Consider the following 113,523-nt stretch of genomic DNA (forward strand, 5'->3'; position numbering starts at 1 on the left):
GGGAGGGGGAAAAGGAGACCCGGGGGGAACGCCGGGCGGGGGCGGGGGAGAAACCCCCCGGGCCCGGCGACGGGGGGGTGGGCCAGGGGGGGGGGGGGGCCCCGCCCCCCCCCCCCCGGGGGGGGGGGGGCCGGCTTGTCGCTTGAGACTCAGGCCAGCGCCTTCAGCGCGGCCTTGCCGGCGTAGCGGGCGCTGTCGCCCAGTTCCTGCTCGATGCGCAGCAGCTGGTTGTACTTGGCTGTGCGGTCCGAGCGGGCCAGCGAGCCGGTCTTGATCTGCCCGCAATTGGTGGCCACCGCGAGGTCGGCGATGGTCGCATCCTCGGTCTCACCCGAGCGGTGGGACATGACGGCGCGATAGCCGGCCTTGTGGGCCATTTCCACCGCATCCAGCGTCTCGGTAAGGGAGCCGATCTGGTTCACCTTCACCAGGATGGCGTTGCCCACGCCGTCCTTGATGCCGCGCGACAGGCGCTCCACGTTGGTGACGAACAGGTCGTCGCCCACCAGCTGGCACTTGGAGCCGACGGTGTCGGTGAGCAGCTTCCAGCCCACCCAGTCGTCCTCGGCCATGCCGTCCTCGATGGTGACGATGGGATACTTGGCCACCAGCTCGGCGAGGTAGGCCACCTGGGACTCGATGTCCCGCACAGTACCTTCGCCCTCGTAATTGTACACGCCGTTCTTGAAGAACTCGGTGGAGGCGCAGTCGAGGCCGAGATACACGTCCTCGCCCGGCTTGAAGCCGGCCTTCTCGATGGCCTTCAGCACGAATTCCAGCGCCGCCTCGGCGGAGGCGAGGTTCGGGGCGAAGCCGCCCTCGTCGCCCACATTGGTGTTGTGGCCGGCGTCCTTCAGGCCCTTCTTCAGGGTGTGGAAGATCTCCGCGCCCCAGCGCAGGCCCTCGGCGAAGGAGGGGGCGCCGGCGGGCAGGATCATGAATTCCTGGAAATCGATGGGATTGTCCGCGTGGGCGCCGCCGTTGATGATGTTCATCATGGGCACCGGCAGCACGCGGGCGTTCACGCCGCCCACATAGCGGTAGAGCGGCAGGCCCTTGGACTCAGCCGCGGCCTTGGCCACCGCCAGCGACACGCCGAGGATGGCGTTGGCGCCGAGGCGGCCCTTGTTGGGGGTGCCGTCGAGCGCGAGAAGGGCAGCGTCGATGTGAGCCTGGTCCTCGGCCTCATAGCCGCCGATGGCGTCGAAGATTTCGCCGTTGACCGCGTCCACCGCCATGCCGACGCCCTTGCCGAGATAGCGGCTGGTGTCGCCGTCACGCAGTTCCACCGCCTCGTGGGCGCCCGTGGATGCGCCCGAGGGCACGGCGGCGCGGCCGAGGGCGCCGTCTTCCAGCACCACGTCCACTTCCACGGTGGGATTGCCGCGGCTGTCCAGAATTTCGCGTCCGATGATGTCCACGATGGCGGTCATGAAGACTCCTTCCCTGCGTCGTGTGGTGCGGCGCAACAAAGGGCAGGATCTGTCGCCGTCCCCTGCCCTACCGTACCCCGGGATGCCCAAAGCCCCAGCCTTGCGGGCGTGGTGCTTCTAGCGCGATCTATTGCGCCTGCGAAGGGGGCGTGTGGCGTTCCAGGCGGGCTTCGCCGCAAAACGGCCGGACGGCGGTTGAACATTATGGCCCGCGCGGGTAGAGCACCCGCTCTTCCGCCGCAGGATCAAGATATATGACCGATCGCCCGCTGCAGCTCGGCGTCAGCGCCGCCCTGCCCGCCTCGCCGGAGGAGGCGATGCTCGACCGCGTGCCGAACCCCCATCCGGACGTGGACTATGTGGCGCGCTTCACCTGCCCGGAGTTCACCTCGCTCTGCCCGGTGACGGGGCAGCCGGATTTCGCCCACATCGTCATCGACTATGTGCCGGACCAGTTCCTCGTGGAATCCAAGTCGCTCAAGTTGTACCTCGGCAGCTTCCGCAATCATGGCGCGTTCCACGAGGACTGCACCGTGGCGGTGGGCAAGCGGCTGGTGGACCTGCTCAAGCCGCGTTTCCTGCGCATTGCCGGCTACTGGTATCCGCGCGGCGGCATCCCTATCGACGTGTTCTGGCAGACCGGAAAATTGGCCGAGGGCGTGTGGTTGCCGGATACGGGGGTTGCGCCCTACCGCGGTCGCGGGTGAAGCTGTCGCCTCCGGAGCCGCCGACACCAGAACAACCTGAGCGGACCGGGGAGGACGGAGGGCACGGGTGATGCCGAAGCTCATTGTCACCAATGGAGAATCCGCTGCCGAGCGGCTGCGCGCGGCGGGGATCAAGGGCCACATCCTGCCGTGGCAGGACATGCTCCACGACGGGCCGGTTCCGCCGGGCACCGACCTTGAGGAGGTGTCGGACGTGCGCGCCGATTTCCTCTCCCAGGCGCTGGGCCTGCCGTTCGACGAGGTGCGGGCCGATTTCGCCCACCGCGACGCGCAGGTGGAGGTTCATATCGCCTATTCGCAGGTGGAGCTGTGGTTCGAGCACGACCTGTTCGACCAGCTCCAGCTGATCCAGCTGCTCGCCTATTTCGCCCACGAACCGGAACGCATGGGGCTGAGCCTGGTGCAGGCTTCCCACTATCTCGGGATCATGGCGCCGGACGAGATGCGCGCCCTGGAGGCGCACCGCACGCCGGTCACCCACCTGATGATGGAAACCGCGCGCGAGGCCTGGGAGGCGTTCACCGCCCCCACCCCGCGGCCGCTCGCCGCCTTCCTCTCGAGGTCGCAGGTGTCCCGCGTCTATGAGGTGCTGCCCCATCTGGCGCCGGCGCTCCATCGCCTCATCGCCGAACTGCCGGCGCCCAAAAGCGGGCTGTCGCTCACGGAGGAGCGCATACTGCGGCATCTTCAGGACGGCCCCATGAAGGTGGCGCACCTCTATGCCGCCGTCCATTCCATGGACGAGGCCCAGTTCCTCGCCGACCTGCCGTTCTTCCTGCGGCTCGACGGGCTCGCCTTTGCCCATGAGCCGCTGATCTTCGGCCTGCCCTTCCGCTCCAGCGAGGCGGCGGGCCTGCGCTTGTCTCCCGGCGACGAAACCGCCGAGCGCTCCTATCGCGCCTATGCCTCGGCCGAGATCGCGCTCACGCCCACGGGAGCTGCGGCGCTGAAGGGCAGTTTCGACCATGCCTGCCAGAATGCGGTGGACCGCTCCATCGGCGGCACCCACCTGATGCCTGGCGCCATGTGGCGCTTCGACCGGACCTCCGGCAGCCTCGTGCTGCCGAACTAGGTTCCAGCCTGTTCCGGCTTCGCCTCCTGCTCGCCGTGGGCCTTGAAGGCGGCAAAGGCGAGCACGGTGAGAGGCGTGGCGAGCACCACGCCCAGGGCGCCGAACACATTGCCGAACGCCACCACCGCGAACAGCGTCACCGCCGGCGGCAGAGACACCATGCGCTGCTGGAGCAATGGGGTGATCACATTGCTCTCCGACTGCTGCACGATGACGAAGACCAACAGCGTCCACAGCCCCGAGTCCACCCCGAGCGTCAATGCGATGAGCACGGCGGGCGCCGCGGCCACCACAGGCCCGATCATGGGCACGAACTCGGCGAGCCCGGCGAACAGGGCCAGCGCCAAAGCGGAAGGCACCCCCACGATGGTAAGGCCGATGAAGGTGAGCACGCCCACCACCACCATGGCGATGAGCTGGGCCTTCAGGAAATGCCGCAGGTCCTCGGAGACGGAGGCGAGCCGCCGCGCCACAGCCGCCCGCTCCGGCTCGGCCCAGAGCGACAGGAACATGCGCCGGTAGAGGTCCGGCGAGGCGGCGAAATAGATGCCGCCCACCACCACCAGGAAGCTGCCCAGCACCACCTGGAAGACGTTGCTGGTGAGGCCCTGCACCGCCGAGATCATCGTCTCGCCGGAGGGCGCCGCCGCCTCGGCCCGACGCAGCAGGTCATCACTCATGCCTTCCAGATGGAAGCGCTGCTCGAAGGCTTTCCAGGCGGCAGGCAATTCGTTGAACAGCTCGGTCACCTGCACCTGAATGGTGGAGCCGAACAGATAGAGCGTGAGCCCGATGCCGCCGAACACCAGGAGCGCCACCGGGAACACCGCATAGCGCTCGGGAAACCGCGTGAGCCGCGCGAACGGCTCCGCCAGCGCATGCAGGGCCAGCGACACCAGCACGGCCGCGAACACTTGGAGGATCACGTCGATGGTCTTGAAGGAGAAATAGGCGAGCGCAAGGACGATGCAGGCGACGGCGACGCGCCGCGCCACGATCCAGTCGGAAGCCATGTTGTCTCTCTCGCTGGGGAAGCGCCGTTCCGCCTGTATAGCCCGAATGCACGGCGCCGCACATGTGCGGGTGAAGGCAGGATACGGCCTTGGCGCTCCTACGCCGCCTCCACCGACACCACCCCCGGAATGGCCTTGATGGCCCCGGCGATCTGCGGGGAGATGGGATATTTGCCGGGCAGGCTCACCTCCACCTCGGCCCGCGCATCCTCCACCATCAGGATCAGGCTGACCTCGCCCGATCCCGCATCCCCGGTCTTGCCGTCCGCAAGGCGGCGGGCGATGCCCTCGATGGGCTCAGGCGAGCGCAGGAAGATGCGCAACCCCTTCTGGTGGCGGGTGGTGACGGGATCGAGCTTCTCGCAGGAATTGATGCGCACGCGCACATCCTCGCCGTTGAGTTCGGCGGCCACCATCATCAGCAGGGGCGTGCCGGGCTCCAGCAGATCGCGATAGTGGGCGAGCCCCTCTGAGAAGATCACCGCCTCGTAATGGCCCGAGGGGTCGGAGAGGCCCACGATGCCCATGCGGGTGCCGGACTTGGTGCGCCGCTCCTGCTTGGAGACCACGGTGGCCGCGAGCCGCCCCGCCGCCGCGCCGGAGCGCACCGCGCGGGAGAAGTCCGAGAAGGACTGCACCCGCATCTTCTTCAGCGCGTCGGCATAATCATCCAGCGGATGGCCGGTGAGGAAGAAGCCGATGGCGTCATATTCCTTCTGCAGCCGCTCCGAGGGCAGCCACGGCGCCACCTCCGGAATGGGCAGGGAGACGGCGGAGGGGCCGGAGCCGAACATGTCGTTCTGTCCCGACTGGGCGTTCGCCTCCACGCGCTGGGCCTCGGCCACGATGGATTCGATGGCGGCAAACGCCCGGGCGCGGTTCTTCTCCAGCACGTCGAAGCAGCCGGCGGCCATCAGGCTTTCCAGCGTGCGCTTGTTGACCAGCTTCACCGGCAAGCGCGAGGCGAAATCGGCGAAGCTCCGGAACGGCCGGTCGCCACGCGCGGCCACCAGGGCCTCCACCGCCGCGCCGCCCACGCCCTTGATGGCGCACATGGCGTAGATGATCCTGCCGTCCTTCACCGCGAACTCGCGGGCCGACAGGTTGATGTTGGGCGGCACCACCTCGATGCCGAGCCGCTGGGCCTCCTGCCGGAATTCCGCGAGCTTGTCCGTGTTGCCCATGTCGAGGGTCATGGAGGCGGCGAGGAATTCGGTGGGGTAGTTCGCCTTCAGCCATGCCGTCTGGTAGGCGACGATGGCATAGGCGGCGGCGTGGGACTTGTTGAAGCCGTAGTCGGCGAACTTGGCCAGAAGGTCGAAGATGGTGTCGGCCTGCGCCTTCTCGATGCCGCGCCCGGCGGAGCCGGAGACGAAGCGCTCGCGCTGCTTCTCCATCTCGGCGCGGATCTTCTTGCCCATGGCGCGGCGCAAAAGATCGGCTTCGCCCAGCGAATAGCCCGCCATGGCCTGGGCGATCTGCATCACCTGTTCTTGATAGATGATGACGCCGAACGTCTCCTTCAGGTACGGCTCCAGCATGGGGTGGAGATAGTCCGGCTTGGCGCGGCCGTGCTTGCAGTCGCAATAGACCGGGATGTTGGCCATGGGGCCGGGCCGGTAGAGCGCCACGAGGGCGATCAGGTCCTCGACGCGGTCGGCCTTCATGTCCACCAGCGCCCGGCGCATGCCCGCGCTTTCCACCTGGAACACGCCGACCGTCTCGCCCTTGCCCAGCATGGCGTAGGTCTTGGGGTCGTCCAGCGGGATCTTGGAGATGTCCAGATCAATGCCGCGCTGGTGGATCAGCTTCACCGCCTTGTCGATGGTGGTCAGCGTCTTCAGGCCCAGGAAGTCGAACTTCACCAGGCCGGCCTGCTCCACCCATTTCATATTGTACTGGGTGACCGGCATGTCGGACTTGGGATCGCGATAGAGCGGCACCAGCTCGTGCAGCTTCCTGTCGCCGATCACGATGCCCGCCGCATGGGTGGAGGCGTGGCGATTGAGCCCTTCCAGCTTCACCGCGATGTCGAAGGCGCGCTTCACCACCTCTTCCTGGTCGCGGGAGGCCTGGAGGCGCGGCTCGTCCTCGATGGCCTGCTTCAGCGTGACCGGATTGGCCGGGTTCTGCGGCACCAGCTTGCACAGCTTGTCCACCTGCCCGTAGGGCATCTCCAGCACGCGGCCCACGTCGCGCAGCACGCCGCGCGCCTGGAGCGTACCGAAGGTGATGATCTGCGCCACCTGCGCGCGGCCGTAGCGCTCCTGCACGTAGTGGATCACCTCGTCGCGGCGCTCCTGGCAGAAGTCCACGTCGAAGTCGGGCATGGACACGCGATCCGGATTCAGGAACCGCTCGAACAGCAGGCCGAACCGGATCGGATCGAGGTCGGTGATCTGGAGCGAATAGGCCACCAGCGATCCGGCGCCCGAACCGCGCCCCGGCCCCACCGGAATGTCGTGGGCCTTGGCCCACTTGATGAAGTCCGACACGATGAGGAAGTAGCCGGGAAACTTCATCTTGGTGATGACGGAGAGCTCGTAGGCGAGCCGCTCCTCATAGGTCGCGATGTCCAGCCCCGGCGCCGGCCCGTGCTTGTCGAGGCGCTGGGCGAGGCCCTCCCTGGCCTGCCGCTCCAGCTCGGCGGCTTCCTCGGCGAGGGGATCGCCGTCTCCGGAACCGGAGGTGAAGCGCGGCAGGATGGGCTTCACCGTGCGCACCCGGTGGGCGCAGCGCCGGGCGATCTCCACCGTATTGGCCGTCGCCTCGGGCAGGTCGGCGAACAGGGCGAGCATTTCCGCGCGGGTCTTGAAGCGGTGCTCAGGGGTCAGCCGCCGCCGATCGCCCTCTGACAGAAGCCGGCCCTCGGCGATGCACAGCAGCCCGTCATGGGCTTCATAATCGGTCTTGCTGGCAAAGAAGGGCTCGTTGGAGGCCACCAGCGGAAGGCCCTTGGCATAGGCAAGTTCCAGCAGGCCGGCTTCGGCCAGGCGCTCGGCATCGGTGTCGTGGCGCTGCACTTCCACATAAAGCCGGTCGCCAAAGAGGGACGCGAGCAGGTCGAGCCGCTCCGCCGCCAATTCCGGATGGCCGGACACCAGCGCCTTGTCGATGGGGCCGGCCGGCCCGCCGGTGAGGGCGATGAGGCCGTCATGGGCATCGGCCAGCCAGTCGGGCAGGATGCGCGGCTCGTCCTCGCTGGCGGTTTCCAGAAACGAGCGCGAGACCAGCTTCATCAGGTTGCGCCAGCCCGGCTCCGACTGGGCGAGCAGCACGATGCGCGGCCGCTTCGGCCGGATGGCGCCGCGCGGGCCGGCCGGCTCCGGCAGGTCCAGGGCCAGCGACACGCCAGCGATGGGCTGGATGCCCGCCCCCGACATCTTCTCGGAGAATTCCAGCGCGCCGAACAGGTTGCCCGTATCGGTGAGGGCAATGGCCGGCTGCGCGTCCGCCTTCACGAGGTCCGCCAGCTTGCCGATGGAAAGCGCGCCCTCCAGCAGCGAATAGGAGGAGTGGACGTGAAGATGGATGAAGCCGGGATCGGGCATGGTTTACTTCATTGCAGCGGAGCTGAGTCGGACGGGCGCCCCATGGTAACCGGGATGCCGGGCACCGGCACCATTCGGCACGGTCGTCCCCGCTGTTCTCTCAAGTGGTGTCATGGTGATCGCCACGCCATAGCCGAGTGACGCCATGTCTCAATCCTGGTCCACCTCCTGGCTGTTCTGGGCCCTGTTGTCCGCGGCCTTCGCGGCGCTCACCGCCATCTTCGCCAAGGTGGGGGTGGCGAATATCCATTCCGATCTCGCCACGCTCCTGCGCACCATCATCATCCTCGCCCTGGTGGCGGCGATGGTGGGGTTCGGTGGCTCCTGGCAGGCGCCCGGCGAGATCCCGGCGCGGACATGGATCTTCCTGATCCTGTCGGGCCTTGCCACCGGGGCGTCGTGGCTGTGTTATTTCCGCGCGCTGAAGATTGGCGACGCAGCGCGGGTGGCGCCGGTGGACAAGCTGAGCGTGGTGCTGGTCGCCATCTTCGGCATCGTGTTCCTGGGCGAGCGCCTGAGCGCGCTGGCGACCCTCGGCGTCGTCCTCATCGCTGCCGGGGCGGCGCTGGTGGCGCTGGGATAAAGCCCCGGAATTGCCCGGCTCAGAAGTGGCTGAAGCTGCCGGCTCCGAGGTCGAGGGCATGGCCTCCGGCATCGGTCACATCAAGGCCGGGCTCTTCCCGCGTCTCGCCGATCAGCGTCACCGGCACCCCCACCCGCGCGGCTTCGGCGGTGAAGGCGTGAACCAGCGCATGGGGCACGCAGGCCACCACCTCGTAATCGTCCCCGCCGGTGACCGCGGTCTTGAACAGGCCGGCGTCCGCAGCAATGGCAGCCGCGGCGGCGGCTGAAACCGGCACGCGCCGCGCCTCGATGCGCCCGCCGCAGCCGGAAGCGGCGAGCATCTTCGCCACGTCGCCGACCAGCCCGTCGGACACATCCATGGCGGACTTGGCGTAGCGGCGCAGCACCGGCGCGATGGCAAGCCGGGGCTGAGGGTGCAGATAGCGGTCCACGAGATGGCCGCGCTGCTCGTCGCTCAGGCCAGCGAAGGCCGCGCCCGCCTGATCCTGCCGTAGCAGCAAGCCCAGCGCCGCATCGCCGATGGTGCCGGTGACGAGGATGGCCTGGCCGGGCTTTGCCCCCGTGCGCGGCACGAATGCCCCCTTCGGCACCGCGCCCAGCGCCGTCAGCGTGATGGTGACCGGGCCGGGGGTGGAAACCGTGTCGCCGCCGAGGATGGGGCACAGATAGCGCTCCGCATCCTCGCCCAGCGCCGCCGCAAACGCCTCCATCCAGGCGTCGGGCGTCTCCTTGGGCAGCGCCAGCGCCAGCAGGGCGCCCAGCGGGTCGGCGCCCTTGGCGGCAAGGTCCGAGAGATTCACCCGCAACGCCTTGCGGGCGATGGAGGCCGGCGGATCATCGGCAAAGAAATGCACCCCCGCCACCACAGCGTCCTTGGTGAGGACCAGATCGCAGCCCTCGGGCGGGGTCAGCAGCGCGGCGTCGTCGAGAAGGCCGAGGGCGGCGGACGAACCGGCGATGGGGCGCAGGAAGCGCGCGATGAAGCGATCCTCGCCCGATCCCCCTGCCCCGTCGCTGCCGCCAGCCATGTCAGCTGCCCTTGAACTCGTCGGGGCGCAAATCGTGGGCCAGAGTGTCGAGCACGGCGTTGACCATGCCGGTCTCGTCGCGATCGAGGAAGGCGCCGGCCACGTTCACATATTCGGTGATGACCACGCGGGCAGGCACATCGGGCTTGGATGCCAGCTCGAAGGCTCCGGCGCGCAGCACGGCGCGCAGCACGGCTTCCACCCGCTTCAAGGGCCAGCCCTTGGTCAGGGCGTTATCCACCATGGGGTCGATGCGGCGCTGGTCGTTCAGCACCCCTTCCACCACGGTGCGGAACAGGCGCACGTCGGCCTCGGGGAACTCGACGCCCTCCACTTCCTGGCCGAGCCAGTGGCTCTCGAACTCGGCGAGGATGTCGTTCAGCGGGGTCTGGGCAAGGTCCATCTGGTAGAGCGCCTGCACCGCGCCGAGGCGGGCCGCACTCTTCTTCATGGGCTTGGCGGGGGTGCCCTGAGCGGTCACGTCCTTCATGCTTCCAGCCGCCGCCGCAGGCGCAGCAGGGTGAGCGCCGCTTCCGCCGCCCCGCCGCCCTTGTTGCCTTCGGAGACGCGGGCGCGCTCCCAGGCCTGGGCCTCGGTGTCCACGGTGAGGATGCCGTTGCCCACGGGCAGCGCATGGGCCATGCCCAGATCCATGAGGCCGCGGGCGGATTCTCCGGCCACGATCTCGAAATGATAGGTCTCGCCGCGGATCACCACGCCGAGGCCGATCACCGCGTCCACCGCATTGCCGGTGATCTCGGCCGCTTCCAGCGCGATCTCGGCGGCGATGGGGACCTCGAGGGCGCCGGGCACGGTGATCACCTCCACCTCGACGCCGGCCGCCTCCAGCACGGCGCGGGCACCGGCGAGCAGTTCGTCGGCGAGGGCCTCGTAATAGCGGCCTTCGACGATGAGCACCCGGGCGCCTTCAAGGCCGGCATTGAGCGAGGCGTCGCCCGCGCTTTCCTTGCGCGTCGTGACCATGGGATGTCTCTCCAGAACCGTTTGGCACCGCGCGCGGCGCCGGAATTGGTCGCGAGGCGTACTAGGCCCGGGGGAACTCCGCAAGCCGGGCGGCATAGCGGGCCATGAGGTCCACCTCGAAATTGACCGTGTCGCCTGCCTTCACGCTACCCCAGGTGGTAACCGCCAGGGTGTGGGGAATGAGCAGGCAGGAGAAGGTGTTGCCCTCCACCGTATTGACCGTAAGGGAGGTACCGTCGAGGGCCACGGACCCCTTCGCCGCGACAAAACGGGCAAGCTGCTCCGGCACCTCGAACACGAAGCGCGTGGTGGAGCCGAGGTCCTCGCGGGACACCACCTTGGCCGTGCAGTCCACGTGGCCGGAGACCATGTGGCCGCCCAGCTCGTCGCCCATCTTCAGCGAGCGCTCCAGATTGATGCGCCGGCCCTGGGTCCAGCCACCCACGGTGGTGATCGCAAGCGTCTCCGGCGCGGCGTCCACGGTGAAGAGGGTGCCGCGCGGGCCGCCGGCCGTCACCGAGGTGACGGTGAGGCACACGCCCGCATGGGCGATGGAGGCCCCCACATCGATGCCCGCCGCCTCGAAGGCGGTGGCAATGGTGAGGGTTTTGACCTCCCCCTTCGTCTCCACGGCGACGAGGTCGCCCATGTCGGTGACGATGCCGGTGAACATGTCAGCGTCTCCACAAGCGCACGAGTTGGTCGGCGCCCAGTTCGGCGCGCTCCACCTCGGCGAAGCCCACGGGGGCGAAAAGGCGGCCGAGCGGACGACCGGCCAGAGCATGATAGGCATCCGGCCCCAGCAGCACCGGGCTGTGGAACACCGCCACCTCGTCCACCAGGCCCGCCTCCAGGAAGGCCGCGGCAGTGGCGGGGCCGCCCTCCACCATCAGGCGGGTGATGCCGAGCAGGCCCAGCAGCTTAAGCACCGCCGGCAGGTGCAGCCGCCCCTCGACGCCGCCACGCGGCGCGCGCAGCACCTCGACGCCCCGTTCCATGAGGGCGGCGGCGCGCTCGGCCGGGGCATCCTCCGCCGCGATCACCCAGACCGGGACATCGCAGGCGGTGCGCACCAGGGCGCTTTCAAGGGGAATATCGAGCCCGCTGTCGAGCACGAGGCGCACCGGGGAGCGGTCCTCATGGCCTTCCAGACGGCAGGTGAGCATGGGGTCGTCGGCCGTCACCGTGCCGAGGCCCACCAGGATGGCGTCCGCATGGGCACGCATGAGATGCGCCCGCGCCCGCGCCTCGGGTCCGGTAACCACCGCCGGCCGGGGTCCCGCGAGGGCGGCCTTGCCGTCGGCAGAGACCGCCATCTTCAAAAGCACATGGGGCCGGCCCTCGGTGACGCGACGGATATGGCCGGCATGGTCGGCCAACGCCTGCTCGGCCCCGACCCCAACCGTCACCCAGATGCCGGCGGCACGCAGGCGGGCAACGCCGCGTCCCTTCACCCGATGGTCCGGGTCCTCGATGGCGGCCACCACCCGGCGTACGCCGGCGGCGATCACCGCGCCGGCGCAGGGCGGCGTGCGGCCGTGGTGGGAACAGGGCTCCAGCGTCACATAGAGCGTCGAGCCACGGGCCGCCTCCCCCGCCTGGGCGAGGGCGATAGGCTCGGCATGGGGGCGGCCGGTGGGCGCGGTGGCGGCGGCGCCGACGATATGCGGGCGTCCGTCCACGTGCTGCACCACCACGGCGCCCACGGAGGGGTTGGGCCAAGTGCGCCCGAGGCCGCTCTGGCCCACCTTCAGGGCCTCGGCCATGAACCGTTCGTCTTCCTCCGGAGAGGTGACGGGATGGGCGGACAGGGGAGAAACGCTCATTCGGCGCTCCGCGGCGGGGTCTTGCCGGCGGCCTTCGGCTTGTCCTTGGAACCTTCGGCCTCGCCCGCGGCTTTCGCGTCTCCGGCCTGGGCAAGCTCGGGCTGCGAGAGTTCGGCCAGCGCGTTCTCGAAATCCTTGGCCTCGCGGAAATTGCGGTAGACCGAGGCGAAGCGCACATAGGCCACGTCGTCGAGCTGCTTCAGGCCTTCCATCACCATCTCGCCGATGGTCTCGGAGGTGATGTCGCTGTCGCCCATGCTCTCCAGCTGCCGCACGATGCCGGACAGCATGCGCTCCACCCGCTCGCCGTCCACCGGACGCTTGCGCAGGGCCACGTCCACGGAGCGGGCGAGCTTGTCGCGGTCGAACGGCACCCGCCGGCCGGAGCGCTTCAGCACCATCAGCTCGCGCAGTTGCACGCGCTCGAAGGTGGTGAAGCGGCCACCGCAGTCCGGGCAGATGCGACGGCGGCGGATGGCGGTGTTGTCTTCCGTCGGCCGGGAATCGCGCACCTGCGTGTCGAGACCGCCGCAATAGGGACAGCGCATGCTTCACCCTTTCCGGCGCTCAGGCGTCTTCGCGCGGGGACACCGGTCCGCGAGACGAAGACGCGCTGGCACTTGCCCCTCCTGGGACTTGCCCCTCAGGGATAGATCTTGCCCCTCAGGGATAGATGGGGAAGCGGGCGAGCAGGCCCGAGACCTTCTCGCGCACCGCGGCTTCCACCAGCGAATCCTCGTCCACGCCCTTCTGGGAGAGCACGTCCAGCACCTCGGCGATGAAGTCGCCCACCTGCTGGAACTCCGCCACCCCGAAGCCACGCGTGGTGCAGGCCGGCGTGCCGAGACGGATGCCGGAGGTCACGAAGGGCTTCTCGGGGTCGAACGGGATGCCGTTCTTGTTGGTGGTGATGTGCGCCCGGCCGAGCGCGCCTTCCGAGGTCTTGCCGGTGAGGCGCTTGGGGCGCAGGTCCACCAGCATCAGGTGGGTGTCGGTGCCGCCGGAGACGATGTTGAAGCCGTGGCCCTTCAGGGTCTCGGCCAGAGCCTTGGCATTCTCCACCACGTTCTTCGCATAGAGCTTGAACTCGGGGCGCAGCGCCTCGCCGAAGGCCACGGCCTTGGCGGCGATGACGTGCATCAGCGGCCCGCCCTGGATGCCGGGGAAGATGGCCGAATTGATCTTCTTGGCCAGATCCTCGTCATTGGTGAGGATCATCCCGCCGCGCGGCCCGCGCAGGGTCTTGTGGGTGGTGGTGGTCACCACATGGGCGTGGGGGAACGGGCTCGGGTGGGCGCCGCCGGCCACAAGGCCGGCAAAATGCGCCATGTCCACCATAAGCTTGGCGCCCACGCTGTCGGCGATGGCGCGCATCTTCGGGAAGTCGATGACGCGCGGATAGGCCGAGCCGCCCGCCACGATGAGCTTGGGCTTGTGCTCGTCGGCGAGCCGCGCCACCTCGTCATAGTCGATGCGCTGGTCGTCCTCGCGCACCGTATAGGGCACGGGCTTGAACCACTTGCCGGACATGTTGACCGGCGAGCCGTGGGTCAGGTGACCGCCGGCGGCAAGGTTGAGGCCGAGATAGGTGTCGCCGGGCTGCAGCAGGGCGAAGAACACGCCCTGGTTGGCCTGGCTGCCGGAATTGGGCTGCACATTGGCGAAGCCGCAGCCGAACAGCTTCTTGGCGCGCTCGATGGCGAGATTTTCCGCCACGTCCACGAACTTACAGCCGCCATAGTAGCGCTTGCCCGGATAGCCCTCGGCGTACTTGTTGGTGAGCACGGAGCCCTGGGCCTCGAGCACGGCGCGCGAGACGATATTCTCGGACGCGATCAGCTCGATCTCGTCGCGCTGGCGACCCAGCTCCGCCTTCACCGCGCCGGCGATCTCGGGATCGCTCTCGGCGAGAGGGGCAGTGAAGAAGCGGTTCATTTCCTCCGAAATGGAGGAGCGGTTCGCGTCCTGCGAGGCCATGGCAGGTCTCCGGTAATGTCGGGGCACCCCGGCGGGACGCGTGTTTCAGCGGCCCTCCGGAGCGGACCCTGCGCTTAACACAGGGTCGAGGTGAAGTCCAAAGCCTGGGCATGCGGCAGCAGCGCCGCAGCTCTGCGCCGGCTATAGATGTAGGCCGGCGCTTGGGAGCCGCCTCACCGCGAGGTGAAGTTGATCGGCACCGAGAAGGTCAGAGGCTTGCCGTCCGGAGGCGCGGGAAAGGGCGAGGCGCGCTGCGCCATGGCCACCGCCTCCCGGTCCAGCACGTCGTTCCCCGAGCCGCTCAACAGCCGCGCGCTCGTGACCGAACCCGACCCGCTGAGGGTGATGGAGATGCTCGGCCGGCCCAAGAGGCTGCCTTGAGGCCGCTTATAGCGGTTGAGGTGGGCGGAGGCCCGCGAGCGCCAGTCCGCCAGCGCCGCCGAACGCACGGCCGCGGCCCCCGGCGAGGGCGCTGCGGTGGCCTGCGCCGCCGGCGCATCCGAGCGGGGCGCGGCGGTGGTGGCCGGGGCCGACGGTCGCCGCGTGGGCTTGGCGTCCTTCTTCGGCTTCTCGACCTTTTCCTTCGGCGGCTGCTTTACCACTTCCTTTTTCGGCTCGGGCTTGGGCAGCACCACCTCGGCCTGTTCCTTGGAGGGCTCGACCTCCGGCAGCTTTTCCACCACCTCGTTCACCACCGGCTCCGGCGGCGGCGCGGCCTCGGCCGGGACATCCGGCGCATCGGGGACGGATTCGGGCGCCTGGACCATCTGCGGTCCGGGCGCGGCATCCTCCACCTGCTGCTGCTCGCTCACGGCGAGCGGGGCCAGCTCGATCATGATGGCGGCCGGCGGGGCCGATTCGCCCGCCTCCACCTTGCGCCAGAACAGCGCCGCATAGACCGCCACCGCATGGACCGTGACGATGAACAGGGCGCCGGCAGCAAGCCGCAGCACCGTGTCGCGCACATGGGTGCGGTCGAAATCGTGCCAGTGATGGACCGCACTCACGGCCGCACTCCTGGGGCCGGAGCAGGAGCCGGTGCGGTTGCTGTCGCAGCCGGGGGCACAGGCGCGGCCTCCCCTTCCAGGCCCACCAGCGCTACCTTGAGGTAGCCGGCCGAGCGCAGCAGGTTCATCACCTCCATCACGTCGCCGAAGGGCACCGCCTTGTCGGCGCGCACGAACACCCGCTGCTGGCGGTCGCCGGAGGTCTTGCCGTCGAGCGCCTGGCCAAGCAAAGGCCGCTCCAGCGGATCATCCCCCAGCGCCAGCGACAGGTCCTTCTTCACGGAGAGGAACAGGGGCTTGTCCGGCCGTGGTTGGGGCTGGGCGTTGGAGGCCGGCAGGTCCACCTTCACGTCCACCGTGGCCAGCGGGGCCGCCACCATGAAGATGATAAGCAGCACCAGCATCACGTCGATGAAGGGCGTGACGTTGATTTCGTGATTCTCGGCGAGGTCGTCCCCGCCGCCATGGTCGAGCTTGGCGGCCATGGCGCCTCACTCCGCGGCGGCGTGCAGGCGGCGGGGCTCCATGCCGCTGGCCGCCCGGTCGAGATCGCGGGACAGATGGCGCATGACCTCGGCCGAGGTGTCGGCGAGGCGGGCCTTCTGGGCGGCGATGGCGCGGGCGAACAGATTGTAGATCACCACCGCTGGGATGGCCGCGACGAGGCCGATGGCGGTGGCGAGCAGCGCCTCGGCGATGCCCGGCGCCACTACGGCGAGATTGGTGGTCTGGGCCTTCGAAATGCCGATGAAGGCATTCATGATGCCCCACACGGTGCCGAACAGGCCCACGAACGGGGCGGTGGCGCCGATGGTGGCGAGCACGCCGGTGCCGCCCGACAGGCGACGGCCGGCCCGCGCCTCGATCCGGCTCAGGGCGACGGCGACGCGCTCCTTGATGCCCTCCACGGGCAACCCTTCTGAGACTTTCCATTCGGCGAGGGCGGCCTTGACGGTCGCGGGCGCGGCGCCTCGGTCCTTCGGCATGGCGGCAGCGGCGTCGAACAGGGTCGGCGCGGCCTGAAGCGCATTCAGCGTGCGCGCCACCGCGCGGCGGGCGAACACCAGTTCCAGCGACTTGGCGAACCACACGGTCCAGGTGATGAGGGAGGCGAAGGCGAGCCCCACCATCACCGCCTTCACCACCAGGTCGGCCGCCATGAACATGCCCCAGGGGGACAAATCATGCGGCAGCCGCGCGTCGATGGACGGGCTCTCGTGGGCGGGCGCATGCTCCGCCGCCGGATCATGGGCCGCAACAGGCGAGGGCGTCTCTGTGGGTGTGGCTGTGGCGGGATACACGGCCGGCGCGCTCGGGGCCGGTGCAGCAACTGGGGGCTGTTCGGCGGGCGCGGTGGGCTGGGCGAGGGATAGGCCCGGCAAAAGCATAAGGGCGAGGAAAAGCAGAGCAGCGCCAGCAGGCACCTGGAACAAGGCACGCCAAAACGGCATGCGCAACATCAAGCGAACAGGCATCGCGCGTCACCAATCAAATTTGCAAGACTTGCTGGCGATCCCTGGCAACGGGGCTGGCTGGCTGCCTCCTTTATAAGCCCATTCGGCGCTGGTGCTAACCCTTATGAACTTCTCAGGTCTAGCGGCCGCATGCCGCAGGGAGATGTGAACCGCCATGGCAGCAACAATGCCGTGCATTCCCTTGCGGAATGAGATGAGGCATTGGAGGCGTCCAAAACCGGTGTCCGCGCTTGCGCGAACGGAACCCGGTGCGATCCGGGTTCCGGCCATGGCGCCCTGCGGGATCGGAGCCCGCTCAGGCCGTCTTGTCGAACAGCTGGCGGCCGATGAGCATGCGGCGGATCTCGCTGGTGCCGGCACCGATCTCGTAGAGCTTGGCGTCGCGCAGCAGGCGGCCCGTGGGGTAATCGTTGATATAGCCGTTGCCGCCCAGGGTCTGGATGGCTTCCAGCGCCATCCAGGTGGCCTTTTCCGCCGCATAGAGGATGGCGCCGGCGGCGTCCTCGCGGGTGGTGGCGCCGCGGTCGCAGGCCTTGGCCACGGCATAGACGTAAGCCTTGGTGGCGTTCATGGTCACATACATGTCGGCGATCTTGCCCTGCATCAGCTGGAAGGTGCCGATGGGCTGGCCGAACTGCTTGCGCTCGTGGACATAGGGCAGGACGATATCCATGCACGCCTGCATGATGCCCGTGGGGCCGCCCGCCAGCACCGCGCGTTCATAATCAAGCCCGCTCATGAGCACGTTGACGCCCCGGCCCACGGCGCCGAGCACGTTCTCCTCCGGCACCTCGCAATCCTGAAACACCAGTTCGCCGGTGTCGGAGCCGCGCATGCCCAGCTTGTCCAGCTTCTGCGCCGTGGAGAAGCCGGGAAAGCCCTTCTCCACCAGGAAGGCGGTCATGCCCTTGGGGCCGGCGGCCGGATCAGTCTTGGCATAGACCACCAGCGTCTCGGCGATGGGGCCGTTGGTGATCCACATCTTGGAGCCGTTGAGGATGTAGCGGTCGCCCTTCTTGTCCGCGCGGGTGCGCATGGAGACCACGTCCGACCCCGCGCCCGGCTCCGACATGGCGAGCGCGCCCACATGCTCGCCGGAAATCAGCTTGGGCAGGTACTTCGCCTTCTGCTCGGCGGTGCCGTTGCGGCTGATCTGGTTGACGCACAAATTGGAGTGCGCGCCATAGGACAGGCCCACCGAGGCCGAGGCGCGGGAAATCTCCTCCATGGCGATGACGTGCTCGAGATAGCCGAGGCCCGAGCCACCATATTCCTCCTCCGCCGTGACGCCGAGCAGGCCCAGCGCGCCGAGCTTGGGCCACAGGTCGCGGGGAAACTGGTTGGTCTTGTCGATCTCGGCGGCGCGCGGGGCGATCTCGGCGTCCGAGAACGAGCGCACGGTGTCGCGCAGCATGTCGGCGGTCTCGCCGAGGTCGAAATCGAAGCCGGCTTGGCTGTTCGGCAGCATCTTGTTGTCCCTCCCACGCTCCCCGGATCTTATTGCGCCGGGCGCAGGCGCCAGCGGGGAAGCGGCGCTAGAATAAAACGGTTGTCCGTTTATTCAATGGGGTTGGTTGGGACAGCGAAGCGAAGTCTTTAATGCCCCGGATCGGCACTCCGGCTGTGCCGTCGCTTGTCCGGGGCACTGCCTTACCCCGCCCAAGCCGGAATATCCCCCCGCGCCCAGCCGTCCTTCACCCCCGCCACATAGTCCCCGTACCGCCCCTCGCCGATGGCGGCGCGGGCGCCGGCCATGAGCTGCTCGTAATAGTGGACATTGGCCCAGGTGAGCAGCATGGAGCCCAGCATCTCCTCGCAGCGCACCAGGTGGTGGAGATAGGCGCGGGAATAGTCGCGTAGGGCCGGGCAGTCGCTTTCCTCGTCCAGCGGACGCGGGTCCTCGGCGTGGCGGGCGTTCTTCAGGTTGATGCGGCCGAAGCGGGTGAAGGCCAGCGCGTGCCGGCCCGAGCGGGTCGGCATCACGCAGTCGAACATGTCGATGCCGCGCGCTACCGATTCCAGAAGGTCGTCCGGCGTGCCCACGCCCATGAGATAGCGCGGCTTGTTCGCCGGCAGGTGCGGTTCCACCGTCTCGATCATGGCGAGCATGACCTCCTGCGGCTCGCCCACCGCAAGGCCGCCGATGGAATAGCCGGGGAAGTCCATGTCCGCCAGTGCACGAGCCGATTCCACCCGCAGCGCCGGCACCGCCCCGCCCTGCACGATGCCGAACAGCGCCCGCCCCTTGGGCTGCGCCTCGAACGCGCGCTTCGAGCGCTCGGCCCAGCGCAGGGACAGGCGCATGGCGCGGGCGGCCTCCTCGTCAGTGCAGGGCAGGCGGACGCATTCGTCGAGCTGCATCTGGATGTCGGCGCCGAGCAGGCCCTGGATCTCCACCGAGCGCTCGGGACTCATCTCGAAATAGGCGCCGTCCACATGGGAGCGGAAGGTGACGCCCTGCTCGCTCATCTTGCGCAGGCTCGACAGGCTCATCACCTGGAAGCCGCCGGAATCGGTGAGGATCGGCCCATCCCAGCGCATGAATTTGTGCAGCCCGCCAAGCCTGGCGATGCGCTCCGCGCCGGGGCGCAGCATGAGGTGGTAGGTATTGGCGAGCACGATATCGGCGCCGGTCTGCCTCACCTGGTCGAAATAGAGCCCTTTCACGGTGGCCGCCGTGCCCACCGGCATGAAGGCCGGCGTGCGGATGGCCCCGCGCGGGGTCGAGACGAAGCCGGTACGGGCGGCGCCGTCGGTGGCGGACAGGGTGAAGGAGAAGGTATCGGCCACAGGCTTGAGAAGCGTCATGGCCCGCCTTCTGGCAGAAGCAGGCACGCATCGCCATAGGAATAGAAGCGATAGCCTTCCGCGATGGCGTGGGCATAGGCGCGCTTCTGCGCCTCGTGCCCCACGAAGGCGGCCACCAGCATCACCAGCGTCGAGCGCGGCAGGTGGAAGTTGGTGAGCATGCCGTCCACGGCGCGGAAGCGATAGCCGGGGGTGATGAAGATGTCCGTCTCCCCCACGAAGGGGCGGATGAGGCCGTCTTCCCCCGTCGCGCTCTCGATCAGGCGGGTGGAGGTGGAGCCCACGGTGAAGATCCGCCCGCCCTTGGCCTTCACCGCGTTGAGGGCGGCAGCGGTGTCGGCGCTCACCTCGCCCCATTCGGCATGCATGCGATGGCCGGACGTGTCCTCCGCCTTCACCGGCAGGAAGGTGCCGGCCCCCACATGGAGCGTCACCGTGTGCATCCCGGCACCAGTGGCGGCGATGCGGGAGAGAAGCTCGGGGGTGAAGTGCAGGCTCGCCGTGGGCGCGGCCACCGAGCCGGAGACGCGGGCGAACAGGGTCTGGTAGTCGGCGCGGTCGCGGTCGTCCTCGGCGCGGCGGGCGGCGATATAAAGCGGGATGGGCATGTGCCCCACCGCCGTCACCGCCTCGTCCAGCGCCGCGCCGGCCAGATCGAAGGCGAGGATGACCGAGCCGTCGTCTTCCTTGGCCGCGATCTGCGCATCGAGGGCGCCGAGCAGGCAGGCGCTCCCCTCCCCGCCGAAGCGCACGCGGTCGCCCACGCGCAGGCGCTTGCCCGGCTTGGCGAAGGCCTGCCAGCGCGAGGCATCGAGCCGCTTGATGAGGTTGGCCTCGACGCGCACCGCCGAGCCGCCGTCCCGCTCGCGCACGCCCTCCAGCGCTGCCGGGATGACGCGCGTGTCGTTCACCACAAGCGCATCGTTGGAGGTGATGAAACCGGGCAGGTCGCGGACCTGGAGGTCGGACAGTTCCGGCACCCGGCCCGGACGCACCACCAGCATGCGCGCGGTGTCGCGCGGTTCGGCCGGGCGCAGGGCGATATGCTCCTCCGGGAGATCGAAGTCGAAGGCGTCAACGCGCATGGGATCGGGCTGCTGGCTCGTTTGGCGGGGAAGCGGGCGGGGTCAGAAGATGGCGACCGCGCCCTGGTAGATGGCCCAGCTCATCAGCGCGGTGATCAGGAGCCCCAGCACCGTCGCGCCGAAGCCTGCGAGGATCACGAGGCCGTCCCGCTCCACCAGACCAAGGCCGAAGATGCACACGGCAAAGCCGGGCGGCAGATTGCCGAGGAAGGGGATGGGCAGAAGCAGGATGAAGCCCAGCAGCACCACGGTCGCCCCCACCACGCGGCGGGCGGTGGGGCCGGCGAACTGCTCGTAGCGCGGCCGGGAGAGCTTCTCGAAGCGCTCGATCCAGGGCCGCGAGCGGGTGACGATGCTCTCCAGCATGGCCCGGGAAAAGGTGCGTTTGGCGATGGTTTCCGGCAGCCACAATTCCTGCCGGCCCAAAGCCATCTGCAGGCCGATGAGGCCGAGGATGATGCCGCAGATCACCGGGATGCCGGGGGGCATGGGGATGCAGTTGGGAATGCCGAAGATGAGGAAGAGTATGCCGAAGGCGCGATTGCGCAAGGCGTTCACGAGGTCGCCAATGGCCACCTTGTCCTCTTCCTGGGCGGCGAGGACGGCGGCGAGCAGTTCGGACGTTCGGGGCGTGCGGTGATCCAACGGGTCCTCGTTTCCAACCTCGTTTCCATCGGTCACCGTCCTCTTAGCATCGCGAAAACGGCACTGTCAGGGCGTCGAGGCCGCACGCCTCGCCCGCATCCACACCATGATGCCGTCCCGCATGCCCTCAGGCCGCCGACGAGGGGCGGCGGGCGAGGAGGGGCGTGTCGCGCTCGGCGTGGAGGATTTGGGTCACGTCGAGCGCCGCCAAAGCTCCGGCCTCAGGCACGAGGCCTTGCGCCCGCAGCGCCAGATAGCGCCCGCAGCACACCCGCAGGAAGGAGGTGAAATTGTCGATATCCCGGCCGGCCTCGGCCTTCTCGTCGTAGAGACGGGACAAAAGCCGGTTCACGGAGAGGCCGTCGCGCGCGGCGATGTCCTCGATCACGTTCCAGAAGAACGCTTCCAGCCGCACGCTGGTGCTGAAGCCGTTGAGGCGCAGCGCCCGGGTCTCCTGGACCCACAGGGCGGCATCGGCCTCGCTGAACAAACGGCACATGGGATGGCCTCCTGCTCGCCCGCACCCTGACAAAGGCTCACGAGCTGCCTCACGAGCCTCAGGTCAGGCCCGCGCGGCACTTGAGCGTACCTCCTCGGCCTCGGTCAACTGGCATCAACCAACGACCGATGCCGATGGTAAGAGATCGACCGGGCGGCCGGCATGCGCGCAACCCCCGCGGTGCGCGCATGCCGTTTCGCCGCCCTGCGCCACCAATAACCCGGTGGACAGCTCAAAGCGAGATGGAAGTGCCCAATAGGGTAAGGAACTGCGCAACAAAGGCCGGATGTGCCGGCCAGGCGGGCGCGCTCACGAGGTTGCCCTCGGTGACGGCGGCATCCACGGGAATGTCGGCATAGGTGCCGCCGCCCAGCTCCACTTCCGGACGGCAGGCGGGGTAGGCCGAGCAGGTGCGGCCCTTGAGGACGCCGGCGGCGGCCAGCATCTGCGCCCCATGGCAGATGGCGGCCACCGGCTTGCCCGCGTCGAAGAAATGCCGGACCGCGGCGATCACTTCGGGATAGAGCCGCAGATACTCCGGCGCGCGGCCGCCGGGGACCAGCAGGGCGTCGTAGCTCGAAACGTCCACCTCGGCGAAGGTGGCGTTGAGGGCGAAGAGGTGGCCCGGCTTCTCCGTATAGGTCTGGTGCCCCTCGAAATCGTGGATGGCGGTGGCCACCTTGTCGCCCGCCTTCTTGCCGGGGCAGACGCCGTGCACCGTGTGCCCCACCGCCAGCAGCGCCTGGTAGGGCACCATGATCTCGTAATCCTCGCCGAAATCGCCGACGATCATCAAAATGCGCTTGCCCGCCATTGCCTTCTCCCCTGTTGCGCCGGCGCGCGAGCGCGGCCGGCGTCGAGGGGGTAAGGTTAGGACGCGCGTCGCCTGCCGGGTGTTATCCGGTTGCGACAGCCGCCGGCGCCGGGATGGTCAATTCAAGAGGAACATCCCGTCCACGGTCCGCAGCTCCGCCGGCTTGATGAGCCCGCTATGGGCCACCCGCACCGAGTGGAGCCGGCCCTCGATCTCCCGCTGCCAGAACTCGAGAAACTTGTTGAGTTCGGGAAAACGCGGGCAGAGGTCGTATTCCTGCCAGAGATAGGTCTGAAGAAGCGCGGGATGGTCGGGCATCCGGTACAGGATCTCGGCCGTGGCGAGGCCGTAGCCCTCCATCTGCAGGACGAAATCACGCGACACCTTGGACGGATGGGACACCATGGGGCACACCTCCATATCCCTGTCCCGGAACGCCTCAAAGCCAGTGCGGAGGCCGTCGGGACCAGACAACTGCATTGTCGGCTCCAAAGTTTCGAACGGCCAAGGCTAAAGATTGGTTTCTGTCTGCAAAAACAATGTCCTAGCAGCCTCAGCCCAAGACTGCTGACAGCCACGCTGATGAAGGGGTAGGCGCTCAGAAATCAGGCGCGGCGCTCCATCATCCTTGATTTCATTCGGATTTCCGCCCTGCTAGCACTCAGCACCCACGAGTGCTAATTTTTTTCCGCGCCCCCTTGCGGGACGAAAACCGCGGTCTTAGATCGCGGTCGGGCCGGGTGCTCTTAAGCCCGGCGCCTTGAATTGAAGCATCGAACCGGAGGTTTCCCGATGGGTTTCCGTCCTCTGCACGACCGCGTGGTTGTGAAGCGCATCGAAGCCGAGCAGAAGACTGCCGGCGGCATCATCATTCCCGACAGCGTCAAGGAAAAGCCCCAGCAGGGCGAAGTCATCGCCGTGGGCCCGGGTGCCCGCAACGAGAAGGGCGAGCTGGTCGCCCTCGACGTGAAGGCTGGCGACCTGGTGCTGTTCGGCAAGTGGTCGGGCACCGAGGTGAAGATCGACGGCCAGGATCTCCTGATCATGAAGGAGAGCGACATCCTCGGCGTGCTCGACGTTTCCGCCAACGCCCAGAAGGCCGCCTGAGTCAGCCCGGCTGACCGCAGCTTTCATCCACATCCCGTCTTCCGTCCCAATCTGAAGGAGCAGGCCACATGGCTGCCAAGGACGTAAAATTCTCCGTTGATGCGCGCGACAAGGTCCTGCGCGGCGTCGACATCCTCGCCAATGCCGTGAAGGTCACCCTCGGTCCCAAGGGCCGCAACGTGGTGATCGAGAAGAGCTTCGGCGCCCCCCGCATCACCAAGGACGGTGTGTCGGTGGCCAAGGAGATCGAGCTGGAAGACCGCTTCGAGAATCTCGGCGCCCAGCTCGTGCGTGAAGTCGCCTCCAAGACCAACGACCTCGCCGGCGACGGCACCACCACCGCCACCGTGCTGGCCCAGGCCATCGTCCGCGAGGGCGCCAAGGCGGTTGCCGCCGGCATGAACCCCATGGACCTGAAGCGCGGTATCGACCTCGCCGTGGACGCCATCGTCAAGGACCTAGCCGCCAACTCGCGCAAGGTGACCTCCAACGACGAGATCGCCCAGGTCGGCACCATCTCCGCCAACGGCGACGCCGAGGTCGGCCAGTTCCTCGCCGAGGCCATGAAGCGGGTCGGCAACGAGGGCGTCATCACCGTCGAGGAAGCCAAGACCGCCGAGACCGAGCTCGACGTGGTCGAGGGCATGCAGTTCGATCGCGGCTACCTCTCGCCCTACTTCGTGACCAACGCCGAGAAGATGCGCGTTGAGTTCGAGGAGCCCTACATCCTCATCAACGAGAAGAAGCTGTCCGGTCTCCAGGAGCTTCTGCCCGTGCTCGAGGCGGTGGTGCAGTCGGCCCGTCCGCTGCTGATCATCGCCGAGGACGTGGAAGGCGAGGCGCTGGCCACCCTCGTGGTGAACAAGCTGCGCGGCGGCCTGAAGGTCGCGGCGGTGAAGGCTCCCGGCTTCGGCGACCGCCGCAAGGCCATGCTGCAGGACATCGCGATCCTGACCGGCGGCACCGTGATCTCCGACGATCTCGGCATCAAGCTCGACAGCGTGAACCTCTCCATGCTCGGCCGCGCCAAGAAGGTGGTGATCGAGAAGGAGAACACCACCATCGTCGACGGCTCCGGCGACAAGGCCGACATCGAGGCCCGCATCGCCCAGATCCGCGCCCAGATCGAGACCACCACCTCCGACTACGACCGTGAAAAGGCGCAGGAGCGCCTTGCCAAGCTCGCCGGCGGCGTCGCCGTGGTGCGCGTGGGCGGCTCCACGGAAGTGGAAGTCAAGGAGAAGAAGGACCGCGTCGACGACGCCCTGCACGCCACCCGCGCCGCGGTGGAAGAAGGCATCGTCCCCGGCGGCGGCGTGGCCCTGCTGCGCTCCATCAAGGCGCTCGAAGGCCTGAAGGTCGATAACGCCGACCAGAAGACCGGCATCGAGATCGTCCGCCGCGCCATCCAGGCTCCGGCCCGCCAGATCGTCCAGAATGCGGGCGACGACGGCTCCGTGGTGGTGGGCAAGATCCTGGAGTCCTCGGACTACAGCTTCGGCTACAACGCCCAGACCGGCGAATATGTGGACATGGTGAAGTCCGGCATCATCGACCCCACCAAGGTCGTGCGCACCGCGCTGCAGGACGCCGCCTCCATCTCCGGCCTGCTGATCACCACCGAGGCGCTCATCGCCGAGCTGCCGAAGAAGAACGCCCCCGCGGCCCCGGCCATGCCGGGCGGCGGCATGGACTTCTGAGGTAGGGCACACCTCTGACGCCGCCCGGCGAGTCTTTGCGTAATGCAAACCGGCAACAGCCGGTTTGCCTGGGCGGTGAATAGAGATGGAACGGCCGGGCCCTGTGCCCGGCCGTTTCGTTTTGCGCGGCAGGTTCCGCCCGTGCGGTACCGATCCTGACCCTTCAACTCCCGCTGATCCCTCCCCTGACACCATGGCGGGTGCCCCTCGGGCACGCTATGGTTGAGCAGGGAGAGCAGACCAAAATGCCCGTAAGGTCGCGAGCCCGGCCGGGATGGCATGTCCGTCCGGCCATCGGGAAGTGTCGAGCACGAAAGGATCAGTCATGAAGACGACCATTGTCGCGGCAGCCCTCGTTCTGGCGCTGGGCTCCACCGCCGTGTCAGCGCAGGGCCTGGTCAAGGGCGCCGAACAGGGCGCCAACAAGGGTGCCGAAGTGGGCGACAAGGCGGCCGGGCCGGTTGGCACGGCCGTAGGCGGAACGGTGGGTGGTGTCGGCGGCGCCGTCACCGGCGGCGTGGCCGGCGGCGTGAAGGGCACCGGCGAAGGCGCCAAGGAAGGTGCCCGCGCCGGCGAGAAGGCGGCTGGCCCCGTAGGTGCTGTGGTCGGCGGCACGGTCGGCGCCGTGGGCGGCGCGGTCGGTGGCGTGCTCGGCGTCAAGTAGACCGAAAGCCTCCCGGCATAGCCGGAGCGACAGAACAACAAGACCCGCCGCGGCACTGCCCCGGCGGGTCTTTTCATGTCCGGGATGAGAGCCGGAAGGCCGGCCCCCGGAGCCCCCTTTCAGAGCGCCTTCTTGCCGGCCAGCGCGGCGAGCTTCTTCAGCACCACCAGCGTGCCCTTCAGCCGGGCCTCTGCGGTGGACCAGTCGCGCAGGAACACCACCTTGAAGTCGGGCCGCACCTTGGCCTGGTTGCCCTCCTGCCCGATGAGCTTCACGAGGCCTGAGGGGTCGGCGAACTCGTTGTCGCGGAAGCCCAGCACCACGCCCTTGGGGCCGGCGTCCACTTTCTCCACATTGGCCTTGCGGGCCAGCGCCTTGATCTGGGTGAGCTTCAAGAGCTGGCCCACCTCCTCCGGCGTGGGGCCGAAGCGGTCCACCAGCTCCGCCCCGAAGGCGTCGATCTCGCCGTCGTCCTGGATGTCCGCGAGGCGGCGGTAGAGGGCGAGGCGCACGTGCAGGTCGCCCACATAGTCCTCGGGAATCAGCACCGGCATGCCGATGGTGATGTTGGGCGACCACTTGTCGTCCACATAGTCGGTGATGCCGGCCTTGAGGTGGGCGATCGCCTCCTGCAGCATCTCCTGGTACAGCTCGTAGCCCACTTCCTTGATATGGCCGGACTGCTCGTCGCCGAGCAGATTGCCGGCACCGCGGATATCGAGGTCATGGCTCGCCAGCTGGAAGCCGGCGCCCAGCGTCTCCAGCGATTGCAGCACTTTCAGCCGCCGCTCCGCCTGCACCGTCATGGGCTTCGACGCCGGCACGGTGAAGATGGCATAGGCCCGCGCCTTGGCCCGGCCCACGCGGCCGCGCAGCTGGTAGAGCTGGGCGAGGCCGAACATGTCGGCCCGGTGCACGATCAGCGTGTTGGCATTGGGCACGTCGAGGCCGGATTCCACGATGGTGGTGGAGAGCAGCACGTCGTACTGGCCATCGTAGAAGGCGGTCATGATGTCTTCGAGCGCCCCGGCGGCGAGCTGGCCATGGGCCACCGCCACCTTCACCTCCGGCACGGATGCGGCGAGGAACTCGCGCACCTCCGCCAGATCCTCGATGCGCGGCACCACATAGAAGCTCTGGCCGCCGCGGTAACGCTCGCGCAACAGCGCCTCGCGCACCACCAGCGGATCGAACGGCGTGATGAAGGTGCGCACCGCAAGCCGGTCCACCGGTGGCGTGGCGATGATGGAAAGCTCGCGCACCCCGGTCATGGCCAGTTGCAGGGTGCGGGGGATGGGGGTGGCGGTGAGGGTCAGCACATGCACCTCGGCGCGCAGCTGCTTCAGCCGCTCCTTGTGGGAGACGCCGAAATGCTGCTCCTCGTCCACGATGACGAGGCCGAGGTCCTTGAAGCTGATGGCCTTGCCGAGCAAGGCGTGGGTACCCACCACGATGTCCACGGTGCCGTCGGCGATGCCCTTCTTCACGGCGGTGAGGTCCTTGCCCGTCACCATGCGCGAGGCCTGGGCCACGTTCACCGGCAGGCCCTTGAAGCGCTCGGAGAAGGTCTTGTGATGCTGGCGGGCGAGCAGCGTGGTGGGCACCACCACCGCCACCTGCTTGCCCGAGAGCGCCACGGCGAAGGCCGCACGCAGGGCCACTTCCGTCTTGCCGAAGCCCACGTCGCCGCAGATCAGCCGGTCCATGGGGTGGCCGGAGGCGAGGTCGTCCAGCACCGCATCGATGGCGGCGTCCTGGTCGTCGGTCTCCTCATAGGGGAAGCGGGCGCGGAACTCGTCGTAGAGGCCCATGGCCGGCACCAGCTTGGGCGCCTCGCCGAGCTGGCGCTGGGCGGCGATCTTGATGAGCTCGGACGCCATCTCGCGGATGCGCTTCTTCATCCGCGCCTTGCGCGCCTGCCACGCGCCGCCGCCCAGCTTGTCGAGCTGGGCTTCGGTATCCTCCGAGCCGTAGCGGCTCAGGAGTTCGAGATTTTCCACCGGCAGGAACAGCTTGTCGCCGCCGGCGTAGTGGATCTCCAGGCAGTCGTGGGGGGCGCCCATGGCCTCCACGGTCTTCAGGCCGATGAAGCGGCCGATGCCGTGGTCCACATGCACCACAAGATCGCCGGCGGTGAGCGCGGTCAGCTCCGTGAGCACGTCCTGCGGGCGGCGCGCCTTGCGCTTGGGGCGCACCAGCCGGTCGCCGAGGATGTCCTGCTCGCCGATGACGGCAAAGTCCGGCGTCTCGAACCCCGCCTCCAGCCCAAACACGGCCAGCGCCGCCTGGGTCTTGGGCAAGGCGGCGAGGCTGTCGAAGCGGGAGATGGCGGCGAGGCCCTTCAGCCCGTGATCGGCCAGCACCGTGCCCAGCCGCTCCCGCGAGCCCTCGGACCAGCCGGCGAGGATGACCTTCTTGGACTTCTGCAGCTCGCGCACATGGGTGATGGCGGCATCGAAGACATTGGCCTCCGGCTCCGCCCGCTCGGCGGCAAACGAGCGGCCCTGCACGCCCCCGAGATCGATGACGCGGGCGTCCGCCCCTTCCGGCGCGGCGAAGGGGCTGAGGCGAGCGAGGCTGTGGCGGGCCAACCGCTTGTTCCATTCCGGACCGGCCAGATAGAGCCGGTCCGCCGGCAGCGGATTGTAGATGGTGCCGCCGCCCAGCTCCTGCCCGCCCTTCCGAGCGTCGTAATAGTCGGCGATCTGGGCGATGCGCTCGCCGCCTGCCTCTTCCGCCAGGGGGTCGAGCAGCAGCGTGCCGCCCTCCAGATAATCGAACAGCGTGTCCATGCGCTCGTGGAACAGGGGCAGCCAGTGTTCCATGCCGGCGTGGCGGCGGCCTTCGCTCACCGCCTCATAGAGGGTGTCGCCCTTCCGGGCCGCGCCGAACTCCGCCACATAGGCCATGCGGAAGCGGCGCATGGTGTCGGTGGTGAGCTGGAACTCGGCCATGGGCACCAGTTCCAGGGAGCGGACCTGACCGGTGGTGCGCTGGGTCTCGGGATCGAAGGCGCGGATGGTCTCCAGCGTGTCGCCGAAGAAATCGAGCCGGATGGGCGCGTCGAGGCCCGGCGGGAACAGGTCTATGAGGCCGCCGCGCACCGCATATTCACCGGTGTCACGCACGGTGGAGGTGCGCAGGAAGCCGTTCTGCTCGGCCCATTGGGTCACGCCCTCGAGGTCGATGGTATTGCCCGGCGCGGCGACCAGCGATTGCGCCGCCACCAGCCCCTTGGCCGGCACCCGCTGCACCGTGGCGTTCACGGTGGTCAGCAGCACGCTGGCAGCGCCGCCCTTGACGCGGGCAAGTTTCGCCAGGGTCGCCATGCGCCGGGCCAGAATGGACGGGTTGGGCGAGGCGCGGTCATAAGGCAGGCAATCCCACGAGGGGAAGCTCAGCACCTCCAGCTCCGGCGCGAAGAAGGCCAGGCCCCGCTCCAGCGCCGCCATGCGCTGGCCATCCCGGCAGATCACGGTGAGGCTCGGCCACGGCGCATTTTTTCGCCCGGCCAGGGAGCGGGCGAGGTCCGCCACCACCATGCCCTCCATGCCGTCCGCGACGCGGGAGAGGATGAGCGGCCGGCCTTCGGCCAGCGCATCGGCAAGGAGCTGGGGACGCTTCACGAGGGTACTCCGGGATCAAAAGCAGGCGGCGTGGCGCGGTCAGGCCGGCAGGCCGCGTCCGGACAGATGGAAGTCGCAGATCTTGCGGAACAGCGGGGTGTCGAATTCGGCCGGTGTCGGCTCGCTGCCGCTGATCCAGGAGAAGACCTTCTGGTCCTCGGGCTCCAGCAACTCTTCGAAGGCGTCGAGCTCGGCGTCGGAGAGGGCCTCGATCTCCACATTGGCGAAGCCGCCCAGGATGAGGTCCATCTCGCGCATGCCGCGATGCCAGGCGCGGAACAGGATGCGGCGGCGGCGCTCGTCCAGACCGTCGCTGGACCTCGTTAAGCCGGTCATGATCTCGATGCCTCCAAAGCACGGCGTCGGCCGGGCCAGAAGGCCCGTCCGTGCCCGGCATATAGGGGCAAGGGGCGTGGTTTGGCCAGTGGGGCGCGCTGGCGCGGGGGGCTCGTGCCCCGGCCGGCTGAAGCGGCAGCGCAAGGACAGCCGGGGCCCAGCGCGGGAGTCCGCTGCAGGCGCAGCCTACCTCTTCAACCGTTGAAGCCATTGCCTGCTGCGCAGGACTTGTCTCCTGGGTGCCGGCTCGGCGCTCCGGCTTCGCCGTCGCTGGTCCGGCACACGAGCCCGAGGCCATCGCGATGATCCCGCCCCTTGACCCCGGCCGCAAGACAGGCTCCCAAGGGCGGGCGGCGGGCTCTGCCCGGCGCGCCCCGCCACGGCCAGCCGGAACGCCATGCAGCTCGATCGGATCGCACAAGACCTCGTCGCCGCCCTGCGCTTCTATTCGCGGCTGCCCATTCCCGGCGGACGCGACGACCCCGACGCCTTCGCCGTGCCCAGCCTCAACCGCATCGCCTATGCCATTCCCTTGGCGGGCGCGGTCATCGGGCTCATCGGCGCCGTGGTGCTGGTGGGGGCTCTGGCGCTGAAGCTGCCGGCGTTCCTGGCAGCGGTTCTGGCGGTCACCGTCCTGGTGCTGGCCACCGGCGCCTTCCACGAGGATGGACTGGCCGACACCGCGGACGGCCTCGGCGGCGGGCGGGACAAGGCCCAGTGCCTCGCCATCATGCGCGACAGCCGCATCGGCACCTATGGCGGCTGCGCCCTCATCCTGGCCCTGCTGCTGCGGGTGGCGGCGCTGGAGGCCCTCGTGATGTCGGCCGGAATGTTCCGGGCAGGGCTTGCTCTGGTGGTGGCGGAGGCGGCCTCGCGGGCGGCGGGGGTGCTGCTGCTCCTTGCCCTGCCCCCCGCCCGCACCGATGGCGCAGGCGCCTCATTCGGACGCCCCTCGGAAGCGGCGGGCCTTGCCTGCGGCCTCGTCGCCGCGCTGCTGGTGGTGGTCGTCCTGGTGCCAAGCTTCGGCATCAGCACCGCCTTCGCGGGCCTCATCGCGCCGCTGGTGGCGCTGTTCGCCATGATGCGGCTGTCGAGCCGGCTCATCGGCGGGCAGACCGGGGACGTGGCCGGCGCCACCCAGCAGGTGGCGGTGATTGTCTTCCTCCTCGGTGTGCTTATCTTTCCCGGCAGGTGAGGCGACGCGCGAGTCGCCCCCGGCTTGCGTTGATCGAACCGAACGAGCGCCGCGCCCTTGACGTTGAGACCGCCAGGAACGCCACTGCAGACGCCTGACACGGACGCCATCGCGACACCGTGCGTGAAGCTGTGCACCATCGAGCCCTTGAGTGGGCTGTGCCTCGGCTGCGGCCGCTCGCTGCGCGAGATCGGCTCTTGGATGTCCTATTCGCCCGACACGCGCGCCGCCATCATGGCAACCCTGCCCCAGCGCATCGCCCGATTGCGGGTGGACGCGCGCGATTGTGTTCCGGACTGAAGCCATGCGCAGCGACCGGCTCCTGTGGATCCTGCTGCTCGGCCTGCTCGGCGGGGTGGTGGTGCTTGCCGTCCATCACGAGCAGGGCCAGGTGGCGGGCATCGATCTCAACCAGTTCGGCGCGCTGGTGAGCCAGCTCGCCATCGCGGTCTTCATCGGCGCGGGGCTGTGGTCGGTGGTGCGCGGCCGCATCGGCGAATCCCTCATGGCTGCCGCCTTCTGGCTGGTGCTCGCCGGCCTCCTCGCCCTCGGCTACACCTATCGCGAGCCCTTGAAGCAGGTGGGCCAGCGGGTGCTGGCGGAAGTGGCGCCGGGCTATGCGGTGAACGTCGCCCAGTCGGGCAGCGTCGCGGTGGAGGTGACGCGCGCGAGCGGCGGCGACTTCGGCGTACGCGCCGCCATCAATGGCACCAGCGTGAACATGCTGGTGGATACCGGCGCCTCCTCCGTGGTGCTGACCCACGAGGCGGCGAAAGCCGCCGGCCTGCCGGTGGACTTCCTGAAATACGACGTGCCGGTGGACACCGCCGGCGGACGCACCCGCGCGGCCGGCGTGGTGCTCGACAACATCATCATCGGCGGCATCGTGGAGCGCCACGTGCCGGCCCTCGTCTCCCCGCCCGGTATGCTGCGCACCAGCCTGCTCGGCATGAGCTTCCTGTCGCGGCTCCAGGCCTTCGAGTTCCGCGGCGACCGCCTGCTGATGCGCGGCGGCGATCGGTAAGACACCCTTCCGTTTTACGTCCGTACCGCCATGGCTTACCGTTGCCGCTCGAAATTTCCTCCCGCGAGTCGTTGCCATGCGTATCCCGAGCGTCACGGACCGGCAGAAGGAACACGCCGTCCTGCTGGCGGTCCTGCTCGATCTCGGCCTGTTCCTGCCCTATGCGGTGACGACGGCTTACACCGGCTCCCTCGCCATGCTGGCGGAAATCCTGCGCGGCGGCCTGCTGCTGCTGGTGGAAGGCACCGCCTATATGGCGCTGCGCGCCGTGCATCGCGGCCAGGTGCATTTCTACGATTTCGGCGTCGGCAAGCTGGAGCGCATGTTCTCCATCGTCATCGGCGCGCTGCTGGTGCTCGCGGCGGTGTTCGTGCTGGTGAAGGTGCTGCAGTCCTCGGAGCCGGTGCCTCTGGCGCCGTTCTGGGCGGCCGCCGCCATGGTGCTGGTGCTGGCCAATCTTGCGGCCAACCTCATTCCGCTGCTCCCGCTGTGGCGTGCCACCCGTGCGGGCACGTCCATCATCGTCCTGTCCCAGTTCCGGGCGCGCATGGCCAAGGCAGCGGCCTCGGTCACCGTGGTGACCTGCGTCCTCGTCGACGTGCTGATGCCCGATACGGCGCTGGCCGAGATGGCCGATGATTTCGGCGGCCTCGTGGGCGCGGCCTTCATGCTGGTGTTGGGCGGGCGGATGATCTCCGAATCCCTGCCCGACCTGCTGGACCGGGCCCTCGCCGAGCCAGTGCAGGTGAAGGTGAACAGCGCGCTCGCCGCCTTCTTCGACCAGTATGAGCAACTCGCTGCCGTGCGCACGCGCAAGTCCGGCACGGTGGCCCATGTGGAGATCACCCTGGGTTTCGCGCCGAGCCGGACCATCGCCGATGTGAGCACAGTGACCACCGGCCTGCGCTCCGCGCTGGAAGCGGCCATCCCGGAGGCCGACGTGGTGGTGATCGCCGAGGCCTCGTCCCTGCCCCGCCGCGGCGACCTCTCGCCTACATGCTAGAGCGCTTTCTTCGAGCGACCCAGCATCCGCTTCGCGTGCAAACGCCCTAGTGGCCCGTGGCCGGGGTCGGTGCCGCGCCGGCCTTCATCTTCGCGGCGGCCATGGCCATGGCGGTGTCGGTCTCCTTCATGAACTGCTCCTCGTCCACCTGCATGCCGTTCAGCACGGTGCTCCAGTGGCGCGTGATGGCGGCCATGGCGACGGCCTCGCGGATTTCCGCTTCGCTCGCCCCGTGAAGGCGGGCCGCTGCAGTGTGGAAATAGACGCAATAGTGGCAGGGCACCTGCGCCGCGACCGCGAGCCCGATCAGTTCCTTCTCCTTGCCGGACAGCTGGGTCTGCGGATTGAGCTGAACCGCCTTGAACTCGGCCCAGGCTCCGGCGATGCCCGCATCGGGGAACGCCTTGAAGAAGCTCGGCACGAGACCGAGAGTCTGCTCGATGTCGCGATAAGTCTCCTCGGCGCTCACCGAGCGGGTCATGCCCTGCGCGGGGGACTGGGCTTGCGCCGGGCCGGACCACGCGGGCAGGCAGGCGATGGCCACCGCGATGCCGAGGCTCGCGGCGCCGGACGCGTGGCGATGGATGGTATGGGACATGGCGGAAACTCCCCTTTCAGGGATGCGGCCCTCCAGCCGTTCTCCGATCTGGCGTCAACGCCGCAGCCCCGCCCCAGTTCCATCACGGCTCGAAGACCCGCGCCGACAGGCGTGGCCCGGGGCCTGGAGTGCCTTCCGTTCGCACCGGCTGACGGAACGCACTCCAGATTTCTGTTTTAACGTGTTTTCTTCACGCGAACCGGGATCCACTTCGCTCGAAAACGCTCTAAAGCATCTCCAGCCCCACCTTACGGCGGGGCGCGGGGAAGGCGCGGTCGATGGTGGCAAGATCCTCCGCATCGAGCACGAGGTCGCGGGCCGCTACGTTCATCTGGACATGGGCGATGCGGCTCGCCTTGGGGATGGCGATCACGTTGCCGGCCCGCATCACCCAGGCGAGCGCCACCTGGAACGGGTCCACGCCGTGCTTCTTCGCCACCGCACCCAGCGCTCCGCCCCGTGGCAGGCGGGCCTGCTCGATGGGGCTGTAGGCCATGGCCGGAATGCCGGCATCGGCGAGGAAGGGCAGCAGGTCGAATTCCGGCCCCCTGCGGCTGGGATTGTAAAGCACCTGGTTGGCGGCGCAGGCGCGCCCGCCCGGTGCCGCCAGCAGTTCCTCCATGTCGTCGGTGTCGAGATTGCTGACGCCCCACATGCGGACCTTGCCCGCCGCCTGCAGCGCCTCGAACCCGGCGATGGTCTCCTTCAGCGGGTGGCTGCCGCGCCAGTGCAGGAGATAGAGGTCGATCACATCGGTCTTCAGCCGCTTCAGGCTGCGCTCGCAGGCGGCCTGGACCCCGGCCCGGCTGGCATTGTGGGGATACACCTTGCTGACGAGGAACACCTCGTCGCGCCGGCCGGCCATGGCCTCGCCTACAATCTCTTCCGCGCCGCCGTCCGCATACATCTCGGCGGTGTCGATGAGCGTGAGGCCGAGGTCGAGCCCCGCCCGCAGGGCAGCCACCTCCCCTGCCCGCGCCGACGCGCTCTCGCCCATGTACCAGGTGCCCTGGCCGAGGGCCGGCACGATTTCGCCGTTGGGGAGCGTGACGGTCTTTGGCATATGGTATTCCAACGTTGATTTTCGCGGCGACCTTAAGACCTGCGAGCAATCGGCGGAAGGGCATCACCCGGGCTCGCGCCCGAAGCCCCAGGCGGGTTGCCGTTACGGCCGCGACAACCTGCCTCCAGGCTGGAAAGGCCGGGGCGACGCCTTTCGCAGGCGTTCACCATGGAGTGACGCTCCGCGGGTGTCATATTTCCCCTGCTTGCCTTGTGCTTTTCATCCCTTAAAAGGGGTACCGGAATATAAGGCTGGCGGGGCCTTTCGAAACCAAAGGCGGCAGCAGTGGACGGTGCTGGTGTTTCAAGGCGACGGGCATCGGCGTGGACCCGCCTGCTGGCGCCACTGATGATCCTGGCACTCGCCGGCTGTGGGCGTCCCGAGGGCCTGCTGGTTCCGGTGGCGCTCGACGTGCCCCCTGCCGGCAAGGTCGACATGCTGGTGGCCACCACCCGCGCGCCGAGCGATGCGGAGGGCGTGCTCTTCACCGGCGAGCGGGGCGATGGCCTCGCCTTCACCAACATCGTGGTTTCCATCCCGCCCAACCGCGAGGTGGGCTCGATCCAATGGCCGAGCCGGGTGCCGGCGGACCCGGCGCGGGAATTCGCGGTGACGCGGGTCGATCCCATACCCAACAAACAGGTCATGTCCTGGTACAAGCAGCAGCCGCGCGCCAAGCACCGGGTGCTCATCTTCGTCCACGGCTTCAACACCCGCTTTGATGCGTCGGTGTTCCGCTTTGCCCAGTTCATCCACGATACCAGCGCCGATTACATGCCGGTGCTGTTCACCTGGCCGTCCCGTGGGCGGATCACCGACTATCTCTACGACCGGGAAAGCGCCAATTTCTCGCGCTCGGACCTCGCCTATGTGCTCTCGTCCGCGGTCAAGAGCCCGCAGGTGGACGAGGTGGTGGTGCTCGCCCATTCCATGGGCGCCTGGCTCGCCATGGAGTCGCTGCGCCAGCTCGCCCTGAGCGAAGGGCGGGTGCCGGCCAAGATCACCAATGTGGTGCTGGCCTCCCCCGACCTCGACATCGACGTGTTCGAGCGGCAGGTGCAGGATCTGGGGCCGAAGCGGCCGCACCTGACCCTCTTCGTCTCCCGCAACGACCAGGCCCTGGGCGTGTCGCGCCTGCTTTCGGGACAGGTGACGCGGGTGGGCGCGGTGGACCTGACCAACCCCGCCTACAGCTCCCGCCTCGAACAGGCGACGGGCATCGTGGTGCTGGATCTCACCGCCTTGCAGGGCGGCGACGCGCTCAACCACAGCAAGTTCGCCACCCAGCCCGACATGGTGCGCCTGCTCGGCGACCGGCTGATGGCCGGCCAGAGCATCTCCGACGATGTCACGCCCGGCGCAACCGCGGTCCAGGCCGTGGGCGGGGCGGTGGGCACGGTGGTCGCCGCGCCCTTCCAGCTGCCGATCCAGGTGTTCGCCGCCGGGCGCAATTGAGGCCCGGCCGGGCACCCCGGCCGGGCACAACGCTACGGGATCGGCGCGACCACGTTCTCGTAGAACAGGTTGACGTCGGTGTTCTCCTGCTCCGAGGTCATGCGCAGGGGCAGGCCCTTGTCGCCGATCCACACCCGCTGCGGGCCGAGGGGACCTGCTCCCTCCAGGGGCGGCGGCGTATATTGATAGATGGTCGCCGGCTGCCCGCGTACGGTCTCGGTGCCGACCCGGCTGCACGCCTTGAGCGCGGCTGCACTGGGCATGGTCTGCTTCTGCATGTTCGCGCGCATGCCCGGCTCCACCGGCATCTTCTGCCAGCTCGGACCGTGCTTCATGTAGATGGCGTCGCCCACGGCGATCAGTTCCATGGGTGGGACCCCGGCGAAAGCCATGGTCTGCCGATAGGCCGGCGCCTTGGAGAGGGCCTCATAGGCGTTGTAGATGGTCTGGCAGTCGTCCGCCCGGGCGCCCTGGACCTGGGCGAGGATGGCGACCGCGGCAAGGACCGGGGCAAAACGGGCCGGCGAAAAACGGGCCGGGGCAAAAGTCTTTGCAAGCGCGCGCATGGGATGTTCCGCGTGAGGGCATCTTGAGGGTGCCGATGGTTCCATACCAAGCCACGACGCCCCGCGCGACCCATCGGCGCGATCCATTGGCGCGACCTGCGCCGACGAACAGGGTTCACACGAACGACCGGAGCGCGGCGGCAGCGTCGCGCTCCGGTTCAGGTTTGGAAGCCTTGTCAGGCCCACGTCAGGCGGCGGCGATCTGCGCCTTCAGCTCCAGCCGGCGCTGGTGGAGCAGCGGCTCGGTGTAGCCGCTCGGCTGCTCGCGGCCCTTGAAGACGAGGTCGCAGGCGGCCTGGAAGGCGATGGAATCGAAGTCCGGCGCCATGGGCTGGTAGAGCGGATCCCCCGCATTCTGCCGGTCCACCACCGCCGCCATGCGCTTCAGGGTCTCCAGCACCTGCGCTTCGCTGCACACGCCATGGCGTAGCCAGTTGGCGATGTGCTGGGACGAGATGCGCAGCGTCGCGCGGTCCTCCATCAGGCCCACGTCATGGATGTCCGGCACCTTGGAGCAGCCCACGCCCTGGTCCACCCAGCGCACCACATAGCCGAGGATGCCCTGGGCATTGTTGTCCAGCTCGTGCTGGATGTCCTCAGGCGTCCAGTTGGGGCGCACCGCGACCGGGATGGTCAGGAGATCGTCCAGCTTCGCCTTCGGACGGCTGCGCAGCGCGGCCTGCACCGCGTGCACGTCGATCTTGTGATAGTGGGTGGCGTGCAGGGTCGCGGCGGTGGGCGACGGCACCCAGGCGGTGTTGGCGCCGGCCTTGGGATGGGCGATCTTCTGCTCCAGCATGGCCGCCATGAGGTCCGGCATGGCCCACATGCCCTTGCCGATCTGGGCATGGCCGGCAAGGCCGCACTCCAGGCCGACGTCCACGTTGCGGGCTTCGTAGGCGCTGATCCAGGCGGCCTGCTTCATGTCGCCCTTGCGGACCATGGGGCCGGCTTCCATGGAGGTGTGGATCTCGTCGCCGGTGCGGTCGAGGAAGCCGGTGTTGATGAAGGCGACCCGGCTCGATGCGGCGCGGATGCTTTCCTTCAGGTTCACCGTGGTGCGGCGCTCCTCGTCCATGATGCCCATCTTGATGGTGTCGCGGGGCAGGCCCAGCAAGTCCTCGACACGGTCGAAGATCTCCACCGCGAACGCCACCTCGGCCGGCCCATGCATCTTGGGCTTGACCACATACATGGAGCCGGCACGGCTGTTGGCGCGGCGGCCGCCGGGGCCGATGTCCCGCAGGGCGATGAGCGCGGTGACGGCGGCATCCATGATGCCCTCGGGGATTTCCGAGCCGTCCTTCAGCAGGATGGCCGGATTGGTCATGAGGTGCCCCACGTTGCGCACCAGCATGAGCGAGCGGCCCGGCAGCACCAGCGTGCAGCCGTCCGGCGCGGTGTATTCCCGGTCGGCGTTCAGGCTGCGGGTGAAGATGCGGTCTCCCTTGGCGATCTCCTCCTTGAGGTCGCCACTCATCAGGCCGAGCCAGTTGCGGTAGACCGCGACCTTGTCCTCGGCATCGACAGCCGCGACGGAATCCTCGCAGTCCTGGATGGTGGTGAGGGCTGCTTCCAGCACGAGGTCGGAAATGCCGGCGGCATCGTCCTTGCCGATGACGCTGGTGCGATCCACCACGATCTCCACATGGAGGCCGTTCTTCTTCAGCAGCACGGCGGACGGCGCGGATGCCTCGCCGCGATAGCCGGCGAACTGGGCCGGGTCCGCGAGGCCGGTCGCGCCGACCACCAGGGCGCCGTCCTTCACGGACAGCGGACCGGCATCGGCCCAGGAACCGGCCTTCAGCGGCGCGCTCTCATCAAGGAACGCGCGGCCCCAGGCGATGACCTTCGCGCCGCGGACGGGATTGTAGCCCTTGCCCTTCTCGGCGCCGTCGGCCTCGGGAATGGCGTCGGTGCCATAGAGCGCGTCATAGAGCGAGCCCCAGCGCGCATTGGCGGCATTCAGCGCGTAGCGCGCGTTCATCACCGGCACCACCAGCTGCGGGCCGGCCACTTCGGCGATCTCCGGGTCCACATTGGCCGTGGTCACGCTGAAGGCGGGCCCTTCCGGCACCAGATAGCCGATCTGCGTCAGGAACGCCTTGTAGGCCTCCAGATCGAGCGGGGCGCCATTGTCGCGATACCACTGGTCCAGCGTCTTCTGCAGCTCCTCGCGCCGCGCCAGTAGTTCGCGGTTGCGCGGCGCCAGGTCGTGGGCGATGGCAGAAAGGCCCTCCCAGTAGACGTCCGCATCAATGCCGCTGCCGGGCAATGCCTCGGTTTCAATGAAGTCGTGCAGAGTACGCGCGATTTGCAGCCCGGCGCGTTCCACCCGGGCTTCGGTCCCACTTGCCATGGTCACTCCGTGTCGTCCTTTTCCCAAGGCGAGGCGCATCCTGAGGAGCGCTGGTCTGTCTGAGACGCCAGCAGCCTCGCCCGCTTGTTCTACGCCGCAAAGGCATTGCCCCGGATATCGATCTTGGGCAACACACCTTCGCAGTCAGATGAAAGGTGCGATGGTCCGCCTACTCGTACAGGTAGCCCACGGGCTTGCCGGCTACCCTGTCGCTGCGCAGGTCCGCGCGGGTGATGATCTGGCCTGCCAGGGCGTCGATCTCGTCGCGCTGGGTGGGGGTCCACATCTTGAGGTCCTCAATGCCCTTGAGGAGGCCGAGGCGCAGGATCTGGGTATCCTCGCCCACGTCCGTGAGCCGGATGGCGCCCTTGCCGGCGGTCACCGTGTCGCCGGTGGCCAGCTCCAGCGGCTTGCCGGACCCGTCCGCGAAGGCGGCGGTGCCCCGGATGATGCGGTAGATGACGACCTCCCCCTTGGCGAGCCCCTCGGCGTCCGCCTTCGCGGAGCCATTTTTCGGAAGAAGCGATGCGCCGCGCGGGTCGGTGGCGATGATGTGGCCCGTCACGAGGTTGCCGCTGGGCGTCTCGATGCCCAGATCGCGCACATGCACCGGCGACGCCGACTTGACCGAGCCATCCGCGGCATCGGAGGGGTACGGCCGGAACAGCGCATCCAGCGCCAACGGGTCCTGGAACCAGAAACCGGCGCCGGCCGGACGGTTGTGCAGCGGGTGCTTCCACGCCGTGCGGGGGGTCTCGTCTTCCTTGATGTGTTCCGATCCGACCACGGTCGGATTGGGGAAAGTGGTCGGATCGGTGATGAAGGCTTCGAGGAACTTGCCCGAATAGCCCATGCACAGCGGATCGGGCACCACCGATTGCGGCGTCCGCAGGTTCTCTTCCGTCGACAGGCCGGCCCAGGTGTAGAATAGCTGGCGGTGCACGATGGCGCTCTGCAGCATCACCGCGCCGGGGCCGACATAGTGGATCTGGCCGTCATAGTCGAACGTGAACAGGCCCGAGGTGACGAGGACGAGCTGGAATCCACCCGGCGGAAGATGAAGATGAAAATCCGTCGGACCGGTATCGTCGCGATAGATGGGAAGATTGGTCGCCACTTCCTGCAGCAGGAAAGCGTCGTTGTTGGCGCGAAGACCTTCCAGGGCGCGGTGATAAAGGGCCTGCGGCCGGTAGATGGGATCGTAGCCGATGTCCCTGTAGCGATCGACAGCGATGAAAGCGCCGCTGTTCATGGTGATGCGCTCGCCGTCCGGGCGCGCGAGGCCCGGCCACTTGAAATCGACCATCGACTGCATACCCATAGCAATCTCCCCGGTAAGAAGCCGACACGAGGCCAGACATCAAATGAGACATATTCAATCTGGCACGAGTGCAGTCAATTCAATATTATATTCAACGTTCGGAGCGTCGTCACGATCGTTAAATCTGGCAATATCGACCCGTTTATATGAGCAAAAATTGCGCTTATGCTTATATTTCGGCAGTTTGGTGCTGAAATTGAAGGCGAAACTCGGCTCGAATGCCTGCTTAAGACCCAAATGCCGACAACAGGGCGTAGGCGCGGCCGCAGGGCCTGGGCGCAGATGGAGGGCCGCGAGCGAGTTCGGCGCCCTCAGAAGGCGCCGATGAGCTTCCCGAGCCCGATCACGGCCACCAGCGCGAGCAGCGGGCCAACCAGCCCCACCATCATGATCTCGCGATAGCTGCCGCGGTGGGTGGCGCCGCAGATGCCGAGCAAGGTCACCACGGCGCCGTTGTGCGGCAGCATGGCAAGGGCGCCGGAACTGATGGCGGCGATGCGGTGCATCAGCTCGGGATGGATGCCGGCCGCGGCGGCAAGCTGGGCATAGGTCTCGCCCAGGGCGTTCAGGGCGATGGTCAACCCGCCGGAGGCCGAGCCGGTGATGCCGCCCATGACGTTCGCGGCAACTGCAATGGACACCATCGGCCCGCCCGGCACCGCCAGAAAGCCGTCACGGACCACCGCGAAGGCGGGAAGCGCCGCGACCACGGCGCCAAACCCCACCAGGCTCGCCGTATTGAGAACCGGCAGCACCGAGGCGTTGGCGCCGGCGTCGAGGGTCTGGCGCAGGTCCGGCAGGCGCCGCCACGCCATCAGCACCAGGGCCAGGGAGGCCGCAGCCAGCGCAGTGACCACCGACCACACCCCGCTGACCGCCGGTAGCGAGGTGTCGAACCGGGGTTCGGCCAGGAAGCCGGTATCCGCCCGCGGCAGCACCAGCAGGCTCATCAGCAGGTTGACCGCGAGCACGATGAGGATGGGCGACACCGCCAGCAGGAAGGGCGGCAGATCGGCGCTGCGATGGCCGTGGGTCAGCTCCGCCGGATCGAAATTGTCCCCGCTCGCGGCCCGCTCGCGGATGAATTGCGCGTCTGTGGCCGCCGGCGGCGCTTCACCATAGACCTCGCCGGCAAGGCGCGCCCGCGTCTCCACCATCCGCAGCCACCACAGTCCGAAGCCGAGAATGATCGCGGTCGCGATCAGGCCCAGCCCCGGCGCGGCGAAGAGGGTGGTGCCGAAATAGGCCATGGGGATGGCGTTCTGGATGGCCGGGGTGCCCGGCAGGGCCGTCATGGTGAAGGTGAAGGCGCCGAGCGAGATGGCCGGCGGGATCAGGCGATGGGGAACCCCCGCCTGCCGAAACAGGGCGGACGCCACCGGAAAGACCGCGAACGCGACCACGAACAGGCTCACGCCGCCATAGGTGAGCACCGCGCAGGCCAGCACCACCGCCATGACGGCACGCGCCTCCCCCAGCCGGCCGGTGATGCCGCGCGCGATGGCGAGCGCCGCGCCGCTATCGTCCATCAGCTTGCCGAACACGCCGCCGAGCAGGAACAGCGGGAAGAAATTGATGACGAAGCCGCCCGTGCCCCGCATGAAGGTGAGCGTCCACTTGGCGAGCAACGGCTCGCCTGAAAAGGCGGCGGCCAGCATGGCGGCAATGGGCGCCGCCAGTAGCAGCGAGAAGCCGCGGAAGGCGAGGAAGATCAGCAGGCCAAGGCTGAGGAGGATCCCGACCAGCCCGATAGCATGGAGGCTCATGAGAGGACTTTCGCGGCTGGCGGCGTGATGGATCGTGGGCTTAAGACTGCGTCGATGCCGCGGCTAACCCAAGACGCGCAGAACCGCGAACACCGCCGCGCCAAGCACCACGGCGGCACCGGTTGCCAGAACCAGCCGATCGGCGAACAAATGGCGCATCGGGTCACCTCCAGTGGCTTGCTTTAATGTTGCCTCCCGCCGGACAGGCGGGACCCTAGACGAAGCTGTAGCGTTCGGAATGGTATTTCGACATGGGCACCCCGAGCCCGGCGAGCGTCTTTTCGATGGCGTCCATCATCACGCCCGGCCCGCAGATGAAATATTCATGGGCGGCGTATGGCTCAGGCAGATGCCGCTTCAGCAGCTCTGCCGTGATGTGGCCGCGCTCGCCGGTCCACCCTTCGGGCGGATCGGACAGGACGTGCACGACCGTGAGGTCGAGACGGGCCTTGAGCGCCTCGAGTTCCTCGCGGAACGTGATCTGCTCGAAGTCCCTGCTGCCATAGAGCAGGATCACCGGCCGCCTGTCGCCCTGGTCGGCGAGGGTGCGGATCATGCTCATCATGGGCGTGACGCCGACGCCGCCGGCGATCAGCACATGCATGTCGGCCGGGTTGCCGATGGTGAAGGCGCCGTAGGGGCCATCCAGATAGACCCGCTGGCCCACCGGGACCTGGGAAATCCTGGCGGTGAAGTCGCCGAGCTTGCGGATGGACATCTCCACCCGGCCGTCGCTCACTGCCGCGCTGGACGAGAAGGAAAAGGGATGCCCGGTGATCCGGAACGGGCTTCCCCACACGGTCAGCCAGCCGAACTGGCCGGGCGTGAAGCGAAATCCGGGGTGACCATCCGGCCGCATCACCAGGGTGGTGGTGTCGCCGCGCTCGTGGCGCACCTCGCTCACCCGGTAGGGGCGGCGGAGCATGAACAGCGGCTTGACCAGCCGCACGTAGAACAGGAGGGCCACCCAGAACAGGACGAGGCCGATCCACAGCGCCCGCTTCCACGGATCGGCGAGGTAGAAGCCCCAGCCCACCATATGGATCAGCCCGCCGGTGACAGCTGTCAGCGCCAGGGCGATGTGGCTCAGGTGCCACCACTCATAGGGAATGCGCAGCCGCACCCGCCACAGCGCCGTCACCACCAGCACCACCAGCGCACCCACCGAAATGAAGGACGCCGCCGCGCCGAGCGGTATCTCGCCAATGTCGGGGATTGCGCGCAATTCGGGCTGCACCGCGAACATGATCGCGGGATGGACGAGCACCAGCGCCACCGCGAACAGCGAGATGCGCCGATGGAAGTGGTAGATGACGTCCTCGCCCCATGGCTCGGTCACATAGCGGAAGCGCGCGGTGATGCCGAATTGCAGCCCCATGATGGCGAGCCCGCTATAGCCGAGGGCGGCGGAGAATTCGGTCCAGAAATCGCGCGCCGGCGGCAGCGATCCCACGAGCAGCGCCAACAGAGGCAGCAGCACGAACAGCAGGTAGACAGCGATCCAGACCATGCTCCGCACGGTGTATTTCATCGTTCAGGCCTTCAGGTGCACGCTGTCAGGAACAGGATCGGTCCGAGGGTGAAGACGATCTTGACCAAGGCCGAGACCAGTGTCCCGACGATGATCCAGTGCAGGAAGGTGCCCGCCCGACCGAATGCCGGGTTCGGGCCACGCCTGGCCTGCAGGCGCCAGAGCATGCCGATCAGGGCGATGTGGACGATGAGGGCCAGGCTCAGGCTCAGGCGGATGGTGGCGGCGGACCAGCCGAAGGCGCAGCCCATGGAATGGAGCACGTAGACGAAGACGAGCGCACTGAACCAGATGCAGAATCCCGGAGCCAGCCACAGCAGCTGGCGGCTCGGAATGCGGCGTGCGCCGGTAGGACGGTCGGCGGGTTCACCTCGGGGCGCTGTCGTCACGGCCGCATTCCCAACATGGTCACCAAGGCAGGCAGCGCCAGCACGAGGCCGATGGCCAGCACGCCGGTGATGGCGGTGTAGTCGATCCACAACCGGCTGAGGCGCAGGTCGATGGCGCGCCGGGGCGACGCGTAGCCGGAGGCCAGCCGCAGGGTGGCGGTGAGCAGGAACAGCACCCCGATCCCGGCATGGATGGCCACGAAGGTCAGAAGCGCCGCGGCCGTCGCGCCGAGGGCGTGCGCGGTCGGGGACGGCACGACGCCGGTGATCAGCACCACCACCGCCGCGATGACCGCCAGCAGCGCCAGCGCCGCAAGCGCGATCCAGGGCTGCGGAGCACCCTCGCCCACCAGCCGGCGCAACGCCACCCGGGCGAACAGGGTGGCGCCCCCCAGCACCGCCATGGTGGCGAGGGCCAGCCTGAGATCGGTATCGGGCACCGACGCGGGCGGCCAGTTGGGTGCGGAGATCCACAGGAACAGCAGGCCGAACACCAGCGAGGTGAACAGCGTCGCATCAGCCACCAGCGTGAAGATCAGCGCCCACCAGGCCGGCGGGGACGCGGCTTCCGTGTGCACCGGCGCGCTCAGGCCCCGGCCGATGGGCAAAAGGCCGTAGTCCCGGTTCAGCCCCGCGTTCCGGGCGGCGAAGACGAACAGGCCGATGGTGACCGCCGCCATGCCCGCGCTCAGGGCATAGAGCTTGGCCAGCATGAGCAGCACCGCCGCTGCGGTGGACAGCGCGGTCCACAGCGGCAGGTAGGTCGGTCGCGGCAGCACCAGCACCTGTTCCGGCTCGCCGGATGTCATGTGCACGCCCAGGGTTTCCTGCCAGCCGTTGCGGGTGAAGCCGAGATAGCCCTCCCCGCGTGCCAGGGCCGGGCCCACCTCCTCCACCGCCACCCGGTCGGCGCGGGTCTCGATATGGGGGATCGAGGCGAAGGCATAGGGCGCCGGCGGGATCGGCATGGCCCATTCCAGCGTCGCCGCCTTCCAGGGATCGCGCCGCACCCGGCGCCCGTAGCGCACCTGGGCGATGAGATCGATCACCGCCAGGGCAAAGCCGATGGTCATGATGAACCCGCCCACCGAGGACAGGAGGTTGAGCCAGGTCCAGCTCTCCACCTCGGGATAGGTGTAGATGCGCCGGGGCATGCCCAGCAGGCCCACCAGATGCATGAGGAAGAAGGTGAGGTTGAAACCGACGAAGATCAGCCAGAACGCCGGCACCGAGAGCTTGTAGACCGCGGTGCGGCCGGTCAGCAGCGGCAGCCAGTAATAGAGCGCCCCGAACAGGGGGAAGGCGACGGAGCCGGCGATCACATAATGGAAATGGGCCACCACGAAATAGGTGTCGTGGGCCTGCCAGTCGAACGGCACGATGGCGAGCATCACGCCGGTCAGCCCGCCGATGACGAAGGTGGAGAAGAAGCCGAAGACATAGAGCATCGGCACGTTCCAGCGCGGCTTGCCATGGGCCAGGGTGACCAGCCACGCGAACAGCTGCACCGCCGTCGGCACCGCCACGATGGCCGAGCCGGTGGAGAAGAAGGCCAGCGCCAGGTGCGGGATGCCCACCGTGAACATGTGGTGGACCCAGATGCCGAAGCTCATGAACGCCAGGCCGATGATCGCGACCACGATGGCGCGATAGCCCACCAGGGTGGTCCCGGCCAGCACCGGGATCATGGTGGAGAGCAGCCCGGCCATGGGCAGGAAGATGATGTAGACGTCCGGGTGGCCGAACAGCCAGAACAGATGCTGCCACAGCAGCGGGTCGCCGCCCCGCGTCGGGTCGAAGAACGGCAGGCCGAACGCCCGTTCGCACTCCAGCAGGATGGAGCCGAGGATCAGCGGCGGGAAGGCCACCACCATCATCAGGGCGGTGACGAGCATGTACCAGCCGAAGACCGGCATCCGGTCCAGCGACATGCCCGGCGCCCGGATGGTGAGGATGGAGACGATGATCTCCACCGCCAGCGTCAGCGCCGAGATCTCGACGAAGGTCACGCCCAGCAGCCAGACGTCGGCATTGATGCCGGGCGTGTACACGTTCGAGGAGAGCGGCGTGTACATGAACCAGCCGCTGTCCGGCGCCACCCCCGCCACCAGCGCCAGCGTGAGGATGGTGCCGCCGAACAGGTAGCACCAGTAGCCATAGGCGGTCAGCCGCGGGAAGGCGAAGTCCCGGGTGCCGAGGATCTTCGGCGTCAGATAGACCGCGATGCCTTCCAGCATGGGAATGGCGAACAGGAACAGCATGATCGAGCCATGCATGGTGAAGACCTGATTGTAGGTCCCCACATCCATGAAGGTCGCCATGGGCGTCGCCAGTTGCACGCGCGTCAGCATGCCGAGCACGCCGCCGATGCCGAAGAACACCAGCGCCGTCGCCATGAAGCGGATGCCGAGCACCGAATGGTTCACGGCCGCCAGCCGCTGCCAGCCGGGGCCGGTAGCCCAGATCGCGCTGAGCTGGCGGTGCAGGCTCAGGGCCGGACCGCCCGGCGCGGACGGCGGGGCGCTGTTATCCATCGGCTGGCTCACGGAAGCACCTTTCCGGCGAGATCTGGGGATGCGAGGGCGGCCGGGAAGTCCGCGGCGGGATGGACGACCACATCGAAGCGCATCCCGGTATGGCCGGTGCCGCAGAACTCGTTGCACAGCCCCTCATAGCGGCCGGGCCGGTCGGCCTGGATCCGCAACAGGTTCGTGTGTCCCGGTACCGCGTCGATCTTGCCGGCGAGCCGGGGAATCCAGAAGGCGTGGATGACATCGGTGCTGGTGACGACCACGTCGATGGGCACACCTGCCGGCAGGTGCAGCACGCCCTTGGTCGCCACGCCATGGCTTCCGGGGTAGCGGAACGTCCATTCCCATTGCTGCGCCTGCGCCTCGATCCGCACCGGAGCGCCGGTGAGGCGCGGCAGAAGCTGTTCGCCGGTGATGAGCGCGAAGATCAAAAGCGGCGTCAGCACGACCGCCGGCAAGGCCAGGCCGCCGAGCATGATCCAGCGCGCCGGCGACACCTTTCGCGCCACGTCGGGGCGCAGCATCACCAGGGCGAACAGGATCATGACCAGCAGGAATAGCGCGGTGGCGCCGGCCAGCATGGCCCACCACAACCCTGCGATGGAGCCGGCGGCCGGGCCGGCGGGGTCGAGCGTCGACAGCGGGCCGGTGCATCCGGCAAGGGTCGCGGCAAGCGTCGCGGCCATGGCGACGTAGACGGCGGGACGGGCCAAGCTATGATCGCGCCGGAAAACCGATTGCAGCCGAGGAGACCGGGCAGCATGGCGACGAACCCGAAAGACCCGCCCGCGCGCCGGAAAAGCCCGGTCATGCTCGAGCTGAATGCGCTCGACACCGGTTCGGCTGTCGCCCTGGTTGGCCATCCGATCCATGTGATGATGGTCCACTTTCCCATTGCCTTCGTCATCGCGACGCTCGGCGTCGATGTGGTCTACTGGTGGTCGGGCGACGATTTCTGGCTTCGGGCGGGCCTGTGGTCGGCCGGCGTCACCTTCTGGACCGGTGTCGCGGCCAGCATCGCCGGCACCGGGGAACTGTTGCTGGTGCGCGGCATCCGCGCGCGGGAGGCCAGCTGGTCCCATGCCATTGCGGCCATGACGCTGGTCGCCATTTCCGGAGCCAACTGGGGCCTGCGCCTGGATTATCCCGAATCGGTCCTGCCCCACGGGCTCGCGCTGTCCGCCCTCGCCGCGGCGATGGCCGGATTTGCGGGATGGCATGGCGGAAAGCTCGTTTTCGATCATGGCATCGGGATTCTGATTTCGTCGAAGAGCTGACCGAGCCCACCCGGCGCGAACAGCTTGGTCGCGAACTGGTTGGAGTCGATGTCGGGCTTGGCGAGCACGATCCAGATGATGGCTGTGATCAGCACCAGATAAGACAGCGTGAGCGCCACATAGGCAAAGCGCCCGAAGCTGCGGCCCGGCTCGAACAGGTGCCCGAGAACGAGGCCGGCGACCACGTGCAGCATGGCCATCAGCCCCACCAGCACCATCTTGAGCGAAAACCACTCCAGGAAGGTCGTCTGCAGGAAGATGAGCGCGGTGCCGGTGCCGATGGCGACGAAGGCGGCCGGCGACGTGATTCCCACATAGATGAAGCGTGTGAACCGGTGCAGCCGGTCCAGCTCCAGCCCGGGGGTGAGGCCGCGGCGCTGCCAGAACAGGAACGGCAGCACCACCAGCCCGCCCGACCAGAGTGCGATGGTGGCGAGATGGATGAATTTCAGCAGCGTCGTCATGCGATGGGTTCTGCCGGGCGCAGGCTCGACCACGTCAGCCACAGCCCCACGCCCAGATAGGGCAGCGAGGCGGGCACCCACATCAAAAGCCCGGCCAGTTGCTGGTCGGCAAGGGGGCTCAGGCCCCAGGCCTGCGTGGTCGCGAAGTGGAACGCGTAAAGCGCCCGTGGCGCGAATACGATCAGCGCGGCCAGAAGGCCCATCTGCGCGACGCTCGCCACCAGCACCACCAGCACCGACACCGACTGGCTCGCCGGCGAGAACACCCCGCGCCACAGCAGCCATGCGCTGCCGAGCAGGGTCGCCTGCATCAGCCAGTAGGTCCACACGCTGGCAAGCCCCCATTCATAGACCGCCGGCATGTGCCAGACCCACAGGATGACGGTCTGAAGGACGAACAGCACGGACAGCGGCGGCGATGGCAGCCTTGGCAACGGGAAGGCCAGCGCGAGCAGCGGCGCGACGGCGGCGATCAGCAGCACATGGTGCAGCACCCGCGCAGAGAACAGCGCCGAGGATAGCGCACACAGCGGCGAGACGAAGATCAGGACCATCAGGCCAAGGGCGGCCCAGCCGGCCCGGGCATGGGCGCTGTGCCCACGCGCGACCACCAGGGCAAAGGCCGCCAGGCCTGCCAGCAGGGGCGGATCGAAATTCCAGCGCGTCCACAGATCGTCCGGGACCGCGGCAGGGCCACAATAGGCGATGGATGCGATATCAAGCACATGGACCCCCAGCGCATACCCGGATGGGTATATCGATAACGGCTCCTTTGCCGGCGTACCAGCCTGCGGGAGGGCGATATCAGATTAACTTTTCGAACCGGAGTCGGGCTCGAACTGGAACCGTTTCCGGCAGAAGCCCCTTCCCCGGCATCCCTAACCGCGCGGGAACGCCGCGCCGAGGGCTTGTCCCCCTTGCGACGGATATGGGCTCTCCATGAGCCGGATTTTAGGTTAGTGAAAAGGCCGATCCGTGCGCGCCCCGTGTACGCGGACACGTCGGAAACTGGAGAATTGGGCGAGCCGCGGTGCCGGAGCGAATGCAAAACGCGCGTCGCCGCCCTGACAAGCCGTACAGAAAATGACGAAGTTGCAACCGTTTATATTTTCCGTGGCGCCCATGATGGATCGCAGAAATTTTCTTTATTTTTCAATGACTTGAATGGAGCGCGTGTGCAATTTGTGTGCACGTGAAGCGCGCTTCTCCGTGCTTTTCTTTTGTGCTCGGCACAGTTCCGAGAGCACCCTGAAAACGCACGAAGCGCGCTATCGTACCAGCTTGGCCGCTTATCTCAGTCGGCCAACGCTGCACGCCCGTATTATAGAGGGGAAATCGCTGTTGGCGGCGAAAAAATTCGGCATCACGTAACCAGCAGCGCGTCTTAGCCGTAGCGATGCCAGCCGTCTGCGACGCTCGACGTGGTCGCAACTTTGGGTTTCAATATCCAGGAGTCGTTCAACACGCGGGAGCCCGGATGGCTGCGCCGTTCTCCACCTCGATCGAATTGCGGCACCTGCGCTATTTCGTTGCCGCCGCCGAACACGGAAGCTTCCGCAAAGCGGGCGTGGCGCTTGAGGTCAAGGAATCGTCCATCAGCCGGAGCGTGCGTGACCTTGAGGACGAGATCGGCGTGTCGCTGTTCATCCGGCACTCAAGTGGGGTGAACCTTACTCTGGCGGGGCAGCGCTTTCTGAACCGCACGCGCCAGGCGCTCGATCAAATCCGCGAGGCAACGGTGGAAGCGGCTGCGCTCGGGCGGGCCGAGGAAGGCCACCTGAAAATCGGCCTGTTCTCGAACCTGTCCTCCGGCTTTCTGCGCGACCTGTTCCAGACCTATGACAGCCGCTATGCGGGCGTTCATATCGACTTTGTCGAAGCGCCTGCCGAAAGTCACGCGGCCGCGATACGGCGGTTCGATCTCGACGCCGCATTCGTGCTGGGCCGGCAAAGCTGGCCGGACTGTGACGCGATGTCCTCGTGGAGCGAGCCTCTTCTGTTCGCGCTGCCGCGGCTTCATCCTCTGGTCCAAAGGGATGTGCTGTCCTGGCGAGATCTCGTGGATGAGACCTTTCTTGTCCGCACCGAAGGCTCAGGCAATGAGGTGCGCGGTTTTCTTGAGCGGAAGTTTCGGGAACTCGACATCTCGCCGCGCATCAGCACGCAGCAGGTCGCGCGCTATAGCCTTCTCGGTCTGGTCGCCACGGGACGCGGAATCGTGCCGGTGCTTGAGTCGGAAACGGTCATCGGCCTGCCGGAGGTGGTGTTCCGCCCTCTCGCCGGCGAGGCGATCCCGTTTTCCGTGATTTACTCGCCTCGCAACGACAACCCGGCGGTGCGCACCTTGCTCAGCCTCACACGGAAGATGACCCAGGAGCGGGCAGCGGCGCGCTGATGCTCGCAGTGCCACCAGCCTCGCGACGCGCCTTGGCGAATTCGCGATCGGTGGCGATGAAGCGCTCCAGCATGGGCACGATGAGCTTCACGGGATCCGGCGCGGGTTCTCCCGTCTCCCACGCGAGCACCTCGGCATAGGCGACAAGGTCGCGGTGCAGCGCGCCCGGCAATAACAGCGCCACCTTCACCGGTTTGTCGTTCGTGATGGGTGCGAGCTTCAGCTTCACCATGATCAGTACCTGTAGGGTTCGAGGACGAGGTCGCGCGTCACCATGACCCGTACGGGGACGCCCGGCCGGATGGTCAAGGTGGGTGCGACGTTCAACTGCCGGCGGATGATCTCCTGGCCGGCATTATTGATGGTGTCCTGCGCCCCGCTCTGCAGCGCCTGGATCAGTTCGTCCTCATCATCCATGGCGAGCTCGGCGCTGACGGAGAGCAGCGTCGAGAGGCCGATCGCCTTGGCGAGATCCCACCAGTGCATGTCGACGCCGTCTTCGAGGCCGGCATAACCCTGCGCATCCGTGCCGGGCTGGCGCTCCAGCACGATGGAGCGGCCATTGGGGAATATCAGCCGGTTCCAGACCAGCAGGATGCGGCGCTCTCCGAAGCCGACACCATTATCGTACTGTCCGAGCAGCCGGGTCCCCTGCGGAATGATCAGGATACGCCCGGTCGGACTGTCATAGACATTCTCGGTGACCTGCGCGGTGATCGGACCGGGCAGGTCGGAGCGGATGCCGGTGATGAGCGCGGCGGGTATGACAGCGCCGGCCTGCAGCACATAAGGCGACGCCGGTGCCATGACCCGATCGGATGCGACCACGCGCCGATCGACGGCGGCATTGAGGAAAGCAAGCTGGCGATCCTGGGGTAAGGACGTGCCGCTCGTTCCTGCCGAGCCTGGGCCGCCGAAGCCGGAAGCACTCGCCCCCGAAGGCCCCGTCGCGCGAGCCTGCGCAGCCTGGAAGAACACGCGGCTGGTCCGCGCGGCTTCCTGTTCGGCGAGACGCCGCTGCTGCTCGGGATCGACCTGTGGCGCCGTCAGTGTCGGCGGCACGACGGGCTGGCCGCGGTTCTGTGCCTCAAGGATCGGCCGACCGAGATCGCCGGGCAAAGGCGGACCCAGGATCGGCCCGGTATAGTCCCGCGGCAGCGCGGCAAGGCCATCGGCCGTGGAGCGGTTCTGGGTAGAGTAGAGTTCCTCGCCGCCGGTTCCTTTGTCGCGCCCCTGCAGCGCGTAGATCAGGGCGCCGCCTATGCCGAGGCTGACAACCAAGCCGGCGCCGGCGAGAACCTTGCGCGAGAGACGCGTGACGCGCGGAGGTTCCGGACGCAGCCGCATGGCGGCAGCGTGATCGGTGGCCGGAGCTGCAAGGTCAGCCTCAATGTCATGATTATCCGGATTACTCATGATGCCGGCCTCCCGTCCGTGCGCTCGATCCGCACCTTCTGCGGACGCTCGCCGCCACCAAGGCGCAGCTCGGCAGCACCGAACAGCCGGTCAACGATGAGGATGTTCTGGTAGATGCGGCTGTTGACGATCTGCGCTTCGCCATCCGCGCCGATGACGAAGAGCGGTGGCATCTCGCCCTGCACGATGCCACGCGGGAACTCGACATAGACCTTGCGCCCGTCGTCATAGACGGCCATCGGCCGCCAGGGCGGAGTGTCTCCGGAGAGGGAGTAGCGGTAGTTGCGAGCCGCGAAGCTGGGGATGACCGGTGCCGCAGGAACACTGGCACGCTGCGCTCCCGGAACCTGCGGATAGGCCCAGGAGACAGCCGGCATATAGGGCTTCTCGCCGGCGCGCAGCTCGATCATGTAGCTGCGCCGGTCGGTGGTGATGACGAGGTTGGTGGAGATGTCCGCCCGCGTCGGCTTCACCAGCACATGTACGCGCCGGTTCACCCCTTCGCCGCTCTCAGTGTCGCCAATGATCCAGCGCGCGGTATCGCCCGCCGCGATCGGCCCACTGCCGGTCAGGCTCTCGCCCTGCTCCAGCGCGATGTTGGTGATCTGCCCGGGCGCTGCATAGACTTGATAGAGCGCGCCCTCGCTCCACGGATAGATCTGGATGGCGTTGTAATAGCCCTCGCGGCGCGGCTCCACCCGCGCGGCGGCATTGGCGTTCTCGACACGGGCGACGGGCGTTTTCGCATCCGTGCCGCCCTTGGCCGGCGTCCAGGCGGGAGGCGTATGGAGCGGGCGCGGCCGGTCATCGGCAACCACTGTCGGCGCCGCCGGCAGCGCCGGCACCTCACTGTCATAGCTGATCTGCGGCGGCTTCGGTGCCGATGCGCAACCGCCCAGCATCGTCGCCGAAAGCAGGAGAACCGCAAAGGCGGATTGGCGCAGAGCCGGAGATGCGGGTTTACGGAGAGGTGTTTTCACTGGCTCATCTCCCGCGACCAGCTGATGGCGTTGACATAGATGCCGAGGGGATTGGTGCGCAGGCGCTCGGCATCGCGCGGCGGCTGGATCACGAGGGTCAGGATCGCGCTCCAGCGCTCGGTGGCGGCGAGCTGGCCATTCTCGTACCGTCGTTCGACCCAGGCGACGCGGAAGGAATCCGGGGAGGCCCGGATCACGCTGGAGACCTCGACGGCGATCTGCTGCTTGCCCACCCGGGTGAACGGATCGTTGGCGCGGGCATAGTCGTTGAGCGCGGCAGCGCCGCGATCGGTGGTGAGCTCATAGGCCCTGAGCCAGTTCTGCCGCACGATGACGGGATCCACCGGCAGGCTGCGCACCTGCTCGATGAAGCGGGCAAGATGCCAGGCGATCTGCGGATCGGTCGGGCGATAATCGCCGGTGGCGGGCCCCACGGCCTGCGTCTGGCCGAGGCGGTCGACCTCGACCACCCAGGGGACGACGGTGCCCCTTGTCGACTGCCATATCAGCGCCGATGCAAAGCTGGCCGAGAGCAACAGGCTACTAAGTGCCATCAGCCGCCAGTTCTTGGCCTGCACACGGGCCGAGCCGATGCGCTCGTCCCACACCTGTGCTGCCTTCTGATAGGGCGTGACGGGCTCGGGCGAGGTGCCGTAGTGGGTCGCAGGTCGCTTGAAGAGGCTCATGAGCGGTCGCTCTCATTGAGGGAGACGGAAGAGCCGCCGGCATGGCTGTCACCGGAGCGCACAGCATGGGCGGCGGCGGAGACGCCGTGGCGAAGGGACTGGCCGCGCTTCATGCGCTTGGCCCAATCGGGCACCTCACCGGCGGAGGTAGCTGAGGTCGTGCCGTTTATGGCGTTCGCCAGCGGGGTCACGGCTGCGGATCCTGCGGCTCGCGCGATGCCACCCAGTCCCGAGGCGACACTCGCCATGCCCGACTGTCCGGCGGAACCGAGGCTGTAGGCTGTGGCACCACCGCGCGCCGCAGCAGCCGTGGAGAGTGCCGCCCCGCCGCCCCGGACTGCCAGGCTGGCGGCACCGCCAGCGGCCAGCACGGCGCCACCGGCGGCGAGGCCAGTGCCGACCGCGGCCCCCGCGCTCAGCTGCGGCCCCCCGGAGACAAGGCCGGCGGCAATGCCAGGACCAAAGATGCCGAGGCCGAGCAGGGACAGAGCAGCCAGCACGATGGCCATCGCATCATCTATGGTTGGCGTCTGTCCCCCAAACCCCGCCGTGAACTGGCCAAACAGGCTCGAGCCGATGCCGATGATGACGGCGAGCACCATGACCTTGATGCCGGACGACACGACATTCCCCAGCACCCGTTCGGCCATGAAGGCAGTCTTGCCGAACAGGCCGAAGGGGATCAGCACGAAGCCGGCGAGAGTCGTGAGCTTGAACTCGATCAGGGTGACGAAGAGCTGGACGGCGAGGATGAAGAAGGAGAGCAGCACCAGCGCCCAGGCAAACAGCAGGCAGGCGATCTGGATGAAGTTCTCGAAGAAGGCGACCCAGCCCATCAAATCGGAGATGGATTCGAGTAGCGGCCGAGCGGCATCGAGCCCGGTCTGCGCCACCTTGCCGGGACGCATGAGGTCGCTGACGGAAAATCCCGTCCCGGAGCCCTTCAGCCCCAGCCCGGCAAAGCTCTCGAAGACGATGCGGGCGAGGTTATTCCAGTTGCCGATTATGTAGGCGAAGACGCCAACAAACAGGGTCTTCTTGATGAGCCGGGCGATGACGTCGTCATCAGCGCCCCAGGACCAGAACAGCGCTGCCAGCGTCACGTCGATGACGATGAGGGTGGTGGCGATGAAGGCGACCTCGCCGCCGAGCAGGCCGAAGCCGCTGTCGATATAGGAGGTGAAGACCCCCAGAAAGTTGTCGATGACGCCGGTGCCGCCCATCTCAGCGACCTTCGTTAGGTACGGTGCGCCCGAGGAACCGGTCCCGCGTCTGCGCCCAGACCTTCAGGCACGCGGCGTCCTGCGCGGCGGTCTCTCCCATCTGCTGGCAGCGGCGCTGTTCATCGCGTCGCGGATCGCGCGCGGCCTCGACCGTCCGAGTGGGTGAAGGCTCCCGCGCCTTCTCCTGCCGGCTCATCTCCACGACCGCCGCCGTGCCGGCGAGGGCCAGGAAGATCACCGCGCCGAGGCGGGCCAGCATGGCTCCGTCCATGTTCGCCTCCAGTCAGTTGCTGAACATGCGAGCGTTGCCGGCCTGATAGCCGGCGCCGGGGGTGAGGAAGCGCCGGCGCTGCTCGCGGCCCTGCTCGGCGGCGGTCGCGCGTTCCGCCTCGGACAGCGCCTCGGCGCGCCCATTGGCGGACATCACCGCGATCAGATCGGAGAGCTGCTGCGACTGCAAAGCGAGCAGTTGGTTGCCGGCCTGCGTAGCCTGAAGGGCGCCCGTGGCACCCTGGCTCTTACTGAGAAGCGTCGCCATCTCCGTCTTGCTGGCGTCGACATTGCCGACGACGCCCGCCTGCACCCTCAGCGCATCCTGGAGGCCGCCGACAGTGGTCTGCCAGCGCGAGCGCGCCCCGGCGACGAGATCGGCATCGGAAGCCGAGAGTGGTATGTTGCCATAGCGCTGCTGGAAGGCCTGATCGATCTCGCCGACATCGAAGGCGAGGCTTTGCGCCTGTCCAAGCAACTGCTGGGTACGCTGGACCGATTGCTGGATCTGCTGCAGCGAGGAATGCGGCAGGCTGGCGAGATTGCGGGCCTGATTGATCAGCATCTGCGCTTCGTTCTGCAGCGAGGTGATCTGGTTGTTGATCTGCTCAAGCGCGCGGGCGGCCGACATCACGTTCTGCGCGTAGTTCCAGGGGTCATAGACCGTGAGGGCCTGCGCGGGCGGGGACAGCACGGGTGCGATAGCGAGCGGCGCGGTCTGCAGCGCGACGGCGAGCGCGGATAGGCGCAGACGGGACAGCGTCATGGCTGCGTCTCCAGATTGGTGAGGTTGGGAATGAGGCCGGCGGCCCAGCCTAGGCCGCAATGACGCAGCCAGGCGTCCAGGAAGCCGTCGCGGCCATGCGCGGCGAAGATCTTGCCGATGGCCTGCTGGTCGGTCTTGGAGGACGCCGCGCACAGCGCCAGCGCAACGTCCGACAGGCCGAGCTCAAACAGCCGGTTGCCGCGCCGCGACTGGCAGTAATAGTCCCGCTTCGGCATGGCCCGCGCGAGGATCTCGATCTGCCGGTCGTTCAGGCCGAAGCGGCGATAGATGGCGGTGATCTGCGGCTCGATGGCCCGCTCATTGGGAAGCAGAAGACGTGTCGGGCAGCTCTCGATGATGGCGGGCGCGATCGCCGAGCCGTCGATATCGGAGAGGGACTGCGTGGCGAAGATCACGCTGGCGTTCTTCTTGCGCAGCGTCTTCAGCCATTCCCGCAGCTGGCCCGCGAAGCCCGCATCGTCCAGCGCCAGCCAGCCTTCATCGATGATGATCAGGGTCGGTGATCCATCGAGCCGGTCCTCGATCCGGTGGAACAGATAAGCCAGCACCGCCGGCGCGGCCTCCGTCCCGATCAATCCCTCGGTCTCGAAGGCTTGGACCGTGGCCGCGCCCAGATGCTCGCTCTCCGCATCCAGCAGTCGGCCCCAGGCGCCGCCGAGGCAATAGGGACGCAGCGCCTGCTTCAGGTCGTTGGACTGCAGGAGGACGCAGAGACCTGTGAGGGTGCGCTCCTCCACCGGAGCCGAGGCCAGCGATGTCAACGCGGTCCAGACGTGTTCCTTCACCTGCGGCGTGATGGGGACGCCTTCTCGGGTGAGGATCGCCAAGATCCAGTCGGCGGCCCAGGCGCGTTCCATGGCCTCATCGATGCGCGCCAGCGGCTGGAGCGAAACGGATTCCGCGCTTCCCTCGCTGAGACCGCCGCCGAGATCGTGCCAGTCACCGCCCATACCGAGTGCGGCGGCCCGGATCGAACCGCCGAAATCGAAGGCGAAGACTTGGGCTCTCGCATAGCGCCGGAACTGCAGCGCCATCAGCGCCAGCAGCACGGACTTGCCCGCGCCGGTGGGGCCCACCACGAGGGTGTGGCCGACATCGCCCACATGGAGGCAGAACCGGAACGCGGTCGAGCCCTCGGTCTTGCCGAACAGCAGCGGCGGGGCATTGAAATGCGCGTCGCGCTCTTCACCCGCCCACACCGCCGAGAGCGGGATCATGTGCGCGAGATTGAGCGTCGAGATCGGCGGCTGGCGGACATTGGCGTAGACGTGGCCGGGCAAGCTGCCGAGCCAGGCGTCCACGGCGTTGATGGTCTCGCCCATGGCCGTGAAGTCGCGGCCTTGGATCACCTTCTCGACCCGTCGCAGCTTCTCGTCGGCGATGCGCGGGTCGGCGTCCCACACCGTCACCGTCGCGGTGACATAGGCGATGCCGGCATGGTCTGCGCCGAGCTCCTGCAGCGCGAGGTCGGCATCTTCAGCCTTGTTCGCGGCATCCGAGTCCACGAGGACGGAGGCCTCATTGGTCATCACCTCCTTCAGGATCGCCGCGATGGATTTGCGCTTGGCGAACCACTGGCGGCGGATCTTAGTGAGCAGCCGGACCGCATCCGTCTTGTCGAGCAGGATCGCCCGGGTCGACCAGCGATAGGGAAATGCCAGCCGGTTCAGCTCATCGAGCAGGCCGGGCGTCGTCACCGTGGGAAAGCCGGTGATGGTCAGCACCCGCAGATGCTGGTCGCCAAGGCGCGGGTCCAGCCCGCCGGTGAGCGGCTGATCGGTAAGCAGAGCGTCGAGATAGATCGGCGTCTCCGGCACACGGACGCGTTGGCGGTGCGTCGAGACACAGCTGTGCAGATAGGTCAGCGTCTCGCCGTCATCCAGCCAGCGGCATTCCGGCATGAAGGCGTCGATCAGATTGAGAAGGCGATCGGTTCGGTCGGCGAAGCCGCGCAACGTCTCATGGGGATCAAGGCCCGCCTGATCCCGCCCTTCATAGAGCCAGCCTTCGGTGCGCGCCGCATCCTCGGCCGGCGGCAGGAAGGTGAAGGTCAGGAAATAGCTCGACTCGAAATGGCTGCCAGCCTCTTCGAAATCAGCCCGCCGCTCGGCATCGACCAAAGCGGAGGCGGCATCGGGGAAGGTGCTCGCCGGATAGGTCGCGGCGGCATGGCGCTGTGCCTCCACAAAGATCGCCCATCCCGAGCCGAGGCGGCGGCAGGCATTGTTCAGCCGCCCAGCAACCGCGACGAGTTCGGCGGGCACGGCGCTGTCGAGGTCCGGCCCGCGAAAACGCGCCGTGCGCTGGAACGAACCGTCCTTGTCCAACACGATGCCCGGCGCAACCAGCGCCGCCCAGGGCAAGAAATCGGCAAGGCGGCGGTTATGGCGTCGATACTCAGTGAGGTTCATCATCGGCGCGCCTCGCTCAGACCGAGAGATGCGCGGGGATGCGCAGATGCCGGCGCACAACCTCGACGAAAAGCGGGTCACGCTTCGCCGCCCACACCGCCGCGACATGGCCAATCACCCCGATGGCGAGGCCGACCAACCACAGGCGCAGGCCGAGACCCACGGCGCCGGCGAGGGTGCCATTGACGATGGCGATGGCACGCGGCGCGCCGCCAAGCAGTATCGGCTCGGTCAACGCCCGGTGGACCGGCACGCTGAAGCCGGGAACCTCGACCGCTTCGCCCATCAGACCAGCGCTCCGCCGCCGAAGGAAAAGAACGACAGGAAGAAGCTCGAGGCGGCGAAGGCGATCGACAGGCCGAACACGATCTGGATCAGCCGCCGGAAGCCGCCCGACGTGTCGCCGAAGGCCAGTGCCAGCCCGGTCGAGATGATGACGATGACGGCGATGATCTTGGCGACCGGCCCCTCGATCGATTGGAGGATGGATTGCAGCGGCGCCTCCCACGGCATGGACGAGCCGGAGGCATGAGCGCTAGCCGTGGCCATCAGACTGATGCAGGTGACAGACGCCGCCAGCCGGGCTGTGTTGCGGGCGCGAAGGAGCGATCGGATCATGAGGGATCTCCGGAGAGGACAGGGGTGATGCGGTAGTCGCCATCGGGGCCGAGGCCATCGACACGCGCGAGTTCGGTGAGCCGGCGGGCTGCGCCGCGCCCCGAGAGCACGGCCACGAGATTGATGGTCTCGGCGATCAGCGCGCGCGGGACGGTGACGACGGCTTCCTGGATGAGTTGCTCCATCCGCCGCAGCGCGCCGATGCCACTGCCGGCATGGATGGTGCCGACCCCGCCGGGATGGCCGGTGCCCCATGCCTTCAGGAGGTCCAGCGCCTCGGCGCCACGCACCTCGCCGATGGGGATGCGATCAGGACGCAGCCGCAACGCTGACCGGACGAGCTCGGACAGCGAGGCGACGCCGTCCTTGGTGCGCAGGGCGACGAGGTTCGGCGTCGCGCATTGCAGTTCGCGCGTATCCTCAATGAGGACGACGCGATCGGAGGTCTTCGCGACCTCGGCGAGCAGCGCATTGGTCAGCGTGGTCTTGCCCGTCGAGGTGCCGCCGGCCACGAGGATATTGGCGCGAGAGGCAACACCTTGGCGCAGCGCATCGGCTTGTCCGGCGGACATACTGCCGGCGCGGACATAATCCTCGAGCGTAAAGACCGCGACGGCGGGCTTGCGGATGGCGAAAGTCGGCGCCGCCACGACCGGAGGTATCAGTCCCTCGAACCGTTCTCCCGTACCCGGCAGTTCGGCCGAAACACGCGGGGCTCCCGCATGGACCTCGGCGCCGACGTGATGTGCGACGAGCCGCACGATGCGCTCGCCGTCAGCGGGCAAGAGCCGCTCACCCGTGTCGGATAGTCCCTCCGAGAGCCGGTCGATCCACAGCCGCCCGTCCGGGTTCAGCATCACCTCGACAACGGACGGGTCTTCCAGATGCCGGGCGATCGCCGGACCCAGCGCCGTGCGCAGCATCCGCGCGCCGCGGGCGAAACCCTGATTGTGTTGTGCTGCCATGCGACCCCCGACCTGCCGGGGTCATCACGATCTCATCCCGGGTGGGGATGATTAAAAGAGCCCGATATTGGGACGGTTCAACAGGATTCCCTCCGCGTCGCAGCGTGGCGTGCAATGACAGGCAAACGGCGGAACTGCTGTGCGGTGATCGGAAGCGGCATAGGGAGCCTCCGCTTCACGGTTTGAAACAATGCTCCCTGTGCCCGCACAGTAAATGGGGATGGGTTCGCTCGATCAACCTGCGTGGCGCGATGGCGCGGCTCTGCCATGAGCGATAGGACGACTATCTATCAATCACGTATCCGCTATTATGTGAGGTATAGCGGGAGACCCTGTCGCTCATGGTGTGGAACTGGACGCAGCACGCCTGGCCGCATTTTTCCTATGATTCGGTTGCCCTCGAACCGCTGGAGCGGCGGTTTCTGCTGCTCACCGGCGAGGTGATCGGTGTGGTTCGGCATGTCAGTGAGGGCGAGCGGGACCGCCTTCGCCATGGCGTCCGCCGTCTAATGGGTCGTCTCGCCAGGCGGATCGTTGAGTGGCGGTCGCACCACGCGCTCGGCGCCCTCGGCCCCGAGCGGCTTGACGCGCGAGGGCCGCGTCTTGTCGCGCAGGAGGCCATCGACGCCCTCGTGCATGAACTGATGGGGTGGATGCCCCCCTCCGGCGGGCACGTATTGAGTCCGAGCAGCGCCGTGGTGGCGCTTTCAGGGGAGGAGCACATGAAAGATGTTCATGTCCTTGCGATCGAACTGGCCAAGCGGAGTTTCCGGGTTTGCGGAACAGATCGGGGCGGGGCGTGTCAGGAATTTCGTGCGGGGGCGGTCATCATGGACCTTATGGAGGCTCCCGAGGGAATGTCAGCGCCACACGGCGGTCTTGGCCATCCCGGCCTCGCGCATGATGGAGTCGGTGCCCAGGCCATCGGCGGTGAGGAGCACGATCCGACAGCGCCACACATGCTTCTCATGGGCGTTGCAATCGACGATCACCGCCTCCAGGTGGCGGCGATCCGGCGGCGAAACCGCAATGGAAATCCCGGTGCGCATACCCCGAGACTCGCACGGGCGACAGCCAAAGGGAATCCACCCAGGACTCTTCCGTCAGGAAGTGACCACTAGTGTCCGGGCGATCCGCCGAATGGTATTGTCAAAGTCGCAAAGAAAGCATCGCCCTCAAGACGGTTCTCCGTGTCGAATTCGTGTAACCAACGGACCGACGTCAGAACGGGGACGTCTTTCACTTGGAAATTATAGGTCAGGTTCGGGCCGATGGCGGAAACTCGGCCTTTGAGGGGTCCCAGCACTGCGCCAGCCCCGCTGTCGCCAGTCACTTGCTGGTAATGGTAACCAGCAACACCTAATGCGAAATCCTTGGAGAAATGCTTCATCACGGCGCCTTCGAAGTGAAACTCGGTGCCTGTCCTGTAGTCGGTGTCCGGGTTCTCACCGTTGAAGGTAAACCCCCCGGCCAGCGAGACTTCAAAGCCTGACTTGGGGTCGAGCCATGTGGTAGAGGCCGTTAGATCTGCGGCCCAGCGATTGAACCCCATATTCACCAGACTGTATCTGTCGTATTCGCCGACAGGAATATTCAAGAGCCCGGTAACCTTCCAATGCCAGTCCCCGGAGCTCCAGCCTATGAAAGCTGTTGCTAGGGGATCGCCAACGGCAAATGTGTTCTCGGAGATCAGCCGGCTCTTGCCTCCCTGCAAAACTGTCCCATCTGGAAACGTCAATGCTGTCCGAGCATCGACATTGACGTCGACCCCCTGATAGCCAACGGGCAGCAGCGCACCGACTCCGAAATGACCTCCCAGAACCTGTTGGGGCGCGACCCAAAGTACCGAGAGCACGTCGAGCGCGACATTCGCCTCGACACGGACATTCGCGTCCACCTCCAGTGTTGCGACGCCAGGCAACGCGGTTCCTGTTCCAGGCAATGTCACGCTCAACGCGGCCGCGCCTGTCCCATCCCCCGAGTACACATAAGTGAACGATGACACATAGGTGCCCGGTGGTGGCGTCACGCCTGCCATCGAACCCGTGACGCCGAGCAGATAGATGCTCTTACCCTGCTCCGCAGCAGTTGCTGGGCCGACGCTGAATAACGCACCGACCAGAAACGACGACACCACAATTCTACGCGCTGAAAGGTTCATCATGCTCCGCCGCCCCATGGCGCTCGCGTCCGATTCTGCTTGGGAATATACAGCCGCGATATGGAGAATCAAATTTTGAGAGCCCACGCCGAGCGAAATGGAGCCTAAATTATCCGCAGATAATATTGTGCGTTCATCTCGATCCCATCGATGCGTCACATCTGTTAGAGAGCTTGCAATTTCTACATCGATCTCGCCCGTTATTTCTCCGGCAACCTGACGCTTGCCAGATCGAAGCCAACTATAACATTTCCTTTATAGCCGCCGGCCCGAGCCGCATTCTCGTAATCTTTCACAGTCAGCGGGCCGCCTTGTATCCGGATAGTTCCTTGCGTAGCGGCGCCAACAGGAGGAGCCAGATGCGTGAGCATCAGGTACTTGGCTCCGGTTCTCTGCGCCAACGAGCCCAGGTCGGTGGCATTGCTCTGGCGGTAGTAGACTGCGGGCGGCGTAGCGGCCCCCTTCTCCGGCGATAAGACGGGATGAATGGTCGTATTGACGATGATATCAGCGCCCATGGCCAGCTTCTCGAGTTGGTCCGACGTCGACGTCTTGCGGGGCGGCTCCTGCACGTCGTTGGACGAATCCCCGCCAATCACCACGCTCCCGGCCGGTGTATCGACACGGAAAGCCGCAGAGCCAGGGATATGCGTCGTCCGTATGGCACTGACCTTCACATCGCCCGATGTCCAGACGATCTGCGCCTCGTCTGTCGGCGCGAAAGTGACGACATTCAACCCCGCGATAGGCCCGGCCGGATCGATGATGCCGGCCATCTCGGCCTTCCGGTAAGCTGTTTCGCCCGATTTTTCGTAGGCGTCATTGACGTGGGCGACAAAATTGCGGCAGCTCAGGACAAATCCGGACGCCATTTTTGCATCATCACTGCAAACGACGTCGAGCTTTTTGCCTCCAGGTAAGCCAAACATCCAGCGCATCTGCACGATGTCGGAGAATCCTTCCAAATGGTCAGAATGCATGTGGGTCAAAAAGACCGCGTCAAGCTGCGCCGCCTGGACGCCCGCCTGCGCCAGCCGCATGAGCGTCCCGCGCCCAGCGTCAAATTGCATCAGGACGGATCTGCAATCATTTGAGTCGTCACCATAAGTGACGAGCGTCCCCGGCCCTGCGAGATCCCTATAGGGCGGCGGGCCGCTGGTCCCGGTCAAGGTGACCACGAGGCACGGGGCAGCTTGCGCTGTCGATGCACCGACAAGGACACTCATACTGGTGAGCAGCAGCATTATTGCAAACGAACGGTTAATCACCATTTTTCTCCGCGTGGCTGTAGCCAAATGACATGCAATATTTAGTGTCAATTCAATACTTGCAGCCGTAGCGTGCGCTTGTTAAGCAACCCTAAGATTGCCCGAATTTTATCGGTTAAGTCAATTCTGCCTTTGGTCCATTGATCTACGTCAATCTAAATCGCACTAAATGTTCAGTTCCGGCATTTGATGGATTGGAACTGAGGTGCTCCCCGAATTTGGGCCAGCGGGAGCTGGAAAATTCCGGGGTTAGGCTCGTCCCGGCGGGGGTGCCGGAGAGCCGTTCATGAGCGTAATCGGGGGCTTGTTGCCGATCGCGCCGTGCGGGCGAACCTCGTTGTAGTCTCTGCGCCAAGCCTCCATTTTCGCGCGGGCGTCGTCAAGGCTCATAAACCAGTGGGTATTCAGGCACTCCGCCCGGAACTTGCCGTTGAAGCTTTCGATGAAGCCGTTGTCTGTCGGCTTGCCCGGCCGGGAGAAGTCGAGCGCGACGCCCTTCTGGTACGCCCACAGGTCGAGGTCCCGGCTGATGAACTCCGAGCCCTGATCAACCCGGATGCTCTGCGGATAGCCCGTGCTCCGACAGATCCGCTCCAGCGTTGCCACCACATCCTCGCCCCTGTAGCTGAACCGCGGGTCGACCGTCGGCGAGAACCGCGTAAAGGTGTCGACGATGGTCAGCACCCGGATCTTGCGGCCGGTGGCGAGCTGGTCGTGGACGAAGTCCATGGCCCAGGTCTCGTTGCTGCGCGTCGCCCGTATGCGGTCCTCGCGCAGCTTCGCCTTCACCCGCCGGCGGGGCACCTTGTTGCGCAGCTGCAGCCCCAACTCCTTGTAAAGCCGATAGATCCGCTTTGGATTGACCGCCCAGCCGTCGCGTCGCAGCAGGACATGGACGCGCCGGTAGCCATAGCGGACGCGGGTCTGGCAGATCTCCTTGATCCGCTGTTTCAGTTCTGCCTGCGTGCCGCGCTTCGACGTGTAGACGTAGAGCGAACGGTCGATCCGGAGCGCCGCGCAAGCACGCCGCACCGACACCTTCCAGTCGCCACGCACCACATCGACGAGCGCCCGCTTGCGCGCAGGCCTCAGAGCTTTTTTTACAGCACGTCCTGCAGCATCGCCTTGTCGAGCGACAGGTCCGCCACGATACGCTTCAGCTTGGCGTTCTCCTCCTCCAGCTGACGCAGCCGCTTAACCTCGGACGGCATCATCCCGCCATAGCGCTTGCGCCAGTTGTAGAACGTCGCCTCGGAAATCCCGGCCTTGCGGCACACCTCACCAATCGCCGTGCCGTCCTCCGCCTGCTTCAATACGAAGGCGATCTGCGCCTCCGTGAACTTCGATGCCTTCATGGAACTCTCCTCGTCCCCATGCCGGGGACCATAAGTGGAAAATTCCAGATCCTGCCGGACCAAAAAACCGGGAGCACGTCACCGGTGATCGAGCCCCGTCTGGAGATCATTTTCTAGGGTTAGCAGCAAACTCGCCTGCGGTGCTAGCGGCCTTTGTGGCGGCCATCCACCGGAATGACGGCCTCGTCATGGCCGATATCGATGAGGCGCGCGCCAAGGTCGCTGCGGCGCTTGTGACCTTGGATGCCGTGCGCGGCGTGCAAATGGAAGCTATTGGAAGAAGGGGAACTCCGCACCCCGGAGCGGCTGACGAACCTCAGGATATGGCTTTGTTTTGGGTGAGTCCGGAGCGATGCCTCAACTCCGGCCCCCCTCGTTTATCATCGGTCCTGTAACATCCTCCTCGATCTCCTGCCGAAGCTGTGGCCCCTTAGCCAGGCGCCGACCAAGCGCGCTGGTGTAGGCCGCGTAGCGCTCGGAGACTTTGGCACGGGCCGCCTGGGCGGCAGGTTCTGGCAGCGCGGGGGTGGTGGCGAGCCAGAAGCGGATGAAGGTGGCGAAGGCCTCGGTCGAGATACTGAGATCCCGCTCCAGCCGAGCGAGACGGCGATCGATCTGGCCGAGGCGCCGGGCAAGAGCGGCTTCCTGGCGCTCGGCGCTGTCGGGGGACAGAAAGGAGGCGATCGCGGCCTGGGCGATCAGGGACATGGACTGGTCGCGCTGGGCGGCGTAGTGGGCCAACAGGTCCATGATGTCGGGCTCGAGGTACACCGAGATCTGCGCTTTCTTCTTGCGACCTGCCATGGCGATCACAGCTCCATGCCGTCATTGGGATTGAGGCTGACCTGTCGGGCGACGCCTTGCATCAGTCCGGTCATGCGCCGGCTCCGAGTGGCGATGTCGTCCATCTCGTCGTCGCGATCCGGGTCGAACTCGAACTCATTCTCGATGGGCTGGCTTTTCTCGACCGGCTTCACGCGGCTGAGCTCCGGCTGAAGCCGGTGCTCGGAATCGGTCGGGTCATCGTCTTGACCTCCGAGGGCGGCGCTCCTGCCCGCGCCCTCCTGGGGCCAGGGCAGCGGCAGCGCGGTCCAGTCATCGTGTTGGACGGTCATGCTAAGAGAGGGCGGTGGCGGCAGGACCCGGTCCCGTAAGCGCGCGTCCTCATAGTACCGGGCCTTCTTCGCCCGGATCGGCGGTGTGCCGGCGACCATGACGATCTCATCCGTGGGCGGCAGCTGCATGACCTCGCCGGGGGTGAGCAACGGGCGGGCGGTCTCCGAGCGGGACACCATGAGATGACCCAGCCAGGGCGAGAGACGATGGCCGGCATAGTTCTTCATCGCCTTCATTTCGGTGGCGGTGCCGAGCGCATCGGAGACACGCTTGGCGGTGCGCTCGTCGTTCGTGGCGAAGCTCACCCGGACATGGCAATTGTCGAGGATCGAGTTGTTCGGCCCATAGGCCTTCTCGATCTGGTTCAGCGACTGGGCGATGAGGAAGGCTTTCAGGCCATAGCCGGCCATGAAGGCGAGCGCCGATTCAAAGAAGTCGAGCCGCCCCAGCGCGGGGAACTCGTCCAGCATGAGCAGCAGACGATGCCGTCCGCCTTTGGCCTGCAGGTCCTCGGTGAGGCGCCGGCCGATCTGGTTGAGGAGTAGGCGGATCAGCGGCTTGGTGCGGTTGATGTCGGAGGGCGGCACCACGAGATAGAGTGTCGTCGGAGCCTTGCCGCCGACGATATCGGCGATGCGCCAGTCGCAGCGCCGCGTCACCTCGGCAATCACCGGATCGCGGTAGAGACCGAGGAAGGACATGGCGGTAGAGAGCACGCCCGAGCGCTCATTGTCGGATTTGTTCAGCAGTTCGCGGGCGGCGCTGGCGATGACGGGATGCGGGCCCGCCTCGCCGAGATGCGCGGTCTTCATCATGGCGTCGAGCGTGGTCTCGATCGGCCGCTTCGGATCGGAGAGGAAGGCGGCGACGCCGGCGAGGGTCTTGTCCGTCTCGGCATAGAGAACGTGGAGGATGGCGCCGACGAGCAGTGCGTGGCTGGTCTTCTCCCAGTGGTTCCGCTTTTCCAGCGAGCCTTCGGGATCGACGAGAATGTCGGCGATGTTCTGGACGTCACGGACTTCCCACTCGCCACGGCGCACTTCCAGCATCGGATTGTAGGCGGCGGACTTGGCGTTGGTCGGATCGAACAGCAGCACGCGGCCATGCCGGGCGCGGAAGCCGGCGGTGAGCTGCCAGTTTTCGCCCTTGATGTCATGGACGATGGCGGAGCCGGGCCATGTCAGCAGCGAGGGTACGACCAGGCCGACACCCTTGCCGGAGCGGGTCGGTGCGAAGCACAGCACATGCTCCGGCCCGTCATGACGCAGATAGTCCCGTTCATACCGGCCAAGGATGACGCCATCGGTGCCGATGAGCCCGGCAGCGCGGACCTCCTCCTTCTCGGCCCAACGTGCCGAACCATAGGTCTCGACCCTGGATGCCTCGCGCGCCCGCCAGACCGACAGGGCGATCGCGACCGCAATGGAGAGGAAGCCGCCGGAGGCGGCGATCAGTGCCCCGCGAAAGAACACCTCCGGCGCATAGGCGTCGAAAAAGTACCACCACCAGAAGAAGGCCGGAGGGTAGTAGATCGGCCGGCTGAGAAGCACAAACCACGGTGCGCCCAGCTGCGCCTGAAAGCCGAGGCTCCAGGCCACATATTGTGTCGCGCTCCAGATGGCCGCCAGCACGATGAGCAGCACGGTGAGGATCTGCCCCCACAGGATCTTCGTCGCCGACATGGTGATAATCCCTCTCGCGGGTCAGAGGCCGAGGCCGCGCTTGCGACCGAAGCTCCAGTCGACGCCACCATCGTCACGGGCGACGCCGGAGACATGCTTGCCGAGCTGGCGTTCCAGCGAGGGCGACCAGGGCACGAGCTGAAAGCCGAGCCCGTCATCGAGCATGGCGAAGCGGCCGGATGCGAGCACAAGGCGTTGGCGATACGTGCCCGCGACATGCTCGCCAGTACCGGCCTTGTTGAACGGCAGGCCGGTCTCTGCGGCGAGCTTCTCCCCCACGGCCTCCAGTTCCCGCCGGCGGAGCGTGTCGATGAGGTTGCGGGCGTAGACGACGCGCCGTCCCTGTCGCTCGGCGAGCCCCTCGCGGACGAGATGCTCGGCGCGCCGATCAAGCGCCTGGCTCACCTCGGCGCCGAAGCCGCCGTCGGAGAGAGCAACGGGGTCACGCGCAATGGCCTGCCGGTCGAGCCAGGTGGAACCGGTGGCCGTGACCTGATGGGCGAGATCCAGATCGGAGCGCACGGCGAGTGCGACGCGCCGTTTGCCGTGGGTATCGTCGAAGGTCCTCAGCTCGACGATGGAGCCGGCCGCGCCGTCACCGGCGGCGTCGAGATCCGGCAGCCGAATGTGATGGGAGCGTCCGTCCACGCCATCGACGATGGCATAGGCGGAGCCGTGGAGTTCATCATCGAGGCCGCGCGCGACCAGCCGGCCGATCACCGGCACGTCGAGACTCTCGGCGGCAAGGACGTAGCTGGCCGTGCCGCGCTCGATCCCGCGTTCGGTGAGGGCGCGGTGCATGCGCTTGATGATGTCGCCACGCTCACCGAGCGCGCGCAGGGTAGATTCCGCCTCCGGCTCCACCACCCATTGGGCATTGCCGATCTCGGTGGCGAGGCCAAGCGCCTCCAGTTTCCTGAGGCGCCCGATCTTAAGCGCATGGTAGTCGTCGGGCTTCTGGCCGGGAACCGGCGCCATGTCGATGATGCCGCTCTCACGGACCTCGCGGAGAAGCTGGCGGTCGAGCTCGGTCCAGCGCTCGGCCTCGATCTGGCGTTCCAAGCTCCGGCGGATATCGAGCTCGGTGCGCGGGCCAAGTTCCTGGGTGATCAGGTCACGGGCGCGGTCGCGCATGCCCTCCTTGATGTAGTCGCGGGAGATCACGAGATCCAGGCCATCGTCGCGGCGGCCTCGCACGATCAGATGGACATGGGGATGCTCTGTGTTCCAGTGATCGACAGCGACCCAGTCGAGCCCGGTGCCGAGGTCCTTCTCCATCTGCCGGGTGAGGTCACGGGTGAAGGCCCGCAGGTCCTCCATCTCCAACGGGTCGTCGGGCGAGACGATGAAGCGGAAATGGTGACGATCATCACGGCAGCGCTCCGCGAAGGCATCGACATCCACGCTGTCGCTCTCGGGACCGAACATCCGCGCCTTCTCACCGTCGCGTGTCACGCCCTCGCGGCGGAGATAGGTGAGGTGCTGTCCGAGCGAGCCGGTGCGGGCCGTGTGTCGGACGACGCGGGCCTTCACCACGGCGCCGCGTGAGCGCGGCGTGATCCGGCGGCTGGCCTGAAGGCTGGCAACCTGCCCGCTGCCGAAACGCGAGCGGTTACCGGCGGCGATCTTGCCGGAGCGAGAGACCCCGCCGCCGGCCTTGCGGGCCGCAGCAAGCACCTGGGCGACGAAGGGGCGGGCCTGCTGAGTGCGGGTCGAGCGGATGCGGCCGGGACGGACGCGGAACTCGCGTTCATCGCGCATGGCGAAGCCTCGCAATGTGCGAAGAAGCCCTGATGCACCGCCATTTGCGGGATGCGCGCACCTTGTGGTTCGGCTCCGCAGGGTGCCGAAGGCGCAGGAAAGACGTGCAGAAACAACACCCCGACCGCAGCGCAATGTGCGCCCTTTTATCCTGCCCTCCTAATCGGTCGTGTTTCCACTGCTCTTGCGGACATCGTCGTTCATCCTTCCTGATACGATAATATACTGCGCTATTCGCCATGACACGCTTCCGCTCGCTGGCTTCGAGTTCCGATGCGCCTTGCACTCCTCCGCGCTCTGCGACGGGGTGTCCCGGCTGCATGTCGGCAGCGCTCGAACCGTCGCGGCGCACTTTTCCATCGGATTGACGGAGCATCGTCACAGGCAATCGAGCGCGGTCCGGCCGTCTTCCGATCGGCACGGCCGCAGGCAAGATAACGTGCGTTCCGTCGTTCCTGGTCTGCATCGGTCCTCATCCGCCGAGGGCGGATCTCCGTGTTCAGATGGCGCCCGTCAGCTGCGGGCGCGCTGCGTTTGGTGTCTGCGCGTTGCTCACCGGTGCGCTCCCAGGAGCCTGCGATCCTTCGCGTGCGCCCGCTGGGCGGTGTCGGCTGTGCTTGTTGCCGGATCGCCGACATAGAAGGTGCCGTCGCTCCACATGGCGTGCATGATGACGGCGAGCTTGCGGGCCACGGCGACGCACGCCTTGCGGTGGCAGGAGCGCTTCGCGATCTGCTGACCCCAGACCTTCACCTTGTCCTTGCCTTTGAAGCGGGTCAGCAGTCCCGATGCCGCCTCGTAGAGCGCGCGGCGGACATCGGGGTCGCCAGCCTTTGAGATGCGCCCCTGCACGTCGATCGATGTGCCCGACTGCCATCGCCTGGACGTCAGCCCGAAATAGGCGGCGACATCGCGCGAGCGGCGGAAGCGGGACGGATCGTCGATCGCCGTCATGAAGCTGAGTGCCGTCACCGGCCCGACGCCGGGGATCGCCATGAAGCGCCGACACAGCTCGCTTTGCACCACCAGCTTCACGACGAGATCGTGCAGCCGGCAATACTCCTTCCACAGTGCGGCGCGCGCCGACAGCATCGCGTCCATCAGTTCGCTGGACAGCGGATCTTCGGCCACCGCCTCCCTCACGGCGTGGTCGAACTTGCCGCGCGAGGTGCCGCCGAGCTTGATCCCGAAGCTCTTCAGCGAGTGGCGGATGGCGTTCTCAAGATCAAGGAACTTGCGCTTCAGGTTGCGCCGGTGCGTGAGCAGCAGGCGCATCCGGTAGCAGCTTTCCGTCTTCACATGCGCCTGGCGGAACCAGCCGGTGCGCATGATGTGGGCGATCCCGAGGGCGTCCGCTGCGTCGGTCTTGTTACGCTGGGCCGACATCGCGGCACGTACATGCTGCGTCTCCAGGCAGATCGCCGGCAGACCGAGCTTCTTGAGCTCGGGATGGAGCCAGGGCGACAGCGAGCCGGCCTCATGGCCGACACGCTTCAACCGCCTGACGAAGGGCTTCAGCACCGCAAGCAACGCCTCCGGCTCGGTCGCCACCTTCACCGTCAGATGCACCTCGCCGCGATCGTCGACGACACACACCGCCGTCTCCTCGATGGCCACGTCCAGCCCGCAAAAGAAGTCCATCACCCGCCTCCTGCGTTGAGTAACGCGGGAGATTTTACCGGGCGGCGAAGCTGTTGGTGGCGCGCTCTTCGACGGGGAACCGTCCTGCCGATTACGGGCGGCACTCGTGCGGTCGTGGTCCTGATCCTGCGCCTCCCAGCCCTCCATGAAGCGCCAGAGCCCGACAGGACGCGAAAGCGGTTCCGCCTCGTCATGGCGCCCTCCGCGATGGCAACGGTGCAGCGAAAAGCCCGCCCGATCGCGGCGCGAGGACCCCGGAATCGACTGGATTTCTGCGCTCGAGCGGCGTCGCGAACAGCGGCGCCTCGCGCCAGCTTTGCGCCATTGGCCGCACCAATTCGGTGCCGCCGGCTGCAGGCTCTTTGTCGAAAATGGGCGCGAGAGCCGCGATGTAGTTGCGCGTCTCCGGCGGCAGCGGCTTGCCGGCGAGCGAGGCCTCATAGCGCGCCGGTCCGGCATTGTAGGCCGCGAGCATGGCGCGGATGCTGCCATAGCGGTCATGGAGCTGGCGCAAATAGGCAGCGCCGGCGAGGATGTTGTCGCGGTGGTCGAAGGGATCGGCACCGAGACCGTGATGGACGCGAAGCTCGTCCCAGGTCGCGGGCATGATCTGCATCAGCCCCATCGCACCGGCGGGCGAGACGGCGCGCGGATCGCCGCCGCTCTCGGCTTGCAGGACCGCACGGATCCAGACGGCTGGAAGCTCGAAGCGCTGCGCAGCCTCGTCGATAAAGGCGGCGTAGGATGTGACCGAAAAGGCCACGGTTGGCGACGTAGTCTGCGCGGCGGCAGAGCCGGGCAATGCACCGCCGATCAACAGCCCGGATGCGAGGAAGAGTGCAGAGCGATGCATGTTAGCGCACCGCCGCGCGCCAGATGAAGGCGCCGTCGCCGGCTTCATCCGTGAGCACTGGCATCGCACGGCCGATGATGGCCGTAGCCGGGATCAGGCCGAAGTATCGCCCATCCAGACTGTCGCCGACATCCGGGTTCATCAGGAACAGTTCGCCAGGCGCGATACGCCGGCAGCCCTGCCAGACCGGCAGATCGCGACCCATGCGGTCACGCGGCAGCGCTTCGCCCAATGGCACGCCATCGACAGTGATGGCGTCGCTGAGGCGGCAGACAACCTGCCCCGGAAGCCCCATCACGCGCTTCAGCAGTGGTGTGCCTTCGCCGATATAGCCACGTGCGATGAGGAACGCGGCGAGCGGTGGCGGTGGAATTACCGCGACCAGATCGGTGATCTCGAGATGATCCGCCGGCTCGACCGAGTAGAGCCCGACAGGAACGCTCGCCGAGACATTCCAGATCAGCTTGAGCGGCGTCGGCAGCGTGGCGGCGTAGGCCACGCCGACGCTGGCGACCGTCGTCATGATCCCATAGGCGGCGCGGCTCATTGTCCGCACTCCCGCCGCTTCAGCCACGCCTGATGGCGCTTGATCGTGTAGGCGCGCGGCTCGAAGCCGACGCTCATGCGGTGGGCGACGTGACCCCAATGGTCAGGAGCGACGGTCGCCGGATCAATGCCGATCGCCTCGATGGCGTCGATGTGCTGGAGGATTTTCTCGACCTTCGGCCAGCCATCCACCCGCAGCAGGATGTCGCCGCCGGGGCGCACGAATGGCAGTGTCTGGTAGCCTTCGCCCGGCGCCACGCAGCGCACGATGTCGAGGCGGGAGGCCACGGTGCCGAAGTCGTTCGACGCCCATCGGACAAAGGCGAAGATGCAGCCGGGAGGGAAAGACAGGATGCGCCGGCGGCGATCCAATAGCTGCTCATGCGCGTGATGGCCGAAGCGGATCCAGTTCTCGATGCGCTTCTCGATATGGGTCAGCTCGACATGGGTCACGGCATCGGACGGGGGAACAGGTGCGAATGCCGTGCTTGCCGCACGGGGCGCAAACGCCGCGCTCATGGCTGGTCTCCAGATTGGGGAGGGAATTCGCGCGCGAGGAGGTCGCGCAGCATCTCGGCGACGGTGACGCCACGCCGGAAGGCGGCGACCTTGATCCGCCCGCGCAGGTCGGGCGTCACATCAATGGTGAGGCGCGCGGTGAACGCGGCGCCGGGCCGGTGCTCTGGCGCGACATCCGCCGCCTTGACCCAGTGCTCGGGATCCGCAGGCCGGGAGGCAAAATCGCGGCGGGTCGGGCGCTCGCTCATGGCGCGAGCCTCCCGAGGTCGAGACCATTGATCTCGGCGATCAACGCAGCGATCTCGCGCGTCGCTGACCCCGCATCGTCGCGCTCGAAGACGAGACGTCCGGATTGCGCGGCCGCCGCAAAGGCGATGCGCTGACCGATGGTGCTGGTGAGCGCCGGGGGATCGTGGTCGGCCAGCGTCCGCGCAGTTTCTCGGGCGAGAACGGTGCGCGCGCCGCAGCGGTTCAGGACGAACCGGACCAACAGCGCCGGGCGGTAGATCCGCGCCTCGCGGATCAGCGCCAGCATCTCGGCCGAGGCCCAGCCGTCGAAGGGCGAGGGCTGCACGGGGATCAGCACCAGGTCGGCGGCAAGCAATGCCGAGCGCATCAGCCCCGCGACACGGGGCGGTCCATCGATGACGATGTGATCGGCGTCACGCGCAAGCTCCGGCGCTTCACGATGCAGCGTGTCGCGGGCGAGCCCAACGATGCCGAACAGCCGAGGCAGGCCCTCGCGGCTGCGCTGCTGCGACCAGTCGAGGCTGGAGCCCTGCGGATCGGCATCGATCAGCGTGATCCGGAGTCCATGCTGGGCCCATTGTCCGGCAAGATGCAGCGCCAGCGTCGTCTTGCCGACCCCGCCTTTCTGGTTGAGGAGCGCGACGATCATCGATGCCCCCTCGAGCGAGGGGGCGTCTGCAAGACGCTCTCAGGCGGCGTCTTTCCCGGCCACTTTGCCCCCAGCCGGTGCTGATCTGCGGCGCTCACAAAAGCGCTCGCGCGCCTCTTAAAGTTAGATTCTAGGTTAGACTCTAAGTTAAGGGGGCGATTTTCTGATGCAGAACAGGGAGTTAAGGCCTGTTTGGGTTCCTGATAGCACGAGGCACCGGTTCCCGATGGCACGATAGTCCGGGTTCCCGATAGCACGAGGCTATCCACAGGTTGTCCACAGGGCGCGGCTGGCTCGAAGGCGAGCAGCAGCCGGCCGCTGACCTCGACCTCAACGAACAGCACGTAGCCGGGAAGTGGCTGGCGCCGGATCAGATCCCTGAGTTCGAAGGCGAAGCGCTTGAACGGCGACAGGCTGCCCGATTTCTGGTGCAGGTGCCGGAAATCGAACCGCCACCCGTCCTGTTGCCGCCCGCCATGCTTGCGCACCAGACGGTAGAGCCAGCGCTCCAGTCCGCCCGTCAGCCCGAAATAGGCGCGGTCGATGGTGAGCACGAGCGCGTCGTCGAGCACGGCGCGGTAGAACCAGTCCGGCAGGATGAGGTCGACACCATCAGGCCGGCCGTTGCGGTCGGTGCGCTCCTGCCATTCATTGATCCAGGAGAAGCGGTGCCGGCGCCCCTCCGCCGGCTGGCGGATGGTGGTCGAGACGGTCGTGGACTGGAGGCGGTCGAGCGCGGCCTTGAGGCGCTGATAATCCCGCAACGAGGTGCCGCGCCCGACGAAAGTGAGGATCTCATAGGGCGTCGCCGCCATCAGGCGCGAGGTGCGCAGCCCCGCGTCGCGCGCCTCGACGATCTGGCTGGCCGCCCAGATGAGAATGTCGGCGTCCCAGATCGTCGCCATGCCGTGGTCGGGCACGGCCTCGACCCGGATGGCGATGCTGCCGGTCCGGAAATCGATCGGCGCGACGCGCGGCGTCTTGGAGAGGGAGAAGAAGGGATAGGCCATGAGATCCTGCGCATCTCGTGGCGCGAAGTCGCCCGGCAGGGCGCGGAACAGATCGAGCTGCCCGCGCTCCGAGAGGCTGTGATGCCGCGCCGCCATGGGAGTGTTCAGCGCGCGGCGCGGCCGGCGAACGAACCGGCGGCAAGCGCATGGCGCTTGGCCGGCAGGACGGTGCCGCGCGGATCGGAGGTCGAGGTGACGGCCCCGCGCTCGGTCCAGGCCTGCAGGTCGTCGATGGAATAGACGACACGCCCGCCGAGCTTGCGATAGGCGGGACCGGTGCCATAGGTGCGGTGCTTTTCCAGCGTGCGGGCCGACAGGCTGAGAAACTCAGCGGCTTCCTTGGTGCGCAGGTAGCGCGGCGGGAGGGTGGCGAGATCGGGTCGCATGGAGCGGGCCTCCGTGGGCGTGGCGGGAGCCGCCGGAGTGCGGCGGCGGACGGTGACCACGGTGGCGGAGGAGGAATGTCGGGAGGGATGGGGAAGATTGGGGGGCTAAAATCCCCACCTCGTCACGCGCGGCGGCGGTGACGGAACAGCCGCAGATAGCCGCCGGCGATCAGGCCGGTGCCGCCTTCCACAAGGCCTATGACGCGGTCGCGCAAGGGAGACGTCTTCCAGGGATCGGCCGCGACCCGCTCTGTGCCGAAGATGGCCTCGGCAATGTCGCGGTAGCTCGCGCCCCGGTTTCGCCCGTCGCAGGCTTGAAGCATCCGCCGCAGGCGCGCACGCTGCTGGCGGGTCATGCGGGTGTCGGGCGGCACGCGCCTTCCACGGTGCGCATGCCAGAGGCGGTTCAGCGCCTCGATGCGGCCGGGCAGGTCATCGTCGAAGGGGATCAGGGCGGCAATCGGTACGCCGGGGCCAACGCTAGAAAGCGAAAGATGCGGCGGCGCTGCATGATCAGGTGCTTCGGCAGGTACAGCCTGCGGCGTCGTGCCGGTGCCCAGCAGATAGTCGGGAAGCTCTGTCAGGACGGTGACGGCCGGGTTGATCCGCGGGGACCAGTAGACAAGCTGCCGGGTCGCGGGAAGCGAGGGTCTCGCGGCAACATCGCAACCCCCAGAGATGTTCGGCCTCGGCTGGCAGCGGCGCTGCCGAATTGCCGGTCTCCATGAGGCCGCGATAGGCCTGCTGGTAGGATGGATCCCGCCTCAGGCACTCCCAGGCCAATCCCTCCACAGAGAGATCATCGAAATAGTCGTAGGTCAGACTGTCTCGCCAGCGCGACGTATCGGGCTTCATGATCGACTCCCAGACGGTACATGCCGTTGGGATCAGCAATTAAGGATTGCATCGCGAGGCAGAACTCACCCGACAGGCAACAGGTGATGCGGTGCGCGCATCACCTGCACTGGGGGCTTCAGTTCACACGATGCGGGAGCAGATCGCGATAGCCTGTCTGGGCGAGCCAGCGTGCGCGCTCCAAATGGCTGTCATGCACCGCGCGGGCTCGGGCAGGTTCCTGCGCCGGATCAATCCCGAACAGGACAATCACCACTTCCTGCCAGTCGGCTCCCTCAGTGGTCGCGTCGAGGAGGCGCATATAGAGCTTGATATGGGTGCGGTCATAGGCAGTCAGTTTCTGAACAGACGGCGCCTTATCATCAAACGCCTTGGCCACGTCCATCTCCCGCAGGCTGCCGTTTCTTCTGTCGCAGGCCGAGCCGTCGGCGACGGTATGGGGCTGCATTTGGGATCATTCTATCATGGGTGCTCACAAAGCCGAACGCCGCGTCGCCGGTGCGCAAAGCTGATTTACGGTCTCTTGGCACTGACGATGCGAGGCACACTGCGACCGCCGCCCACACTGTCGTCAGTGCGATGTAGAGAATACTCCGTGGTGAAATACTCATCAAGCGACTGCTCTCTCGGCCATGGAGATCCGAGAGGTGTTCGCGCGCAATCTGAAGGCCTTGCGGCTGGCCAAGAGGCTGTCGCAGGAGGAGCTTGCGCACCTCGCGGGCATTGATCGCACCTATGTCAGCTCGCTCGAGCGGTGCGTTTACAACGCCAGCATCGATGTGGTGGAGCGGCTAGCCTCGGTTCTCGGCGTCGAGGCCTCCGACCTGCTCCTGCGCCCGCCGAAAGGGCCGACCGAGATCGATCGTGAGGACGACAAGTAGGGCTCTATTGGAGCCATCGCGTATTCCCGCTTTTCGATGGAGAGCACCCCCGGCCTTGTCGGCCGGGGGGCGCAGCCCGTACGTCAGTCGCTGCGGCGCCCGTTGGGGCGCGACCAGATGAGGGAGAAGGTCTCTCCGTCCTCGTCATCAAAGAGGTTGGCGTAGATGGGGGCGGTGAAGCTCGGATCGTCGAGCTTGAGGCCCAGATAGTCGCGGCCCTCGGTGGAGCGCTTGGACCAGGCGGCTCCGATCTCGGCGCGGCCGACCAGGACCCGATGGCTGGGGGCGTTTTCGCCGGTGGCGCGGGTGTCGGGGATGATGCGCACGCTCCGGGCCTGCACGCCGAGGGTCACGATGTCGCCGGTGAACTCGTTGGTGCCGGTCTTCCTGAAGGTGCCGATGGTGGCCATGTTCCGTCTCCGTTCTGTCTTCTGAGCCCGCACCATTGCGGCCTCGATGGCGATCGAAAGGCAGAAGGCGAGCGACGCCGCATCGCCTCGGGGCCCCCGTCGCGCTGGCGCGATGGGGTGAGGATTGCGACCGCAGCGCAGCGGAGGACGGCGCAGGCGCGACTTTGTTGCTTCGCGAGGAATGACGGCGATCCGGGGCCCCGCGCGGCTCAGCGCGCGGAGTGGGCGTCGGCAGGGGAAGAAAGTCGGGCCCAGCCGTTGTGGCACAGGCGCTCGAGGCGCAGCCGTCCTTCGGCCAGATCAGGCCATTGAAGAGGCCGTCTGGAGTGGGCACGGGCGGATGGATGAGGGAGATGGTTTGGGCTCGCGCCGGATATAGAGACCGGACCGGCGAGCATCGGCGGACGATACCCTGAGCTTGGCCAAGCTGCGCATTCCCCGTTCCGCCAACGCCGCGAATGCTCCACCCCTAGGGCCTGTCGACAGCAACGCGGCCGCCGTTTTCCGCGCGCGCTAACTCTGCCGTACAGGATGGCGAAACGGACGCTCTGGGCTTCCGCTCCCTCCCGGCCCAGCCCTTTGACGCGGACGCTATGTCATTCGCCTTCTGGTGCGCCGAGCGGATTTTGCGGTGTCAGGGAGGGGAGCTGTGCCCGTCAGAAGGGCGGAACGCCTTCCTTCCGGTGATGCGCACGAAGGCGACGATGCCGACCACGCCGGCTCCGATGATCGAAAGCACCATCTGCCACGGCTGGGAGGGCATGGTGTGCTTCACGATGCCATGGGTGGCGTGGAAGCCCGCCACCGCGGCCGGGACGACGAATGCGGCGGCGATGAGCAGGCGCGCCCAGATCGGGCGGACGATCGCGAACAGGAACTGGCCGAGGCCGCAAGTCAGGCCAGCGGCGGCAAGGCAGACAACAAGAACGCCGAGCCATCCGGCGCCGGTGCCATAGGCCCATGTGCCCGCCGTGATGCCCGCAAACAGCGGCAACGCGAATACCGCCAGCGTGAGGAGCAGCCAGCAGAGGAATGCGATCGTCGCCATGCTGAGGAGAATGCCGATGAAGATCATGGGGGCCGCTCCATAAAATCAGACCGATGCGCCTCCACCACCACGATGCACCGGCGGGATTGGCGTTGGCGTCAGAGCACGAGCGCACGCCGTCTCCGCCGTTCATGGCGGCCTGCTCGCCTCTCAAGAGGCGAAGGGGTCGATTTCCCGGACGATGGCGGCTTCGTCTCCGTCATATTCGGCAGCCGGGGCGACGGAGAGCGTGCCGTCGCCGGCGCGGAAGATGACGACGGTGGCCATCAGGGTGGTGGCGAGGCTGAAGGCGAAGGCGTGAGCGATCTGGGCGGACATCGACCTGGCTCCTGCGCGAGCGGAGGTCCATCCCCCGCTGACAGGCGCCCGAAAGGGCCGGCCGGTGGCCGCAATCACCGTGTCCGGCGCAGCCGGAGCGGCGGCACGCGCAGCGTAGTCCGACCCTTCATGGGTTGATGGCGTCAGGCCATCGGCTGGACCCAAGGATCAGCGTCGTGAAGCGGGGATGGTCGTCCGGTCAGGAGACCGTGATGGCGGGTTACTGCGCAGGTCGCTTCCGCTGGGTTGTCAGGTCCAACACCTGCTTCCGTGGCAGGTCGTCAGCGTTCCACGTTCCACGGATTGATGACCGCCACACCGGCGGCGTCGAACGCGCTGGTATCGCGCGTGGCCACAGCGAAGCCCCGAGAGGCTGCGATTGCGGCGATATAGCCGTCAGGCGTCGGAAAGCCCTTCCCGGCCGTGCGCGCTTTCACGGCGAGGTCGGCATAGTGTCGTGCGGCAGCGATATCGAACGGCAGGACGCGGTCAGCGAACAGTTCCATCACCCCGTCCAGGGCCTCGGTCAGCCGGTCTTTGCGCTTGCTAGTGGGCAGCGCGCCTATGCCGTACAACAGTTCGCCGATGGTGACGCTGGAGAGATAGAGCGTCTCGGCCGCCTGCTCGTCGAGCCACGCCCGAACGGTGTCGTCGGGGGCGGGCTTCATCGCCTCCGAGATGACGTTGGTGTCGAGAAGGATCATTCGAAGCTCATCGGCTCGGCGGGCATCCTGTCGCGCGCCGGGCTGAGGGCGTCGATGTCCTCATTGGTCAGGCCGAGGCGGCGGCTGCGTTCCGCGAGCGCCGTGCCGAGCCGCAGGCGCGTGTCAGGGCGAACGGCGGTCTCCAGGATGTCGCGCATCTCCGCTTCGGTGCTGCGGCCATGCTGTGCCGCGCGCACCTTGAGGGCACGGTGCGTCGCCTCGGAGAGGTTGCGGATCGTCACTGCGGGCATGATGGCGCCTCCCAGCACATCTGATAGCGTTGATAGCAAAATAGAGAAGCCGCCATCATTTTCAAGATGGTGGGTTTGGCGGCGCTTATGCGCCGCCAGTTCCGAACCGATAGACCGGGATGCCCATCTTGCGGGCCTTGTCGGCGAGGTTGTCCTGAATGCCGGTGCCGGGGAGGATTACGACGCCGATCGGCACCACGTTCAACATCTCATCGTTGCGCTTGAAGGGCGCGGCCTTGGCGTGCCTCGTCCAGTCAGGTTTGAAGGCCACCTGCGGCACCTTGCGGCTGTCGGCCCAGAGGGACGCGATCTTTTCGGCGCCCTTGGGCGAGCCGCCATGCAGCAGCACCATGTCCGGGTGCTTGGCGTGGATCTGATCGAGCTTGGCCCAGATCTGCCGGTGATCGGCGGTGTCGCCGCCCGAGAAGGCGATCTTTGGCCCTGCGGGCACAAGCACCTCAGTGTCGGCACGCCTTCTGGCCGCGAGGAAATCCCGGCTATCGATCAGTGCCGCGGTGAGGTGGCGATGGTTGACCCGTGATCCGGCCCGTGGCGTCCAGGGAGAGCCGGTGGCGATACGGTAGCGGTCGGCGGCGGCCTCGCGGAAGGCTTCCATGCCGTCGCGCCGGCCGATCAGGTTAATGCCGATGTCCATCAGGCGCTCGAGCTCCAGTGACTTCACCTCGGAGCCGTCCTGTTCATGCTGAAGCTGCTTCTGGGCCTGCTCGTTGTCGTCGAGCTTCTGCTCGATCCGGTCCACGGCGCGGTGGAACATGTTGACGGTCGACCAGAGGAGATCGGGAAGCTCGGCATCGAGGCTGGTGTCGGTGATCGTGGCAACGAGGGCGTCGAAGATGTCGGCAATGGCTCCTTCGATGAGGCGGTCCTCCGGTGGCGGGCGCTGGTCGCGCTCGTCCTCGGAAGGACGATGGCCGTGGAGCTGCAACTCCTGGATCAGGTGGTCGGTCGGGGATGAGACGTGGTGCGGCTCGTGGTCGTCATGCGTGCTCATGGGATGCTCCGTCGGTTTGGACCGCTTGCCGTGGCGGCCTTCATGGCGACGAAGCCGTCGGGCGGGACGGAGCTGCACCCGGAGCGAAGCGGCAGGGCCGAAGCGCAGCGGAGGATGGCGACAAGCCGGCGATTTTGCTTCGCGATGGAAAGGCGTTGGTTCGGGGTCCCCGCGCGGCCTGCCGCGTGGGGTGGACTTGCGCCGCCGGATAATCGTCGGCGGCAGCCATTGCCGATCCGGCCCGGCTGACGGCCGATCGCCCTCTCGAAGGCGCAAGGCGCGGTCCTTTCCATGGGCTGACGCATCCTTGCGGGTATGGCAGCCACGTCTCGCGGTTCAGCACGTTTCGGCTATGGGGCCAGGCTCATGAAGCGCACGACATCTTCCGGTGCGAGTTGCACCCGAACGCCCGTCCGCAGGGTATCGATACCGAGCTGCTGGAGATCCTCGTTGAAGTCCCCAAGTGCTGGCGACAATGGAATGGCCTCGATGCCCTCGGCGTTCGCCCGTTCCATCAGCATGTCCCGCGCGGCGTCACCGGCAGGATCGTTGTCGCGGACGATATAAAGCCGCCTCAAGGCAGGCGGGAACAGGATGGCGGCCAGATGCGCGGCCGAGAGCGCCGGCGCCATCGCCATGTCGGGCAGAACCTGCCGGATCGACAGCATGGTCTCGATGCCTTCGCCCGCTGCCATCACGCTGTCGGGCACACCGATGCGAACGGTAGACCCAAGCAGATCACCCATCGCCTTGCGCGGCGTGTTGACTGGAGCCTTGTCCGAACCGTCGGGGGCGAGCCAGGTGCGGTGTGCGCCGGTGATCCTACCGGTGAGATCGGTGACGGCGGCGATCATCGCGGGCCACGCCTCCGTCGGGCCGTCGTCGGGCTTGTAGTAGCAGCGCGGATGGAAGCGCAGGTTTCCGGTTCCGTGCAAAAGCGTGATGCCGCGTCGGCGCAAATACGTCTCTGCGATGGTCCCGGCGATGGGCTGCGACATGGCGAACAGCCGCCGTGCCGCATCGACCGACCCTGATGGAGCCGGCAGGACACGGCGACGTGGTGATGTGGGCTCCGGTTCGGGATGCGGCAGGTTGAGAAAGGTCCGCGCTTCCTTGGCAACGTCAATGAAGTCGGTGAGACCGAGCGATCCGCGGATGACGTCGAGAAGATCGCCATGTTCTCCGGTGGCGGCATCGGTCCATTTGCCCGCCGGCCCTTTCGCGGATGCCTGGAGCCGGACAAAGAGCGAGCGGCCGGGCGTGTTTCTGATATCGCCGACCAGCCAGTAACGACCCTCCCGGCGTCCATTGGAGAGATAGTGACGGCAGGCCGCTTCCGCCCGATCGGCGAGCCGGCGCGACAGATCGTGAGCAATCCCGGACATGGCGAGCTTTTCAAAACAAAGGCCCGCCGACAGAGCCGGCGGGCCGAGATCGTGTCGAGGGTTACTCCGCCGCCACGGCAGGGGGGATGTCCGTGGAGTCCTCAGTATCCTCAAGACACTCGGCTTCGCCCATGGCCGTTGTGCCGTCCTGCGCCGCCGTATCTTCGCCAACGGCGGGTTCGGCTCCGCGCAGCGGTTCCGGCAGCCAGCCGGTATCCGCCAGCAGCGTTTCGGCCTCACGGGCCATCTCGCCCTTCTTCAGGTGCGCGATGCGCTCGGCCGCGCGTGGCCCCTTCGCCTCGCTCACCGCCTGCAGAATGCGGGCCTTGGTCACGCGGCCGAGGAAATTGTCCACGGTCGGCTTCCACCCGGCGGCCGCCATGTCGAGGTCGACGGCGCGGGCGAGCTGATCGGCATGGTGAAGTGCGCGGGGGCGTCGGTTCCAGGTCTCATGAACAGCATTCACCGACAGGCTCACTACATGGGCGAACAGGCCGGAGCGGCTGTCGCTGTCCCAGTCGTGCAGCGCATCCCACAGATCGGCGGAGTCATTCGGCAGGACCTTCGCCCATCCCTCATGCCGGGCCTGGATCGCCGCGGCCGATGCGCTGTCGTTCAGCCCCGGCGCTTGCGCGCTGAAAGCCACGCACTTCAGGTCGAGTTCGAGGCAGCTATCCGAGCCGTAGCGATAGAAGCTCTTCAGCGTCAGGGCATGCAGGGCCGCGAGGAAGGCGACATCGGGCCGCTCGCCCAGCGCCTGGCGCAGGCCGAGCGTGCGGTGCGAGGTCAGCTCGGTCATCAGCCGGTCCGAGAGCGCAGACGGCCCTTCGTCCTCTTCGGAATCCGAGATCGGTGCCTCCACCGTAACGGCATCATTCGCCCTTGTGGCCGAAGCCGCAACAAGATGCGGGCCGGCGTCTTCCGTGGCGACTTCGAGCTCCACCGGCCGTTCGTCCTCCGGCCGCACATGGCCGCGCTCAATGCGCACCGACCCATCATGGGCGATGCTGACGAAGGCGCCGGCGCGCGCCGCCTCCGCCGGATCGAAGGCGATCGGACGCGCCTCGAAGGCTTCGATCGCCGTCTCGATCTCGCCGAGCCGCGCGTCGACCTCGTCCGGCAGTTCATCCGCCTCGGCGTATTCCGTGGACAGGCGATCATATTCCGCCTGGAGGGCATCGCGGCTCGCTTCCTCCTCAGTGGTGAGCGGGATGGTCTCGCCGCGCAGCTGTCGCAGGCCGTAGGTGTGGCCATAGGCGAAGTCAGGGGCCATCTCGACCCACTTCCACCCCTCCATGGTGACAGCGTCCGCCTCGGCCTTGAGCTTCTCGGCCACCAGCCGGTCGACAAGCGCGACATCCTGCAGCCAGCCGCCGTCGTCGCCCTGGAACAGGTCGCGCAGGATGGTGCCGCCCGCCTCGACATAGGCCTCGAGGCCGATGAACTGGGCGCGCTTGTCACAGGCACGCACCGCCCCTTCGGTCAGCATGCGGCGGATGGCATAGGGCTGCTTGTCATAGGAGGTCTTCAGCCGCTCGAAGACCTGTTCCTGGCGCGCATGGTCGCCGGAGACGGTGAAGGCCATGAGCTGGTCGAGCGTCATGCCGTCCTCGGCATAGACCTCCAGCAGCACCGGGGAGACCGAGGCGATCTTGAGGCGCTGCTTGACCACGCCGATGGAGACGAAGAAGGCAGCCGCAATCTCTTCCTCGGACTGGCCCTTCTCACGCAGGGCGAGGAAGGCGCGGAACTGGTCGAGCGGATGCAGCGGCGCGCGCTGGATGTTCTCGGCGAGTGAATCCTCCTCGGCGATGCCTCCCTCCCGGATGACGCAGGGCACCGGCGCGGTCTTGGCGAGGCGCTTCTGCTTTACCAGCAGTTCCAGCGCCCGATAGCGCCGCCCGCCGGCCGGAATCTCGAACATGCCGGTCTCGACGCCGGCGCCATCGACGACAGGTCGAACGCTGAGGCCCTGCAGCAGGCCACGGCGGGCAATGTCCTCGGCCAGCTCCTCGACCGAGACCCCGGCCTTGATGCGCCGGACGTTCGACTGGCTGAGCAGGAGCTTGTTGAAGGGGATGTCACGCGAGGGCGAGAGAATGATCTTCTGAACATTGGTCGCCATGGAAGGCACCTCCGCGACGGGCGGCCAAGAGCCTCTCTCTCGGCCTCCAACCCGTCACGAACCGCAGCGCCGCCCTCTCACTCTGGAGGGTGACGCCGCAGAACCGCAGAAGCGGAAAGACACAAAGCCGGAGACACGGATCTCCGCATCTCCGGTTTTCCGGGAATCAGGCTGCTCGATCGAGCAGCTTCTTGGCCCGGCCCTCAAGGTCGAGCCGCGCATCCTGGTGGGGCTTGTCGCGTGCGAGCGCGGTGATGCCCTGCACGAAGTCGAAGATGCTCTCGGGCTTGCGCCCTTCCTCGGCCAGCACCGTGTCGATGATCTTGGCGGTCTCGGCCTTGGAGAAGCCCCGGTTGCGCAGGAAGTCGCTGCGGTCTTCGTCGGTGCGCGCGACGATCTTCTCCCGTGCAGCCCTGATGCCGTTGACGAAGGGCATGGGCGAGGAATTGGCGAAGCGGGTGAGTGCCGGCGCTGCCTCGTGCGCGAAGCGGGAGGCCGCGTATTTGGAGTGGCGGATGGTGATCTCCTGGAAATCCTCGACGCCCCAGAGATTGCGGTTCTGGCAGACGGCACGCAGATAGAAGCTAGCAATACCGAGCGTCTTGGCCCCCACCTCCGAGTTCCAGCAATAGAATCCCCGGAAATAGAGGTCCGGCGCGCCGTCGGGCAGCCGCCCGGCCTCGATCGGGTTCAGATCATCGACCAGGAACAGGAAGACGTCGCGGTCGGAGGCGTAGAGCGTCGTCGTATCCTTGGTGATGTCGACACGCGGATTGTAGATGCCCGTGGACCAGTCGAGCACGCCCGGCACCTTCCAGCGTGTGTCACCGGTGCCATTGCCGGCGATGCGCTGCACCGCCTCGACCAGCTCATGATCATAGATCCGGCCATAGTCCGGCCCGGTGACGGCGCGCAGCTCGACGCGGCCATCGGTCGTTTCGAACGTCTTGATCTGCTCGGCGCGGTGCGCTGTCAGGCCATATTGCAGATTGATGCCGGCCAGCGCGGCGGGAAGCTGGCGCAGATAGGCAGCCGGCGCCCCGATCTGGGCCGCGAGCTGGCCGAAGGACCAATGGTTCGGCTCGACGGGCGCATCCGCCCCAGGCAGGACCAGGGCCAGCCGCTCGGCATTGGAGCGGCTCGCCTCCACATGGATGCGGGACGTCTCCACCAGGCGCGACCGGCTGTGATCGGCACGGCCCCGAACCATCGCGGCAAGTTCGCCGAGCGACAGAAACCGTTCGTCGTCCGGCCGGGAAAACCACTCCGACGACACGCGCCCGACCCGCTCGGCGCGCGTGACATCAACCTTGTAGCCGCCACCGACGTCGTGACAGGCATCCAGAACCTGCATGTTCATGGGGATCAGTCTCCATGACGGGCGCCGGAAGACTCTCTCCCAGCCCTCAACCCGTCACGGAATCTCGTCCGATCTCTAACTCTCTATCCTGGACAAGCCGGCTTCCGAGCGGCTGAAGATACAGCAAGGACAGGCCCTAAGGGGAGACTGCTGTCTCCAGATGGAAAGTGCGCGGCAGGTGATCGGGTAGATTGATTGGCAGGCCTGATTGATTCGGGGACGAGGAGGCGAATATGCGCGACGCGTATCCTGCTGAGGCTCTGGGGGGGGGCTCGGCGGCTTGTTCCACCGGGTTGATGCACCGCGCGTCCCCGAGAAGCGCGCGCGGCGGTTCGGGATGGGGTATCTCTGCGCCAGGACAGCGCAAAGGCGCGCACCGCGAGAGAAGCCGCGCGGAACGCTAGTGCTGCGTGAAACGAGACTGAGAGACGCCTGACGCATGCCAATCCTGAGCTGGCTGACCCGAGACGACGATGTCCGCGCCGCGCAGCGCGTGCCCTATCGGCTGCTGGAGGAGGTGCCGGAGCTTTCCGCCGGCGATCCGGCATCGGGCAACATGCTGATCCAGGGCGATAATCTCGATGCGCTGAAGGCGCTGCTGCCCTTCTATGCCGGCCAGGTGAAGTGCATCTATATCGACCCGCCCTACAACACCCACTCGGCTTTCGAGCATTACGACGACAACCTCGAACATACGCAGTGGTTGGCCATGATGTGGCCGAGGCTGGAACTGCTGCGTGAGTTGCTGGCGGAAGACGGCTCGATCTGGGTGTCCATCGACGACAATGAGGGGCATTACCTCAAGGTCATCATGGATGAGGTATTTGGGCGGAAGAATTTTATAGCCAATGTTATCTGGCAAAAAATGTTTTCGCCCAAGAATACGGCGAAGAATTTTTCCGAAGACCACGACTATATAACTGTTTACGCAAAGAAATCTGACTTCTGGCGACCTAATGACATGCCAAGGTCGGATAAATTAAACGCCAGTTATAAGAATCCCGACAACGACCCGCGCGGACCTTGGACCTCAGGGGACGTTTCTGCTCGAAATTATTATGGCGCAGGGACTTACCCGATAACTTGCCCTTCTGGCCGCGTGATATCGGGCCCACCGAATGGCATGTTCTGGCGTGTATCGCGAGAGAAGTTCGCGGAAATGGACGCTGATGGACGCATCTGGTGGGGTAAGGACGGTGACAACACTCCCCGCATCAAACGCTTCCTTTCGGAGGTAAAGCAAGGCGTTGTCCCTCAGACGCTTTGGCTAAATACAGAGGTTGGAAACACTCAAGAGTCAAAAAAAGAAGTCGTCGCCTTGTTTGGCGATGTCAACTTCATGACTCCGAAGCCCGAACGCCTTCTTCACCGCATCCTCCACATCGCCACCAACCCCGGCGACCTCGTGCTCGACTCCTTCCTCGGCTCCGGCACCACGGCAGCGGTCGCGCATAAGATGGGGCGGCGCTATATCGGCATCGAGATGGGTGATCATGCCGTCACCCATTGCGCGCCACGCCTTGAGAAGGTGATTGCCGGCGAGCCGGGCGGCATATCGCAAAGCGTCGGCTGGCAGGGCGGCGGCGGCTTCCGCTTCTATCGGCTCGGGCCGCCAGTGTTCGACGAGGACGGCCATATCCGCGCCGATATCCGCTTCCCCGTGCTCGCCGCCCATATCTGGTTCAGCGAAGCTGCCACGCCGTGGACAGCTACGAGCGGCACGCCGCTGCTCGGCTTCCATGACGGGCGGGCCTTCGCGCTGCTCTATAACGGCATTCTCGGCGACAAGCGCCCCGATGGCGGCAATGTGCTGACGCGGGCGACGCTGGCGCTGATCCGCGCCACCATTGCCGCGCATGACCCGGATTTCGCCGGCCCGCTCACCGTCTATGGCGAGCAGTCTCGCATCAGCCCGCCAGTGCTGGAGCGCGAGCAGGTGACGTTCAAGCAGACGCCCTATGACGTGAAGGCGAGGCGCTGACAGTGGCCGACATGCAGCTAAAAACCTATCAGGCCGACACGCTCGCCCTTCTCCGCCGCTTTCTGGAAGAGGCGCGCGTGGCCGGCCCGGCCAACGCCTATGACACGATCGCCCGCGAGCCAGAGGAGGCGCGGCGCCTTGGACGCTTCCGCACCGACTATGCGCCGCTCGCGGGTCTGCCGGGCACGCCCTATGTCTGCCTGCGCCTGCCCACCGGCGGCGGCAAGACCATCCTCGCCGCCCATGCCATTGGCGTCGCGCGCGATGCGTGGATCGAGAAGGACTTCCCGCTGGTGCTCTGGCTGGTGCCGTCCAACACCATCCGGCTGCAAACCGTCGAGGCGCTGAAGAACACCCGGCACCCTTACCGGCAGGCGCTCGACGCGGTATTCGAGGGCCGCGTGCGCGTGTTCGACATCGCCGATTTCGCCATGATTCGCCCGCACGACATCCGCGATAATGCCTGCGTGGTGGTTGGCACGATCCAGACCTTGCGCGTCAGCAACACCGAAGGCCGCAAGGTCTATGCCCACAACGAGAACATGGAGCCGCATTTCTCCACCATCCCCGCCGCCACTGCCGGGCTGGAGCAGCGCGACGGTTCCACTGACAAGGTCGGCGATCCGCGCTTCTCCTTCGCCAATCTGCTGCACATCCATCGCCCGCTGATGATCGTGGACGAGGCGCACAACGCCGTCACCGGTCTTTCGCGCGAGATGCAGGCGCGGGTGAACCCGTGCGCCATCATCGAGTTCACCGCCACGCCGCGCTTCAATTCCAACATCCTGCACAGCGTCACCGCGCAGGAATTGAAGGACGCGGAGATGATCAAGCTGCCGATCATCCTCGCCGAGCACGACAGCTGGCAGAACGCGGTGAACGGTGCCATTGCCAGCCGCGCCGCGCTTGAGGAGGCGGCCAAGGGCGAAGCCGATTACATCCGGCCCATCGTGCTGTTCCAGGCACAGCCGAAGAATGGCGAGGTGACGGTCGAGGCGCTGAAGACGCATCTCGTCGAGGTGGAGCAGATCGCGCCCGAGCGCATCGCGGTGGCGACCGGCGACCAGCGCGAACTCGACGGCATTAACCTGTTCGACCCGAAATGTCCAATCGAGTACGTCATCACCGTCGAGGCGCTGAAAGAGGGCTGGGACTGCTCCTTCGCCTATGTGTTCTGTTCGGTGCAGAATATTGGCAGCGCCACGGACGCAGAGCAGTTGCTCGGACGCGTTCTGCGCATGCCATACGCCCGCCGCCGCAAGGCCGATGCCCTCAACCGCGCCTACGCGCATGTCTCGGAAGCCTCCTTCGGCGCCGCCGCCAAGGCGCTCACTGACAAGCTGGTGGACATGGGTTTCGACGAACAGGAAGCCCAGGAGGTGATCGAGCCGGCGCAGGGCCATCTCGACGACACCGGCCTATTCGCGCCGCGCGAGAAGCCCGCGCCGGTGTTCCGCCATACCGTGGAAGCGAGCGTAGAGGTCGCCGAGGCGCTGGCAACCGTGGCGGAGCATGAGGCCGTGACCATTGTTCCCACCGCGGACGGTGCCGTCGAAATCGCTGTCACCGGCCGTGTGGCGCCCGAGATCGAGGCCGCCATCACCTCGGCGATCCCGGCAGCGGCGCGCTCCGGCTTCTCCGAGGCCGTTCGCAAGTACCGGCTCGACATCAAGGATCAGCTTTCGCCCGCCGAGCAGGGCGAGCGGTTCACGCTGCCGCGCCTTGTCGCCGAGGTGCAGGGCGAACTCGAATTCGCCGATGCCGATCTGTTCATGGAATTCCATGACTGGACGCTCGCCGCGCAGCCGGCGCGCCTTGACGAGGCCGCCTTCGCCATCCGCGACACGGCGCGCAGCTTCGAGATCGACGTGGACGGCAGGCATGTCAGCTACCAATTCGCCAGCGAGGAGGAGCAACTCGCGCTCGACGTGGATGTTGAAGGTTGGTCCGCGCAAGGTTTGGTTCTCTGGCTGGATCGGCAGTTGCGTCAGCCCGACATTCACCAATCCGATCTGCTGAAGTGGCTCAGTGATTGCCTTGGCTATCTCACGGGCCCGAGGAAAATTCACCTCGCGGCGCTGATGCGCACGAAGTTCATTCTGGCTCGCAAGCTCACTGAGCGGATCGCGGCGATACGCCAGGCCGAACAGGGAAAGGTCTATCAGCGGTACCTCTTCGCCCCCGAGGCGAACGTGCAGGTCTCCTTCGACGATGGCTTTGAGTTCCGGGACGGGATGTATCGCGACGTGCGCAAGCAGCGCGAGGGCAAGTGGAGGGCACGTAAGCACTTCCTTGGCGCGGACAATCTGCCGGCCTTCGATGGAACGCTGGACGGCGAGGAGTTCCAGTGCGCTCAGGCGATCGACAGCCTGCCATCGGTGAAATTCTGGCTACGCAATGTTGCGCGGCACCCGCAATCCTTCTGGCTGCCCACGGCAAGCGGCAGATTCTATCCCGACTTCGTGGCGCAGTTGAACGATGGACGCCTCGCCGTGATCGAATACAAGGGTGCGCTGCTGGCTGGCAGCGGCGTCGACGACACCAATGAGAAGCGTGCTATCGGCCGGCTCTGGGAGCAGAGCAGCGGTGGCAGGGGGGTGTTCATCGTGGTTGAAAAGCAACTGGGAGATCGCGATATGCGCGGGCAGTTGATGGATCGGTTGAGCGGTGGTTGACGGCCACCTCTACCTCGTGAGGAATCGTACTTCTGCAAACGCGCGGCTGATCCGTCGCCAGCAACAGAGGCGACGCAACCGCGGCGGTCACGCTAAGCCGCTCTCGCAGCCCGGATGCTGTGCAGCGCCTCCGGCTTGAGGTGGGTATAGCGCCGCAGCATCTTCCAGTCCTTATGGCCGGTCACGAGAGCCACCTGTTCGATGGTGAAGCCGGCCTCGAACAGCCGGCTGGTGCCTTCGTGGCGCAAATCGTGGAAATGCAGGTCCTCGATCTTGAGGTCCTGGCACTGGCGACGAAATGCGGTGCCAACCGAGCGGCCGTTGTAGGGGAAGATGCGGCCTTCTCGACGGCCCAAGGCGGCTCCTTGCTCCTCGATGATCTTGCATGCGTCGTAGCCGGACACGTCGAGCAGCGGGATGCGCTGATGGTTGCCGTCTTTCCTGCGCGGATCCTTGCGGTCCCGAATAAGCAGCATCCGCGTCCTTGGATCGAAGTCGCGCCATTCGACACGGCAGATTTCTTCCTGACGCATCGCGGTGGCTACGGCGAAGCGCACGATCCTTCCGGCAGGAATATTCTGCCGAGGGTTCTCGTCCAGCGCTCTGATGATGCGGTCAAGCTCATCCTGAGTCGGTCGGCGATCCCGCTCCTTGCCTTTCCCGATCAGGCCGAGCCGCTTCAGGGCGATGCGCGCGAGATCGAGAGGTTCGGTCGAGAGGGTCACGCCGTGGACCGCGGCAGCGTGGGAGAGCACGGTCTTGATATACCCGAAGTCCATGCTGACCGTGACCGGGCCAGCCCCTTCCTTCGCGCGGTCCTTGCCGTATTTGATCAGGCGCTCGCGGTCGAGCTCGCCGATTTTCAATGCGCCGAGCGCCTCGTCGATGGCGGTGAGGCAGAAGTCCTTGGAGCGGCCGATCCTGATCCCCACCTCGGCCATGTCCTGGCGATGGAGCGCGACGAGATCGCGGAAGCGTCTCGCGTCGCGCGACCTGCGCGTGACAGCCGGTTCCTGGCGGTCGATACGGCGCTCCATGTCGAGCGCCCATTCCTCGGCATCCTTGCGGCGCAGGAACGTCTCATTGACGTACTGCCCCTTCCGACGGATCTGGGCTCTCCAGGAGCCGGATTTTAGTTTAGTGAGGGTAGCCAATCCGTGTGCGCTCCGTGTGCACTCACGCGTCGAAAAATCGGGAATTGGGGCGTATCGTGGCGAAAAATCGAGTGCACACGACGAGACCCAACTCCTTGAAGTTACAGAAATAATGTCGAAAAATCAATCATTTAGATTTGCCACGGCCCCTATGATGGACTGGACTGACCGTTATTGTCGGGCCTTCCATCGCACCCTCTCGCGCCAGGCGCGGCTCTATACGGAGATGGTCACCGCTCCCGCCATCCTCCACGGTGATCGCGCGCGCCTGCTGGGCTTCTCGCCCGACGAGCACCCGGTGGCGGTGCAATTGGGCGGCAGCGATCCGGCAGAGTTGGCGCAGGCGGCACGGATCTGCGCCGACTACGGTTACGACGAGATCAACCTCAACGTGGGCTGCCCGTCCGACCGGGTGCAGGGCGGCAATTTCGGCGCCTGCCTCATGCGCGAGCCCAACCTCGTGGCCGATTGCGTCGCCGCCATGAAGGCGGTCGTCGCCATTCCCGTCACCGTCAAATGCCGCATCGGCGTGGACGACCAGGACCCGGAGGAGGCCCTCGACCGGCTCGCGAACGCCGTGGTGGCGGCGGGCACGGACGCGCTCATCGTCCATGCCCGCAAGGCGTGGCTGAAGGGCCTGTCGCCCCGCGAAAACCGAGATATCCCGCCCCTCGACTATGACCGGGTCCGCCGCCTGAAGGCCCGCCTGCCCCATGTGCCGGTGGCGCTCAATGGCGGCATCGCCAGCCTCGCCCAGGGGATGGAGGAGGCGCGCGGCCTCGACGGCATGATGCTGGGCCGCGCCGCCTATCAGGACCCCGAACTGCTCCTCGGCGTGGACCCGCTGCTGTTCGGCGCGCCGGCCCCCCATGCGGACAGCTTCGCCGCGGTGGAGGCGTTCGAGCCCTATGTGGCGCACCATCTGGAAGCCGGCGGGCGGCTCTCCGACATCACCCGCCACATGCTGGGCCTGTTTACGGGCCGCAAGGGTGCGCGCATCTTCCGCCGCCATCTCTCCACCGAGGCCATCCGGCCCGGAGCCGGGCTCGACGTGCTGCGCGCGGCCGTGGACGAGGTGCGCCGGCGCCAGCCTGTGGCGGCCTGATCGCCTTCCCCTTCCGATGTGATCTGCACGCCATGCGCGGCTCCCGAACGCCCGCATGCGGGCGCGGCGGTGGACAGGGACGCTGATCCGCGCCACTCCTGCGGCCCCCTGTGCCGCTCACGTTTGCCGGACCTGCCCCATGCTCGCCTCCATCTCCACCCACGACATCGTCATGCTCGCAGGAGCGATGCTGGCGGGCGGGGTACTCACGGGGCTCATCGCCGGCATGCTGGGCATCGGTGGCGGCGGCGTCATCGTGCCGGTGCTGTACGAGGTGTTCGGCGTGCTCGGGGTGGACGACAGCCTGCGCATGCAGCTGTGCGTGGGCACTTCGCTCGCCATCATCATTCCCACCGCCATCTCCTCCCACAATGCCCACATGAAGAAGGGCGCGGTGCTGCCCGGCGTGGTGCGCAACTGGCGGGTGCCGGCCATCGTCGGCATCCTCACCGGCAGCGCCATCGCGGCGGTGGTGGCGGGCTGGGTGCTGCAGGCGGTGTTCGTGGTGGTCATCTCGCTGCTGGGCCTGAAAAGCCTGCTCGGCCGCAACGACATCCGCATCGCCGAGCACCTGCCGGGGCCGGGCGCCATGCGGGCCTACGGCTTCGTCATCGGCCTGGCCTCGTCGCTGGTGGGGATTTCAGGGGGCGGTATCGCCACCAATATCCTGCTGCTCTATGGCGTGCCGATCCATGCGGCGGTGGCCACCTCAGCCGGCATCGGCATCATCATCCCCATTCCCGGTGTCATCGGCTACGCCATCGCCGGCTGGCCGCACCTGTCGCAGCTGCCGCCGTTGTCGCTGGGCTATGTCTCGGTGATCGGATTTGTCTGCATCGCGCCGGTGGCGGCGCTGGTGGCGCCGTTCGGCGCGCGGCTCGCCCACCGGCTGGGACGCCGGCAACTGGAAATCGGCTTCGGCGTGTTCCTGCTGCTGGTGGCCTCGCGCTTCCTCGTCGCCATCATCTGGGGCTGAGCTGCCAGGATCTCACCAGCGGTGGGTGAAGCCTGCCGTGATGCTCTTGTTCAGCGTGGAGCCGGTGTCGGCGACGGCCGTGGTGACGGTGATATCGCCCAGCACCTTCTGCTGCGCGCTGAGGCTCGGCAGCAGGGTGGGCGTCTCCTGCGTGGCCTTGGTGGCGAGGGAGAAGGTGGTGCCGGTCTCCACCAGCTTCAGGCTCACGGACTTGTCGGTCTCCCATGCCTCGGACGTGCCCGAGGCGACGCGATAGGTGTCGGCCAGCGTCGCGTCGAGGCCGCTTGCCAGCGTGACGGTGCGCGAGAAGGTGGTGGCCACCTTGCCGCTGGCGCCGTTGGGATCGAGGGAGACGTTCACCGTTCCCTTCTGCCACAGCAGCCAGTCGGGAAGCTGGGAGAGCGTGACCTTGGCATAGGCCGTGCCGCCAAGATCGCTGGCGCCGGACGCGACCACGGGCGCGGCGCTGGTCGCCGACTTGGACAAATCCATGCCGAACACGGTGCCAATGTCCTCCACCGCGCTCCAATAGGTCATGGAGACGCTGCCGTTGGCATTCAGCGTCTTCTTCGTCTCGCTGCTGGAATCGGCGCGGACGGGTGCGGCGGCGAACAGCACGACCGGCAGGAGAAGCGCAGCGGTGGTGCGTGGCATCATCGGCGGAGGCCTCCGGGCAGGTTGGAACACGGCGCCGCGCAGCAGCGGCGGGAACGACTTTCATCATGGGTGCGGAAAAGTTAGGGCAAGATTGCTGCGGCGCGGCATTTTCCGCGCATGCGCGCGCCGCATGGCTTTTGCGCAACACCGGCGCGGCGGCGCCTTGCGGCGGCGGGCCGCCCGTCCTAATCCCCGCGCGGGAGGATCAAGATGACACAACAGAGCGACCCCGCGCACGCCGCCGCCGCAACGCTTGAGATGCTCGCCCGCATCGCCGATGCGCTGGAGCGCCTTGCCCCGCCCGCCGTGCCGACGCCTGATTTCGAGGCCGCCGACGCCTTCGTCTGGCACAACGAGCCGCCGCGCTTCGAGCCGGTGCCGCGGGTGAACCGGGTGGAGATGGACCTGCTGCAGGGCATCGACCGGGTGCGCGACCAATTGGTGGAGAACACCTCCCGCTTCGCCCGCGGCCTGCCGGCCAACAATGCGCTCCTGTGGGGCGCGCGCGGCATGGGCAAGAGCTCGCTGGTGAAGGCGGCCCACGCCAGCATCAACCGCGACCTCGCCGCGCAAGCCCCGGCGCGCCTCAAGCTGGTGGAGATCCACCGCGAGGACATTGAGGCACTGCCCGCCCTCATGGGCCTCGTGCGGGCTTCGGCACACCGCTTCATTGTGTTCTGCGACGACCTCTCGTTTGATTCCGACGACACCTCCTACAAGTCCCTCAAGGCGGTGCTGGAGGGCGGCATCGAGGGGCGGCCGGACAATGTGATCTTCTACGCCACCTCCAACCGCCGCCACCTCCTGCCCCGCGACATGATGGAGAACGAGCGGTCCACCGCCATCAATCCCGGCGAGGCGGTTGAGGAGAAGGTCTCCCTCTCCGACCGGTTCGGCCTGTGGCTGGGCTTCCACAAGTGCAGCCAGGACGAATATCTCGCCATGGTGGAGGGCTATGTGGCCCATCACGGCCTTGGCGTGCCGGAAGAGCAGTGGCGGCCGCAGGCGCTGGAATGGGCGACCACCCGCGGCGCCCGCTCGGGCCGCACCGCCTTCCAGTTCGTTCAAGATCTGGCCGGCCGCCTCGGCCTGCCGCTCAAGGCCGCCTGATCGCCCTGCCCTGAAACGCAAAAGGCCGCCCCGAAAGGCGGCCTTTTTCTTTTGGGATTTGCGGCCGAACGCGCGAACAGCGTCGTCAGTTCTTGTTGACGACGCAGTCGCCGCCCTGGGCGCGCAGGGACTGGCACAGCTCGTTGGCCTGGTCGCGGGTGGCGAAGGGGCCGACCTGGGCACGGAAATAAGTGCCCTTGTCGGCCAGATCCACCTTCTTCACCGTGGCCCGGTAGTTGCCCAGCAGGTTGGGATACTTGGTCTGCAGGGCGCGCCAGGAGCCCATGGCATCCGCCTCCGAGCGCTGGGACGCCACCTGCACCACATAGGCCCCGGCCGAGGACGGCGCGGTGGTGGTGGAGGCCGTCTGGGTGGGAGCGACGGCCGGCACGGTGGTGACCGGGTTCGGATCCGGCAGGCCGGCGGGGATGGGGTTCTGCGTCGCCGCATAGGCCGAGACGGAGGTGCCGGGCACGGTCTGCGCCAGGCTGCCGTCGGCGCGCACGGCCACGGTGCGGACCCGCTTCGGCTCGGTCAGGTTCTGGGTCGCCTGCATGGGGGCCGGCGGCGTCGCGCTCGTATTGGCGGGCAGCGCCCGGGCGGCGGCGGTGACATCCACCGGCTGCTCCTCGCGCGACACCATGCGCTCGTTGCCGGCGTTGGCGCCCATGCGGTCGTAGATCATCTTCTGCCCACCGTCGGCGGACTGGGGCGCGGGGGTGGCGGTCTTGGCGGGCGCGGTATCGGCCTTGATCACCGGGGTCGTCCCCGCGGCGGTCCCAGAGGACTTGCCCGTCGCCATGTTGAAGGCGAACACGCCGGCCGCGCCGGCCACCGCCAGGCCCAGCACGGAGACGCCGAGAATCAGCGCGAGGCGGCCTTTGCGACGGCGCGGCTCGGCGTCGTACATCTCCTCGCCATGGGGCGGCATGTAGCCGTCTTCCCCATATTCGGGATCGTAGGTGTCGTCGTAGTCGTCATAGCCGTCGTCGTCGCGGCGGGCGGCCGAATAGGCATAGCCGGCCTCGTCGTCCTCGGCCTCATAGCCGCGCCCGTGGGCGCCGGAACTGGCGCCGGCATGGGCGCGCTGGTCGGCACGCGGATCTTGCCGTGACGGCGCATACCCGCCCTGCTGGCCATAAGCCGAGGCGCCTGCCGGACGGGTGGGCGGTACGTCGTCATAATCGTCGTCGTAATCGTCCTCGTCCCTGCCCTGCCCGCTGGCGGGCGGCGCAACGCGGGAGAGCGATCCGTAGCCGGAGCGCACAGCAGCGTCGGGAACGCCGCGCCCGGCCGCCGGAGCGGGAGCGAAGGAGGGCGCCGCCTGGGGCTGGGCCGCGCGGGCGGCAGGAACTGCCGGCTGGGGCGCGGAGGGCTGAGCATAAGGCGGGGGGCCGGCGGGACGCGGAGGGACCGCAGGCGCAGGACGGGACGGCGCATCGCCATAGCGTGCCGCATCGGAGCGCGCGGGAACCTGTGCGGGAGGAACCTGTGCGGGAGACTGGGGCGCCGGACGCGCGGACACGGCGCTGGGCGCCGGCACACTGCGGGGCGGCGCTTCCCACTCCTCGTCGTCCTCATCGTCGTAATAGGAAGGGGCAGGCTGCGGAGCCGGCCGCGCGGGGGCGCGGGCCGCTGCCGCGCGGGGATCGGGATAGGCGGGTGCAGCCGGCGCCACCTGGCGCGGGGCGGTTCGCGGGTCTGATACCCGCGTGTCGGCGGCTTGCGGGGCACGATCTTGCGGAGCACGATCGAGGCCTGAGAAATCGTCGAACGGGTCGTCGTCGCCGATCAGCCTGGCCAGCTCGGCCAGGGGATCGCCCCCCGTCGCGGCGGACGACGGAGCGGAGCGGGGCCGCTGCCCACCCTCCGCGGCACCTTCATCACGCCGGTAGCGGAACCTGCTTTCGTCGACCATATCGCCTCGATGTGTTGTCGCCCGCCCGTGAACCTGCGGATTCAATACCGCGCCGAGAAGTCTAGCCCGGTGGGCCAACCGCTCGGTCCGCAGCCACGGGACAAGCGATCATTTCATCTCGTCTACGGCCGTCACCCCCAGAACCTTGAGACCGGAGGCGAGCACCGTGGCCACGCCATGGACCAAGGCCAAGCGAGCCGAGGTCAACTCTCGATCATTCTCGATAATGAAGCGTAAATGAGGCAAGTCCTTTCCACGGTTCCACTGGCCGTGAAACTCTCCGGCGAGTTCGTGCAGGAAGAACGAGATGCGGTGTGGCTCCCGCGCTCCCGCCGCCTGCTCCACGAGACGCGGCCAGCTCGCGAGCCGGCGCAGCAGCGTGATTTCTCCCTCGTCGTCGAGTCGGGCCAAGGGCGCGGTAGCGAAAGACGCCGCCTCCTGCGGCAGGTCGGCGAACTCCTCGGCCGCGTTGCGCAGGATCGACTTCGCCCGCGCGTGCGCATACTGCACGTAAAATACCGGATTTTCACGCGACTGCTCGATCACCTTGGCGAGATCGAAATCGAGCGGAGCATCGTTCTTGCGGAACAGCATCATGAAGCGGACCGCGTCGCGGCCCACCTCGTCCACCACCTCGCGCAGGGTGACGAAGGACCCCGAGCGCTTGGACATGCGCACCGGCTCGCCGGCGCGGAACAGCCGCACCAGCTGGATCAACTCCACGTCCAAGCTCGCCCGGCCGCCGGATACCGCCTTCACCGCCGCCTGCATGCGCTTGACGTAGCCGCCGTGGTCGGCGCCCCATACGTCGATCATCTTCAGGAAGCCGCGGTCCACCTTGTCCTTGTGATAGGCGATGTCGCCGGCAAAATAGGTGTAGCTGCCGTCCGACTTCTTCAGCGGCCGGTCCACGTCGTCACCGAAATCGGTGGAGCGGAACAGGGTCTGCTCGCGATCCTCCCAATCCTCGATGGGCGCGCCCTTGGGCGGCGGCAGGCGGCCCTCATAGACCTCGCCCGACGCGCGCAGCGCCTCGATGGCGGCGCCCACGCGGTCCACCGCGCCGGTAGAAAGGGAGCGCTCGGAGAAGAACACGTCGAAGGAGATGCCGAGCGCCGCAAGATCCTCGCGGATCGCCACCATCATGGACGCGATGGCCACGCCCCGCACCAGCGGCAGCCATTCCGCCTCGCTCTTCTCCTTGAGCGCCGGGCCGTGCTCGGCGGCCAGCTTCTGGCCCACTGGAACCAGATAGTCGCCCGGATAGAGGCCTTCCGGGATCTCGCCAATGGCCTCGCCCAGCGCCTCGCGGTAGCGCAGGAAGGCGGAGCGGGCCAGCACGTCCACCTGCGCGCCGGCGTCGTTGATGTAATATTCCTTGGTTACGGCAAAGCCGGCGAAATCCATGAGACTTGCCAACGCATCGCCGAACACCGCGCCCCGGCAATGGCCCACATGCATGGGGCCCGTGGGGTTGGCGGAGACGTATTCCACGTTCACCTTCTCGCCCGCGCCCAATGCCGAGCGGCCGAAATCCAGCCCCTTCGTGAGCACGGCGGCCAGCACCACCGGCCAGAACGTGCCGTCCAGCGCGATATTGATGAAGCCGGGACCGGCCACATCCACCTTCTTCACGCCCGCCACCGCGCCCAGCTTGCCGGCGATGCGCTCGGCGAGATCGCGGGGTTTCAGGCCGGCATCCTTGGCCAGCACCATGGCGGCGTTGGTGGCGAGATCGCCATGGCTCGCGTCGCGCGGCGGCTCGACGACCACGCGGGCAAGATCGAGGTCCTTGGCGATGATGCCCTCGGCGACGAGGGCGGCGACGGCTTCGCGCACGTGATCGGCGAAGATCGCGTAGACGTTCATGGGGCGGGGTCCGATCGGGTTGGTTGGCCCGGCGCCTAACGCAAGTCCGGCGTCAAGTCAAAGAAACGGGCGTGCTGGTCGAGGGCGTAGCGGTCGGTCATGCCGGCGATGTAGTCGGTCACGCGGCGGGCGAGCCGCTGGTCGTCGAGCTGGTCGAGGTCGTCGTGCCAGGAGGGCGGCATGTCCTTGGGGTGGGCAATGAAATGGCCGAAGAGGTCGCGCAGCACCCCCTTCGCCTCATCCATCACCCGCTCGACCCGCTCGTGGCGGTACATGCGCGAGAAGAGGAAGACCTTGAGCGCCTTTTCCTTCTGCCGCATGGCGTCGGAAAAGGCGATGACGGGATGGTCGAGGGCGCGCACGTCCGCCGCAGAGGCCACCCCCGCCGCTTCGGCACGGCTGGTGCCCTCGGCCACCACGTCCTCGATGAGGCGGATGATGACGCGGCGGAGCACCTCGTTCACCGTCCGCGCCACCCCGAGCCCGGGATAGAGCCCGCGCACCTCGCCAAGCGCGTCGCCCACCAGGGGCAGGCCGGCGAGGTCTTCGAGGGTGAACATATGGGCCCTCAACCCGTCGTCGAGGTCGTGCACGTCATAGGCGATGTCGTCGGAGATGGCGGCCACCTGCGCCTCGGCGGAGGCGTGGCTCCACAATTCCAGGTCCTGCTGGGCCGAATACACCTCGATGGCATGGGGCAGGCCGCCGAGGTAGCGGCCGATGCCGCGCCCCTCCCGGTCGGTGAGCGGGCCGTTGTGCTTGGCGATGCCTTCCACCGTCTCCCAAGTGAGGTTGAGGCCGTCGAACTGGGCATAGCGCCGCTCGATTCGCGTCACCACCCGCAGCGACTGGGCATTGTGGTCGAACCCGCCCTGCCCTGCCATGCAGGCATCGAGCGCCCGCTCGCCGGCATGGGCGAACGGAGGGTGGCCGAGGTCGTGGGCGAGGGCCAGCGCCTCCGCCAGATCCTCGTCGAGCCCCAGCGCACGGGCGATGGAGCGCGCCACCTGCACCACCTCCAGCGTATGGGTGAGGCGGGTGCGGTAATGATCGCCCTCGTTGAAGACGAACACTTGGGTCTTGTGTTTCAGCCGCCGGAAGGCGGTGGAATGGATGATGCGGTCGCAGTCGCGCCGGAACGGGCTGCGCGGCGGCATCTCCCGTTCCGGGACCAGCCGGCCGCGCACCCGCTCCGCGTCGCAGGCCCACGATATGAGGGGCCGCGCGCCGCTCACCGCCATGATTGCCCCCTCGTCTTCCACCCCGTTCCGCCAGCGCCCGCGCCCCGATGGGACAGGCTTGCCGACGTTTTTCCACCACCGCCCTTTAACTCGGGGGCCGATGGACTTACCTTATGGGCCATTGCCAGCTTCAATTCGTAAAGTCGATATCATGGAAACATCACTCGCCCCGACTGCGGCCGCCGACCTCCCGGCGCTCGAAACCGAATTTACCGTGACCGATGCCGCCGCGCGCCGCATCTGCCAGATCCTTTCTCCCGAGCCGGCCGGAACGTTCCTGCGCATCAGCGTGGAAGGCGGCGGCTGCTCCGGCTTTTCCTACAAGTATGATGTGACCCGCGAGCAGGGCGAGGACGACCTCGTCATCGAGAAGGAAGGCGCCAAGATCGTCGTCGATCGCATCTCGATCGACTACATCAAGGGCTCCCAGCTCGATTACAAGGCGGACCTGATGGGCTCCGCCTTCAAGATCTCGAACCCCATGGCCACAGCCAAGTGCGGCTGCGGGTCCAGCTTCGGGGTCTGAGCGCCTTTAGGTCCTGAGAGATAGCCACCCGGCCTGTCCGGGTGGGCGGGATGTGTGCGCCGTCAGGGTGCCACGTTGTTCGGCACGGCGTGGGACCACGGCCGCGGCAGGCCGGCCGGCCAGTTGTCGCCGTAGCAGGGGAAGAAGCGCTCGGTCCGGGCCATGATGACGAGGTCCGGGGCGAAAGCCTTCACATCGTCGAAGTTGAAGTCACATGAGCCGGTGACGCGCCGGGACTCGTGAACCCAGGCCACAACGCTCACATCTGCATTCAGGAACAGGCGCGGCCATGACCCGCCGGTGAAGGAATCGCCGAGGATCAGCACGCGCTGGCCCGTGGGCGCGTAGTCATACGCCAGCGACTTGAAGGCCACGTGCTCGTTGTGGTGCTTCAGCGCCGGATCGAGGCGCGGTGCGGCGGCACGGTCCTTGATGGTGAAGGGCTCGTCCTCCTCCTTCACCTTCGGCGGCAGGCGGGTGGTGCGCAACAGGTCGCCGCGCGCGGACGGGCTGGGCGGACCCAGCACGGCGGCCGGATCCACCTGCCAGTCGGGATGCCCCGCCGCCACCATAACCGCATTGAAGGACAGCACGCCGGAACGGCTGTTCCAGTGGGTGTCGGTCATGAGATACCGCGGTCGCGGGCTGGCCTTCAGCACCTGCCGCAGGTCCACGGCGGTGACGCCCTCCGCCTTCAGGCCGGCGAGGGCGAGGTCATACTCGGTAACGGGGTAATTCAACGCGTCGTACCAGGTGGGCAGCGCCTCCAGCTCCACCGACTGGGCATTGGGCGGGATGGCGACCACGACGCGGGTGCCCTTCGCCGCCAGCACGCGCTGCATCTCGCCCACCATGGTCACGAAGCGCTCCACGTTCGCCGCCCGCACCAGCGCGCCCGCCGACTGGGCCGGTGCCTGCTCGCGGCCCCAGAACAGCTGGCCGTCGCGGCCGGTGTAGAAGGGCCGGGTGTCGGGGGAGCCCAGCGCCTCGCGCAGGTTTTGGCGCAGCACCGGCAGGGTGGCGCGGAAGCCGAAATTGTCCTGGATGTAGATGCCGATGTTGCGGAACTTGTAGTTCAGCTTCTGGTCCCAGGTGAAGCTGTCGGGGATCGCCACCCGCCATTGGCCCGAGGCCACCGGATCGGGGATGAGGTTCGACAGCAGCAGGAAGCCGAACAGGCCGGCCACGAGGACGCCGACATAGCGGCGGGCGCGCGAGAGCAGGGTCACGGGGGCGCCTCCTCAGAACCGGTAATAAAGGAAGGGGGTGGCGGTGGTGCCGCCCACCCAGGCCACGCTCGCCAGCATCAGCACGGCGATGAAGGCAAAGTCCGCCGCCGCCGCAAAGATCCCCTGCCCCGCCAGCGCCTTCCAGCGCGGCCAGCGGAAGAAGCCGATGAGCCCGCCGACCACGAGCGCCGCGATGGCCAGCGGCGTCAGCCCGAAGCCCAGCGCCAGCGAGGCCCGGCTGAAGCCGTGGAACCCGGCGAGGCCGGCGAACATGTCCATGGCGCCACCGAAGCTGTCTGCGCGGAACCACACCCAGCCCAGCATCACTGCAATGACGGTATAAAGATGGGCCACCACCCCCGGCAGCCGCTTTAGCCAGCGGCCGAGGAAGGCCCGCTCGATGATGAGCAGCGCGCCGTGGTGGGCGCCCCAGATGACGAAGTTCCAGCTCGCCCCATGCCACAGGCCGCACAGCAGGAATACGGCGGAGAGGTTCAGGTAGGTGCGCAATTCCCCGCGCCGGTTACCGCCGAGGGGGATGTAGAGATAGTCGCGCAGGAAGGCGGAAAGGCTCATGTGCCACCGCCGCCAGAAATCGGTCATGGAATGGGCGGTGTAGGGCACGCGGAAATTGCGCGGCAGCACGAAGCCCACCATCACGCCGAGCCCGACCGCCATGGTGGAATAGCCGGCGAAGTCGAAATAGATCTGCACCGTATAGGCATAGAGCCCCAGCCATGCCTCCACGAAGGTGGGATGCGTCGTGGTGTCGAACACCCCGTCGGCGAGCCGGGCCACCTCGTCGGCGATCAGCACCTTCCAGGCAAGGCCGATGACGAACAGCCGCGCCCCGGCGGAGAACCGCCCCATGGTGGTGCGCCGCTGGGACAGCTGCTTCGCCACCGTGGCGTAGCGCACGATGGGGCCGGCGACCAACTGCGGGAACATGCACATGTAGAGCGCGAACTGCGCCAGATCGCGATTGGCGTGCACCTTCCGCTTGTAGATGTCCGCGAGGTACGAGATGGCGTGGAAGGAATAGAAGGAGATGCCCAGCGGCAGCGAGATCCGCGGCATGGGCAGCGACGCACCCAGCGGCTCGATCAGCGCATTCGCGTTCTCCACCAGGAAGCCGGTGTATTTGAAGATGCCCAGCAGCAACAGGTTGAAGGCGACGCCATAGACCAGCAGGCGCTGGCGCGGGGCGCCCTCGCGATCGTCGATGGCGCGGGCGAGCAGGAAGTTGATAGCCACCGATGCCAGGAGAAGCAGGATGTGGGGCGTATAGCCCGCAGAATAGAATACGAGGGAGAAGGCCAGAAAAATATAGTTCCGCGTCGTGATGGACTTCGCGGAGAAATAAGACGCCAGGAACAGGGGGAAGAAGTAGAACAGAAACTCGATGGACGCGAACGTCATGCCACTGCGCCGCCACTGAAGGACAAGGGGGCGTTCCTGCCACTCTTTGCCCGCCATCGCAACCCTTGCCCTCGCGACCCTTGCCTTGCCCTCGCAATCCTTGGCCTGATTTGAGCCGCGCCCATTGAACGGCCATTGCCTCCCGGCGGCACCGGGGTATCCTCCGCCACCGAAGGAGCCCCCCATGCGCATCGCCACCTGGAACGTCAATTCCATCCGCCAGCGGCTGGACCACGCCGTGCGCTGGCTGGGCGAGACGCGGCCGGACATCGTCTGCCTCCAGGAGATCAAGTGCCAGACCGAGGCCTTCCCGAAGGAGGCGTTCGAGCAGTTGGGCTATAACGTCACCGTGCACGGGCAGAAGGGCTTCAACGGCGTCGCCCTGCTCTCCCGCCTGCCGCTGGAGGACGTGACCCACGGCCTCGCCGGCGACGATGGCGACGTGCAGGCCCGCTTCATCGAGGCGGTGGTCTCGGTAAAGGGCGGCGTGGTGCGGGTCGCCTGCCTGTACCTGCCCAACGGCAACCCGGTGGATACCGAGAAATACCCCTACAAGCTCGGTTTCATGGAGCGGCTCGAGGCCTTCGCCGCCGACCGGCTGAAGCTGGAGGAGCCGCTGATCCTCGCTGGCGACTTCAACGTCATCCCCGAGCCGCGCGACGCGGCGGACCCCTCCGCCTGGGTCGGTGATGCCCTGTTCCTGCCGCGCACCCGCTCGGCGTTCCGCTCGCTCACCCATCTCGGGCTCACGGACGCCCTGCGCGCCACATCGGACGCGGGACGGCTCTATACCTTCTGGGACTACCAGGCGGGGGCGTGGCAGCGGGACATGGGCATCCGCATCGACCACCTTCTGCTGTCGCCCCAGGCGGCGGACAGGCTCATTGCCACCGGCATCGACAAGCATGTGCGCGCCTGGGAGAAGCCCTCGGACCATGTGCCGATCTGGGCCGACCTCGCCATCGCCGCCTGAGGCCGGCCATGGGGGAAGAAGCTGTCACCGGCGGCTGCTTGTGCGGGCGCCTGCGCTACCGGGTGCGCCGCATCCAGAGCGCCTATTGGTGCCATTGCACCATCTGCCGCCGCGCCTCCGGCTCCGGCGCGTTGCCCTGGCTCACCGTGGCGCGGGGAGATTTCGAGGTGACTGCGGGCACCCCGACGCGATTCTCATCCTCGCCGGGCGTGACGCGCCTGTTCTGCGGCACCTGCGGCAGCCCGATCCTGTTCGACATGGCGAAGGAAGCCGGGGTGGACGTTACCGTCGGCACGCTGGACGATCCGGATGCAGTGGTGCCCACCCATCACATCTGGACGCAATCGGCGCTGCAGATGACAGCCGGGCTCGGTGCGGGCCTGCCCCGCCATGAGGCGGAGCCAGAAAACTAGGAAAGGTGGCGGAGCTGGAAGGCGAGTAAGCGCGGTGGAGCCTGAGGCTCAGGAGCCCGCCCTCACCTCTTGGCGGTCTTCAGCCACGTCTCGAGGTAAAGCAGCGCCTTCTCCCGTTCGTCGGGCGTCGCGTCGGCGAAGGCCTCCTCGTGGAGCGCCACCACCCATTTGTCCTCGGGCCGCACCGCTGCATCGCGCGCCAGGGTCAGCCACATGAGACCGCGCGCGCCCTGGCGTGGCACCCCCTCGTCGCCCCGGAACAGGAGCTGGCCCAGCATGGCCTGGGCCTCGAACTGGCCCTTCTGCGAAGCCAACGTCAGCCAGCGGCCGGCATTGCGGGCATCGCGCGGGCCGCCGACGCCTTCCAGATACAGCCGGCCCAGATGGTACTGGGCATCCGCATCGCCGAAATAGGAGGCGGCGTAGGAGAACATGTCCCGCGCCCGCGACGCGTCGCGTTTCACCCCGGCGGAGGGAATGCCCACGAGGTAATAGGAGCCCAGCGCCACGAAGGCGTTGGCCACAAAGCGGGATTGCGCGGTGCCGGGATAATCCTCGGCATGGGTGTTGGCGATCTTGGAGAAATAGTCGAACGCCTTGGCGTCGTCGCGCTTCACGCCGTCGCCGTCAGCGTAGATGCGGCCCAGCTTCCATTGGGCCATGGCATGGCCCTGGGATGCGGCATAGCCGAGGGCGTCGATGCCCTTGGCGGTCTGGCCGGCACGCAGGGCCTGGGCCCCGGTGCGGAAAGCCTCGTCCACGGGACGCACGGCCGGCGCCAGCGGCACGTTGGCCGGCGGCGTCATCGGCTGGGTCTCATAGGGCTGCAGCGTCTGCGCCGTGCCGTCGAAGGCATGGGCCAGCGGCACCGAAAGACACGCCGCCACGGCGCCCAAAAACATGGCGGTACAGGCGCGCCGCGCGCCCGCCGACCGCCCGAGGCGTCCGGCCGTGCGGCCCGCATATCTGATCTTCGTTGTGGCGCCCAAAATCATGATGGAGGGAAGGTGCCGGAGCGTGGCGGCAATATCGGGGCCGAGAAAAGGCCGAGCCGCGGCGTTGGAGCGGCAAGCTATCGAGCGTTCCCTCGGGCGTCGGCCGGAGCGAAGCTCCGCGACGCCCCCCGGCGCCACCCTTTCGAGAATGCAACGTCCGTCCATAAGGACCCACCTCAGGCGCGGCGTTCGGAAACACTTTCCGAGCTACGCTCACGTCGCGCGTTGCTTCTCGTTTCACTGGGGTTTTGTGGCGGCTTCGCGGCGCCTTGGGGCCCCCGCCGGGGCGGCAACTTCAAAGGCGCGGGAGTGTGTCTTCGCTGTCACAATATTGAGAGCAAAAGCCGCCGACTTCCTTTAGGCGAACACTGTATCGGGCAATGCGGAGGCGCTGGAGCGTGGCAAAGACGCCACACTTTCCTTGTCGCAGGCCTCCGCCGCCGGGCGGAGCGAGGAGGGCGATGCCCCTCCCCGTCCCGGCTGCGCTCAGGCCGCCCCGCCCGAAAGCTGGGTAATGGCGGCGCGGACCTTGTCCTTGCGGTTGAGATATTCCTCGCGCTTCTCGCGCTCGGCCTCGACCACCTCTTCCGGCGCGCGGGCGACGAAGCTCTCGTTGCCGAGCTTGGCGTCGATGCGGGCCACCTCCTGGTCGAGCTTGGCCGCTTCCTTCCTCAGGCGGCCGAGCTCGGCGGCAAGGTCCACCACGCCGGCCAGCGGCAGGGCCGCCACCTCGCCGCGCACCACCATCTGCACCGACTCGCCTGGAACGGTCTCGGCCACCGTGACGCCGGAAAGGCGGGCAAGGCGGCGGAGGGCATCGTCCCACGCGGCGGCACGCGCCGTGGTCTCCGCGCCCGGCTCCACCAGCACGAGAGGCACCTGCGCGCCGGCCGGCACGTTCATCTCGGCACGCACGGAGCGGATCTCGGTGATGAGGTCCACCACCCAGCCCACTTCCGCCTCGGCGTCGGGCGCCTCGAGGCCCGACAGATCGGGCCAGGGGGCGAGGGCCAGAAGGCTGGCGCGGGCGGGGCCGTCCTTGCCGGTCTCGGCCCACAGCTCTTCGGTGAGGAACGGCATGAAGGGGTGCAGCAGTGCCATGGCCACATCCAGCACATAGGCCGTGGCCGCTCGCGTCTCGTCCTTGGCCGGGCCGTCGGGGCCGGAGAGCAGGGGCTTGGCCAGCTCCAGGTGCCAGTCGCACACCACGTTCCAGAGGAAGCGATAGATGGCGGCCGCCGCCTCGTTGAAGCGGTAGGCCAGGATCGCCTGCGACACCTCCGCGGAGGCGCGGGCCGCCTCTCCGATGATCCAGCGGTTGAGGGTGCCGTCTACCTTGGCCGGATCGAAGCCCTCCACCCGCGCGCAGCCGTTCATCTGGGCAAAGCGCACCGCGTTCCAGAGCTTGGTTGCGAAGTTGCGGTAGCCCTCCACGCGGCCGGTGGCGAGCTTGATGTCGCGCCCCTGCGCCGCCATGGCGGCCAGCGTGAAGCGCAGGGCGTCGGCGCCGTATTTCTCCACGAGGTCCAGCGGGTCGATGACGTTGCCCTTGGACTTCGACATCTTCGCCCCCTTCTCGTCCCGGACGAGGGCGTGGATGTAGACGTCCTTGAACGGCACTTCGCCATCCATGAAGTGCAGGCCCATCATCATCATCCGGGCCACCCAGAAGAAGATGATGTCGAAACCGGTCACCAGCACGCTGGTGGGGTAGAACTTCTTCAGCTCGGCGGTCTCGTCCGGCCAGCCCATGGTGGAGAACGGCCACAGGGCGGAGGAGAACCAGGTGTCGAGCACGTCCTCGTCACGGGTGAGGAAACCGGCGCGCTTGTCGGCGTCGTCGATCAGCGCCTGGGCGTCCTCGGGCGAGAGAGACTCGTTGCCCACATTGTGGGCCAGCGCCTGCTCGAAGGCCTCGTCCTCGTCCATGGCGACGAAGACGTTGCCGAAGGGGTCGTACCAGGCCGGGATCTGGTGGCCCCACCACAGCTGGCGGGAGATGCACCAGGGCTGGATGTTCTCCAGCCACTCGAAATAGGTCTTCTCCCAGTTCTTCGGCACGAAGGCGGTCCGCCCCTCGCGCACGGCGGCGAGCGCCGGCTGGGCCAGGGTCTTGGCGTCCACATACCACTGGTCGGTGAGCCACGGCTCGATGACCACATTGGAGCGGTCGCCGTGGGGTACCATGTGGGTGTGCGGCTCGATCTGCTCCAGCAGTTCGAGGCCGGTGAGCAACTCCACGATCTGCTTGCGCGCGGCGAAGCGATCCTGCCCCTTCAGGTGGGAGAGCTGGCCGGCGGCGTCGGGCGCATCCACATAGGCCTCGGGGCGCTCGGCATAATCGTCGAGGATGCCCTGCGGATCGATGCGCGCTTCCGCGTCCAGCACGTTGATCATGGGCAGGGAATGGCGCTTGCCCACCTCGAAGTCGTTGAAATCGTGCGCCGGGGTGATCTTCACCGCGCCCGAGCCCTTCTCAGGGTCGGAATACTCATCCGCCACGATGGGGATACGCCGGCCCACCAGCGGCAGCACCACATGCTTGCCGATGAGGTCGCGATAGCGCTCGTCCTCCGGGTGCACGGCAACGGCCGTGTCACCGAGCATGGTCTCGGGGCGGGTGGTGGCCACCGTGATGAAGCGGTCCTTCTCCCCCTCGATGGGATAGCGCAGGTGCCAGAGGTTACCCTTGACCTCCACCGGCAGCACTTCGAGATCGGAAATTGCGGACTGGAACTTGGGGTCCCAGTTCACAAGGCGCTTGTCCTTGTAGATCAGCCCCTCGCGATAGAGCTGCACGAACACCTTCAGCACGGCGCGGCTGAGGCCCTCGTCCATGGTGAAGCGCTCGCGCGACCAGTCGCAGGAGGCGCCGAGCTTCTTCAGCTGGTTGACGATGGTGCCGCCCGATTCGGCCTTCCAGGTCCACACCTTCTCCACGAAGGCGACGCGGCCCATGTCGCGCCGGCCCGGCAGCTTCTGGGCGGCGAGCTGGCGCTCCACCACCATCTGGGTGGCGATGCCCGCATGGTCGGTGCCGGGCTGCCACAGCACATCCTTGCCGCGCATGCGCTCGAAGCGGGCCAGCACGTCCTGCAGCGTGTTGTTGAGCGCGTGGCCCATGTGCAGGGAGCCGGTGACGTTCGGCGGCGGGATGACGATGGAGAAGCCTTCGGCGTCCTTGCGCTCGGGACGGCCGCACCGGAACGCGCCGGCCTCTTCCCACTGGGCGGCGATGCGCTCTTCCACGGCGGCGGGATCGAAGACTTTTTCCAGCATGAAACAGGCTCCGCGGATGGTGCCGGGCGCAGTGCAAGGGCGCACGTCGCGGCCGGCCATGCCTCCGCAACGGACAGGACAGGTCAGCGGGCGTTAAAGCCGCTCCGGCAGGCCGACGTCAACCACGCGGCGCGGTGCTGCTCGGTGCGGCACCCCGCTCGGACCCGGCGCGTAAGAAAAAGCCGCCGATCAGCGGACGCGATCGGCGGCTTGAAACCGGAATTGCAAAATCAACATCAGCGGGGGCGGCGCGCCACCCGCTCGATCTCGGCCCGCACCAGACGCTCCACGATGGAGGGGAGATTCTGGTCCAGCCAATCCTTCAGCATGGGCCGCAGGATCTCCTTCACCAGATCCTCGATGGTGCGCTGCTTCTGCGGCAGCAGCAGGTCGCCCAGCGACTGGAAGGCGGCCGCCACCACGTCATCCACGTTGGGAGAAAGAAGATCGCGGCGGCGCACCGCGTCCCCGCGGTCGTCGGTCTCGGGCTGGGCATCCACGGCGGCGGGCTCCTCGGCAACGGGTGGGGCGGGACGCCGCGTCATCTGCGGCGCCCGGTCTTCACCGCGCGGGCCGGGGCGAAACTCCGGTGCCGGGCGCTCGGCCGGGCGGGCGGCGCGGGGTGCCTCGAAGCGTTCCGGCTCGGACGGGGCAGACGGCCGCCGCTCGAAATCGCGGACCACGCGCGGGGCGGCCTCGGGCGGAAACGCCCGGCCACGCTCGCGGCCCGACGGCTCCGGGGGCGCGTGGCCGTTGACCGCATGACCGTGGGCCTGATGCCCATTGGCCGGATGCGGGGGGTCAAGCTGGTCGCTTTCGGGCTGGTCGCCGGCCAGGGTCTCGGAGGTCAAATGCTCGCTCAGCTCCTCAAGGTCGATGCGGGCGCGGGCGCGCGCCTGCCCGTCTCCCGTTGCGGGGCGCGGGGCGGCCTCGCGGCGCCCTCCATCGCGCGGATCCGGACCCTGGGGTTCAGCCCGGCGGCCCGGTCGCTCGGCCGCATCCGAGCCGGGTTCGGGAGCATCGGGCCGGCGGCGCTCCGCGGGTGCAGGCCGGGCCGCCCGCTCGGGCGCCGGACGCGCGGCAGCGGGTTGAGCATCGTCATCCGCCATGATGCGGCGGATGGAGGCAAGGATGTCTTCCATTGACGGCTCTTGCACCTTTGGGATCGCAGCCATGTTCGACCTCGGCCGAAGGCGTCCCGGCGCACCTTTGCGTGCGGCCGCACCGGTGGGCGAGAATCGCCAAACGCGAAGGCAAGTATTCACCCTGGAACCGGGCTGCAAAAGAGCCCGGCACACCCGAACGCAGCGTTATTTTGAGGGCTACTTTCCGTCGGGCGTGCGAACGCCGGCCCAGCTGTCGCGCACCTGATTGTAGTGCACCGTCGGGTTGTAGACATCCACCTTGAGCCCCAGCGACACCGCATCGAGCCGGCCGATGATGGAGACGAGCGAATAGGCCGCCACCACGCGGTCACGCTGCGCCACCACGAGGGCGGACTGGGAGTTGGTGAGGTCACGCTGGGCGTTCAGCACGTCGGTGGTGGTGCGCTGGCCCACGCGCCATTCCTCACGCACGCCTTCCAGCGCCAGGGTATTGGCGGCGACCGAGGCCTGCGCGGCCTGGATCTGCACCTTAGCCGCCTCCAGCGCCCCCCAGAACTGGACCGCCTGGGCGCGGATGGCGTCGCGGTTCACGTCCACGTCGATCCGCGCCTGCGACAGCAGTTCCTTCGCCTGGCGGATGTTCGCGTACTCGATGCCGCCCTGGTAGATCGGAACCGACAGGTTGAGGGTCGCCGCAGCGGTCCCGACCCGCTCGACGCCGATGCTCGAATCGTAGGACTGCTGGAGTTGGCCCTGCAGGCTCAGGTTCGGCAGCAGCGCGCCCTCGGCGACCTTCACCTGGAACACCGCCGCATCCACGGCGAATTCCGAGGCCTTGATGGCGGGATGCTGGTTCAGCCCGCCCGAAATCACGCGATCCACCTTGGGCGGCAGCATGCTTTCGATGGAGCGGGGCGTGAACAGCTTGCCCGGCTCGACCCCGATCACCTGCCGGTACACCGCCCGGGCCGAGGAGAGGTTCGCCACGGCCTGGCTCACCTGATACTGCGCATCGGCGACCCGCGCCTCGGCCTGGGCCACGTCGGTGCGCGTCACCTCGCCCACGTTGAAGCGGTCGCGGGTGGCGCGCAATTCCTGCTCGAACGCAGCGAGGCTCTGCCGCTGGAGGTCGAGGAGCGCGATAGCCTGGATGACGTTCATATAGGCCGTCACGCCGTTCAGCAGCACCGTCTGCTCGGTGTTGCGGAGCGTTTCCCGCTGGCCGCGCACCTGCGATTCGGCGGTGCGGGTCTGGTTGCCGGTGATGAAGCCGTTGAACAGGGTATAGGCCGCGGTCAGGGCGAACTGGCGAGGCCAGGCGTTGCCGCTGGAGGCGGTGCTGCCCGTGGGCTGGTAGCGGTAGGCTTCCGGCCCGGCGGAAGCCGAGGCGCCGAGCGTCGGCCGATAGCCGGAGAGGGCCTGCGGCACCTTCTCGTCCACCGCTCGCGTGCCGGCACGCGCCGAATTCAGCGTGGGGTTGTTGACGTACGCCATGGCGAGCGCAGCATCGAGAGATTGTGCCGACGCGCTCCCCATGCCGAGCGCGATGATGCTGGCCCCCGCCAAAATTGCATATCCGTTTCGGCGAACGAGTCTCGCAACCGACATCCCAATCTCCCGGTCCGACGCGACATGCAGACATGCTGCAGCGACTCTGCCGCGCGGTAACTTTCTCGAAAGATATCTGCACCGCTCGCGATCGGGAACCGATCGGTTCGATGTCACGGACGTTTTCGGGGCAGCGCGGCAAACGCGCCACAGGTGCCTTAGAAAACGAAGCGCGGCGCGGCTTTGAAGCCGGGAAGCGCGGGCACGGCGGCGTTGAAGGCCACCCGTTCGCTCATGGCGCCGGCCACCTTGGTGAACACCCGGGCCTGCCCGGCGCCGCCATGGCCCACCACGGCGACGACTCGGCCGCCTTCCTTCACCTGGGCGAAGAGGTTGGCCGGCACCTCGTCCACCGCCCCGTTGAGCAGGATGAGGTCGTAGGGCGCCTCGGCGGCCCAGCCGGCGTTCAGCGGTCCCTGCATCACCGCCACGTTGCCGACGCCCAGCTCGGCGAGGGTCGCCGTCGCGGTCGCGGCGAGGCCGGCATCCTCCTCCACGGCCACCACCTGCTGCGCGAGGCGCGACAGCACGGCGGCCGAATAGCCGGTGCCGGTGCCCACATCGAGCACGTGCTCGTGCTCCTGCACGTCGGCGAGCTGCACCAGGCGCGCGAGAATCATGGGCTCGATGAGATAGCGCGGGGCATTGCCGGAGGTGAGCGCCAGATCGTCGTCGATATAGGCGAGGGACTTCAGCGGCGCCGGCACGAATTTCTCGCGCGGGATCTCCAGCATGGCGGCGACGATGCGAGGGTCGGTGACGTTATTGGTGCGGACCTGACTGTCCACCATGCCACGGCGAAGCTCGACGAAATCGATCATATGCGTCTCCGGCCAAACCCGGACCGGCCCGGCCGAAACATCCCGGGCGGCGGCTCCGTGCCAAAACTCTCGATAAGACGCCCTGCTGCCGGCCGGATCGCCAGACGATCCGCCCGGTTCGGGCGCTGGCGCGGCCGGCATGCCGAGGGTTCGGAACGCCTGTGCCGCTCGGCTCAAGAGCCATATTGCCGCCCCTTTTGCAAGGCGCTCCACACCGCCGGGGCGGTCATCGGCCGACCGATGTGGCCGCAAGTCGCATGGTTCCGCGCCGGCCGCGGGTGGAGGCTGGTGCCCTGCCCCGGCTTGAACCCGCACCGGCCGCCCCGCGGCGCCGGGCAACGCCCTGCCGTGCGTCGCTGGCGACGGCGGCCGAAAGGACGCAGGAAGAGACCCGCAGGATGAACGCTTCCTTTCCCCCGGCCGCCGCCAGCCCCGCCCCGTCCGGCCTCGACGAGGACGCGGTGCGCCGGCTCGTCCACCTGTTCTATGAGCGTGTGCACAAGGATGCGGTGCTCGGCCCCATTTTCTCCGGCCGCATCAAGGATGAGGCATGGCCCGTGCACCTCGCCAAGATGTGCGATTTCTGGTCGTCCGTGCTGCTGAAGTCCGGACGCTATGAAGGCCGCCCCCTGCCGCCGCACCTGGCGCTGGGATCGGACGCCGGCGA

General features: G+C 67.1%; 105 protein-coding genes and 3 pseudogenes (1 of these 108 only partly in view). 24 read left to right on the forward strand and 84 right to left on the reverse strand.

The window, feature by feature from the left end; genetic code table 11:
* Positions 1–149: 149 nt before the first annotated feature.
* Positions 150–1,433 (reverse strand): phosphopyruvate hydratase, encoded by a 1,284-nt coding sequence (gene eno / locus FZ033_RS00005; protein WP_149574160.1) that lies wholly within the window; start codon positions 1,431–1,433, stop codon positions 150–152.
* Positions 1,434–1,687: 254 nt separating this feature from the next.
* On the opposite strand from eno, the gene queF reads away from it, so the two are divergent.
* Both queF and FZ033_RS00015 read left to right on the forward strand, forming a co-directional pair.
* A complete protein-coding gene (gene queF, locus FZ033_RS00010) occupies positions 1,688–2,140 on the forward strand; it encodes a preQ(1) synthase (protein ID WP_149574161.1) in 453 nt (150 codons plus the stop codon).
* A 70-nt stretch (positions 2,141–2,210) separates the two neighbouring features.
* Positions 2,211–3,233 carry a DUF1835 domain-containing protein gene (locus FZ033_RS00015; RefSeq protein ID WP_149574162.1) on the forward strand — a complete coding sequence of 341 codons (1,023 nt, stop codon included), beginning with the start codon at positions 2,211–2,213 and terminating at the stop codon, positions 3,231–3,233.
* Here the strand turns inward: FZ033_RS00015 and FZ033_RS00020 are convergent.
* A complete protein-coding gene (locus FZ033_RS00020) occupies positions 3,230–4,246 on the reverse strand; it encodes an AI-2E family transporter (RefSeq protein WP_149574163.1) in 1,017 nt (338 codons plus the stop codon). The two genes, FZ033_RS00015 and FZ033_RS00020, sit on opposite strands and share 4 nt — an antisense overlap.
* Positions 4,247–4,344: 98 nt before the next feature.
* Positions 4,345–7,797, reverse strand: coding sequence for a DNA polymerase III subunit alpha (gene dnaE, locus FZ033_RS00025; RefSeq protein ID WP_149574164.1), 3,453 nt, complete (start codon positions 7,795–7,797; stop codon positions 4,345–4,347).
* 145 nt (positions 7,798–7,942) lie between these two features.
* Here dnaE and FZ033_RS00030 point away from each other — a divergent pair, with 145 nt between their 5' ends.
* On the forward strand, positions 7,943–8,380 hold the full coding sequence (locus FZ033_RS00030; RefSeq protein ID WP_149574165.1) for an EamA family transporter: 438 nt from the start codon (positions 7,943–7,945) through the stop codon (positions 8,378–8,380).
* A 19-nt stretch (positions 8,381–8,399) separates the two neighbouring features.
* Here the strand turns inward: FZ033_RS00030 and thiL are convergent, their stop codons facing one another.
* The 17 genes from thiL to FZ033_RS00115 form a co-directional block, all read right to left on the reverse strand.
* Positions 8,400–9,410, reverse strand: a complete 1,011-nt coding sequence (gene thiL / locus FZ033_RS00035; RefSeq protein WP_149574166.1) for a thiamine-phosphate kinase — start codon at positions 9,408–9,410, stop codon at positions 8,400–8,402.
* 1 nt (position 9,411) lies between these two features.
* On the reverse strand, positions 9,412–9,900 hold the full coding sequence (gene nusB, locus FZ033_RS00040) for a transcription antitermination factor NusB (protein WP_149574167.1): 489 nt from the start codon (positions 9,898–9,900) through the stop codon (positions 9,412–9,414).
* The gene (gene ribH, locus FZ033_RS00045; protein ID WP_149574168.1) at positions 9,897–10,394 is read right to left on the reverse strand and encodes a 6,7-dimethyl-8-ribityllumazine synthase; all 498 of its coding nucleotides are present in this window, start codon (positions 10,392–10,394) and stop codon (positions 9,897–9,899) included. The genes nusB and ribH overlap by 4 nt, the downstream gene beginning before the upstream one ends.
* A 61-nt stretch (positions 10,395–10,455) precedes the next feature.
* Positions 10,456–11,067: a riboflavin synthase gene (locus FZ033_RS00050; protein WP_149574169.1), complete on the reverse strand. Its 612-nt coding sequence runs from the start codon at positions 11,065–11,067 to the stop codon at positions 10,456–10,458.
* Position 11,068: 1 nt separating this feature from the next.
* On the reverse strand, positions 11,069–12,220 hold the full coding sequence (ribD, locus tag FZ033_RS00055; protein ID WP_149574170.1) for a bifunctional diaminohydroxyphosphoribosylaminopyrimidine deaminase/5-amino-6-(5-phosphoribosylamino)uracil reductase RibD: 1,152 nt from the start codon (positions 12,218–12,220) through the stop codon (positions 11,069–11,071).
* Entirely contained in the window at positions 12,217–12,768 is a 552-nt protein-coding gene (gene nrdR, locus FZ033_RS00060) for a transcriptional regulator NrdR (RefSeq protein WP_149574171.1), read from the reverse strand. The genes ribD and nrdR overlap by 4 nt, the downstream gene beginning before the upstream one ends.
* A gap of 115 nt (positions 12,769–12,883) precedes the next feature.
* Positions 12,884–14,197 (reverse strand): serine hydroxymethyltransferase, encoded by a 1,314-nt coding sequence (gene glyA / locus FZ033_RS00065; RefSeq protein WP_269149844.1) that lies wholly within the window; start codon positions 14,195–14,197, stop codon positions 12,884–12,886.
* Between the two features lie 173 nt (positions 14,198–14,370).
* Positions 14,371–15,204 (reverse strand): TonB family protein, encoded by an 834-nt coding sequence (locus FZ033_RS00070; protein ID WP_149574172.1) that lies wholly within the window; start codon positions 15,202–15,204, stop codon positions 14,371–14,373.
* A complete protein-coding gene (gene exbD / locus FZ033_RS00075; RefSeq protein WP_149574173.1) occupies positions 15,201–15,689 on the reverse strand; it encodes a TonB system transport protein ExbD in 489 nt (162 codons plus the stop codon). The genes FZ033_RS00070 and exbD overlap by 4 nt, the downstream gene beginning before the upstream one ends.
* A gap of 6 nt (positions 15,690–15,695) precedes the next feature.
* Complete coding sequence (exbB, locus tag FZ033_RS00080) at positions 15,696–16,679, reverse strand: tonB-system energizer ExbB (protein ID WP_408068453.1); 984 nt, start codon at positions 16,677–16,679, stop codon at positions 15,696–15,698.
* Between the two features lie 295 nt (positions 16,680–16,974).
* On the reverse strand, positions 16,975–18,147 hold the full coding sequence (locus FZ033_RS00085; RefSeq protein ID WP_149574175.1) for an isovaleryl-CoA dehydrogenase: 1,173 nt from the start codon (positions 18,145–18,147) through the stop codon (positions 16,975–16,977).
* A gap of 182 nt (positions 18,148–18,329) precedes the next feature.
* Entirely contained in the window at positions 18,330–19,487 is a 1,158-nt protein-coding gene (gene tgt, locus FZ033_RS00090; RefSeq protein ID WP_149574176.1) for a tRNA guanosine(34) transglycosylase Tgt, read from the reverse strand.
* Positions 19,484–20,572: a tRNA preQ1(34) S-adenosylmethionine ribosyltransferase-isomerase QueA gene (gene queA / locus FZ033_RS00095; protein ID WP_149574177.1), complete on the reverse strand. Its 1,089-nt coding sequence runs from the start codon at positions 20,570–20,572 to the stop codon at positions 19,484–19,486. Before queA ends, tgt begins: the two co-directional genes overlap by 4 nt.
* 42 nt (positions 20,573–20,614) lie before the next feature.
* The gene (locus FZ033_RS00100; protein WP_188079213.1) at positions 20,615–21,217 is read right to left on the reverse strand and encodes an exopolysaccharide biosynthesis protein; all 603 of its coding nucleotides are present in this window, start codon (positions 21,215–21,217) and stop codon (positions 20,615–20,617) included.
* Between the two features lie 127 nt (positions 21,218–21,344).
* A complete protein-coding gene (locus FZ033_RS00105) occupies positions 21,345–21,716 on the reverse strand; it encodes a ribbon-helix-helix domain-containing protein (protein ID WP_138398611.1) in 372 nt (123 codons plus the stop codon).
* Positions 21,717–21,948: 232 nt separating this feature from the next.
* Entirely contained in the window at positions 21,949–22,530 is a 582-nt protein-coding gene (locus FZ033_RS00110; RefSeq protein WP_149574178.1) for a DJ-1/PfpI family protein, read from the reverse strand.
* Positions 22,531–22,647: 117 nt separating this feature from the next.
* Positions 22,648–22,935 carry an usg protein gene (locus FZ033_RS00115; protein WP_138398613.1) on the reverse strand — a complete coding sequence of 96 codons (288 nt, stop codon included), beginning with the start codon at positions 22,933–22,935 and terminating at the stop codon, positions 22,648–22,650.
* Positions 22,936–23,322: 387 nt separating this feature from the next.
* Between FZ033_RS00115 and groES the strand changes: the two genes are divergently transcribed.
* The 3 genes and pseudogenes from groES to FZ033_RS24730 all read left to right on the forward strand — a co-directional run.
* A complete protein-coding gene (gene groES, locus FZ033_RS00120; protein WP_149574179.1) occupies positions 23,323–23,637 on the forward strand; it encodes a co-chaperone GroES in 315 nt (104 codons plus the stop codon).
* 68 nt (positions 23,638–23,705) lie between these two features.
* Complete coding sequence (groL, locus tag FZ033_RS00125) at positions 23,706–25,337, forward strand: chaperonin GroEL (protein WP_149574180.1); 1,632 nt, start codon at positions 23,706–23,708, stop codon at positions 25,335–25,337.
* A 517-nt stretch (positions 25,338–25,854) separates the two neighbouring features.
* Positions 25,855–25,995, forward strand: a pseudogene (locus FZ033_RS24730) (DUF1236 domain-containing protein); the annotation flags it as partial.
* 125 nt (positions 25,996–26,120) lie between these two features.
* Here the strand turns inward: FZ033_RS24730 and mfd are convergent.
* Entirely contained in the window at positions 26,121–29,627 is a 3,507-nt protein-coding gene (mfd, locus tag FZ033_RS00135; RefSeq protein WP_149574182.1) for a transcription-repair coupling factor, read from the reverse strand.
* A gap of 39 nt (positions 29,628–29,666) precedes the next feature.
* Positions 29,667–29,963 (reverse strand): FAD assembly factor SdhE, encoded by a 297-nt coding sequence (locus tag FZ033_RS00140; protein WP_149574183.1) that lies wholly within the window; start codon positions 29,961–29,963, stop codon positions 29,667–29,669.
* A gap of 397 nt (positions 29,964–30,360) precedes the next feature.
* Between FZ033_RS00140 and cobS the strand changes: the two genes are divergently transcribed.
* The 4 genes from cobS (at position 30,361) to FZ033_RS00160 (ending at position 33,185) form a co-directional block, all read left to right on the forward strand.
* Positions 30,361–31,158 (forward strand): adenosylcobinamide-GDP ribazoletransferase, encoded by a 798-nt coding sequence (gene cobS, locus FZ033_RS00145; protein WP_149574184.1) that lies wholly within the window; start codon positions 30,361–30,363, stop codon positions 31,156–31,158.
* A gap of 123 nt (positions 31,159–31,281) precedes the next feature.
* Positions 31,282–31,458 (forward strand): DUF1289 domain-containing protein, encoded by a 177-nt coding sequence (locus FZ033_RS00150; protein WP_232847271.1) that lies wholly within the window; start codon positions 31,282–31,284, stop codon positions 31,456–31,458.
* Between the two features lie 4 nt (positions 31,459–31,462).
* Positions 31,463–32,182, forward strand: coding sequence for a retropepsin-like aspartic protease family protein (locus tag FZ033_RS00155; RefSeq protein ID WP_149574185.1), 720 nt, complete (start codon positions 31,463–31,465; stop codon positions 32,180–32,182).
* A 76-nt stretch (positions 32,183–32,258) separates the two neighbouring features.
* Complete coding sequence (locus FZ033_RS00160; RefSeq protein ID WP_149574186.1) at positions 32,259–33,185, forward strand: cation diffusion facilitator family transporter; 927 nt, start codon at positions 32,259–32,261, stop codon at positions 33,183–33,185.
* 46 nt (positions 33,186–33,231) lie between these two features.
* Here FZ033_RS00160 and FZ033_RS00165 read toward each other — a convergent pair whose 3' ends face one another.
* The gene (locus tag FZ033_RS00165; protein ID WP_149574187.1) at positions 33,232–33,783 is read right to left on the reverse strand and encodes a carboxymuconolactone decarboxylase family protein; all 552 of its coding nucleotides are present in this window, start codon (positions 33,781–33,783) and stop codon (positions 33,232–33,234) included.
* 226 nt (positions 33,784–34,009) lie between these two features.
* Entirely contained in the window at positions 34,010–34,846 is an 837-nt protein-coding gene (locus tag FZ033_RS00170) for an aldo/keto reductase (RefSeq protein ID WP_149574188.1), read from the reverse strand.
* Between the two features lie 348 nt (positions 34,847–35,194).
* Here FZ033_RS00170 and FZ033_RS00175 point away from each other — a divergent pair, with 348 nt between their 5' ends.
* Positions 35,195–36,301, forward strand: a complete 1,107-nt coding sequence (locus tag FZ033_RS00175; RefSeq protein WP_232847272.1) for an alpha/beta hydrolase — start codon at positions 35,195–35,197, stop codon at positions 36,299–36,301.
* A gap of 32 nt (positions 36,302–36,333) precedes the next feature.
* On the opposite strand, the gene FZ033_RS00180 is transcribed toward FZ033_RS00175, so the two are convergent.
* The 8 genes from FZ033_RS00180 to coxB all read right to left on the reverse strand — a co-directional run bounded on the left by FZ033_RS00180 (position 36,334) and on the right by coxB (position 47,477).
* Complete coding sequence (locus FZ033_RS00180; protein ID WP_149574190.1) at positions 36,334–36,867, reverse strand: hypothetical protein; 534 nt, start codon at positions 36,865–36,867, stop codon at positions 36,334–36,336.
* A 187-nt stretch (positions 36,868–37,054) separates the two neighbouring features.
* Positions 37,055–39,226 (reverse strand): malate synthase G, encoded by a 2,172-nt coding sequence (locus FZ033_RS00185; protein ID WP_149574191.1) that lies wholly within the window; start codon positions 39,224–39,226, stop codon positions 37,055–37,057.
* A 169-nt stretch (positions 39,227–39,395) separates the two neighbouring features.
* Positions 39,396–40,547 (reverse strand): hypothetical protein, encoded by a 1,152-nt coding sequence (locus tag FZ033_RS00190; RefSeq protein WP_149574192.1) that lies wholly within the window; start codon positions 40,545–40,547, stop codon positions 39,396–39,398.
* 311 nt (positions 40,548–40,858) lie between these two features.
* Complete coding sequence (locus FZ033_RS00195) at positions 40,859–42,298, reverse strand: GntP family permease (RefSeq protein WP_149574630.1); 1,440 nt, start codon at positions 42,296–42,298, stop codon at positions 40,859–40,861.
* Between the two features lie 229 nt (positions 42,299–42,527).
* Positions 42,528–43,844, reverse strand: coding sequence for a ferredoxin reductase family protein (locus FZ033_RS00200; RefSeq protein ID WP_149574193.1), 1,317 nt, complete (start codon positions 43,842–43,844; stop codon positions 42,528–42,530).
* An 11-nt stretch (positions 43,845–43,855) separates the two neighbouring features.
* The gene (locus FZ033_RS00205) at positions 43,856–44,233 is read right to left on the reverse strand and encodes a hypothetical protein (RefSeq protein WP_149574194.1); all 378 of its coding nucleotides are present in this window, start codon (positions 44,231–44,233) and stop codon (positions 43,856–43,858) included.
* Complete coding sequence (ctaD, locus tag FZ033_RS00210; RefSeq protein ID WP_149574195.1) at positions 44,230–46,767, reverse strand: cytochrome c oxidase subunit I; 2,538 nt, start codon at positions 46,765–46,767, stop codon at positions 44,230–44,232. The genes FZ033_RS00205 and ctaD overlap by 4 nt, the downstream gene beginning before the upstream one ends.
* A gap of 8 nt (positions 46,768–46,775) precedes the next feature.
* Positions 46,776–47,477 (reverse strand): cytochrome c oxidase subunit II, encoded by a 702-nt coding sequence (gene coxB, locus FZ033_RS00215; protein WP_331251163.1) that lies wholly within the window; start codon positions 47,475–47,477, stop codon positions 46,776–46,778.
* Positions 47,478–47,525: 48 nt separating this feature from the next.
* Here coxB and FZ033_RS00220 point away from each other — a divergent pair, with 48 nt between their 5' ends.
* Positions 47,526–48,041, forward strand: a complete 516-nt coding sequence (locus FZ033_RS00220; RefSeq protein ID WP_149574196.1) for a DUF2231 domain-containing protein — start codon at positions 47,526–47,528, stop codon at positions 48,039–48,041.
* On the opposite strand, the gene FZ033_RS00225 is transcribed toward FZ033_RS00220, so the two are convergent.
* Together FZ033_RS00225 and FZ033_RS00230 are read right to left on the reverse strand one after the other, a co-directional pair.
* A complete protein-coding gene (locus tag FZ033_RS00225; RefSeq protein ID WP_149574197.1) occupies positions 48,005–48,505 on the reverse strand; it encodes a CopD family protein in 501 nt (166 codons plus the stop codon). The two genes, FZ033_RS00220 and FZ033_RS00225, sit on opposite strands and share 37 nt — an antisense overlap.
* Positions 48,502–49,230 carry a cytochrome c oxidase assembly protein gene (locus tag FZ033_RS00230; RefSeq protein WP_188079215.1) on the reverse strand — a complete coding sequence of 243 codons (729 nt, stop codon included), beginning with the start codon at positions 49,228–49,230 and terminating at the stop codon, positions 48,502–48,504. Before FZ033_RS00230 ends, FZ033_RS00225 begins: the two co-directional genes overlap by 4 nt.
* Before the next feature lie 752 nt (positions 49,231–49,982).
* Between FZ033_RS00230 and FZ033_RS00235 the strand changes: the two genes are divergently transcribed.
* On the forward strand, positions 49,983–50,900 hold the full coding sequence (locus FZ033_RS00235) for a LysR family transcriptional regulator (RefSeq protein ID WP_149574198.1): 918 nt from the start codon (positions 49,983–49,985) through the stop codon (positions 50,898–50,900).
* Here FZ033_RS00235 and FZ033_RS00240 read toward each other — a convergent pair.
* The 11 genes from FZ033_RS00240 to trbB form a co-directional block, all read right to left on the reverse strand.
* Complete coding sequence (locus FZ033_RS00240) at positions 50,860–51,132, reverse strand: DUF2274 domain-containing protein (RefSeq protein ID WP_149574199.1); 273 nt, start codon at positions 51,130–51,132, stop codon at positions 50,860–50,862. The genes FZ033_RS00235 and FZ033_RS00240 overlap by 41 nt on opposite strands.
* Before the next feature lie 2 nt (positions 51,133–51,134).
* Entirely contained in the window at positions 51,135–52,316 is a 1,182-nt protein-coding gene (locus FZ033_RS00245; RefSeq protein WP_149574200.1) for a TrbI/VirB10 family protein, read from the reverse strand.
* Positions 52,313–53,218: a P-type conjugative transfer protein TrbG gene (gene trbG, locus FZ033_RS00250; protein ID WP_232847298.1), complete on the reverse strand. Its 906-nt coding sequence runs from the start codon at positions 53,216–53,218 to the stop codon at positions 52,313–52,315. Before trbG ends, FZ033_RS00245 begins: the two co-directional genes overlap by 4 nt.
* Before the next feature lie 74 nt (positions 53,219–53,292).
* The gene (trbF, locus tag FZ033_RS00255) at positions 53,293–53,982 is read right to left on the reverse strand and encodes a conjugal transfer protein TrbF (protein ID WP_149574202.1); all 690 of its coding nucleotides are present in this window, start codon (positions 53,980–53,982) and stop codon (positions 53,293–53,295) included.
* Entirely contained in the window at positions 53,979–55,205 is a 1,227-nt protein-coding gene (trbL, locus tag FZ033_RS00260) for a P-type conjugative transfer protein TrbL (protein WP_149574203.1), read from the reverse strand. Before trbL ends, trbF begins: the two co-directional genes overlap by 4 nt.
* Position 55,206: 1 nt before the next feature.
* Positions 55,207–55,476 (reverse strand): putative entry exclusion protein TrbK-alt, encoded by a 270-nt coding sequence (gene trbK-alt / locus FZ033_RS00265; protein WP_149574204.1) that lies wholly within the window; start codon positions 55,474–55,476, stop codon positions 55,207–55,209.
* A gap of 12 nt (positions 55,477–55,488) precedes the next feature.
* Positions 55,489–56,241 carry a P-type conjugative transfer protein TrbJ gene (trbJ, locus tag FZ033_RS00270; RefSeq protein ID WP_149574205.1) on the reverse strand — a complete coding sequence of 251 codons (753 nt, stop codon included), beginning with the start codon at positions 56,239–56,241 and terminating at the stop codon, positions 55,489–55,491.
* Positions 56,238–58,676 carry a conjugal transfer protein TrbE gene (trbE, locus tag FZ033_RS00275; protein WP_149574206.1) on the reverse strand — a complete coding sequence of 813 codons (2,439 nt, stop codon included), beginning with the start codon at positions 58,674–58,676 and terminating at the stop codon, positions 56,238–56,240. Before trbE ends, trbJ begins: the two co-directional genes overlap by 4 nt.
* 13 nt (positions 58,677–58,689) lie before the next feature.
* The gene (locus tag FZ033_RS00280) at positions 58,690–58,959 is read right to left on the reverse strand and encodes a VirB3 family type IV secretion system protein (protein WP_149574207.1); all 270 of its coding nucleotides are present in this window, start codon (positions 58,957–58,959) and stop codon (positions 58,690–58,692) included.
* Positions 58,959–59,291, reverse strand: a complete 333-nt coding sequence (locus tag FZ033_RS00285; RefSeq protein WP_149574208.1) for a TrbC/VirB2 family protein — start codon at positions 59,289–59,291, stop codon at positions 58,959–58,961. The genes FZ033_RS00280 and FZ033_RS00285 overlap by 1 nt, the downstream gene beginning before the upstream one ends.
* A complete protein-coding gene (trbB, locus tag FZ033_RS00290) occupies positions 59,288–60,256 on the reverse strand; it encodes a P-type conjugative transfer ATPase TrbB (RefSeq protein ID WP_149574209.1) in 969 nt (322 codons plus the stop codon). The genes FZ033_RS00285 and trbB overlap by 4 nt, the downstream gene beginning before the upstream one ends.
* A gap of 341 nt (positions 60,257–60,597) precedes the next feature.
* Here trbB and FZ033_RS00300 point away from each other — a divergent pair.
* A pseudogene (locus FZ033_RS00300) lies at positions 60,598–60,732 on the forward strand (DUF4172 domain-containing protein); the annotation flags it as partial.
* Positions 60,733–61,119: 387 nt separating this feature from the next.
* On the opposite strand, the pseudogene FZ033_RS00305 reads toward FZ033_RS00300, so the two are convergent.
* The 18 genes and pseudogenes from FZ033_RS00305 to FZ033_RS00385 all read right to left on the reverse strand — a co-directional run.
* Positions 61,120–61,305, reverse strand: a pseudogene (locus FZ033_RS00305) (IS630 family transposase); the annotation flags it as partial.
* A 68-nt stretch (positions 61,306–61,373) separates the two neighbouring features.
* Entirely contained in the window at positions 61,374–62,420 is a 1,047-nt protein-coding gene (locus tag FZ033_RS00310) for a SphA family protein (RefSeq protein WP_149574210.1), read from the reverse strand.
* A 197-nt stretch (positions 62,421–62,617) separates the two neighbouring features.
* Entirely contained in the window at positions 62,618–63,487 is an 870-nt protein-coding gene (locus FZ033_RS00315; RefSeq protein ID WP_188079216.1) for an MBL fold metallo-hydrolase, read from the reverse strand.
* A gap of 447 nt (positions 63,488–63,934) precedes the next feature.
* A protein-coding gene (locus tag FZ033_RS00320) for an IS3 family transposase (protein WP_149574212.1) occupies positions 63,935–65,040 on the reverse strand; the annotation gives its coding sequence in 2 pieces (ribosomal slippage) (positions 63,935–64,788 and positions 64,788–65,040; 1,107 coding nt in all).
* Positions 65,041–65,397: 357 nt separating this feature from the next.
* A complete protein-coding gene (locus FZ033_RS00325) occupies positions 65,398–65,844 on the reverse strand; it encodes a CopG family transcriptional regulator (RefSeq protein WP_149574213.1) in 447 nt (148 codons plus the stop codon).
* A 5-nt stretch (positions 65,845–65,849) separates the two neighbouring features.
* Positions 65,850–67,838, reverse strand: a complete 1,989-nt coding sequence (locus FZ033_RS00330; protein WP_149574214.1) for a conjugal transfer protein TraG — start codon at positions 67,836–67,838, stop codon at positions 65,850–65,852.
* 21 nt (positions 67,839–67,859) lie between these two features.
* Positions 67,860–69,599: a relaxase/mobilization nuclease domain-containing protein gene (locus FZ033_RS00335; RefSeq protein ID WP_149574215.1), complete on the reverse strand. Its 1,740-nt coding sequence runs from the start codon at positions 69,597–69,599 to the stop codon at positions 67,860–67,862.
* A gap of 552 nt (positions 69,600–70,151) precedes the next feature.
* Positions 70,152–71,240: an IS110 family RNA-guided transposase gene (locus FZ033_RS00340; protein WP_149574216.1), complete on the reverse strand. Its 1,089-nt coding sequence runs from the start codon at positions 71,238–71,240 to the stop codon at positions 70,152–70,154.
* Positions 71,241–71,430: 190 nt separating this feature from the next.
* Positions 71,431–72,093: a lytic transglycosylase domain-containing protein gene (locus tag FZ033_RS00345; protein WP_149574217.1), complete on the reverse strand. Its 663-nt coding sequence runs from the start codon at positions 72,091–72,093 to the stop codon at positions 71,431–71,433.
* A gap of 1 nt (position 72,094) precedes the next feature.
* Positions 72,095–72,640, reverse strand: a complete 546-nt coding sequence (locus FZ033_RS00350; protein WP_149574218.1) for a S26 family signal peptidase — start codon at positions 72,638–72,640, stop codon at positions 72,095–72,097.
* Complete coding sequence (locus FZ033_RS00355; protein ID WP_149574219.1) at positions 72,637–73,158, reverse strand: DUF2840 domain-containing protein; 522 nt, start codon at positions 73,156–73,158, stop codon at positions 72,637–72,639. Before FZ033_RS00355 ends, FZ033_RS00350 begins: the two co-directional genes overlap by 4 nt.
* The gene (locus FZ033_RS00360) at positions 73,155–73,406 is read right to left on the reverse strand and encodes a ribbon-helix-helix protein (protein ID WP_149574220.1); all 252 of its coding nucleotides are present in this window, start codon (positions 73,404–73,406) and stop codon (positions 73,155–73,157) included. The genes FZ033_RS00355 and FZ033_RS00360 overlap by 4 nt, the downstream gene beginning before the upstream one ends.
* Positions 73,403–74,056 carry a ParA family partition ATPase gene (parA, locus tag FZ033_RS00365; protein ID WP_149574221.1) on the reverse strand — a complete coding sequence of 218 codons (654 nt, stop codon included), beginning with the start codon at positions 74,054–74,056 and terminating at the stop codon, positions 73,403–73,405. The genes FZ033_RS00360 and parA overlap by 4 nt, the downstream gene beginning before the upstream one ends.
* On the reverse strand, positions 74,053–75,162 hold the full coding sequence (locus FZ033_RS00370) for a replication initiator protein A (protein WP_149574222.1): 1,110 nt from the start codon (positions 75,160–75,162) through the stop codon (positions 74,053–74,055). The genes parA and FZ033_RS00370 overlap by 4 nt, the downstream gene beginning before the upstream one ends.
* Before the next feature lie 8 nt (positions 75,163–75,170).
* A complete protein-coding gene (locus FZ033_RS00375) occupies positions 75,171–75,452 on the reverse strand; it encodes a helix-turn-helix transcriptional regulator (RefSeq protein ID WP_132036201.1) in 282 nt (93 codons plus the stop codon).
* A gap of 122 nt (positions 75,453–75,574) precedes the next feature.
* Positions 75,575–76,057, reverse strand: coding sequence for a DUF2285 domain-containing protein (locus FZ033_RS24190; RefSeq protein ID WP_188079262.1), 483 nt, complete (start codon positions 76,055–76,057; stop codon positions 75,575–75,577).
* Positions 75,966–76,307: a transcriptional regulator domain-containing protein gene (locus tag FZ033_RS24195; RefSeq protein WP_232847273.1), complete on the reverse strand. Its 342-nt coding sequence runs from the start codon at positions 76,305–76,307 to the stop codon at positions 75,966–75,968. The genes FZ033_RS24190 and FZ033_RS24195 overlap by 92 nt, the downstream gene beginning before the upstream one ends.
* A gap of 118 nt (positions 76,308–76,425) precedes the next feature.
* Positions 76,426–76,692, reverse strand: a complete 267-nt coding sequence (locus FZ033_RS00385; RefSeq protein ID WP_149574633.1) for a DNA -binding domain-containing protein — start codon at positions 76,690–76,692, stop codon at positions 76,426–76,428.
* Between the two features lie 247 nt (positions 76,693–76,939).
* On the opposite strand from FZ033_RS00385, the gene FZ033_RS00390 reads away from it, so the two are divergent.
* The gene (locus FZ033_RS00390) at positions 76,940–77,188 is read left to right on the forward strand and encodes a helix-turn-helix domain-containing protein (protein ID WP_149574223.1); all 249 of its coding nucleotides are present in this window, start codon (positions 76,940–76,942) and stop codon (positions 77,186–77,188) included.
* 83 nt (positions 77,189–77,271) lie between these two features.
* Here FZ033_RS00390 and FZ033_RS00395 read toward each other — a convergent pair whose 3' ends face one another.
* The 9 genes from FZ033_RS00395 to FZ033_RS00430 all read right to left on the reverse strand — a co-directional run bounded on the left by FZ033_RS00395 (position 77,272) and on the right by FZ033_RS00430 (position 85,801).
* Positions 77,272–77,598, reverse strand: coding sequence for a DUF736 domain-containing protein (locus FZ033_RS00395; RefSeq protein WP_149574224.1), 327 nt, complete (start codon positions 77,596–77,598; stop codon positions 77,272–77,274).
* 634 nt (positions 77,599–78,232) lie between these two features.
* Positions 78,233–78,673, reverse strand: a complete 441-nt coding sequence (locus FZ033_RS00400; RefSeq protein ID WP_149574225.1) for a hypothetical protein — start codon at positions 78,671–78,673, stop codon at positions 78,233–78,235.
* A 123-nt stretch (positions 78,674–78,796) separates the two neighbouring features.
* Positions 78,797–78,964 carry a hypothetical protein gene (locus FZ033_RS23920; RefSeq protein WP_188079217.1) on the reverse strand — a complete coding sequence of 56 codons (168 nt, stop codon included), beginning with the start codon at positions 78,962–78,964 and terminating at the stop codon, positions 78,797–78,799.
* Positions 78,965–79,245: 281 nt separating this feature from the next.
* On the reverse strand, positions 79,246–79,668 hold the full coding sequence (locus FZ033_RS00405) for a type II toxin-antitoxin system VapC family toxin (protein ID WP_149574226.1): 423 nt from the start codon (positions 79,666–79,668) through the stop codon (positions 79,246–79,248).
* Positions 79,665–79,919 carry a FitA-like ribbon-helix-helix domain-containing protein gene (locus FZ033_RS00410; protein WP_149574227.1) on the reverse strand — a complete coding sequence of 85 codons (255 nt, stop codon included), beginning with the start codon at positions 79,917–79,919 and terminating at the stop codon, positions 79,665–79,667. The genes FZ033_RS00405 and FZ033_RS00410 overlap by 4 nt, the downstream gene beginning before the upstream one ends.
* An 85-nt stretch (positions 79,920–80,004) precedes the next feature.
* Complete coding sequence (locus tag FZ033_RS00415) at positions 80,005–80,931, reverse strand: DUF2493 domain-containing protein (protein ID WP_149574634.1); 927 nt, start codon at positions 80,929–80,931, stop codon at positions 80,005–80,007.
* A 350-nt stretch (positions 80,932–81,281) separates the two neighbouring features.
* Positions 81,282–82,316, reverse strand: coding sequence for a DUF7146 domain-containing protein (locus FZ033_RS00420; protein ID WP_149574228.1), 1,035 nt, complete (start codon positions 82,314–82,316; stop codon positions 81,282–81,284).
* A 61-nt stretch (positions 82,317–82,377) separates the two neighbouring features.
* Positions 82,378–84,441, reverse strand: coding sequence for a ParB/RepB/Spo0J family partition protein (locus tag FZ033_RS00425; RefSeq protein WP_149574229.1), 2,064 nt, complete (start codon positions 84,439–84,441; stop codon positions 82,378–82,380).
* Positions 84,442–84,607: 166 nt separating this feature from the next.
* Complete coding sequence (locus tag FZ033_RS00430; RefSeq protein WP_149574230.1) at positions 84,608–85,801, reverse strand: DUF932 domain-containing protein; 1,194 nt, start codon at positions 85,799–85,801, stop codon at positions 84,608–84,610.
* A 439-nt stretch (positions 85,802–86,240) separates the two neighbouring features.
* Between FZ033_RS00430 and FZ033_RS00435 the strand changes: the two genes are divergently transcribed.
* Together FZ033_RS00435 and FZ033_RS00440 are read left to right on the forward strand one after the other, a co-directional pair.
* A complete protein-coding gene (locus FZ033_RS00435) occupies positions 86,241–87,782 on the forward strand; it encodes a site-specific DNA-methyltransferase (protein ID WP_149574231.1) in 1,542 nt (513 codons plus the stop codon).
* Positions 87,783–87,793: 11 nt separating this feature from the next.
* Complete coding sequence (locus tag FZ033_RS00440) at positions 87,794–90,457, forward strand: DEAD/DEAH box helicase (RefSeq protein WP_149574635.1); 2,664 nt, start codon at positions 87,794–87,796, stop codon at positions 90,455–90,457.
* A gap of 92 nt (positions 90,458–90,549) precedes the next feature.
* Here the strand turns inward: FZ033_RS00440 and FZ033_RS00445 are convergent, their stop codons facing one another.
* On the reverse strand, positions 90,550–91,611 hold the full coding sequence (locus tag FZ033_RS00445) for a site-specific integrase (RefSeq protein WP_149574232.1): 1,062 nt from the start codon (positions 91,609–91,611) through the stop codon (positions 90,550–90,552).
* Positions 91,612–91,723: 112 nt separating this feature from the next.
* Here FZ033_RS00445 and dusA point away from each other — a divergent pair, with 112 nt between their 5' ends.
* Both dusA and FZ033_RS00455 read left to right on the forward strand, forming a co-directional pair.
* Positions 91,724–92,716 (forward strand): tRNA dihydrouridine(20/20a) synthase DusA, encoded by a 993-nt coding sequence (dusA, locus tag FZ033_RS00450; RefSeq protein ID WP_149574233.1) that lies wholly within the window; start codon positions 91,724–91,726, stop codon positions 92,714–92,716.
* 139 nt (positions 92,717–92,855) lie between these two features.
* Complete coding sequence (locus tag FZ033_RS00455) at positions 92,856–93,692, forward strand: sulfite exporter TauE/SafE family protein (RefSeq protein WP_149574234.1); 837 nt, start codon at positions 92,856–92,858, stop codon at positions 93,690–93,692.
* A 12-nt stretch (positions 93,693–93,704) separates the two neighbouring features.
* Here FZ033_RS00455 and FZ033_RS00460 read toward each other — a convergent pair whose 3' ends face one another.
* On the reverse strand, positions 93,705–94,349 hold the full coding sequence (locus tag FZ033_RS00460) for a hypothetical protein (RefSeq protein ID WP_149574235.1): 645 nt from the start codon (positions 94,347–94,349) through the stop codon (positions 93,705–93,707).
* A gap of 210 nt (positions 94,350–94,559) precedes the next feature.
* On the opposite strand from FZ033_RS00460, the gene FZ033_RS00465 reads away from it, so the two are divergent.
* The gene (locus FZ033_RS00465; protein WP_188079219.1) at positions 94,560–95,459 is read left to right on the forward strand and encodes an ATP-binding protein; all 900 of its coding nucleotides are present in this window, start codon (positions 94,560–94,562) and stop codon (positions 95,457–95,459) included.
* 85 nt (positions 95,460–95,544) lie between these two features.
* Here the strand turns inward: FZ033_RS00465 and FZ033_RS00470 are convergent, their stop codons facing one another.
* The 3 genes from FZ033_RS00470 to FZ033_RS00480 form a co-directional block, all read right to left on the reverse strand.
* Entirely contained in the window at positions 95,545–97,377 is a 1,833-nt protein-coding gene (locus FZ033_RS00470) for an SPOR domain-containing protein (protein WP_149574236.1), read from the reverse strand.
* Between the two features lie 108 nt (positions 97,378–97,485).
* Entirely contained in the window at positions 97,486–99,246 is a 1,761-nt protein-coding gene (argS, locus tag FZ033_RS00475; protein WP_149574237.1) for an arginine--tRNA ligase, read from the reverse strand.
* Positions 99,247–99,281: 35 nt separating this feature from the next.
* On the reverse strand, positions 99,282–100,487 hold the full coding sequence (locus FZ033_RS00480; RefSeq protein WP_149574238.1) for a deoxyguanosinetriphosphate triphosphohydrolase: 1,206 nt from the start codon (positions 100,485–100,487) through the stop codon (positions 99,282–99,284).
* A gap of 151 nt (positions 100,488–100,638) precedes the next feature.
* On the opposite strand from FZ033_RS00480, the gene FZ033_RS00485 reads away from it, so the two are divergent.
* Complete coding sequence (locus tag FZ033_RS00485; protein ID WP_149574239.1) at positions 100,639–101,013, forward strand: HesB/IscA family protein; 375 nt, start codon at positions 100,639–100,641, stop codon at positions 101,011–101,013.
* 62 nt (positions 101,014–101,075) lie between these two features.
* Here FZ033_RS00485 and FZ033_RS00490 read toward each other — a convergent pair whose 3' ends face one another.
* Together FZ033_RS00490 and FZ033_RS00495 are read right to left on the reverse strand one after the other, a co-directional pair.
* A complete protein-coding gene (locus FZ033_RS00490) occupies positions 101,076–102,242 on the reverse strand; it encodes an alginate O-acetyltransferase AlgX-related protein (RefSeq protein WP_149574240.1) in 1,167 nt (388 codons plus the stop codon).
* A gap of 12 nt (positions 102,243–102,254) precedes the next feature.
* Complete coding sequence (locus FZ033_RS00495) at positions 102,255–103,661, reverse strand: MBOAT family O-acyltransferase (protein ID WP_149574241.1); 1,407 nt, start codon at positions 103,659–103,661, stop codon at positions 102,255–102,257.
* 184 nt (positions 103,662–103,845) lie between these two features.
* On the opposite strand from FZ033_RS00495, the gene xth reads away from it, so the two are divergent.
* Both xth and FZ033_RS00505 read left to right on the forward strand, forming a co-directional pair.
* The gene (gene xth, locus FZ033_RS00500) at positions 103,846–104,634 is read left to right on the forward strand and encodes an exodeoxyribonuclease III (RefSeq protein ID WP_149574242.1); all 789 of its coding nucleotides are present in this window, start codon (positions 103,846–103,848) and stop codon (positions 104,632–104,634) included.
* 8 nt (positions 104,635–104,642) lie between these two features.
* Positions 104,643–105,047, forward strand: a complete 405-nt coding sequence (locus FZ033_RS00505) for a GFA family protein (protein WP_149574243.1) — start codon at positions 104,643–104,645, stop codon at positions 105,045–105,047.
* Between the two features lie 62 nt (positions 105,048–105,109).
* Here the strand turns inward: FZ033_RS00505 and FZ033_RS00510 are convergent, their stop codons facing one another.
* From FZ033_RS00510 to FZ033_RS00530, 5 genes are all read right to left on the reverse strand, one after another.
* Positions 105,110–105,949 carry a tetratricopeptide repeat protein gene (locus tag FZ033_RS00510; protein WP_149574244.1) on the reverse strand — a complete coding sequence of 280 codons (840 nt, stop codon included), beginning with the start codon at positions 105,947–105,949 and terminating at the stop codon, positions 105,110–105,112.
* A gap of 579 nt (positions 105,950–106,528) precedes the next feature.
* Positions 106,529–109,321: a valine--tRNA ligase gene (locus FZ033_RS00515; RefSeq protein ID WP_149574245.1), complete on the reverse strand. Its 2,793-nt coding sequence runs from the start codon at positions 109,319–109,321 to the stop codon at positions 106,529–106,531.
* Between the two features lie 236 nt (positions 109,322–109,557).
* The gene (locus tag FZ033_RS24490) at positions 109,558–110,463 is read right to left on the reverse strand and encodes a DUF2497 domain-containing protein (RefSeq protein ID WP_269149845.1); all 906 of its coding nucleotides are present in this window, start codon (positions 110,461–110,463) and stop codon (positions 109,558–109,560) included.
* 180 nt (positions 110,464–110,643) lie between these two features.
* Positions 110,644–112,035, reverse strand: coding sequence for a TolC family outer membrane protein (locus tag FZ033_RS00525; protein ID WP_149574247.1), 1,392 nt, complete (start codon positions 112,033–112,035; stop codon positions 110,644–110,646).
* A gap of 158 nt (positions 112,036–112,193) precedes the next feature.
* Positions 112,194–112,856, reverse strand: a complete 663-nt coding sequence (locus FZ033_RS00530; protein WP_149574248.1) for a protein-L-isoaspartate O-methyltransferase family protein — start codon at positions 112,854–112,856, stop codon at positions 112,194–112,196.
* Positions 112,857–113,254: 398 nt separating this feature from the next.
* Here FZ033_RS00530 and FZ033_RS00535 point away from each other — a divergent pair, with 398 nt between their 5' ends.
* Positions 113,255–113,523, forward strand: the 5' portion of a protein-coding gene (locus FZ033_RS00535) for a group III truncated hemoglobin (protein WP_149574249.1). The gene runs 172 nt beyond the window's last position; the window shows 269 of its 441 coding nt (coding positions 1–269); its start codon is at positions 113,255–113,257; the stop codon falls past the right edge of the window.

Source organism: Xanthobacter oligotrophicus (assembly GCF_008364685.1).
Taxonomy (GTDB): Bacteria; Pseudomonadota; Alphaproteobacteria; order Rhizobiales; family Xanthobacteraceae; genus Xanthobacter; species Xanthobacter oligotrophicus.

Coding starts and splice junctions, on each gene's coding strand:
- eno (WP_149574160.1), bottom strand. CDS start 1,433: ATGACCGCCATCGTGGACATCATCGGACGCGAAATTCTGGACAGCCGC.
- queF (WP_149574161.1), top strand. CDS start 1,688: ATGACCGATCGCCCGCTGCAGCTCGGCGTCAGCGCCGCCCTGCCCGCC.
- FZ033_RS00015 (WP_149574162.1), top strand. CDS start 2,211: ATGCCGAAGCTCATTGTCACCAATGGAGAATCCGCTGCCGAGCGGCTG.
- FZ033_RS00020 (WP_149574163.1), bottom strand. CDS start 4,246: ATGGCTTCCGACTGGATCGTGGCGCGGCGCGTCGCCGTCGCCTGCATC.
- dnaE (WP_149574164.1), bottom strand. CDS start 7,797: ATGCCCGATCCCGGCTTCATCCATCTTCACGTCCACTCCTCCTATTCG.
- FZ033_RS00030 (WP_149574165.1), top strand. CDS start 7,943: ATGTCTCAATCCTGGTCCACCTCCTGGCTGTTCTGGGCCCTGTTGTCC.
- thiL (WP_149574166.1), bottom strand. CDS start 9,410: ATGGCTGGCGGCAGCGACGGGGCAGGGGGATCGGGCGAGGATCGCTTC.
- nusB (WP_149574167.1), bottom strand. CDS start 9,900: ATGAAGGACGTGACCGCTCAGGGCACCCCCGCCAAGCCCATGAAGAAG.
- ribH (WP_149574168.1), bottom strand. CDS start 10,394: ATGGTCACGACGCGCAAGGAAAGCGCGGGCGACGCCTCGCTCAATGCC.
- FZ033_RS00050 (WP_149574169.1), bottom strand. CDS start 11,067: ATGTTCACCGGCATCGTCACCGACATGGGCGACCTCGTCGCCGTGGAG.
- ribD (WP_149574170.1), bottom strand. CDS start 12,220: ATGAGCGTTTCTCCCCTGTCCGCCCATCCCGTCACCTCTCCGGAGGAA.
- nrdR (WP_149574171.1), bottom strand. CDS start 12,768: ATGCGCTGTCCCTATTGCGGCGGTCTCGACACGCAGGTGCGCGATTCC.
- glyA (WP_269149844.1), bottom strand. CDS start 14,197: ATGGCCTCGCAGGACGCGAACCGCTCCTCCATTTCGGAGGAAATGAAC.
- exbD (WP_149574173.1), bottom strand. CDS start 15,689: ATGGCCGCCAAGCTCGACCATGGCGGCGGGGACGACCTCGCCGAGAAT.
- exbB (WP_408068453.1), bottom strand. CDS start 16,679: ATGCCTGTTCGCTTGATGTTGCGCATGCCGTTTTGGCGTGCCTTGTTC.
- FZ033_RS00085 (WP_149574175.1), bottom strand. CDS start 18,147: ATGCTGCCGAACAGCCAAGCCGGCTTCGATTTCGACCTCGGCGAGACC.
- tgt (WP_149574176.1), bottom strand. CDS start 19,487: ATGACGCTTCTCAAGCCTGTGGCCGATACCTTCTCCTTCACCCTGTCC.
- queA (WP_149574177.1), bottom strand. CDS start 20,572: ATGCGCGTTGACGCCTTCGACTTCGATCTCCCGGAGGAGCATATCGCC.
- FZ033_RS00105 (WP_138398611.1), bottom strand. CDS start 21,716: ATGTGCCGTTTGTTCAGCGAGGCCGATGCCGCCCTGTGGGTCCAGGAG.
- FZ033_RS00110 (WP_149574178.1), bottom strand. CDS start 22,530: ATGGCGGGCAAGCGCATTTTGATGATCGTCGGCGATTTCGGCGAGGAT.
- FZ033_RS00115 (WP_138398613.1), bottom strand. CDS start 22,935: ATGGTGTCCCATCCGTCCAAGGTGTCGCGTGATTTCGTCCTGCAGATG.
- groES (WP_149574179.1), top strand. CDS start 23,323: ATGGGTTTCCGTCCTCTGCACGACCGCGTGGTTGTGAAGCGCATCGAA.
- groL (WP_149574180.1), top strand. CDS start 23,706: ATGGCTGCCAAGGACGTAAAATTCTCCGTTGATGCGCGCGACAAGGTC.
- FZ033_RS00140 (WP_149574183.1), bottom strand. CDS start 29,963: ATGACCGGCTTAACGAGGTCCAGCGACGGTCTGGACGAGCGCCGCCGC.
- cobS (WP_149574184.1), top strand. CDS start 30,361: ATGCAGCTCGATCGGATCGCACAAGACCTCGTCGCCGCCCTGCGCTTC.
- FZ033_RS00155 (WP_149574185.1), top strand. CDS start 31,463: ATGCGCAGCGACCGGCTCCTGTGGATCCTGCTGCTCGGCCTGCTCGGC.
- FZ033_RS00160 (WP_149574186.1), top strand. CDS start 32,259: ATGCGTATCCCGAGCGTCACGGACCGGCAGAAGGAACACGCCGTCCTG.
- FZ033_RS00165 (WP_149574187.1), bottom strand. CDS start 33,783: ATGTCCCATACCATCCATCGCCACGCGTCCGGCGCCGCGAGCCTCGGC.
- FZ033_RS00170 (WP_149574188.1), bottom strand. CDS start 34,846: ATGCCAAAGACCGTCACGCTCCCCAACGGCGAAATCGTGCCGGCCCTC.
- FZ033_RS00175 (WP_232847272.1), top strand. CDS start 35,195: ATGATCCTGGCACTCGCCGGCTGTGGGCGTCCCGAGGGCCTGCTGGTT.
- FZ033_RS00180 (WP_149574190.1), bottom strand. CDS start 36,867: ATGCGCGCGCTTGCAAAGACTTTTGCCCCGGCCCGTTTTTCGCCGGCC.
- FZ033_RS00185 (WP_149574191.1), bottom strand. CDS start 39,226: ATGGCAAGTGGGACCGAAGCCCGGGTGGAACGCGCCGGGCTGCAAATC.
- FZ033_RS00190 (WP_149574192.1), bottom strand. CDS start 40,547: ATGGGTATGCAGTCGATGGTCGATTTCAAGTGGCCGGGCCTCGCGCGC.
- FZ033_RS00200 (WP_149574193.1), bottom strand. CDS start 43,844: ATGAAATACACCGTGCGGAGCATGGTCTGGATCGCTGTCTACCTGCTG.
- ctaD (WP_149574195.1), bottom strand. CDS start 46,767: ATGGATAACAGCGCCCCGCCGTCCGCGCCGGGCGGTCCGGCCCTGAGC.
- FZ033_RS00220 (WP_149574196.1), top strand. CDS start 47,526: ATGGCGACGAACCCGAAAGACCCGCCCGCGCGCCGGAAAAGCCCGGTC.
- FZ033_RS00225 (WP_149574197.1), bottom strand. CDS start 48,505: ATGACGACGCTGCTGAAATTCATCCATCTCGCCACCATCGCACTCTGG.
- FZ033_RS00235 (WP_149574198.1), top strand. CDS start 49,983: ATGGCTGCGCCGTTCTCCACCTCGATCGAATTGCGGCACCTGCGCTAT.
- FZ033_RS00240 (WP_149574199.1), bottom strand. CDS start 51,132: ATGGTGAAGCTGAAGCTCGCACCCATCACGAACGACAAACCGGTGAAG.
- FZ033_RS00245 (WP_149574200.1), bottom strand. CDS start 52,316: ATGAGTAATCCGGATAATCATGACATTGAGGCTGACCTTGCAGCTCCG.
- trbG (WP_232847298.1), bottom strand. CDS start 53,218: ATGCTGGGCGGTTGCGCATCGGCACCGAAGCCGCCGCAGATCAGCTAT.
- trbF (WP_149574202.1), bottom strand. CDS start 53,982: ATGAGCCTCTTCAAGCGACCTGCGACCCACTACGGCACCTCGCCCGAG.
- trbL (WP_149574203.1), bottom strand. CDS start 55,205: ATGGGCGGCACCGGCGTCATCGACAACTTTCTGGGGGTCTTCACCTCC.
- trbK-alt (WP_149574204.1), bottom strand. CDS start 55,476: ATGGACGGAGCCATGCTGGCCCGCCTCGGCGCGGTGATCTTCCTGGCC.
- trbJ (WP_149574205.1), bottom strand. CDS start 56,241: ATGACGCTGTCCCGTCTGCGCCTATCCGCGCTCGCCGTCGCGCTGCAG.
- trbE (WP_149574206.1), bottom strand. CDS start 58,676: ATGATGAACCTCACTGAGTATCGACGCCATAACCGCCGCCTTGCCGAT.
- FZ033_RS00280 (WP_149574207.1), bottom strand. CDS start 58,959: ATGGGCGAAGCGGTCGAGGTTCCCGGCTTCAGCGTGCCGGTCCACCGG.
- FZ033_RS00285 (WP_149574208.1), bottom strand. CDS start 59,291: ATGATCCGATCGCTCCTTCGCGCCCGCAACACAGCCCGGCTGGCGGCG.
- trbB (WP_149574209.1), bottom strand. CDS start 60,256: ATGGCAGCACAACACAATCAGGGTTTCGCCCGCGGCGCGCGGATGCTG.
- FZ033_RS00310 (WP_149574210.1), bottom strand. CDS start 62,420: ATGATGAACCTTTCAGCGCGTAGAATTGTGGTGTCGTCGTTTCTGGTC.
- FZ033_RS00315 (WP_188079216.1), bottom strand. CDS start 63,487: ATGCAATTTGACGCTGGGCGCGGGACGCTCATGCGGCTGGCGCAGGCG.
- FZ033_RS00325 (WP_149574213.1), bottom strand. CDS start 65,844: ATGGCAGGTCGCAAGAAGAAAGCGCAGATCTCGGTGTACCTCGAGCCC.
- FZ033_RS00330 (WP_149574214.1), bottom strand. CDS start 67,838: ATGTCGGCGACGAAGATCCTGTGGGGGCAGATCCTCACCGTGCTGCTC.
- FZ033_RS00335 (WP_149574215.1), bottom strand. CDS start 69,599: ATGCGCGATGAACGCGAGTTCCGCGTCCGTCCCGGCCGCATCCGCTCG.
- FZ033_RS00340 (WP_149574216.1), bottom strand. CDS start 71,240: ATGGACTTCTTTTGCGGGCTGGACGTGGCCATCGAGGAGACGGCGGTG.
- FZ033_RS00345 (WP_149574217.1), bottom strand. CDS start 72,093: ATGCATCGCTCTGCACTCTTCCTCGCATCCGGGCTGTTGATCGGCGGT.
- FZ033_RS00350 (WP_149574218.1), bottom strand. CDS start 72,640: ATGAGCCGCGCCGCCTATGGGATCATGACGACGGTCGCCAGCGTCGGC.
- FZ033_RS00355 (WP_149574219.1), bottom strand. CDS start 73,158: ATGAGCGCGGCGTTTGCGCCCCGTGCGGCAAGCACGGCATTCGCACCT.
- FZ033_RS00360 (WP_149574220.1), bottom strand. CDS start 73,406: ATGAGCGAGCGCCCGACCCGCCGCGATTTTGCCTCCCGGCCTGCGGAT.
- parA (WP_149574221.1), bottom strand. CDS start 74,056: ATGATCGTCGCGCTCCTCAACCAGAAAGGCGGGGTCGGCAAGACGACG.
- FZ033_RS00370 (WP_149574222.1), bottom strand. CDS start 75,162: ATGGCGGCGCGGCATCACAGCCTCTCGGAGCGCGGGCAGCTCGATCTG.
- FZ033_RS00375 (WP_132036201.1), bottom strand. CDS start 75,452: ATGCGACCCGATCTCGCCACCCTCCCGCCGCGCTACCTGCGCACCAAG.
- FZ033_RS24195 (WP_232847273.1), bottom strand. CDS start 76,307: ATGAAGCCCGATACGTCGCGCTGGCGAGACAGTCTGACCTACGACTAT.
- FZ033_RS00385 (WP_149574633.1), bottom strand. CDS start 76,692: ATGGACGTGGCCAAGGCGTTTGATGATAAGGCGCCGTCTGTTCAGAAA.
- FZ033_RS00390 (WP_149574223.1), top strand. CDS start 76,940: ATGGAGATCCGAGAGGTGTTCGCGCGCAATCTGAAGGCCTTGCGGCTG.
- FZ033_RS00395 (WP_149574224.1), bottom strand. CDS start 77,598: ATGGCCACCATCGGCACCTTCAGGAAGACCGGCACCAACGAGTTCACC.
- FZ033_RS00400 (WP_149574225.1), bottom strand. CDS start 78,673: ATGATCTTCATCGGCATTCTCCTCAGCATGGCGACGATCGCATTCCTC.
- FZ033_RS23920 (WP_188079217.1), bottom strand. CDS start 78,964: ATGTCCGCCCAGATCGCTCACGCCTTCGCCTTCAGCCTCGCCACCACC.
- FZ033_RS00405 (WP_149574226.1), bottom strand. CDS start 79,668: ATGATCCTTCTCGACACCAACGTCATCTCGGAGGCGATGAAGCCCGCC.
- FZ033_RS00410 (WP_149574227.1), bottom strand. CDS start 79,919: ATGCCCGCAGTGACGATCCGCAACCTCTCCGAGGCGACGCACCGTGCC.
- FZ033_RS00415 (WP_149574634.1), bottom strand. CDS start 80,931: ATGAGCACGCATGACGACCACGAGCCGCACCACGTCTCATCCCCGACC.
- FZ033_RS00420 (WP_149574228.1), bottom strand. CDS start 82,316: ATGTCCGGGATTGCTCACGATCTGTCGCGCCGGCTCGCCGATCGGGCG.
- FZ033_RS00425 (WP_149574229.1), bottom strand. CDS start 84,441: ATGGCGACCAATGTTCAGAAGATCATTCTCTCGCCCTCGCGTGACATC.
- FZ033_RS00430 (WP_149574230.1), bottom strand. CDS start 85,801: ATGAACATGCAGGTTCTGGATGCCTGTCACGACGTCGGTGGCGGCTAC.
- FZ033_RS00435 (WP_149574231.1), top strand. CDS start 86,241: ATGCCAATCCTGAGCTGGCTGACCCGAGACGACGATGTCCGCGCCGCG.
- FZ033_RS00440 (WP_149574635.1), top strand. CDS start 87,794: ATGCAGCTAAAAACCTATCAGGCCGACACGCTCGCCCTTCTCCGCCGC.
- dusA (WP_149574233.1), top strand. CDS start 91,724: ATGTCGAAAAATCAATCATTTAGATTTGCCACGGCCCCTATGATGGAC.
- FZ033_RS00455 (WP_149574234.1), top strand. CDS start 92,856: ATGCTCGCCTCCATCTCCACCCACGACATCGTCATGCTCGCAGGAGCG.
- FZ033_RS00460 (WP_149574235.1), bottom strand. CDS start 94,349: ATGATGCCACGCACCACCGCTGCGCTTCTCCTGCCGGTCGTGCTGTTC.
- FZ033_RS00465 (WP_188079219.1), top strand. CDS start 94,560: ATGACACAACAGAGCGACCCCGCGCACGCCGCCGCCGCAACGCTTGAG.
- FZ033_RS00470 (WP_149574236.1), bottom strand. CDS start 97,377: ATGGTCGACGAAAGCAGGTTCCGCTACCGGCGTGATGAAGGTGCCGCG.
- argS (WP_149574237.1), bottom strand. CDS start 99,246: ATGAACGTCTACGCGATCTTCGCCGATCACGTGCGCGAAGCCGTCGCC.
- FZ033_RS00480 (WP_149574238.1), bottom strand. CDS start 100,487: ATGGCGGTGAGCGGCGCGCGGCCCCTCATATCGTGGGCCTGCGACGCG.
- FZ033_RS00485 (WP_149574239.1), top strand. CDS start 100,639: ATGGAAACATCACTCGCCCCGACTGCGGCCGCCGACCTCCCGGCGCTC.
- FZ033_RS00495 (WP_149574241.1), bottom strand. CDS start 103,661: ATGACGTTCGCGTCCATCGAGTTTCTGTTCTACTTCTTCCCCCTGTTC.
- xth (WP_149574242.1), top strand. CDS start 103,846: ATGCGCATCGCCACCTGGAACGTCAATTCCATCCGCCAGCGGCTGGAC.
- FZ033_RS00505 (WP_149574243.1), top strand. CDS start 104,643: ATGGGGGAAGAAGCTGTCACCGGCGGCTGCTTGTGCGGGCGCCTGCGC.
- FZ033_RS00510 (WP_149574244.1), bottom strand. CDS start 105,949: ATGTTTTTGGGCGCCGTGGCGGCGTGTCTTTCGGTGCCGCTGGCCCAT.
- FZ033_RS00515 (WP_149574245.1), bottom strand. CDS start 109,321: ATGCTGGAAAAAGTCTTCGATCCCGCCGCCGTGGAAGAGCGCATCGCC.
- FZ033_RS24490 (WP_269149845.1), bottom strand. CDS start 110,463: ATGGAAGACATCCTTGCCTCCATCCGCCGCATCATGGCGGATGACGAT.
- FZ033_RS00525 (WP_149574247.1), bottom strand. CDS start 112,035: ATGTCGGTTGCGAGACTCGTTCGCCGAAACGGATATGCAATTTTGGCG.
- FZ033_RS00530 (WP_149574248.1), bottom strand. CDS start 112,856: ATGATCGATTTCGTCGAGCTTCGCCGTGGCATGGTGGACAGTCAGGTC.